This window comes from Paenibacillus sp. MT124 (assembly GCF_058792755.1).
On the sequence record NZ_CM179500.1, the window covers coordinates 3,167,305 to 3,282,647 of the forward strand.

The 115,343-nt window shown below is 46.9% G+C and carries 98 protein-coding genes, 1 pseudogene and 1 riboswitch (1 of these 100 running past the window's edge); of the genes and pseudogenes, 79 read left to right on the top strand and 20 right to left on the bottom strand.

Annotated features, from left to right (window positions below; all coding sequences use genetic code 11):
* The first annotated feature begins 201 nt into the window (after window positions 1-201).
* The 5 genes from ppsA to AC3RCI_RS14520 all read left to right on the top strand — a co-directional run bounded on the left by ppsA (window position 202) and on the right by AC3RCI_RS14520 (window position 8,425).
* Window positions 202-2,826 carry a phosphoenolpyruvate synthase gene (ppsA, locus tag AC3RCI_RS14500; protein WP_492529680.1) on the top strand — a complete coding sequence of 875 codons (2,625 nt, stop codon included), beginning with the start codon at window positions 202-204 and terminating at the stop codon, window positions 2,824-2,826.
* Window positions 2,827-3,065: 239 nt separating this feature from the next.
* Window positions 3,066-4,199 carry a serine hydrolase domain-containing protein gene (locus tag AC3RCI_RS14505; protein WP_492529682.1) on the top strand — a complete coding sequence of 378 codons (1,134 nt, stop codon included), beginning with the start codon at window positions 3,066-3,068 and terminating at the stop codon, window positions 4,197-4,199.
* A gap of 510 nt (window positions 4,200-4,709) precedes the next feature.
* The gene (locus tag AC3RCI_RS14510; RefSeq protein ID WP_492529684.1) at window positions 4,710-6,203 is read left to right on the top strand and encodes a spore germination protein; all 1,494 of its coding nucleotides are present in this window, start codon (window positions 4,710-4,712) and stop codon (window positions 6,201-6,203) included.
* 3 nt (window positions 6,204-6,206) lie between these two features.
* Window positions 6,207-7,301, top strand: coding sequence for a GerAB/ArcD/ProY family transporter (locus AC3RCI_RS14515; RefSeq protein ID WP_492529686.1), 1,095 nt, complete (start codon window positions 6,207-6,209; stop codon window positions 7,299-7,301).
* Window positions 7,298-8,425 (top strand): Ger(x)C family spore germination protein, encoded by a 1,128-nt coding sequence (locus AC3RCI_RS14520; RefSeq protein ID WP_492529688.1) that lies wholly within the window; start codon window positions 7,298-7,300, stop codon window positions 8,423-8,425. The genes AC3RCI_RS14515 and AC3RCI_RS14520 overlap by 4 nt, the downstream gene beginning before the upstream one ends.
* 560 nt (window positions 8,426-8,985) lie before the next feature.
* On the opposite strand, the gene AC3RCI_RS14525 is transcribed toward AC3RCI_RS14520, so the two are convergent.
* The 3 genes from AC3RCI_RS14525 to AC3RCI_RS14535 all read right to left on the bottom strand — a co-directional run bounded on the left by AC3RCI_RS14525 (window position 8,986) and on the right by AC3RCI_RS14535 (window position 12,485).
* Entirely contained in the window at window positions 8,986-10,482 is a 1,497-nt protein-coding gene (locus AC3RCI_RS14525) for an amidase (RefSeq protein WP_492529690.1), read from the bottom strand.
* A gap of 141 nt (window positions 10,483-10,623) precedes the next feature.
* Window positions 10,624-11,604 (bottom strand): EamA family transporter, encoded by a 981-nt coding sequence (locus AC3RCI_RS14530; protein WP_154893098.1) that lies wholly within the window; start codon window positions 11,602-11,604, stop codon window positions 10,624-10,626.
* Window positions 11,605-11,748: 144 nt separating this feature from the next.
* A riboswitch (FMN riboswitch) is annotated at window positions 11,749-11,899 on the bottom strand.
* Window positions 11,900-11,981: 82 nt separating this feature from the next.
* A complete protein-coding gene (locus AC3RCI_RS14535) occupies window positions 11,982-12,485 on the bottom strand; it encodes a DinB family protein (RefSeq protein ID WP_492529692.1) in 504 nt (167 codons plus the stop codon).
* Between the two features lie 162 nt (window positions 12,486-12,647).
* Here AC3RCI_RS14535 and AC3RCI_RS14540 point away from each other — a divergent pair, with 162 nt between their 5' ends.
* From AC3RCI_RS14540 to AC3RCI_RS14565, 6 genes are all read left to right on the top strand, one after another.
* Window positions 12,648-13,220, top strand: a complete 573-nt coding sequence (locus tag AC3RCI_RS14540) for a CGNR zinc finger domain-containing protein (protein WP_492529694.1) — start codon at window positions 12,648-12,650, stop codon at window positions 13,218-13,220.
* Window positions 13,221-13,394: 174 nt separating this feature from the next.
* On the top strand, window positions 13,395-14,768 hold the full coding sequence (locus AC3RCI_RS14545) for an amidohydrolase family protein (RefSeq protein WP_492529696.1): 1,374 nt from the start codon (window positions 13,395-13,397) through the stop codon (window positions 14,766-14,768).
* Window positions 14,769-15,421: 653 nt separating this feature from the next.
* Window positions 15,422-16,873: a branched-chain amino acid transporter BcaP gene (gene bcaP / locus AC3RCI_RS14550; RefSeq protein WP_492529698.1), complete on the top strand. Its 1,452-nt coding sequence runs from the start codon at window positions 15,422-15,424 to the stop codon at window positions 16,871-16,873.
* A gap of 265 nt (window positions 16,874-17,138) precedes the next feature.
* The gene (locus tag AC3RCI_RS14555; protein ID WP_492529700.1) at window positions 17,139-18,212 is read left to right on the top strand and encodes a hypothetical protein; all 1,074 of its coding nucleotides are present in this window, start codon (window positions 17,139-17,141) and stop codon (window positions 18,210-18,212) included.
* Window positions 18,213-18,300: 88 nt separating this feature from the next.
* The gene (locus tag AC3RCI_RS14560; protein WP_492529702.1) at window positions 18,301-19,245 is read left to right on the top strand and encodes a tyrosine-type recombinase/integrase; all 945 of its coding nucleotides are present in this window, start codon (window positions 18,301-18,303) and stop codon (window positions 19,243-19,245) included.
* A gap of 14 nt (window positions 19,246-19,259) precedes the next feature.
* A complete protein-coding gene (locus tag AC3RCI_RS14565) occupies window positions 19,260-20,474 on the top strand; it encodes a chromate transporter (protein WP_492529704.1) in 1,215 nt (404 codons plus the stop codon).
* Window positions 20,475-20,741: 267 nt separating this feature from the next.
* On the opposite strand, the gene AC3RCI_RS14570 is transcribed toward AC3RCI_RS14565, so the two are convergent.
* On the bottom strand, window positions 20,742-21,671 hold the full coding sequence (locus AC3RCI_RS14570; RefSeq protein WP_127535696.1) for an L-lactate dehydrogenase: 930 nt from the start codon (window positions 21,669-21,671) through the stop codon (window positions 20,742-20,744).
* A gap of 313 nt (window positions 21,672-21,984) precedes the next feature.
* On the opposite strand from AC3RCI_RS14570, the gene AC3RCI_RS14575 reads away from it, so the two are divergent.
* From AC3RCI_RS14575 to AC3RCI_RS14645, 15 genes are all read left to right on the top strand, one after another.
* Window positions 21,985-23,265, top strand: a complete 1,281-nt coding sequence (locus AC3RCI_RS14575; protein WP_154894347.1) for a VPS10 domain-containing protein — start codon at window positions 21,985-21,987, stop codon at window positions 23,263-23,265.
* A 136-nt stretch (window positions 23,266-23,401) separates the two neighbouring features.
* Window positions 23,402-23,611, top strand: coding sequence for a hypothetical protein (locus tag AC3RCI_RS14580; protein WP_127535694.1), 210 nt, complete (start codon window positions 23,402-23,404; stop codon window positions 23,609-23,611).
* A gap of 259 nt (window positions 23,612-23,870) precedes the next feature.
* Window positions 23,871-24,263 (top strand): DUF2500 domain-containing protein, encoded by a 393-nt coding sequence (locus AC3RCI_RS14585; protein WP_095287123.1) that lies wholly within the window; start codon window positions 23,871-23,873, stop codon window positions 24,261-24,263.
* A gap of 181 nt (window positions 24,264-24,444) precedes the next feature.
* Complete coding sequence (locus AC3RCI_RS14590) at window positions 24,445-25,194, top strand: SDR family NAD(P)-dependent oxidoreductase (RefSeq protein WP_110822147.1); 750 nt, start codon at window positions 24,445-24,447, stop codon at window positions 25,192-25,194.
* 204 nt (window positions 25,195-25,398) lie between these two features.
* Window positions 25,399-27,090 (top strand): hypothetical protein, encoded by a 1,692-nt coding sequence (locus tag AC3RCI_RS14595; protein WP_492529706.1) that lies wholly within the window; start codon window positions 25,399-25,401, stop codon window positions 27,088-27,090.
* A gap of 159 nt (window positions 27,091-27,249) precedes the next feature.
* Entirely contained in the window at window positions 27,250-27,672 is a 423-nt protein-coding gene (locus AC3RCI_RS14600) for a cell wall hydrolase (protein ID WP_336780125.1), read from the top strand.
* 18 nt (window positions 27,673-27,690) lie between these two features.
* Complete coding sequence (gene gerQ / locus AC3RCI_RS14605; protein WP_419719979.1) at window positions 27,691-28,215, top strand: spore coat protein GerQ; 525 nt, start codon at window positions 27,691-27,693, stop codon at window positions 28,213-28,215.
* 185 nt (window positions 28,216-28,400) lie between these two features.
* Entirely contained in the window at window positions 28,401-29,978 is a 1,578-nt protein-coding gene (locus tag AC3RCI_RS14610; RefSeq protein ID WP_492529708.1) for a sigma-70 family RNA polymerase sigma factor, read from the top strand.
* 434 nt (window positions 29,979-30,412) lie between these two features.
* Window positions 30,413-31,729 carry a hemolysin family protein gene (locus AC3RCI_RS14615; RefSeq protein WP_095287117.1) on the top strand — a complete coding sequence of 439 codons (1,317 nt, stop codon included), beginning with the start codon at window positions 30,413-30,415 and terminating at the stop codon, window positions 31,727-31,729.
* 347 nt (window positions 31,730-32,076) lie between these two features.
* Entirely contained in the window at window positions 32,077-33,276 is a 1,200-nt protein-coding gene (locus AC3RCI_RS14620; protein ID WP_492529710.1) for an MFS transporter, read from the top strand.
* Between the two features lie 315 nt (window positions 33,277-33,591).
* Window positions 33,592-34,404 (top strand): HAD-IIB family hydrolase, encoded by an 813-nt coding sequence (locus tag AC3RCI_RS14625; RefSeq protein WP_492529712.1) that lies wholly within the window; start codon window positions 33,592-33,594, stop codon window positions 34,402-34,404.
* Window positions 34,405-34,419: 15 nt separating this feature from the next.
* Window positions 34,420-35,058: a sugar O-acetyltransferase gene (locus AC3RCI_RS14630; RefSeq protein WP_492529714.1), complete on the top strand. Its 639-nt coding sequence runs from the start codon at window positions 34,420-34,422 to the stop codon at window positions 35,056-35,058.
* Between the two features lie 177 nt (window positions 35,059-35,235).
* On the top strand, window positions 35,236-35,364 hold the full coding sequence (locus AC3RCI_RS14635) for a hypothetical protein (RefSeq protein WP_255247820.1): 129 nt from the start codon (window positions 35,236-35,238) through the stop codon (window positions 35,362-35,364).
* Between the two features lie 110 nt (window positions 35,365-35,474).
* Window positions 35,475-36,953: an Lsa family ABC-F type ribosomal protection protein gene (locus AC3RCI_RS14640; protein ID WP_492529716.1), complete on the top strand. Its 1,479-nt coding sequence runs from the start codon at window positions 35,475-35,477 to the stop codon at window positions 36,951-36,953.
* Window positions 36,954-37,152: 199 nt separating this feature from the next.
* Entirely contained in the window at window positions 37,153-37,644 is a 492-nt protein-coding gene (locus AC3RCI_RS14645; RefSeq protein ID WP_492529718.1) for a hypothetical protein, read from the top strand.
* Between the two features lies 1 nt (window position 37,645).
* Here the strand turns inward: AC3RCI_RS14645 and AC3RCI_RS14650 are convergent, their stop codons facing one another.
* The 4 genes from AC3RCI_RS14650 to AC3RCI_RS14665 all read right to left on the bottom strand — a co-directional run bounded on the left by AC3RCI_RS14650 (window position 37,646) and on the right by AC3RCI_RS14665 (window position 41,935).
* Window positions 37,646-38,605, bottom strand: coding sequence for a hypothetical protein (locus tag AC3RCI_RS14650; RefSeq protein ID WP_492529720.1), 960 nt, complete (start codon window positions 38,603-38,605; stop codon window positions 37,646-37,648).
* Complete coding sequence (locus AC3RCI_RS14655) at window positions 38,583-39,173, bottom strand: RNA polymerase sigma factor (RefSeq protein ID WP_095287110.1); 591 nt, start codon at window positions 39,171-39,173, stop codon at window positions 38,583-38,585. Before AC3RCI_RS14655 ends, AC3RCI_RS14650 begins: the two co-directional genes overlap by 23 nt.
* A gap of 210 nt (window positions 39,174-39,383) precedes the next feature.
* Window positions 39,384-40,616 carry an aminopeptidase gene (locus AC3RCI_RS14660; protein WP_492529722.1) on the bottom strand — a complete coding sequence of 411 codons (1,233 nt, stop codon included), beginning with the start codon at window positions 40,614-40,616 and terminating at the stop codon, window positions 39,384-39,386.
* Window positions 40,617-40,699: 83 nt separating this feature from the next.
* Window positions 40,700-41,935: an aminopeptidase gene (locus tag AC3RCI_RS14665; RefSeq protein ID WP_492529724.1), complete on the bottom strand. Its 1,236-nt coding sequence runs from the start codon at window positions 41,933-41,935 to the stop codon at window positions 40,700-40,702.
* Window positions 41,936-42,150: 215 nt separating this feature from the next.
* Here AC3RCI_RS14665 and AC3RCI_RS14670 point away from each other — a divergent pair, with 215 nt between their 5' ends.
* From AC3RCI_RS14670 to AC3RCI_RS14780, 23 genes are all read left to right on the top strand, one after another.
* Window positions 42,151-42,423: a hypothetical protein gene (locus tag AC3RCI_RS14670; RefSeq protein WP_336780136.1), complete on the top strand. Its 273-nt coding sequence runs from the start codon at window positions 42,151-42,153 to the stop codon at window positions 42,421-42,423.
* Between the two features lie 177 nt (window positions 42,424-42,600).
* The gene (locus AC3RCI_RS14675; RefSeq protein ID WP_492529726.1) at window positions 42,601-43,410 is read left to right on the top strand and encodes an MBL fold metallo-hydrolase; all 810 of its coding nucleotides are present in this window, start codon (window positions 42,601-42,603) and stop codon (window positions 43,408-43,410) included.
* Window positions 43,411-43,574: 164 nt separating this feature from the next.
* Window positions 43,575-44,576, top strand: coding sequence for an aldose 1-epimerase (locus AC3RCI_RS14680; protein ID WP_336780138.1), 1,002 nt, complete (start codon window positions 43,575-43,577; stop codon window positions 44,574-44,576).
* Between the two features lie 149 nt (window positions 44,577-44,725).
* A complete protein-coding gene (gene fumC, locus AC3RCI_RS14685; protein WP_095358020.1) occupies window positions 44,726-46,114 on the top strand; it encodes a class II fumarate hydratase in 1,389 nt (462 codons plus the stop codon).
* A 279-nt stretch (window positions 46,115-46,393) separates the two neighbouring features.
* Complete coding sequence (locus AC3RCI_RS14690; protein WP_492529728.1) at window positions 46,394-49,132, top strand: CHASE3 domain-containing protein; 2,739 nt, start codon at window positions 46,394-46,396, stop codon at window positions 49,130-49,132.
* A gap of 256 nt (window positions 49,133-49,388) precedes the next feature.
* Entirely contained in the window at window positions 49,389-50,999 is a 1,611-nt protein-coding gene (locus AC3RCI_RS14695) for a PucR family transcriptional regulator (protein ID WP_336780140.1), read from the top strand.
* 301 nt (window positions 51,000-51,300) lie between these two features.
* A complete protein-coding gene (gene pucL / locus AC3RCI_RS14700) occupies window positions 51,301-52,806 on the top strand; it encodes a factor-independent urate hydroxylase (RefSeq protein WP_492529730.1) in 1,506 nt (501 codons plus the stop codon).
* Entirely contained in the window at window positions 52,806-53,183 is a 378-nt protein-coding gene (gene uraH / locus AC3RCI_RS14705) for a hydroxyisourate hydrolase (RefSeq protein ID WP_492529732.1), read from the top strand. The genes pucL and uraH overlap by 1 nt, the downstream gene beginning before the upstream one ends.
* Window positions 53,184-53,224: 41 nt before the next feature.
* The gene (gene allB, locus AC3RCI_RS14710; RefSeq protein ID WP_492529734.1) at window positions 53,225-54,640 is read left to right on the top strand and encodes an allantoinase AllB; all 1,416 of its coding nucleotides are present in this window, start codon (window positions 53,225-53,227) and stop codon (window positions 54,638-54,640) included.
* On the top strand, window positions 54,627-55,928 hold the full coding sequence (locus tag AC3RCI_RS14715) for a Zn-dependent hydrolase (RefSeq protein WP_492529736.1): 1,302 nt from the start codon (window positions 54,627-54,629) through the stop codon (window positions 55,926-55,928). The genes allB and AC3RCI_RS14715 overlap by 14 nt, the downstream gene beginning before the upstream one ends.
* A 6-nt stretch (window positions 55,929-55,934) precedes the next feature.
* Window positions 55,935-57,176, top strand: coding sequence for a pyridoxal-phosphate-dependent aminotransferase family protein (locus tag AC3RCI_RS14720; protein WP_492529738.1), 1,242 nt, complete (start codon window positions 55,935-55,937; stop codon window positions 57,174-57,176).
* Complete coding sequence (ggt, locus tag AC3RCI_RS14725; protein WP_492529740.1) at window positions 57,170-58,765, top strand: gamma-glutamyltransferase; 1,596 nt, start codon at window positions 57,170-57,172, stop codon at window positions 58,763-58,765. Before AC3RCI_RS14720 ends, ggt begins: the two co-directional genes overlap by 7 nt.
* An 85-nt stretch (window positions 58,766-58,850) precedes the next feature.
* Window positions 58,851-60,173, top strand: a complete 1,323-nt coding sequence (locus AC3RCI_RS14730; protein WP_127540161.1) for a 5'-deoxyadenosine deaminase — start codon at window positions 58,851-58,853, stop codon at window positions 60,171-60,173.
* 74 nt (window positions 60,174-60,247) lie between these two features.
* Window positions 60,248-61,330: an XdhC family protein gene (locus tag AC3RCI_RS14735; protein ID WP_492529742.1), complete on the top strand. Its 1,083-nt coding sequence runs from the start codon at window positions 60,248-60,250 to the stop codon at window positions 61,328-61,330.
* Window positions 61,296-61,934, top strand: coding sequence for a nucleotidyltransferase family protein (locus AC3RCI_RS14740; RefSeq protein ID WP_492473050.1), 639 nt, complete (start codon window positions 61,296-61,298; stop codon window positions 61,932-61,934). The genes AC3RCI_RS14735 and AC3RCI_RS14740 overlap by 35 nt, the downstream gene beginning before the upstream one ends.
* Before the next feature lie 381 nt (window positions 61,935-62,315).
* Window positions 62,316-63,227 (top strand): FAD binding domain-containing protein, encoded by a 912-nt coding sequence (locus tag AC3RCI_RS14745; protein WP_492529744.1) that lies wholly within the window; start codon window positions 62,316-62,318, stop codon window positions 63,225-63,227.
* Between the two features lie 34 nt (window positions 63,228-63,261).
* The gene (gene pucD, locus AC3RCI_RS14750; protein WP_492529746.1) at window positions 63,262-65,586 is read left to right on the top strand and encodes a xanthine dehydrogenase subunit D; all 2,325 of its coding nucleotides are present in this window, start codon (window positions 63,262-63,264) and stop codon (window positions 65,584-65,586) included.
* On the top strand, window positions 65,583-66,083 hold the full coding sequence (locus AC3RCI_RS14755) for a (2Fe-2S)-binding protein (RefSeq protein ID WP_492529748.1): 501 nt from the start codon (window positions 65,583-65,585) through the stop codon (window positions 66,081-66,083). The genes pucD and AC3RCI_RS14755 overlap by 4 nt, the downstream gene beginning before the upstream one ends.
* Before the next feature lie 671 nt (window positions 66,084-66,754).
* Complete coding sequence (glpX, locus tag AC3RCI_RS14760) at window positions 66,755-67,831, top strand: class II fructose-bisphosphatase (RefSeq protein WP_095287732.1); 1,077 nt, start codon at window positions 66,755-66,757, stop codon at window positions 67,829-67,831.
* A 257-nt stretch (window positions 67,832-68,088) separates the two neighbouring features.
* Window positions 68,089-69,135 (top strand): LacI family DNA-binding transcriptional regulator, encoded by a 1,047-nt coding sequence (locus AC3RCI_RS14765; RefSeq protein ID WP_483312565.1) that lies wholly within the window; start codon window positions 68,089-68,091, stop codon window positions 69,133-69,135.
* A gap of 39 nt (window positions 69,136-69,174) precedes the next feature.
* Entirely contained in the window at window positions 69,175-70,347 is a 1,173-nt protein-coding gene (locus AC3RCI_RS14770; protein WP_127540147.1) for a Gfo/Idh/MocA family protein, read from the top strand.
* Between the two features lie 119 nt (window positions 70,348-70,466).
* Complete coding sequence (locus AC3RCI_RS14775; protein ID WP_390580815.1) at window positions 70,467-71,192, top strand: ThuA domain-containing protein; 726 nt, start codon at window positions 70,467-70,469, stop codon at window positions 71,190-71,192.
* A 99-nt stretch (window positions 71,193-71,291) separates the two neighbouring features.
* Window positions 71,292-72,398 carry a Gfo/Idh/MocA family protein gene (locus AC3RCI_RS14780; RefSeq protein ID WP_492529750.1) on the top strand — a complete coding sequence of 369 codons (1,107 nt, stop codon included), beginning with the start codon at window positions 71,292-71,294 and terminating at the stop codon, window positions 72,396-72,398.
* 106 nt (window positions 72,399-72,504) lie between these two features.
* Here the strand turns inward: AC3RCI_RS14780 and AC3RCI_RS14785 are convergent, their stop codons facing one another.
* Together AC3RCI_RS14785 and AC3RCI_RS14790 are read right to left on the bottom strand one after the other, a co-directional pair.
* Complete coding sequence (locus tag AC3RCI_RS14785; protein WP_492529913.1) at window positions 72,505-73,323, bottom strand: SPL family radical SAM protein; 819 nt, start codon at window positions 73,321-73,323, stop codon at window positions 72,505-72,507.
* Window positions 73,323-73,907, bottom strand: a complete 585-nt coding sequence (locus AC3RCI_RS14790; RefSeq protein ID WP_492529752.1) for a bifunctional transcriptional activator/DNA repair enzyme AdaA — start codon at window positions 73,905-73,907, stop codon at window positions 73,323-73,325. The genes AC3RCI_RS14785 and AC3RCI_RS14790 overlap by 1 nt, the downstream gene beginning before the upstream one ends.
* 180 nt (window positions 73,908-74,087) lie before the next feature.
* Here AC3RCI_RS14790 and AC3RCI_RS14795 point away from each other — a divergent pair, with 180 nt between their 5' ends.
* The 3 genes from AC3RCI_RS14795 (at window position 74,088) to AC3RCI_RS14805 (ending at window position 76,844) form a co-directional block, all read left to right on the top strand.
* Window positions 74,088-75,068 (top strand): Gfo/Idh/MocA family protein, encoded by a 981-nt coding sequence (locus AC3RCI_RS14795; RefSeq protein WP_492529754.1) that lies wholly within the window; start codon window positions 74,088-74,090, stop codon window positions 75,066-75,068.
* Window positions 75,069-75,098: 30 nt separating this feature from the next.
* Window positions 75,099-75,821: an SAM-dependent methyltransferase gene (locus AC3RCI_RS14800; RefSeq protein WP_492529756.1), complete on the top strand. Its 723-nt coding sequence runs from the start codon at window positions 75,099-75,101 to the stop codon at window positions 75,819-75,821.
* Window positions 75,822-75,950: 129 nt separating this feature from the next.
* Window positions 75,951-76,844, top strand: coding sequence for an NAD-dependent epimerase/dehydratase family protein (locus AC3RCI_RS14805; RefSeq protein WP_492529758.1), 894 nt, complete (start codon window positions 75,951-75,953; stop codon window positions 76,842-76,844).
* Window positions 76,845-76,948: 104 nt separating this feature from the next.
* On the opposite strand, the gene AC3RCI_RS14810 is transcribed toward AC3RCI_RS14805, so the two are convergent.
* Complete coding sequence (locus tag AC3RCI_RS14810; protein ID WP_492525140.1) at window positions 76,949-77,980, bottom strand: LacI family DNA-binding transcriptional regulator; 1,032 nt, start codon at window positions 77,978-77,980, stop codon at window positions 76,949-76,951.
* Window positions 77,981-78,384: 404 nt separating this feature from the next.
* On the opposite strand from AC3RCI_RS14810, the gene AC3RCI_RS14815 reads away from it, so the two are divergent.
* From AC3RCI_RS14815 to AC3RCI_RS14830, 4 genes are all read left to right on the top strand, one after another.
* Entirely contained in the window at window positions 78,385-80,175 is a 1,791-nt protein-coding gene (locus AC3RCI_RS14815; RefSeq protein WP_492525142.1) for an L-fucose isomerase, read from the top strand.
* 70 nt (window positions 80,176-80,245) lie between these two features.
* Entirely contained in the window at window positions 80,246-81,745 is a 1,500-nt protein-coding gene (locus AC3RCI_RS14820) for a rhamnulokinase (protein WP_492525144.1), read from the top strand.
* 27 nt (window positions 81,746-81,772) lie between these two features.
* Window positions 81,773-82,435, top strand: coding sequence for a class II aldolase/adducin family protein (locus AC3RCI_RS14825; protein ID WP_336780162.1), 663 nt, complete (start codon window positions 81,773-81,775; stop codon window positions 82,433-82,435).
* Window positions 82,436-82,587: 152 nt separating this feature from the next.
* A complete protein-coding gene (locus AC3RCI_RS14830; RefSeq protein WP_336780163.1) occupies window positions 82,588-82,938 on the top strand; it encodes a hypothetical protein in 351 nt (116 codons plus the stop codon).
* 92 nt (window positions 82,939-83,030) lie between these two features.
* On the opposite strand, the gene AC3RCI_RS14835 is transcribed toward AC3RCI_RS14830, so the two are convergent.
* The gene (locus tag AC3RCI_RS14835) at window positions 83,031-83,657 is read right to left on the bottom strand and encodes an FMN-dependent NADH-azoreductase (RefSeq protein WP_492525146.1); all 627 of its coding nucleotides are present in this window, start codon (window positions 83,655-83,657) and stop codon (window positions 83,031-83,033) included.
* Window positions 83,658-83,918: 261 nt separating this feature from the next.
* On the opposite strand from AC3RCI_RS14835, the gene deoR reads away from it, so the two are divergent.
* From deoR to AC3RCI_RS14865, 6 genes are all read left to right on the top strand, one after another.
* Window positions 83,919-84,857 carry a DNA-binding transcriptional repressor DeoR gene (deoR, locus tag AC3RCI_RS14840; RefSeq protein WP_127540230.1) on the top strand — a complete coding sequence of 313 codons (939 nt, stop codon included), beginning with the start codon at window positions 83,919-83,921 and terminating at the stop codon, window positions 84,855-84,857.
* 213 nt (window positions 84,858-85,070) lie between these two features.
* Window positions 85,071-85,721, top strand: coding sequence for a deoxyribose-phosphate aldolase (gene deoC / locus AC3RCI_RS14845; RefSeq protein WP_127540228.1), 651 nt, complete (start codon window positions 85,071-85,073; stop codon window positions 85,719-85,721).
* 184 nt (window positions 85,722-85,905) lie between these two features.
* Window positions 85,906-87,096 (top strand): NupC/NupG family nucleoside CNT transporter, encoded by a 1,191-nt coding sequence (locus tag AC3RCI_RS14850; protein ID WP_154894304.1) that lies wholly within the window; start codon window positions 85,906-85,908, stop codon window positions 87,094-87,096.
* A 29-nt stretch (window positions 87,097-87,125) separates the two neighbouring features.
* Window positions 87,126-88,304 carry a phosphopentomutase gene (gene deoB, locus AC3RCI_RS14855; RefSeq protein ID WP_492525148.1) on the top strand — a complete coding sequence of 393 codons (1,179 nt, stop codon included), beginning with the start codon at window positions 87,126-87,128 and terminating at the stop codon, window positions 88,302-88,304.
* Between the two features lie 131 nt (window positions 88,305-88,435).
* Window positions 88,436-89,143 carry a purine-nucleoside phosphorylase gene (gene deoD / locus AC3RCI_RS14860; RefSeq protein WP_153978548.1) on the top strand — a complete coding sequence of 236 codons (708 nt, stop codon included), beginning with the start codon at window positions 88,436-88,438 and terminating at the stop codon, window positions 89,141-89,143.
* A gap of 309 nt (window positions 89,144-89,452) precedes the next feature.
* The gene (locus tag AC3RCI_RS14865) at window positions 89,453-90,754 is read left to right on the top strand and encodes a pyrimidine-nucleoside phosphorylase (protein ID WP_492525150.1); all 1,302 of its coding nucleotides are present in this window, start codon (window positions 89,453-89,455) and stop codon (window positions 90,752-90,754) included.
* A gap of 140 nt (window positions 90,755-90,894) precedes the next feature.
* On the opposite strand, the gene AC3RCI_RS14870 is transcribed toward AC3RCI_RS14865, so the two are convergent.
* Both AC3RCI_RS14870 and AC3RCI_RS14875 read right to left on the bottom strand, forming a co-directional pair.
* The gene (locus AC3RCI_RS14870; protein ID WP_492525152.1) at window positions 90,895-91,878 is read right to left on the bottom strand and encodes a TIGR03943 family putative permease subunit; all 984 of its coding nucleotides are present in this window, start codon (window positions 91,876-91,878) and stop codon (window positions 90,895-90,897) included.
* Window positions 91,879-91,920: 42 nt separating this feature from the next.
* Entirely contained in the window at window positions 91,921-92,952 is a 1,032-nt protein-coding gene (locus tag AC3RCI_RS14875; protein ID WP_492525154.1) for a permease, read from the bottom strand.
* Between the two features lie 247 nt (window positions 92,953-93,199).
* Between AC3RCI_RS14875 and AC3RCI_RS14880 the strand changes: the two are divergent.
* The 7 genes and pseudogenes from AC3RCI_RS14880 to AC3RCI_RS14910 all read left to right on the top strand — a co-directional run bounded on the left by AC3RCI_RS14880 (window position 93,200) and on the right by AC3RCI_RS14910 (window position 98,746).
* Window positions 93,200-94,399 (top strand): annotated as a pseudogene (locus tag AC3RCI_RS14880) (GTP-binding protein).
* Window positions 94,400-94,469: 70 nt separating this feature from the next.
* A complete protein-coding gene (gene rpmG / locus AC3RCI_RS14885; RefSeq protein WP_036613813.1) occupies window positions 94,470-94,619 on the top strand; it encodes a 50S ribosomal protein L33 in 150 nt (49 codons plus the stop codon).
* Between the two features lie 48 nt (window positions 94,620-94,667).
* On the top strand, window positions 94,668-95,375 hold the full coding sequence (locus AC3RCI_RS14890; RefSeq protein ID WP_492525156.1) for a metal ABC transporter ATP-binding protein: 708 nt from the start codon (window positions 94,668-94,670) through the stop codon (window positions 95,373-95,375).
* The gene (locus AC3RCI_RS14895; RefSeq protein ID WP_492525158.1) at window positions 95,321-96,214 is read left to right on the top strand and encodes a metal ABC transporter permease; all 894 of its coding nucleotides are present in this window, start codon (window positions 95,321-95,323) and stop codon (window positions 96,212-96,214) included. Before AC3RCI_RS14890 ends, AC3RCI_RS14895 begins: the two co-directional genes overlap by 55 nt.
* Window positions 96,201-97,349 carry a metal ABC transporter substrate-binding protein gene (locus AC3RCI_RS14900; RefSeq protein WP_492525160.1) on the top strand — a complete coding sequence of 383 codons (1,149 nt, stop codon included), beginning with the start codon at window positions 96,201-96,203 and terminating at the stop codon, window positions 97,347-97,349. Before AC3RCI_RS14895 ends, AC3RCI_RS14900 begins: the two co-directional genes overlap by 14 nt.
* Before the next feature lie 167 nt (window positions 97,350-97,516).
* A complete protein-coding gene (locus AC3RCI_RS14905) occupies window positions 97,517-97,993 on the top strand; it encodes a hypothetical protein (RefSeq protein WP_286457376.1) in 477 nt (158 codons plus the stop codon).
* 45 nt (window positions 97,994-98,038) lie between these two features.
* Window positions 98,039-98,746, top strand: coding sequence for a M50 family metallopeptidase (locus tag AC3RCI_RS14910; protein WP_492525161.1), 708 nt, complete (start codon window positions 98,039-98,041; stop codon window positions 98,744-98,746).
* A gap of 71 nt (window positions 98,747-98,817) precedes the next feature.
* On the opposite strand, the gene AC3RCI_RS14915 is transcribed toward AC3RCI_RS14910, so the two are convergent.
* The 5 genes from AC3RCI_RS14915 to AC3RCI_RS14935 all read right to left on the bottom strand — a co-directional run bounded on the left by AC3RCI_RS14915 (window position 98,818) and on the right by AC3RCI_RS14935 (window position 102,814).
* Complete coding sequence (locus tag AC3RCI_RS14915; protein ID WP_492525163.1) at window positions 98,818-99,189, bottom strand: DUF4363 family protein; 372 nt, start codon at window positions 99,187-99,189, stop codon at window positions 98,818-98,820.
* A gap of 33 nt (window positions 99,190-99,222) precedes the next feature.
* Entirely contained in the window at window positions 99,223-99,951 is a 729-nt protein-coding gene (locus AC3RCI_RS14920; RefSeq protein ID WP_492525165.1) for a DUF421 domain-containing protein, read from the bottom strand.
* 224 nt (window positions 99,952-100,175) lie between these two features.
* Window positions 100,176-101,039 (bottom strand): SDR family oxidoreductase, encoded by an 864-nt coding sequence (locus tag AC3RCI_RS14925; protein WP_492525167.1) that lies wholly within the window; start codon window positions 101,037-101,039, stop codon window positions 100,176-100,178.
* A complete protein-coding gene (uxuA, locus tag AC3RCI_RS14930) occupies window positions 101,036-102,103 on the bottom strand; it encodes a mannonate dehydratase (RefSeq protein ID WP_095287061.1) in 1,068 nt (355 codons plus the stop codon). The genes AC3RCI_RS14925 and uxuA overlap by 4 nt, the downstream gene beginning before the upstream one ends.
* A 42-nt stretch (window positions 102,104-102,145) precedes the next feature.
* Entirely contained in the window at window positions 102,146-102,814 is a 669-nt protein-coding gene (locus AC3RCI_RS14935) for a GntR family transcriptional regulator (RefSeq protein WP_492529915.1), read from the bottom strand.
* A 261-nt stretch (window positions 102,815-103,075) separates the two neighbouring features.
* Between AC3RCI_RS14935 and AC3RCI_RS14940 the strand changes: the two genes are divergently transcribed.
* Together AC3RCI_RS14940 and AC3RCI_RS14945 are read left to right on the top strand one after the other, a co-directional pair.
* Window positions 103,076-103,378 (top strand): ArsR/SmtB family transcription factor, encoded by a 303-nt coding sequence (locus AC3RCI_RS14940; RefSeq protein ID WP_095287060.1) that lies wholly within the window; start codon window positions 103,076-103,078, stop codon window positions 103,376-103,378.
* A 99-nt stretch (window positions 103,379-103,477) separates the two neighbouring features.
* The gene (locus AC3RCI_RS14945) at window positions 103,478-104,878 is read left to right on the top strand and encodes an aldehyde dehydrogenase (RefSeq protein WP_492525169.1); all 1,401 of its coding nucleotides are present in this window, start codon (window positions 103,478-103,480) and stop codon (window positions 104,876-104,878) included.
* 87 nt (window positions 104,879-104,965) lie between these two features.
* Here AC3RCI_RS14945 and AC3RCI_RS14950 read toward each other — a convergent pair whose 3' ends face one another.
* Entirely contained in the window at window positions 104,966-105,880 is a 915-nt protein-coding gene (locus tag AC3RCI_RS14950; RefSeq protein ID WP_492525171.1) for an AraC family transcriptional regulator, read from the bottom strand.
* A 216-nt stretch (window positions 105,881-106,096) separates the two neighbouring features.
* Between AC3RCI_RS14950 and AC3RCI_RS14955 the strand changes: the two genes are divergently transcribed.
* From AC3RCI_RS14955 to poxB, 8 genes are all read left to right on the top strand, one after another.
* Window positions 106,097-108,316: a glycoside hydrolase family 52 protein gene (locus AC3RCI_RS14955; protein ID WP_492525173.1), complete on the top strand. Its 2,220-nt coding sequence runs from the start codon at window positions 106,097-106,099 to the stop codon at window positions 108,314-108,316.
* The gene (locus tag AC3RCI_RS14960; protein WP_492525175.1) at window positions 108,313-110,454 is read left to right on the top strand and encodes an alpha-glucuronidase family glycosyl hydrolase; all 2,142 of its coding nucleotides are present in this window, start codon (window positions 108,313-108,315) and stop codon (window positions 110,452-110,454) included. The genes AC3RCI_RS14955 and AC3RCI_RS14960 overlap by 4 nt, the downstream gene beginning before the upstream one ends.
* A 75-nt stretch (window positions 110,455-110,529) precedes the next feature.
* The gene (locus AC3RCI_RS14965; protein ID WP_492525177.1) at window positions 110,530-111,597 is read left to right on the top strand and encodes an NAD(P)-dependent alcohol dehydrogenase; all 1,068 of its coding nucleotides are present in this window, start codon (window positions 110,530-110,532) and stop codon (window positions 111,595-111,597) included.
* Window positions 111,598-111,764: 167 nt separating this feature from the next.
* Window positions 111,765-112,031, top strand: a complete 267-nt coding sequence (locus AC3RCI_RS14970; RefSeq protein WP_236146554.1) for an HPr family phosphocarrier protein — start codon at window positions 111,765-111,767, stop codon at window positions 112,029-112,031.
* 142 nt (window positions 112,032-112,173) lie between these two features.
* Window positions 112,174-112,425 carry a type B 50S ribosomal protein L31 gene (locus AC3RCI_RS14975; RefSeq protein WP_095287054.1) on the top strand — a complete coding sequence of 84 codons (252 nt, stop codon included), beginning with the start codon at window positions 112,174-112,176 and terminating at the stop codon, window positions 112,423-112,425.
* A 182-nt stretch (window positions 112,426-112,607) separates the two neighbouring features.
* Complete coding sequence (locus AC3RCI_RS14980) at window positions 112,608-112,913, top strand: Dabb family protein (protein ID WP_336780188.1); 306 nt, start codon at window positions 112,608-112,610, stop codon at window positions 112,911-112,913.
* A gap of 116 nt (window positions 112,914-113,029) precedes the next feature.
* Complete coding sequence (locus AC3RCI_RS14985; protein ID WP_336780189.1) at window positions 113,030-113,797, top strand: SDR family NAD(P)-dependent oxidoreductase; 768 nt, start codon at window positions 113,030-113,032, stop codon at window positions 113,795-113,797.
* A 243-nt stretch (window positions 113,798-114,040) separates the two neighbouring features.
* On the top strand, window positions 114,041-115,343 hold the 5' portion of the coding sequence (poxB, locus tag AC3RCI_RS14990) for a ubiquinone-dependent pyruvate dehydrogenase (protein WP_492525179.1). 425 nt of this gene lie beyond the right edge of the window; the window shows 1,303 of its 1,728 coding nt (coding positions 1-1,303); the start codon lies at window positions 114,041-114,043; the stop codon falls past the right edge of the window.

Consider the following 115,343-nt stretch of genomic DNA (forward strand, 5'->3'; position numbering starts at 1 on the left):
GAAATACCCAAAAAAGGACCAGACATTTAGTCAGGTCCTTTTTAAATTATTGCATATCAATTAACACGATGGTATGATCAGTTCACGAGTAACTTTATGTATATGAGCATAGAAAGTCTATCTTATATTTTTATTTTAGCATGCCGCTAAAATCTTGTCAAAGGATTTTTTTCTCTATTTGATGATTAGGAGAGATGTTGAATGGGTTCTATGGTTCTCAGTTTCCAGGAGATCGAAAAGACACAGCTTTCACTTGTTGGCGGAAAGGGTATGAATCTGGGGGAATTATCCAAGAGGGAAGGAATTCAGGTTCCTGATGGCTTTTGTGTGACAACGTTGGGATACCAGAAAACCATCGAACAGAACATGACATACCACTCTTTGCTCAGTCGACTAACGATGCTTCATGTAGAAGAACGGGATCAAATTGGTGAAATCAGCAGAGAGATTCGGCAGACCATTATGAATTCAGAAATTCCTTACGAGGTTGTCGAGGCAGTAAGCCGCTACCTCAGCCAGTATGGAGATGAACATGCATATGCGGTGCGTTCCAGTGCAACTGCCGAGGATTTGCCACATGCTTCTTTTGCAGGTCAGCAGGATACTTATTTGAACATCATCGGCAAGGTAGCCATACTGGAGCATATTCGCAAATGTTGGGCGTCCCTTTTCACGGATCGTGCTGTAATCTACCGTATGCAGAACGGATTCGATCATAGCCAGGTATACTTGGCTGTTATTATTCAGAAGATGATTTTCCCAACGGCTTCAGGAATTCTATTTACTGCCGATCCCATGACGTCCAGCCGAAAACTCTTATCGATCGATGCCAGCTATGGTTTGGGAGAAGCACTGGTTTCTGGCTTGGTATCTGCTGATGGTTATAAGGTACGAGAAAAAGAAATTGTCGAGAAAAGAATTGCAACTAAAAAACTCGCAATCTATGCTCAAAAAGAAGGCGGGACTGAGACGCGGACAATTCATACTGATCAGCAAAAAGCTCAAACACTCACGGATCATCACATTTTGGAGTTAGCTCGGATAGGAAGACAGATTGAAGCTTACTTTGGTTGCCCGCAGGATATTGAGTGGTGCTTGTCCGATGGCACGTTCTACATTGTCCAGAGCCGACCAATTACAACGTTATTTCCGATCCCTGAAGTGAATGATCAAGAAAATCATGTGTATGTTTCTGTTGCCCATCAACAAATGATGACCGATCCCATCAAACCACTGGGACTGTCATTTTATCTCATGACGACACCTGCACCCATGCGTGTAGCGGGCGGGAGGTTGTTCGTGGATGTAACGCCTATGCTAGCCTCACCTGTTAGCCGAGAAAATATAGTGAATGTCCTTGGCAAATCCGATCCGCTTATCAAAGATGCTTTAATGACTGTAATTGAGCGAGGAGATTTTGTGAAAACATTACCGAACGACAATCAAGCTGAGAATTCCGGTAGAGGCAATAGAGGTTTGCCCCCAGCAGGCACTCAAACTCCAATTAATGAACAAGATCCGTCCATCGTTACGGATTTGATCAAGAACAATGAAGCATCTATAGAAGAATTGAAACAAAAGATCCAAACAAAATCAGGATCTGACTTGATTGATTTTATTCAGGAAGATATCCAGGAACTTAGAAAGATATTATTTGACCCGCGAAGTTCAGCTGTAATTACAACGGGTATGAATGCTTCATTCTGGCTCAATGACAAGATGAACGAATGGTTGGGTGAAAAAAACGCAGCAGATGCGATCTCCCAGTCTGTTCCAAACAATATCACGTCCGAAATGGGGCTCGCCTTATTGGATGTCGCAGATGTGATTCGTCCTTATCCTGAGGTCGTTCAATATTTACAACATGTACAAAAGGATCAATTCCTGGATGATCTTGTTCAACTCACGGGTGGCCAGGAAGCACAAGAAGCGATTCATGCCTATCTTGAGCGATATGGAATGCGCTGTGCCGGAGAAATTGATCTAACCCGAACTCGCTGGATTGAAAAACCATTGACACTTGTTCCCCTGATTCTGGGTAATATCAAAAACTTTGAGCCTAATGAAGGGAGCCGGAAGTTTGAGCAAGGGCGACAGGAGGCTTTGAGAAAAGAAGAGGAGTTATTAGGCCGATTGAAGCAACTGCCTGATGGAGAGCAAAAAGCAAAAGAAACAAAAGAAAAGATTGACATCATTCGAAATTTGAGCGGGTACAGAGAATACCCCAAATACGGCATGGTTCATCGTTACTTCATTTATAAGCAAGCTTTGCTCAAGGAAGCTGAGCGACTAGTTCAGGCGGGTGTTTTGCGGGAAAAAGAAGATATATATGATCTTACTTTTGAAGAACTTCGTGAAGTGGTGAGTAACCGTAAAGTGGATAACCAGATGATCCGCAGGCGAAAAGACGAATATAAACTATATGAAAAATTGACTCCTCCACGTGTGATCACGTCAGATGGCGAAATCATTACAGGTAAGTATAAAAGAGATAACCTCCCAGCCGAAGCATTAGTGGGTCTCGCTGTCTCTTCCGGTGTTATCGAAGGGCGTGCACGTGTGATTCTGGACATGGAGGAAGCTGAGCTGGAAGATGGAGATATTCTCGTTACTGCTTTTACAGACCCTAGCTGGACACCACTATTTGTGTCCATCAAAGGGCTAGTCACCGAAGTAGGTGGACTGATGACCCATGGAGCCGTTATTGCACGTGAGTACGGCTTGCCAGCAGTGGTTGGCGTGGAGAACGCAACGAAACGTATAAAAGACGGGCAGCGAATTCGTGTGCATGGAACAGAAGGATATATTGAAATCTTGTCGTTGTAGTTACAACCTCAAAAAGGCAGCATGAGATTGAGTTTAAGACAGAGTTAGTTGCAGTTGGAGACATGCATGTTACCTTCAAGCCGCTAGTTTAGCGGCTTTTTTTGTTTTTGTGGAACAAGTTATTTCGAATGGTAGTCAACGCTTACAAATGGTCGTATAGTAGTAATATGTGATTCGTGGCGTGACCATGGTTCACAGTGTGCAATAATAAAAGATTCTACATAGAAGGACGGATAAACATGGACTTTAAACCGCTTGCTTCATTTATTGATCGCATCACATCCTGGAGAATTCCATGGGCTGAGGTGATGGTCATCCATCAAAATGATACCGTTTTCCACTATCGTAACGGTTACGCTAATCTGGAGGAGAACACACCAATCACCGATGGGGCCATCTTCAATCTCTATTCCATGACCAAAATCATGACCTGCGTTGCAGCACTTCAACTTGTAGAAAGAGGGCATATGCTGCTCAGTGATCCAGTGTCCGACTATCTGCCGGAGTTTGCAGAGATGAATGTGAAGAAAATAATGCCGAATGGTGAGGTCAGATTGGAGAAAGCCACACGAGCAATTACCGTGCGAGATTTGTTTACTATGACCGCGGGCTTCTCGTATGACGTTGGTGCGCCATCTATCAAGGAAGCCGTGCAGAGCACCGATGGAAAACTGCCAACTCGCGAGTTTGCGAAAGCGCTCGCGAAGGAACCGCTTCTGTTTGAGCCAGGCACGCATTGGAACTATAGCATGTGTCACGATGTGCTGGGAGCATTAATTGAGGTGGTAAGCGGCAGACGTTTCGGGACATATCTGCAGGAAGAAATCACCGGACCACTCGGCATGAACGACACAGCTTTTGATCTGAACGACGATCAGCAGTCACGTCTGATTCCGCAATACGCATACAATGATGAACTCGAAAAAGCCATTCGAATGGACGGTAACGGGTTCCGTGTTGGTTCGGAATTGGAGAGCGGGGGTGCAGGACTGTTATCTACCGTACGCGATTATGCATTGTTCCTGAACGCACTCACTGGTCGTGGTACCAGTCCTGAAGGTGTTCGAATTTTGTCGCAGGCATCCGTGGAATTAATGCGGACAGATCATCTGAATGAGATGACTCGCCCTGATTACTCTTGGGATCATATGGCCGGATATGGTTTTGGACTCGGTGTCCGTACGCATATATCCAAGTCGGAGAGCGGTTCACTAAGCCCTCATGGCGAATTTGGATGGAGCGGGGCTGCCGGATGCATGGCGATTATTGATCCCGACTCCGGGCTCACCGTCATGTATGCGCAGCATCTGCTTAATAGCCAAGAGCCTTACATTCAGAGACGTTTGCGCAATGTTGTGTACTCCTGCCTATAATTTGAAGGTGAAGGCAGGGCATCAGTAATTAAACCAAGTTTACTGGAAATTGTAATTTTACAAGATAATCGTATATTAGATATTTCCGTATAACGAGAGAGACAGGGACGCGTGTAATGACGTGTCCCTGTTTCTTATTTTTTGTCTAATTGGTAACTGTAGTTAGTATCTACATTGGAATTGAATCTGAAGTTGGTCTCCTATGAGGCACCATCCATCAGTCCGTCAACCATGTGTCGGATGGCTTTAATCATCTGGTCCAGATCTCGCAGGAGATTGGACAGATCATTAAAGTGATTTCCGACATCTCAAGGCAAATTAATATGCTTGAATTAAATCATCGGGTGAAGCGGCCAGACCAGGCAATAATGTACACAATTACAAGTCGCTATGTTTAGTGGCTTTTTTGTTTCAAGTTTGGAGTGTGTCTTTCCAAAGCAAAATGCATATACACGAGAATAATCGTCATAATAAGGAAATGCTGCTTGAAGAAGGGAGTAAAGTGAAATAATGAACGAACCATCTGGCACAATCTCGAAAGATGATAACATCACACCAAAATTGAACGAATCCACCGCCAGAATTCAAGAAATCTTTACGAATACTCCCGACTTGATCATTCGGAAGCTGTACATTAAACAAACCGGTGAACAGGCTGCCATCATATACATGGACGAAATGACTGACAAAACGATACTTAATCATGATGTCCTTGCTCCACTTCAGCTAGAGTCCGGGAACCCCTCGGAAGACTTCATCACAACAGTCGGGTATGTAAAGCCTTATTCTAAATGGGAGGATCTCAAACGTTCCATTATGATCGGCTATAGTGTGCTTTTTATTGAAGGGCGAAGTGAAGCCTATGTACTGGATACCAAAGGTATTCCTCAACGTGCAATTGAGGACCCACAGCAAGAACCTTCACTGAAAGGGGCGCATCAAGGATTTATAGAGAACGGTTCTCAAAATATAGCCATGATTCGACGTTATATCGCGGATAAAGAATTGAAGCTTAAACGGTATATCGTTGGGAGACGAGGACAAACGGCCGTATCCCTGCTTTATTTGGAGGATGTGGTTGATCCTGAGGTCGTAAAAGTTCTTGAAGGACGCATTCAATCCATTGATGTAGACGCCATTATTAACACGGGCGAATTAGTTGAGTTTATTGAAGACCAACCGCTAGCTTTGCTTCCCCAGATCATCACGACAGAAAGACCGGATACTGCTGCTTCACAAATACTGCAAGGTCGGTGTGTCGTTGTCGTTGATGGTTCGCCGAGTGTAGTGGTAGCTCCAGTTACGTTTATGTCCTTTTTTCAAACGGTTGATGATTACAGTTCCCGATGGTCCATCTCCTCATTTCTTAGAACATTACGAATTTTTGCTTTTTTTATCGCCATCTTTCTGCCGGGCTTTTTCATATCCGTTATTTCATTTCATTATGAAATTATACCCATGAAGCTGTTGTTGACGCTTGGTGAATCAAGGGGCCAGGTTCCGTTTCCTCCTTTCGTGGAAGCGATCATCATGGAACTGACTCTTGAAATGCTAAGGGAAGCAGGGGTTCGACTTCCGGCTCCAATTGGTCAGACGGTGGGCATTGTCGGGGGTATTGTCATTGGTCAAGCGGTTGTACAGGCTGGATTGATCAGCAATGTCATGGTTATCGTAGTCGCCTTTACAGCCATATCCTCATTTATTATTCCGAATCAGGATATGGCTGCTGCGGTACGATTAATGCGTTTTATGGTGATGGTTTTCGCCACTTGGTTCGGGTTCATTGGACTGGTAGTCGGCATGATGACTATAATCGGCAGATTAATAACGATAAACTCGCTTAACACTTCTTATAGTACGCCTATTGCTCCATTCAGACCTGTAGATTGGAAGGATACCTTACTCCGGTTGCCGTTATGGATGATGAACACGCGCCCGATCAGTACGCGGTCACGCCAGACAAGACGACAAGGAAATAGCAGGGAATGGAAGGAGAAGAAGTAGTACATGAAGACATATCGCCCGATAACGACGCTGCAATTCATCCTTATCATCTCTACTTTCCAGATCAGTGTTGCCTTCCTGGCTCTTCCAAAAGAGCTTGCAAGACATGCTGGAACGGATGGTTGGATGACCGTCTTTTTAGGATGGGGGCTCGCGATGTTAGCCTCTATGGCAATGGTGAAATTAATGACCCATAATCCAGACAGTACAATACTTGAATTAGTTCAGCGTTATATGGGCCGATGGGCGGCAAAACTGGTTACTTTTCTATTTATGATTTATTTTTTGCTGCTCGCATATGATGGTTACGCGGTTGCTACGCTGGTCATTAAACTCTGGTTGCTGCCGACGACATTAATTTATATTCTGGCCTTGCTGCTTCTGATTCCCACCTATCAGATTGCGCAGCATGGATTTCAGGTGATCGGGCGGTACACCGAAATTGTTTCGATGCTCTCCATATGGATTCCCCTGGTTTATGTGTCAACGCTGGATCGTGCTCATTGGCTTTATTTGCTTCCACTATTTAAAGAGGGTTGGCTTCCCATATTTACTTCCATAAAAATCATGATCTATCCCTTGCTGGGCATTGGACTGGTTTTATTTCTGTACCCTCATTTAGTGAAAAAGGAAAAGGCTATGACGGCTATGTTAATCTCCAATTCCCTTACTTGCCTGGCATATTTGGGGATCACCATTATTTGCTTTGTTTATTTTAGTCCTGATGAGATCGGAGAATACAATGATCCAGTGATCAGTATTTTGAAGTCTATTGAATTTCAATTTATCGAACGGGTCGAAGTGTTGTTTATTGCATTTTATATGTTTATCTTCTCATGTATATGGATTCCCTCCATGCACATTGTTTCCAGATGCTCTGCCACATTACTGGGAAAAGGTAAGGACAATATTCACCTTGCTGCATGGTGTATTCTCATGGCAATCAGCTTTTTCATCTATCGTCCCAGTTTCATGGCAGCTACACAAATTAACAATTCACTCAATCTTATCGGATTTGTGATGGAATTCGTATTACCTGCAGCCATTCTTTTGTATGTCGTTATTTTCAACAAATGGAAGGGAGGGAAACGAACATGAAATGGATAAAAAAATTGGGTGTTTTTATTGCAGTTTGCATATGGTTGTGTGCAATTACAGGGTGCGGAAGTGGCAAAACCAACTTGGAAGATGCTACCGTTCCATTGGCATTGGGCTTGGATGTCGAAGACCAAAAGCTCCATTATTATGTCTCCGCGCCTGTATTCAGCAAAGACATTCAAAAGAAAAGCCGTGAAGCGGAAGGGTTAGCTGAGGGATTAAGATCGTCCAAGAATCAGCAGGATGCTCAATTTCCAGGTTCGGTAGGAGGACGGAATTTTCAGGTCATTGTGGTAGGGAAAGAATTACTTAAATACAAGGATTGGTTTAAAGTATTGGATGTTACCTTCCGTGATCCCCGGAATACAATTACCGACAGGATCATCGCAGTTGATGGTCCAGTTTCGGATATTTTTAACTTCCAATCGAAGGATCAGCCGCCAATACTCATCTTTTTAAAAGCGATTGTCGAATCAGGAAGCAAAATTTCGACTACGGTCTCAACAACTGCGCAAGAGCTTCATCGACAATTGTATGACCGGGCGATGACCCCTGCTATCTCGGAAATTAAGATTGAGAATAACAAGATCATGCTTAAAGGAACGACTCTCCTTTCACAGCAAGCCCAATACCGAACTTCACTTACCTATCAGGAGACTTCACTTCTTCAGATTTTGAAAAAGGAGGCGGGACCCGGTATCAATCTCACTTTTCCTGTGGATAAACTACAACAAACGGTTCCGTATAATATAGATAAAGTAAGTTTTACTCTAGGAGGCACCTCAGTAAAGATTAAATCTTCTCATGAGAACGGGAAATTTCGATATAAGGTAAAAGTAAAATCAATTATTGCCATCACGGAAAAGTTTCTTGAGTTTGAACTCCAGGATAATTTCAATGACATGGAAAAAAAATTGAGCGAGGGAATGGAAGTTGCGATTGAGAAGCTCATTGAAAAATGCCAACACTATGAAATAGACCCTGTTGGTTTTGGATTCTATGCCCGGGCATATCAGTACCCGTTGTACAAGGAAGTGCAGGACAATTGGGGAAAAGAGCTATCCCGTGCTCAGTTTGATGTCGAAGTTGATCTTCGGATCGCTGCCACCGGGGCAGTAGAGTAATCTATTAATAACTTGCTAGTGCGCGGTAATAACCACTATAAATAATGTCCTGATTAGTAGGTATACATGTTTCGGGTAAGGCTTGCTGCACAGGGAAATATGATATCGAGAATCCTCACTCAAGAGGCTTGGTACTTACACAGCATATTCATGCTCTCGCTAACGATGGATCAAGTCCATTCCTATGTTTATGGAATACCGCAATATTTGCTCGTTCTTCTGGTGGTTAGGTGATTGGGATGGAGATGAAAATCTACTTTCAGAGGAACAACTAAACGCAATTGATAATGTCGTTAAGCTCATTGAACGAGACGTACCTTTTGACGGATGTGAACATTAAAATTTAAGAAATTCTCATTAAGTTACGTAGTAAATACTATGTAAACCAACTGGGTGCGAAAATGGATACCTTAACTAGGTGTGCGTAATTCGGATCTGAAAATTGAACACACTTGCATAACGCAATGCTATTGTTACCAAAGTCGAACACACAACTAACTCCGTGACTCTTGATTTACTCAATTGGTCAGGGAGTTAGATTGTTGTCCTTTTTCTTTAACTTAGAAAGGGAAAAGCGGGTTTCCGCTCATTCCGATCCACAGTCCGGAAGCTTCCAATTGGCCAGCCAGATGGAGCAGCCAGTCTTCACGCCCTTTGGTTGCCATCACTTGCACGCCCATCGGCAAGCCATCCGCTGTGAGGTGCAGCGGAACACTCATTGCAGGCTGGCCTGTCAGGTTGGCGAGTTGGGTGAAAGGAGTGTAGGTGAGACTTGGTTCAAACATTTCATAAATCAATTGCTGCTGATGCACCTTATCCAATTCGCTAATCTGCATCAGATGCTGAATCTGCTCCTCATGAGGAGTTAGCTCTCCAACCTTTGGTGCAGGAAAGGCATTAACCGGTGTGATATAGAAGTCGTATCGCTCGAAGAGCGTAGACATCTGTGCGGCAGCCACGTCCCATTCGGCAAGACTGTGAACGAATTCTGCAGCCGATACCTTTTTGCCTGCCTCAGCCAGCACCCAGGATTCAATCTCCATATCGCCGGAAGTCAAAGATCGGCCCATAGCATGCTCCATGGAGGCGATCATCGCCGCCATTTCACCGCTGTTCATCATATAATAGTTCTCCATTAACCGAACACCGTTGACCGGACTCAATTTTTCCTCCACGTGATGACCTTGTTCCTCCAGCCACCGAACCAGCTTGTACACTGCTTCCTTCGCATCCTCACTAACCGGGGTGCCTACAGGTGAATCTGTGGTATAAGCGATCTTTAGTTTGCGTTGGTGCGGATAGTTCATATCGGCCAAGTAACTGCCCGGAAAGAGCGGGGCATGAAATGCGGCTTCAGGCTGAATGACCTGCAGGGTATCCAGTAAGGCGGCACTGTCTCGCACAGTCCGGGACAGCGCGAAGTCGATGGATGCACCTTGCCATTGACGGCCTATACCTGGACCAACAGGAGTCCGTCCCCGAGTAGGTTTTAGTCCGAATAAACCGCTGAAGGAGGCTGGAATCCGGATCGAACCCCCGCCATCACTGGCTCCGGCCATGGGTACGATACCCGAAGCAACAGCTGCAGCTGCACCGCCGCTTGAACCTCCGGGTGAATGATTCGTATTCCATGGATTACGACTCGGACCATGAAGACGTGGCTCAGTAATATTTTTGAGGCCAAATTCCGGTGTGTTCGTGTGTCCAATGATAACGAAGCCTGCATCCCGGAGTTTGGATACAAAGTTAGAGTTGCGCAAAGCTCGATGATCCTTGAGAAGGCGGGAACCGGAAGTCAGAATTTCCCCCTCCAGCGATTGCGAGATGTCTTTGAGGAGCAATGGAACGCCTGCAAAAGGCTGCTCACCAGGACGAACATAGCCGGCTTCCTCACGTGCGCGTGTTTCATATGTACGAATGACCGCATTAAGCTGCGGATTAACTTCTTCTAGGCGAGCGTAGGCCGCTTCCAGCAATTCAACGGGGGAAACCTCCCGTGAGCGAACCAGTTCAGCCAGACCTATGGCATCATAGGACGTATATGAAAATGAAGACATGACGATCGTTCCTCTCCGAAAATATGAAATAGTATAAATACCTGTCCATATGTCATCGTACCACTGGAATTATAAAAAGACAAAAGGCACTGCCGATCCAGAAGGATGTGCAGTGCCTTTAAGATATAAATAAGATCTTTCTTACTCTGTCCGAAGCTTAGGAGCTGCGTCAGCAGCTGTGGTAGATCGTTCCTGCTGTTTGGATATAGCGAACAAAGCAATCCAGATGAGAATGAATCCAAGCAGCTGTTCCCATGTGATGAGCGTTCGGAATGCAATCCAGTTCACAAGAACACCCGCCATTGGGAAGCTCAGCTCAGCCAGTGTGGCTACGGAAGCTTTGGTGGTCGAGAGACCTTTATAGTATAACAATAGACTCAGTAAGCCTGGCAGTAGCGCCTGCCCCAGAATGTTGAGCGCAACAGCTGCCTGTTCTCCTGCACCGGATGGTAAGGTCCACGCTGCGCCTTCGTTCCAGGTCATGAAGATCAGCAAGGGCAGAGCTACGACAAAGCGAAGGGAGGTGACCGTTTCATAACGGGTTTGCCCCAGCATCAGTCGGCCCATCACCGTAGAGCCTCCCCATAAGGCAGCAGCGCCAAGTGACAACAGGCTGCCCGCATGAATCCAATTGTTCCAGTTTCCAAGCGGAAGAGTAAATCCAAAAGTAAGCAGATAAGTTCCGATAAGAGCAACAACAAATAACCAGCCGAAGCGGCGCGGCAGTGTTTCCTTCAGTAAGATCTTAGCTAAAACAATCGCGAAGATGGGCTGCATTTTTTGCAGCAATAAAACGGTATTCGGATCATTGTGTGTCAGTGCGAGCGTGAATAATACCGTTGCCAGTGCAGAGCCACCCCATGAGATAAAGATAACGGCGATCCAGTGACGGGCTCGCAGATGTTTCAGGTCGGCGCGGAATTTCCATAAGACGGGTATAGCGACCAAGCTCACGATAATATGTTCCACCAGTACAATTTGAGTAGAGGTCATGGTTTGCAGCAAAATGATGCGGAACAATGGATCTACGCCCCATAGGGCAGCACCGAGAACAACGAGCCAAAATCCGGTATTGCTTCGTTCCTTGCGATAAACTGTTGATGCATGCTGTGTCTTTTCCATATTCAGGACTCCTTCGTCAGAACACGGAATCTTCAGTTGGCAAAATCGACAAAAGCCCCCGTTTTGGCATACACCAAATAAACGGGGGCTCATCCATGAACATATCGTCAGGAAAGAAACCTTCCCATAGGCGGTATGTCATGTGTTGATCTTCTCTCATCCGGACTGTACCGTCGGCCTTGGAGTCACACCAAGTCAGTCGCTGTTGTCCTAAGCAGTCAACAGCGAGTCGCGGGCTGGTTCCAACTGGAACATCACCGCCGGTCGGGAATTGCACCCTACCCCGAAGATCCTATTCAATTTATAGGTTATAGTACAAGTTGTAACATTAATAAGTTCATCTTATTCCTGTAAGCGCTAGCAGTTCAAGCATTTTTTTAGAAAATGATGTTCCAGCTTCCTTGCTGCCTGCGAAGAAGTACAATCTGACCCGCGTGATATGCGTCGTGAAGAACCCAGCGGGCAAGCGTTTGAGCCCAGTTCTGTTCGGAATCCAAATAGGCTTCTTCAAGTCTGGAATCCTGCAACGTAACCAGGTTATTGTGCAACTGCTCTGCAAGCTTAGTGGTTCGCTCTACAAGTTGGCTCCAGCCAACCTGGTCCAAGGGGTCACCGGGTTTGCCAAACGTAGCTTCATTCGATTCAGCAGCAGGTGTAGATGGAGCCCGATCTTGAAGACGCTCTAAAATCCGCTCGTTGTAATAATACATATGATTGACCAGCTGCCATATGCTTAGTCCTCCTGAAGGAGGGATCCAAGCTGCTTGCTCTGCGGTCAGCCCTTCAATCGCCTTCGACAAAGGGACGATCCAGTTACATTGATCCCAAGTATCTTCTTTTTGAATAACCAACACATCTAATGCAGTTGTAACAGACGTCATTTTTAAAATTCATTCCTCTCTTGTGGAACTCATCTCATGACTTGCGTCTTCATGCTTGTAACTAGCTAATATGGTTTGAAATGGTTACAATTAATATAACACAATTCAAAAGAAAGTAACCATCTTTTATGAATTTAGATAGTTACAATGCCGGAGGTATAGATGGATAGATTATGGACAGATTTTGTAAATAGCGACTATCATGATTGGCGCGGCGGGGATCGATCTGAAGACAGACTGGGAAAAGCAGGCTGGCAGCAGGATTTCTTGAATCGTTGGCAATTAGAAGCACAAGTTTCGGCATCGACTGAAGAGGAATCCGCTATGAGAATCTTTAGAGATAAGTTACAGTCTCTGGCTATCCGTTTGTCAGCGGGAACGCCCCTAACGGAGAAGGATCAAGCATGGTTAAATGACTCTATGCGGTGTGGTGGGGTAATCAGACAACTAATTGCAGAGGGTCAAAGACTGGATGTTAAGCTGGTTCCCATCCATGCGCATTGGTTTCAGGTGATGGCAGAAGTCGCTGCTGACTTTGCAATTACACTGGTGGAGGGCGATGGAAAGAGAATTCGATGCTGTGACAACCCGGACTGCCGCTGGATCTTCTATGACGATACTCGCAGTAGGACACAGAAATATTGCGATGATAAAATGTGCGGGAATCTAATGAAGGTGAGACGTTTTCGAGCGAAACGTAAGCTGGAATCCAACGGAGATAAGAATGAAGTTTAACGATGTAAGAATAGTCATCACTATAGATAGGAGTTTGGTGTCCATAATTGATAAATATTAACACCTGATATATAATGTATATATACTAGCGAAAATATAGTCATAAATCATATGTAAGGACAAGCAATGCGGATCAGATCATTTTACAAACCATTACGATTGGAGAGGTGTCTCATGGGGACAGGTTATCTATTGAAAAACGGTTGTGTATTATCGATGGATGCTCGTATTGGTCAGTTTAACAGGGCAGATGTACTTATTCAGGACTCTTTGATTGCAGCCGTTCAACCGAATATCATGGTGTCCGATGCAGATGTTGTGGTGATCGACGCATCAGACATGATTGTCATGCCGGGATTGGTGGATACACACCGGCATATGTGGGAATCTCTTGTGAAAACAGCTGGAACGAACTGGTCGCTGCCCGTGTATTTGCAAAATCTGTACTATGGTGCCATGGGAAGCAAGCTTCGACCACAGGACAGCTACATTGCCAATCTTCTAGGTTCTTTGGAAGCGCTTAACGCGGGTGTGACGACGGTACTTGATTGGAGCATGCCATATTCACCTGATCATACCGATGGACTTATTCGTGGGCTGCAGGATGCAGGGATCCGAGCTGTCTTTGCTCACGGTGTTCCAGGGGAAACCGCCTATTGGAATCGGGAAAGTACCCTTTCATACCCGGAGAATATCAGAGGGGTGAAGGAGCGTTATTTCTCCTCTAGTGACCAATTGGTCACGTATGGACTAGCTATTCGCGGCCCAGAGTTTAGCCACTGGGATACAACGGTGCAAGACATTCAGCTCGCAGAAGAACTGGATGCAATTTGTTCAATGCATGTCGGGTTTGGCAGCTGGGGATCTGCAGACCGTTCCATTAGCCGAATGTACGAGGCAGGGCTGCTTACCCCGCGTATTAATGTCGTTCACGGCAATACGATGGGCATGGACGAATTCAAAATGCTGGCAGACACGGGAGCCTCTTTGTCAGTTACGCCTGAAGTAGAGATGATGATGGGTCATGGCTATCCTGCTACAGGATATTTTCTAGAACATGGGGGTACGCCAACGCTTGGCGTGGATGTGGTGACTTCGACAGGTGGAGATATGTTTTCACAGATGAAATTTGCGTTGCAAGCTGAGCGTTCCAGAACGAACGAGTTATTGCTGGCGCAAGGTGAAATGCCGGGAGAGCTGAGTTTACAATCGAGTCAGGTACTGCGGTTTGCAACTTCGGCCGGTGCACAGGCTTTAGGGCTGGAGCGGAAAACAGGTTCAGTTACACCGGGAAAAGAAGCCGATTTGATTATGATTCGCACAACCGATCTGAATTTGTTCCCCGTTCACGATCCGATCGGTGCTGTTGTGCAATTCGCCAATCCATCCAATGTGGACACGGTTTTTGTTGCAGGAAAACTTGTGAAGCAAAATGGTAAGCTGCTGCATGTGAACCTGGACGACATTCGAAGCCAAGCGATGGAAAGTAAGGAATATTTATTAACCCAGTATCAGATGTCTGATGCGGATCGGATTGTGTTTTCTTAAAGGTTTCAAAACCAATCGTGGTTAAAGCAAGGGTTGTTGCCAAATAACAAGAACAGTTTCTACGGGTATAAAAAATGTGATTGAAACCAATGGACAGGATTTGAGCTGGGAGTAAAGCTCGTATAAATCTTTGGCCGAGAGACACCTGTATGACATAAGGAATATATTGCATTGAAAGGAGCCGCTAAATGTAGCGGCTTTTTTCTATATCTAAACAATAAGAAGTCGACTATCGACGAGAGTAGGGGGAGACGTAACCTTCAGACGAATTTTGGCGCGAAGTGACAGCGGAAAAAGACGAAAAAATTCTTTATTTATGTAAATGCTCATAACAACGGGTTAAAGTGATTTAAAGGCATATGAAAAGCACTAAAAAAACTGCGCATAATATAAATTATACGCAGTTTTGTTTTAAATCGATTTTCATTTAACGACCTATCCAACAGTTCATGATATTATTCGACTCAAAAGAACAAAATAGTAAAGTGATGAAAAAATAAATTTAGCATAGCAACGCGACAACGTGTAGAATACGCTAGATTTTTGTAGGTGATCGGTAATATAGAACAAACGACTTTTTTATAGAACAGATCGAGATGAAGCAGCTTGGAAGGTATACTTCATTCTACGTTTGTAATGAGAGGAACATGTTTATGTCAGAGAATCAGAAACGATCTTCGCTGCTTCGGAAAAAGCCAATTGCCTTCGAAGAAGAAAATAGTGCGTTAAAAAGGGCGCTAGGTCCTTTGGACTTAACAACGCTTGGAGTAGGAGCAATTATCGGTACAGGGATTTTTGTATTAACAGGAGTCGCGGCGGCAAATTATGCTGGTCCTGGATTGGTGCTCTCTTTTTTGCTTGCAGGCATCATCTGTGCATTCGCTGCACTATGCTATTCCGAATTCGCATCCAGCGTACCTGCTTCAGGGAGTGCATACACGTATAGTTACACTGCTTTTGGTGAAGTCATTGCTTGGATTCTAGGCTGGGATCTGATTCTGGAGTATGGATTCGCCAGCGCGGCCGTGGCCAGCGGGTGGTCCGGTTATTTTCAGTCGCTGCTGTCAGGCTTCGGATTACAGCTGCCGCATGCACTCAGCAGTGCATACAATCCTGAAAAGGGGACCTATTTCGATGTTACCGCAGCAGCCATTACGTTACTGATCACCTTTCTGCTCACCCGTGGAGTCAAGGAGGCGGCCCGTGCCAATGGCATTATGGTTGCGATCAAAATTATTGTTGTGCTGATTTTTATCGGAGTGGGCGTGTTTTATGTACAGCCTTCCAATTGGCAGCCGTTTTTGCCGTTTGGCATCTCAGGAGTAACCGCTGGTGCGGCGACGGTCTTTTTTGCCTATATTGGATTTGATGCGGTTTCCACGGCAGCGGAGGAAGTGAAACGACCTCAGCGCGACTTGCCGATAGGCATTATTGCTTCCTTGGCGATCTGCACCGTGCTGTATATCGTTGTATCCTTGATTTTGACAGGCATCGTGCCTTTCCACATGCTGAATGTTAGTGATCCAGTTGCTTTTGCGTTTGAATTCGTGAATCTGCATGGGCTGTCCTGGATTGTGGCTCTTGGTGCAATCACCGGGATAACAACCGTTCTGCTCGTTATGATGTATGGGCAGACCCGTCTATTGTATTCCATGTCACGTGACGGATTGCTCTCCCCGGTATTCTCAAAAATCAGTGGTAAAAGTCAAACACCGGCGACAGGTACATGGATGGCAGGTATCATCATTGCGCTATTCTCGGGGTTCATCTCACTCGGTCATCTAGCTGAGCTTACCAACATCGGTACTTTGTTTGCATTCGCAGTTGTAAGTCTGGGCATTATCGTTCTGCGAAAAAACAACCCTGATCTCAAACGCGGCTTCAAGGTGCCTTTTGTTCCATGGATTCCGATACTGAGTGCAATCGGTTGTGTATATCTGATGACCCGTCTAGCTGCTCTGACATGGATTACGTTTTTCGCTTGGTTGGTTATCGGTCTGATCATTTACTTCATGTATGGACGTCACTACAGTTACCTGAATCCTCTTCGGAGAGGATTCAAAGCTGTTGATCAACAGCCTTCGAAGTCAAAGGGAAACAAATAATAATATATATTGGCTATGTTTCACTAGATATTCCTGATGCAATCACTACCCCATACTGCCTAGCTTACACTAGAGCAATATGGGGTTTTCCATATAAAGTGAAGGGAGAAATAAAAAAAGAAAGTTGGCTTTAGACCTATATTCGGGTATCTATTAAAGTGCATGTCCATACTCGACTATACCCAGCTCAGGGTTGCGGTCAGTTCAAATATGACATATATTGAGGGATGTGACATGCCATCAGACATAGGAGAGGGGATGTATCATGAACACATCAATACATACGAATCAGCTTCATCTGAATCCGAATTTCGGGTTTGCACTAGCAGACTCTGTCGTACTTGCAGAGGCAAAAGTGAATATCTCACATCCTGAGGGAAAAAATGCCTCGCAGCTGGAAATGGACCCGGATCGCAAGCTGAAAGATGGACGCAAAGTATCCGTTATTGCACAGCAGCTTGATGCGCCGATTCACAGGGATGACGCTGCGATCATATATGGTCAGGAGCTGGGTTTCGTTCAATATCCTGTTTCTTTGAAATCTGAAAGCACGATTTTCTTAGATTCCATAGAAGGGATCGAGCAACCTATACCGTGGGGATGGACCGATTTTGCAGAGGGTGATTACGAGCTTCGGATTTCATTGCACCTGAAAACGCCCCGGATTGCCGAAGGTCCTCTGGAACCTGAACAAAAGGCTATGGTAAAATACGCTCAGGTCATTACGGTATTATTGAATTTGTTTCCAGCAGAAGCAATTCCGCATTCATCTGCCGTTTCATCTACATGGAGCAGAGATCATCATGTATTTGACGGGTATGGCAGTGGTGGATTTATATTGGCGGATCTGCCGCGCATGTCAGAACGAGTGGAAGAGCTGATTGGTTCTGGTGATCATAACTTGATTGAACAATTCGGTGAGGGTGACCTTTCGGACACTTTATTGGAAGAAGGACTGATGGTTATGGCGTGGGGCGTATCTCCGTGGTGTTACTCAATCTACTCCGCACCCGACAAGCAATCGGCTTCCATACTTGCAGTGGACAAGCTTGGTGAGGAGCCTGAGTTCAGCGGGGTTTACCGGATTGCACCAGCTGTACAGCAGTTAAGCATCGTACCTGCTCATGAACTGGCCAACTGGCCAGCATGTGCCACGAAGGATTGGCCCGTGATCGATGTATCAGGAGAAGGGGAGACTTTGCATATGGACCTGTATGTACAGATCTGCGAATCGGTTAACGGTTTGTATGAAAATCCGCTGCCATCCTTTGTGCTAACACGCAGCGAAGGTCGTCCGAAGGAGATTAGCCCACTTATTGATGTCGTCATTGTTGATTAAATGAAACGGAGTTTATTTCAAGAACATGAAGTGAGCGAAATGGCTCGCCTTACTTATACACTAGAATGAATCGTGGTGACGAATACCGATGATAAGCGAAGAAATTCAGGAGCAATATGCTGATGAGCTTGAAGCTTTTCACATATGGATGAAAGACGCCGGTTACACGGGACACACTGTAAAATCATATACAGGTGACGTCGCCGAATTTCTACTTTCTATTCAAGGAAAGTCGCTGGAGCAGGTGAAAAAGCTGCATGTCTTATCATTTCTGTCACGTGCCCGCGAACGTGGAGTTAGTGATGCGACAAGAAATCGCAAACATGCTGCGGTAAATTGCTTCTTCAAGTCGCTAATTGAATTGGAAGTGTTAACGAATAATCCTGCGTCAGGAATCAAAAAATCCAAAACCGAGAAAAATCGGGCCCCCGTCTTTCTGGATGAGAGCGGTCTGGAACGATTCCTGCAATCGGTAGAAGGAAAGTACCGTACACGTAATCTTGCGATCTTTCTGTTAATGGGTTATATGGGATTGCGGGTTGGTGAAGTCCATGCGCTCAACTGTAAAGACTATAATGCGGAGCGGCGCACGCTCGACGTCTTCGGTAAAGGCCGTAAATGGCGTACACTCCCTGTTCCGGAGATGGTTGCTGAGCTGTTAACATTAGCTGTAGAAGAGAGATTATCTCCATGGCGGGCGAAGGAAGAAGCTTTGTTTGTTTCGCAAAAAGGGAAGCGATTATCCATTCGCAGTATTCAGCTCATATCGACGGAAACCTTCGAACGTTTTCAACTGGAGTCTCCGACTCATCAGCGTTTCCACTATTCTAGCCATAAGCTGAGACACTCATTCGCAACCATGATGCTGCGGCGCGGTGCCGACCTGCGTACGGTTCAGGAATTGCTCGGTCACGCATCGATTCAAACCACAACCGTTTATACGCACGTTACCAGCCGGGAGAAGGAAGAGGCAATGGCTCTGCTGGACGTCAAACTTCCGGAGTTTATGGTGTCTCAACCACTCTATGATTAGGAGAGATGTGCGGAATGGGAGGGAAGAAAAATACCCCAACGATGGACGAGCCACAAGAAAAAACAGCCTCTCTTTGGGAAGTGCTCCTGGTGTCAACTAAACTGGGATTGACTTCCTTTGGAGGACCTACTGCACATTTGGGTTATTTTCACAATGAATACGTACGCAAGCGACAATGGATGGATGAGCGAAGTTATGCGGATCTTGTGGCACTGTGTCAGTTCCTTCCTGGGCCAGCCAGTAGTCAGGTTGGTATTGGAATTGGTGTAATTCGGGCAGGTATTATTGGAGGGCTGATTGCATGGATCGGTTTTACACTTCCTTCAGTAATTGCTCTGGTGTTGTTTGCTTTACTGTTGAAAGAATATGATGTAGGCAATGCCGGATGGCTTAACGGATTAAAGATTGTAGCTGTCACGATCGTCGCTCAAGCGATACTGGGATTGGGCCAAAAATTAACGCCTGATAAGAAGAGGGTTACGCTTGCTGTGCTGACAGCAACAGTTGCTTTATTATGGACAGCTGTATACAGTCAATTCGTTCTTATTTTGTCAGCAGGATTGATTGGTTTGTGGTTGTATAGGAAATCATCTGCTCCGCAGGTTCCTGATCTTGTTGTCCCGATAAGTCGAACGGTCGCCGTACTTTGTTTGACTACTTTTGTTGGTCTGTTCATAGCACTGCCGATATTGCATCAGGTTATGGGGATTCAGTGGTTAGCCTTATTCGATTATATGTACAGATCGGGATCGCTGGTTTTTGGCGGAGGGCATGTGGTTCTGCCACTTCTGGAGCAGGAATTGGTTCCCCGGGGAATGTTGTCAAAAGATGATTTTCTGGCTGGGTATGGCGCAACGCAGGCCGTACCAGGACCGCTGTTCACTTTTGCTGCTTATCTCGGAGCAATCACAATGGGTATATCAGGGGCGATTGTTGCTACGATAGCCATTTTTTTACCGGCTTTTTTACTCATCATAGGCACGCTTCCTTTTTGGAGTTTCCTCCGCAAAAATCAACACATGCAAGCGGCACTGACTGGAATTAACGCAGCGGTGGTTGGTATTCTGCTGGCAGCGCTATATCAACCTTTATGGACGACAGCCGTCAAGACAACTGCTGATTTTTCGTTGGTATGCATTCTATTTATCATGCTTGTTTTCTGGAAGTGTCCACCGTGGTTCATTGTCATTACCGGAATTATAGGTGGTATGTTAATTGAACTATTATAGAAAGAACCAACGATTCCTTGGATTCATTGGTTCTTTTTTTGTTATGAGGCGATTAGATAAAGTGGAAATTATAGAAATCTGCTTATTTTCTGATTTGTAGAGAGATACATGGAACAATAAAAAAATATACATAATAAATGTTATGTAAACTAAAATGAAGTGTCGGACTTCGTTCAGGCCACTACTCATTAATTCATACGAAAGAACCATCCGAATCAGCATGATATGCGATCCAGATGGTCCTTTGGTTATATTAAAATAATGACATTATTCCAATCCTGCAATCTGTTCCTTTAATTTGTTTGCTGAAGCCTGGAAAGCGACTTTCTCTGTCTCATTCAGTGGAAGCGGTAATATTTCACGTACTCCGTTGCGATCCACCACACATGGAACTCCGAGATAAACATCGGAAACGCCATTGTAGTCCTCCAGCAATGTAGATACGTTTAGGACCGATCCTTCATTGCCCAAAATGGCTGCTACAATACGATCCAAAGCAAGTGCGATTGCATAGGAAGTGGCTCCTTTGGCATTAATAATCTCATAAGCCGCATTTTTGGTGCGATCAAAGATATCCTGCTGCGTTTCCTCGTCGAGATCCAGATCTGTTCCCGCCACGTTGGCTAAACTCCATACAGGTACTTCGGAATCACCATGTTCCCCAATGATGTGTGCATGAATACTGCGGGGATCAATGCCTTTGTTTTTACCAATCAGGTAGCGGAAGCGGGCGCTGTCAAGCAAGGTACCGGAGCCAATCACCCGTGAAGCAGGCCAGCCGCTCTGTTTCCAGGACGTATAAGATAATATGTCTACAGGATTGGTGGCTATGAGCAAAATGCCATGAGAGTTCACTTCGGTAATACGTTCAATGATATCTTTGAATATGCTGGCATTTTTCTTCAGCAGATCAATGCGGGTTTCACCAGGCTTCTGGGAGGCCCCGGCTGTAATGATAATGATGTCCGCGTCTTTGCAGTCCGAGTAGTCACCAGCCCATACTTTGACGCCTCCGGTAAATGGAAGCCCGTGGTTCATATCCAGCATTTCACCTGTAGCCTTATCATGATTCACATCCACAAATACCAACTCGGATGAGCGCTGTCTTAACATCAGCGTATATCCCGTTGTTGTTCCCACCGCGCCCATGCCAATAATGACTACGCGACTCGGCTTGAGCAAAGCACTGTTTACCATGTTCATATCCTCTCCTTTATGGGTAGACTTCCATCCATATTAAGGTATAAATGTTTGAAAAGAAAGTGATGTCTATAAAATATTTCACTTTCGTTGTCTGTTTAAGGAAGATTGAGTCGAAAGTATGGCATGGGCATCCAACTATGGAACGAGTACTTGATACAGGTTCCCTTTTGACACCCTGTTACCCAAGATGAGCCTTTTCGACATGGTTTGTGGTAGAATGGGAGAAGTGGATTCGAATGAATCGTAAAATGTATACCGATCGGACAGGCATGCGCGCCTGCTATTGGATGAGAGAGGTGAACTCCACTTGCGTTTGCAATGGACCAAAATCGCGCAGACAGCATTGCTGTCTATAGGAATAGCTGCCCTACTGGCTGCCTGCACCGACACAGGTCAGACCCCGGTGGCAGAACCGCCCCAAGAGCAGGAAGAGATCGGAAATACCGGACAGACATTAACGGTTGTTCCACCTGATAACAGTACGCAAGCGACTACAGATACGGCGGAATACCAGATCCAGACACGTCTGACCGACTTCCAGCTGCTTAATGACAACGGAGGATTGGCGTGGGGGGTTACGAGAAACGCACTGCGTTTATACTACACTCAGGATCAGGGCGTAACCTGGACGAATATTTCTCCTTCGGAGAACGTGCAATTTCCGGCCAACCCGCAGTATGGGCAAAGCATTTATTTTGTGGATCGTACCCATGGATGGATCGTTCGTGAAGGGTTGGGTGGAACTGATACGATGGTCTTGCGCACCAATAATGGGGGAGTAAGCTGGAGCTTGTCTTCCTTGTCCCAGACGGACAAAGTCACTGCCATATCCTTTGTATCCCCGGAGAAAGGCTGGATTCTGACTACGGTGGATACCTCCATCGGGAAGCAGGATAAAAAGCTGTATGTTACTGAGGATGGGGGGATCACCTGGAAGGAGATGTCATCCAGTGATGAGGACGATCAGCCGGCTTCGGCCGAGATTCCGACACGTGGATATACAACGGGCTTGACTTTTTCTGATCCGAAACACGGCTTCTTGACAGCCCTTGAATTTGGAACTCCGAAGCTGTATGTCACAACAGATGGCGGAGAGAATTGGAAGACCGGACCGACATTTTTTGACCGGAACGACTTCAATGGGTGTGGCAATTTTAACATTGGTTCACCTCAGTTTTTTGGTCGGGAAGCGAAGGGGGCCTGGATGCCTTTAACCTGTTCCAGCGGAGATTATACCAAGTTCAACGGATACTTCACAGATGACGGAGGTAAGAGCTGGACATTATCGACCTTCGGCCTGAATAAGCAGAAGGGAATCAATCGCAACCTGACTCCTGCTTTCCTGAATGCATCAGAAGGTTGGGTAGTTCAGTCGGGCACAACATACCAGACCAAGGATTCGGGAAAAAGCTGGAAGGCACTTCCGGGCAGTAAAGTCCTGGACGGTATTCTGGAGGATTATCCGGAGATCGTGAAGCTGCAGATGGTTTCCTCGAAACTGGGCTGGATTCTGGTAGAGAATACGGATACCAAGAGATCCTTGCTCCTGCAGACTGTGGATGGTGGTATGCAGTGGAAAGTGCTGTAGGTAAGCTAAATATAGGCGTTATTTAGAAGAGAAACCGTCGTGTTTCTTCTCTTTTTAACTACTATGTGAAATAAATCACAATAACTTAGTTTAAATGATGTTATATTGAATTCAAGAAGAGATGGGAGTGATGAAGATGAGAACCAATGAACAAACTCAATTCACGCAGGCGGACGAACTAACGAGATACATGCTTCACTTATGCTACAATTGCGATGATGCCAACCGTTGCACAACCGAAGAAGAAGTGAAGGCCTGCATGGCACAATACGCACAGCCAGAAGAACCCGAACAAGCGGAGGGAGCAGAAGCAACTCGCGGTTTCATGAACCTGATGTATGCATAACAAACAATGCAAGATAGAGCATGGTAACAGATAGAATGCTGGTGTAGTGAATGTAAGCCCCTGATTAGGGGCTTTTTTTTGCAACTAATCTTGAACTTCAAGGTGCAACATGGAGGAGGTCATTCGCACGGGACATTTTCTGCCCGTTCCTTACAATTTGAACTCCTGATAACAAGTTCCATATTACTCGCGCATATACATGTACAGGAGACGGGTCAAGACTCTGGCTGTCCTAGGTGTAAGAACGGAGGGGAGAGACATGGGCATTGAATCATCCTGGATGTTTGACTTTTTCGGAACCGTCTTTCCAGTCGTATTTGTTCTGATTATAGGTATTGTTCTTCTGTCTGTGGGGAAAGAAGTATGGAGATGGGGGCGCAACAACGCCGAGCCTCTGCTTACCGTACCTTCGCGAATAACAGGCAGAAGGATGCAGATCAGTCAGTCGCAAGCTGAACCAGGCAGTTCAGCCCGTACGCTGTATTACATTACCTTTGAAGTAGAGAGCGGAGATCGGCTCGAGTTCAAGGTGAACGGAGAAGAGTACGGATTGTGCTCCGAAGGAGATGAAGGCCGTCTTTCTTTCAAGGGAACACGGTATATAGGCTTCGAGCGCTACAACCGCCTGTATTCAGAACGTGTACGCGGATAATCCGGCTGGCTTGCGCCATAGTGGCGTAAGCTTTTTTTAATGTTAATTTTCTTGGACAAGCGTTTCTTAAAGGTGGTATCGTGTTTTTATATAAGGAGAGGGTCTTTATAACGATAAGGTTTCTTGATTCGACATATTCGTATGTGATGACAGAAGCGTCTTAATAGAGGAGGAGTTCAAGATGTCATTTACAGATCAAGTCGTTGTTGTTACGGGAGCAGCTCAGGGGATCGGACGCAGCGTAGCCGAAGCTTACGCGGTTGCTGGTGCCAAAGTTGTACTTGCCGATTATCAGGAGGCGGAAGGAGCCGCAGCTGCTGCTTCGATTCGCAATGAAGGCGGTGAAGCCATCTTCGTTCAGTGCGATGTTCGCAAGGAGCAGGATATTACGAATTTGATTCGCACAACCATCGAAGAATTTAAACAAATCAACATCCTGGTGAACAATGCAGGCGTAGCCAGGTGGAAGTCTCCCTACGAGCTGACCTTGGAGGAATGGGACGATGTGCTTAATACGAATGTAAGAAGCTGCTTTCTCGCGAGTCGTGAAGCGGCCAAACATATGAAACAAAATGAACATGGAGGCGCTATCGTCAATATGGCATCGACACGTGCGTTTATGTCTGAACCTGAGACAGAGGCCTATGCAGCGTCCAAAGGAGCCATTGTAGCCCTGACACATGCGATGGCGGTCTCACTTGGCAAGGACGGTATTCGGGTCAATTGTATCAGTCCGGGATGGATTGAGACAGGCAATGTGGACGAATTGAAGCCGGAAGATCATGAACAGCATCCTGCAGGACGCGTAGGCGTCCCTTCGGATATCTCCCGCGCATGTTTATATTTGTCGGATCCAAGCAATACCTTTGTCACTGGGACCAATCTGATGATTGATGGGGGCATGACTCGAAAAATGATATATGAGGACTAGAACCGGGATTCCCTCGGTCTGTTGTACAAATTGAATCCTCTAGCATCCGTAAGCCCAAGTTAAGCACTTGGGCTTATTTGAAATTCAGAAATCGGTTGCTATAATGAATGTGATTTTACAACAGAACAAGAATGGAGGGAGTATATGTTCGGGAATTCATCCCGGAAGATCTTTGGTCTATTACTGCTGATTGGAGGGATCATAATGACAGGAATGGCTTCGCCTGTGAAGGCAGACACGGGCGACATACGGGCAGCCTGGGTATGGCAGGCCAAGTCTGTCCAAGATGATGGAGGAGACGAGCTGCTGGCTAACGCAGCTAAACATAAGATCAACAGACTCTATGTCAACGTGGATATGAATATATCCGATGAGGTATATCGCACGTTCATATCCAAAGCCAGTAAAGTGGGTATTGCTGTTGAAGCACTAGGAGGGGACCCGTCCTGGGCTGTTCGTGACCGTGAGGCACCAATGCTCCGTTTGGCTGCGTGGGTTTCTGACTATAATCAGGGAGCTGCTGCAGAAGAACGATTTGATGCCATCCATCTGGATGTCAAACCTTACGTTTTGCCTGCATGGAAAGACGATTCAGAGTCTTTGGTTCAGTCATGGGTAGAGAATATGAAATTGTTGCTTGAACAGGTCGAGGCGAATGGTGCCATCGACATTAATGTGGATCTGCCATTTTGGCTGGATTCTTATACGATCGCTGGTACAAAAACAACAGATGATACAGATAACCTGCCGTTATCACGCTGGTTCATGGAACAGTTTAATCATGTTACTTTACTAGCTTACCGCGATAACGCACAAGGGAATAACGGCATTATTCAACTCATTGAACAGGAAATGAATTGGGCTGATGCCAGCGGTGCTTCAGTCACCGTTGGGGTGAATACGAAGCCGATGCCTGGTGAAGAATTTACGACTTTTGCCGGAAAGGGAGCAGCGCAGCTGGAGAGTGTCTTGGCAGAGGTTGCGGAATCCTTACGTAATCATGCTTCATATGCCGGTTCTGCCGTACATGATATCGTGTATTGGGGACAGCTTGAACCCGATGGAGAGATTGCCCCGGAGAAACCAGGCCCTCAGCCTGAGATTCGCGGAACTTACATCTGGGAGGCCTCGCAGGTAACGGATGATGGCGGTCAGCATATTCTTGAATTCGCCGCAGCACAGCATATTAACTTTTTATATGTCCGGCTTGATCTGGACCAGCCCTATTCAAGTTATCGCAGTTTTGTTAAACGAGCGCAGGCACAAGGGATTGAAATTCACGCTATGGGCGGCCATCCCATCTGGGGTAGATCCGAGAACAGACCACGGATCGAGCGACTGATCAATTATGTGAAAAATTATAATGCCGAAGTTGAACCCGAAGAACGATTCAAAGGCATTCATCTGGATATCGAGCCCTACACACTGCCGGAATGGAATTCCGACCGCGATGCACTTTTGACAGAATGGGCTTCCAATATCTCCTTTTTCCAGGAAGAAACGAAAAAGGACAGCAGTTTGGAGACCAGTGCCGATCTCGCTGTATGGCTAGATAGCTTCCCTTTGCCAGGACAAGACATGTCTGTTACTGAATTTATGATCCGCACATTGGATCATGTCTCTCTCATGGCTTTCCGTAACACGGCCGAAGGGTCCAATGGCATTGCCGCAGTGGTCAGACAGGAGATGGAGATCGCCGACCGTTTGGGCAAGCCGCTGCTGATTTCGGTAGAAATGAAAGAGAATCATGAAGGCGCCCATATCTCATTTTATGAAAAGGGTGCTGCCGAGATGGACCAGCAGCTTGCGAAGCTGCCTGAACTGCTGAAGGATTATGAAGCCTACCAAGGTAACATGGTACATGCTTACGATTACTGGATTAATGCCAAGCCTTAATTAGGCTCGTTATATAGGAAATGTTTTATCTCGGGACTTCACATGGGGTGAGGTTCCGGGATTTTTTTGTGGAAAAAAGCTGGATTCGTGTCACCGAATAGGCTCCTGCACAATACGATGTACGGTGATGAAGAGCTGAAGCAAGGGAGGAAACAGAATATGGCTGTTATTAAAGCCAACTCAGAAGACGTCAGGCTGCTGGCAAGGTTGATGAGGGCAGAGGCTGAAGGTGACGGCGAACAGGGCATGCTGCTTGTAGGTAATGTGGGTGTGAACCGTGTACTGGTGGATTGCCTTGATTTCGGGGACATTCGTGACATTAACCGAATGGTATTCCAGAACCCCGGTGGATTCGAATCCACCCAAAAAGGCTACTTTTATCAGCGGGCAAGACAGTCCGAGATTCGTCTGGCACAACGGGTCATTAATGGAGAACGGATCTGGCCAGCCAGCAATGCCCTGTGGTTTTTCAGACCTGTGGGCGACTGTCCTCCGACGTGGTATAACCAGCAAAATACGGGTCGTTTCAAAGCGCACTGTTTCTTCAGTCCGACAGGTGAAGATTGTCCGGAAGTTTATTAAATTTTAGGAGGAATTACAATGATTAATCAACCATATCAACCAACAACACAGGCACTGGGTCAACAAGCCAACTCGCAAGTTCAAGGAACATCCTATAAAATCGGTAATGGCATGCCTACGACGTCGCCTACACCAGGCATGGTATCACCTAGCATGGTATCACCTAGCATGGTTTCACCAAGCTCCACAAGTGTACCACCGCTTGTATCCAGCGGCAGTCCAATGACACCAACAGGTGGAGTTGTAACGACAACTGCGCCGCAGTTTGAACAATCATACATCGAAAATATCCTGCGCCTGAACCTCGGCAAATTTGGTACATTCTACATGACATATGAAGGTAACAAAGAATGGAATGCTCGCATTTTCCAAGGAATTATTGAAGCTGCAGGTCGTGATCACATCATTATCAGCGATCCTAAGACAGGAAGACGTATTATGCTGTTAATGGTTAACTTCGATTATGCTACGTTTGATGAGCCATTGTTGTACCAATATCCGGGCGTTGTTGGAAACTATCCTCAAGCTCCAAGCAGATTCTAATTCGTTATTAGACGGGGGTTTCTGTAGAAAGAATGTTTAACCAGGCTGTCCCGCACGTGGATTCAAATCCACAAGTGGGACAGTTTTTTTCGTTATAATGGAGATTGTAGTAACCTTTACTCGCAATCATGGCACTTATACATATACAGGCTGAGCAAGACGCTCACAGAGAGGAGTTTACATCATTGAACGAGTGGATTGAGGGAGCCATCCGAGGCGAGCCTGAGGCATATGAGCAGTTAATGAAACAGTTCCGCGGAATGGCGCTTGCTGTAGCTTATAACAAACTGGAGGATGGTTACTGGGCTGAAGATATTGTACAGGAGGCGTTTACAGAAGCATTTGCTAATCTGTCGAAGCTGGAGACAGCCGAAGCCTTTCCAGGATGGTTTAAAGTGATTGTTGAACGACAGTGCTACCGTTGGTTAAGGCGCAAGCAGCACAGCACTTCCCCTGAACAGGAGTTACTGTACAACATCGATTCGAGCGAAGAAGTGCATAACCCTGAACAGCTTATTTTGCAAAAGGAACGGTATCGGATTCTTCGCGATTCCATATCCAGTCTGCCGTTATCCATGCAGCATGTAGTGGACATGTTCTACTTTCAGGGATATTCGCTTAAGGAAATTTCCGATTTCCTTAGCGTATCTGTTCCGGCATTGAAGAAAAGGCTGTTCGATGCCAGGGCGAAGCTGAGGCGTACATTACCTGTAGCGGACGTTATAACCGTATTTCATGAACTTTATGAAGGGGGCAAAGGCATGCTGCATATTACCAATGGAGATCATGCTGCAGATCGATTGCGGCAAAGCGGGGTCGAAGGAGAGGTTATGGTCTGGCGGGAACTTTACACCTTTGGTCCTGTTGTCCAAGATATGGGGAACGAGTTGGAGAGAAGCAAGCGCGCTGCCTATCTGGAACAGCAATTAGGGATTCCCCAGACGGAATATCTGCAAATTGCTGAGCTGGAGCGAAAACTGCATGCGTTTCATCAGTACAAGGAGATTGTACTCTGGTATGAATATGATCTCTATGATCAGGCGATGTTGTCTTATCTGCTGCACTATTTTAATGGTCAATCGCTCAGGGATACCAAGGTGAATCTGTTATGTATTGATGCGTATCCGGAAATAGAGAACTTTCGGGGGCTGGGACAGCTTACACCCGGACAGATCGGACGTTTGTCTGGTACGTGGCATGTAATGGGAACGGAGGAGCTTCAGGCGGGAAGTCAGTTCTGGCAAGCTTATACCTCTTCCGATATTCAGGATCACATGGATTATTTAAAACAAAACAGTACGGTTCTCCCATTTGCGCATGCTGCTTTTGAGGCTCACTTGACCCGCCTGCCTTCACAGTCGAATGGTCTGGGTGCAATTGAACAAGCGACTCTGGAAGCTGTGAGTCAAGGGATTGATCATCCATTTCCATTATTTAAACATGTGAGTGAACGGCTGCATCTGTTGGGGATGGGAGACTTGGAATATTGGGCACATCTGAGAAGAATGACCTTGGAGCCCTATGCCCTACTACAGATTAGCGGAGCAGATACGTTCCCTGATTTCACCCGGCACGATGAACATTTCCGTAATGCAGTCTTGTCTCTGACTGAGCTCGGCATCCAGGTACTCGCTGAAGAAGCAGACTATGCGGAATTACGAAGAGACGAAATGTGGATTGGAGGTTTGTGGAACGCACAAGGCGAAGAACCGCAGTGTCGATGGGATACGGAGTCCCGTTTCCCTGTCAAAATAAGCACATAAGGTTATGTCCCTTAACTCGAATTACCATCAAAGAGTATTCCTGAATTTGGATATCAACGGGAATACTCTTTTTACGTTTTACATTTTATTTGGAATTCAATTGTGACACCCACCGAGCACAAGATATAAACAATAAAACCGTTTGGCATCTGTTCAATATACTTAGTTAGCAAATGTAAATAAGACGGCGTATTCGCTACCTTTGTAAAGTAATTTGCTGGTTAGCATCATTTCGTTGTCATAGGACACGGATTGACTGTGTAGTTTAGAGTTATATAATAAAAGAAGCATATCCTTTTATTCGACACAATCCAGAAGGAGGTGGAAGCATTGGGAAGTTGAACCTGCAAATGAGCGGCAGAATGGCTAATATCCTACATTTTCGAAGGAGGTGGACCTATTTGCCGAAGAATGACGGCGAATAGGATGACAATTTGAGTGACCCCTTACCGAGTATATTAAATTTATTTTTAATTGCTTTGCTTGTATTGATGAACGGTTTTTTTGTCTCTGCAGAATTCGCGATGGTAAAAGTTCGCGGCAGCCGAATTGAGGCTTTGGTGGAAGCAGGCAACAAAAGAGCCATCTATGCTTCTAATATTGTACGTAACCTGGATGCCTATCTGTCTGCATGCCAATTGGGCATAACGCTGGCTTCACTGGGACTCGGCTGGCTCGGAGAGCCTGCCATTGCACACTTGCTTGAGCCCATGTTTACCGCGTTTGGACTCGGCCCGGTATATGTACACGGAATTTCGATTGTGATTGCATTTGTAATTATTACGATTTTGCATATTGTACTCGGGGAACTTGCTCCCAAGACGATGGCAATCCGCAAATCGGAGACGGTCACGTTATGGTCTGCGGTACTGCTTACGTTCTTTTACAAATTGATGTATCCCTTTATCTGGGCTTTGAATGGTATGGCGAACAGCCTGCTGAGATTGTTTCGAATGGCACCTGCTTCGGAGCATGACTCGGCACATAGTGAAGATGAAATACGCATTCTGATGAAAGAAAGCAATAAGAGCGGTTTAATTGACAATACTGAATTGGCGCTTGTTGATAATATATTTGATTTTACGGCAACAACTGCCCGTGAAATTATGATTCCGCGGACGGAAATGATCTGTCTGAACGCCAATCAGTCCATGCTAGAAAATCTGGAAATCGCCAGTGAAAGCATGCGAACCCGCTATCCGGTTTACAACGGTGACAAGGACCACATTATCGGCTTTATTCATATTAAAGATCTGATGCGGTCCCAGCTCACAGATACCATTTCTGTAATCCGACCAATTCTTGCTGTTCCAGATTCGACGCCAATCAGTGATCTACTGAAGCGTATGCAGCGCAGCAAGACACAGATTGCCATTCTGATTGATGAATACGGCGGAACTTCCGGAATGGTAACGCTGGAGGATATTATGGAAGAGATCGTGGGCGAGATTCAGGATGAGTTTGATCAGGAGCGTCCTGCCATTGAGAAAGTGGATGAGATGGAATACTCCATTGATGGCATGATGCTGATTGAAGAAGTCAGTGAGCGATTTGAACTGGATATGGATCGGAGCGACTATGACACGATTGGTGGCTGGCTGTACTCCAGAGTGGAGACCATTCCGCCTGAAGTCGGTCAATCGGTTGAATATGGAGGATATGTATTCGTCATTCAGGAGACGGAGCATAAGCGGATTTCACGGGTAAATGTAATTAAGCTTGAAATGTTGGTTGAGGAAGAAGGGGCTTAAGCCAAGCAGCTTCATTCCTGTCTTCAGTTATTCGAAGCAGTCTAGTGATGATATTTCATCCTGGACTGCTTTTTTCATGCTTATGAGATCTCAAACTTTGGGCTGAGGTGCATGGATATTTGGATAATATACTCGACTTGTTTAGTTTACCTATGGAACATTCCGTAAAGTTTCGACTAAGTGTTACAGTTTTCCTGATTTAGCTCAAAGTGATAATTATATCTGATTTTGCTCATAGGATGAGTATTGACAAAGGAACACCATATCCCGCATATTTAACTTAAACACTTTATAAAGTATATTTATTAATCAGGATGATCAACTACATCAAGAGAGGAGTTACAAAGATGGCAACCTGGTTTCTCACCGTAATCTATCTGGCTTTTATAAGTCTGGGACTTCCGGATTCACTACTTGGATCTGCATGGCCGGTCATATGGCCGGAAATAGGTTCCTCCGTAGGCTCAGCAGGTCTCATTTCCATGATTATTGCCGCAGGCACCATCGTCTCCAGTCTGGCAAGTGGGAAAATGATTCAGAAAATGGGCACAGGTAACATTACGTTGTTCAGCTGTTTGCTAACCGCAATTTCGTTGATTGGATTTTCCATGGCACCTTCAATGATATGGTTTATGATCTTGGCCGTTCCACTTGGCCTGGGCGCAGGAGCCGTAGATGCAGCGTTGAATCATTATGTCGCTGCAAATTACCAAGCGCATCATATGAACTGGCTGCATTGCTTCTGGGGCGTTGGTGCTACCATGGGCCCAATCATCATGGCTGGTTATATAGCGGATCAGAACTTTTGGAGAGGCGGTTATGCTGCCGTTGGTGTCATCCAGCTTGTACTGGTTATCGTACTTCTTATCACGCTGCCGTTATGGAAAAGAGTGGCTGCATTGCGTGAGACGGCACCAACAACTAGGACCGATAGCGAGACAAAATCGGAAATACGGATCCCGGGGAACGTCTTGAAATTAAGAGGCGTTAAGCCCTCATTGCTCGCTTTTCTGTTATATTGCGGGGTTGAAACCACAGTCGGATTATGGGGAGCCAGTTACTTGGTTGGAACGAAAAACATCTCAGCAGAGATGGCAGCGGGCTGGATTTCCATTTATTACGGAGGTATTACGTTGGGCAGGTTCATTACAGGTTTTATCTCGTTAAGCGTGCATAACCGGTTTTTAATTCGCTATGGGCAATGGACTACGATCCTCGGAGGACTCCTTTTACTGCTTCCGCTTTCTTCATCGTTTTCGGTAGCAGGCTTTATTTTAATCGGGCTTGGTCTAGCGCCAATCTATCCTGGACTTTTGCATGAAACGCCGGCTCGCTTCGGGAGAGAAAACTCCGTCAAGTTAATGGGATACCAGATGGCTGTCGCTTATAGCGGTACAACTCTGCTTCCTCCGCTATTTGGGTTTCTTGCAGCGAAGACCAGTACAGATTCATTTCCGGTTGTAGTGCTTGTTCTACTCATATTGATGTTATTTAGCGCGGAAACCGTGAATCGCATACTTCTAAGATCTCAGAATGTTGGGAGGTGAGAAAATGGCATATGTTATTTTAGCTGTTATCATCTGGGCGGCAGCCTATGCGTGTTTAGCATTGTCGAAACAGTCTATGGAAGTGAAACCGATGCGCTCCGTCGATGATTGGTTTGAGTAAAGGAGTACGATCCTAAATAAAGAGCGTTGACATGAAACCAGTTACATGGAATAGGCTTGTTATGTAGTTTAATAGCATACCGATTACCGTGAGAACATGATTATCGTATTTTTCTGTCCACTTTATAAACATACATTATAAAGATAGTATGAAAAGTATTATGAATTAGCCTTAAACAAAGAGGGGATTGCTAAATGATTAAACTTGTAGTAACTGACTTAGATGGAACATTCCTGAACAACAAGGGATTATTCGATATTGAATTATTCAACAAAGTGCATTTAGAAATGCAGAAACAAGGAATGACCTTTGTGGCATGCACAGGAAAACAGTGTGAACGGGTAGAAAAATTATTTGGAGAACATGGCAAGGGGATATGGGTACTTGGAGATAGTGCAGCAAGAATTAAGAAAGATGGGGCGATCGTAAAAGAATTCAGCATTGAACGAGAACTTGCTTTACAAAGCATTGAATCGATACAACGTTTTGCTCCAGACCTGACCCTCATTGTATGTGCAAGCGATGCAGCATATGTTCATTCTTCCATCCAAGAGGAGATGTACAACGTGGTTAAAAGCTCATACGAACAGGTTAAGAAGATTGACTCTTTCCAGGAGATCGACAGCCGCTTTATCAAAATAACAGTATACGATATCAATGAACGGAGTAGTGCCCTAAGGAAACATGTAGAGAAGACACTTGGCGGCCAAATCTATATTGTGGATTCAGAACCCAAGTGGCTTGATATCACGGCCCTGCATACGCATAAAGGAGAGACGGTTAAAAAATTGCAGGAGCTGCTCGGCGTCACTTATGAAGAAACGATGTCCTTTGGGGACGGAGAGAATGATGTAGAGCTTATGAGTATTGCCAAATACAGCTTTGCGGTCAGCAATGCTTGTGAAAACACCAAAAAAGCAGCGCGTTTTATTACGAAATCCAACGAGGAGAACGGTGTTCTCCTGACAATCCAAGACTGTATGGACCTTCAAAAAAACGTGAATTGAATGGGAGTTGATCACATGACGGAGGAAGAACGAATATTGAACGGGATTTTATTCAGTCCCAGCCACCCGGAACTAAAAGCCATTAAACTTCGTTCGCACAACTTAAGCCATCAATACAGCCAGATGTTCGAGGATCAGGCAGAGGAACGTGAAGCGATTCTGACACAGATTCTTGGTCGCAAAGGGGAATCCTGCTTCATTCAAGGGCCTGTATTCTTTCATTATGGTGTTCACACAGAGATCGGCAATCATTTCTTTGCCAACTACAATCTAACGGTTCAGGACGATGCCAAGGTTACCATTGGAGACCATACCAGTTTTGGACCTAATGTAACGATTGTTACTCCCATTCACCCGTTTATCGCTTCTGAACGCCGGCAAATGCTTGATCAGAACGGTGATCCGAAGTCTTTGTGTTACGCCAAACCCGTAACGATCGGAACCGATGTATGGCTATCTGCTAATGTAACCGTATGCGGAGGAGTTACCATCGGAGACCGTTGTGTAATCGGTGCCGGAAGTGTAGTGACCCAGGACATTCCAGCAGACTCCTTCGCAGCAGGTGTCCCCTGCAGAGTCATTCGCAAAATTACAGAGGCAGATAGTATGCGTTATAAACCGGAAGTCATGGCGGATTGCCGTGTTATCGAATAGCAACCATTCTAAAGGGAGCAAGTGCTTGTCCAGACTCGGATAAGAACTGGCTCCCTTTGCTGCGCAAGGATCCTTCTGGGAGCGCCGCACCATCATCCTTGACCCACGAATCCCATCCATGTTAAGTTTTCTGTATCTGAAAGTTGAAACCATACGATTTTAAAGGGGGATAGAGTTATGACTGAATTAGAGGTTGTAGATGTTTATGTGAACCTGTCACTGGATATGAACATTGGCATGGTTCACCAAATCATGAATCGGAATTCGGAGCTTTATCTATCCACGCAACGATTTACCTGGCTTTGAGTTTCTTTTTTGCTTGGATTCTTCCGAGAGTGGATACAATAAGGGAATCATGTCATGATCATAACCTCATTTATTTAGCATCGGAATATAAATGAAAAGGATGATCCCTTATGTCAATGATAAACGTATCAAACCTGACCTTTGCCTATGACGGCAGTTACGATAATATTTTCGAAAATGTGAGTTTTCAATTGGACTCCGACTGGAAATTAGGCTTTACCGGAAGAAACGGGAGAGGGAAAACTACATTCCTTAACCTTTTGCTTGGTAAATATGAATATAGTGGCACCATCTCAGCCCATGTTGATTTTGAGTACTTTCCTTTTCCTGTTGAGAATAAAGACTCGATGACACTTGATGTGATAAGTGATGTTTATCCAGACTATCAGCATTGGGAACTGGTACGGGAGCTTAACCTTCTGAAGGTTTCCGAAGATGTTCTGTATCGACCATTCGAGTCCCTATCCAATGGAGAGCAAACGAAAGTCATGCTGGCTGCCTTGTTCATGAAGGAAAATCAATTCTTGCTTATTGATGAGCCAACCAATCATCTCGACATGCATGCCAGAAAGCTCGTCAGCAGTTATCTAAGCAGAAAAAGTGGCTTTATTCTCGTATCACACGATAGATCCTTCCTGGATCACAGTGTAGACCATATCCTTTCGATCAATAAAACGAACATCGAGATTCAAAAAGGCAATTTTTCCGCCTGGTGGGAGAATAAGAAGAGACAGGATCAATATGAGCTTGCAAGCAACGAAAAGTTACAGAAAGACATTAAACGCTTATCCGACTCCGCCAAACGAACTGGCGGTTGGTCACATGAAGTCGAAAAGTCCAAAAACGGGACTAGGAACTCCGGTTCGAAAGTGGATAAAGGCTACATTGGACACAAGGCTGCCAAAATGATGAAACGGTCCAAAAACATCGAACAACGGCAGCAATCTGCCATTCAAGAAAAGTCCAAACTTCTCAAAAATATCGAAAGTGCTGAACGGCTGCAGATTCATCAATTGGACTTTCACAAAAATGAAATTGTCCAATTGGAAAATGTGTCGATTGCATATGGCTCCAATATTGTTTGTAAGGATATTTATTTAACGGTTGAAAAAGGAGACCGAATCGCTCTTTACGGTAAGAATGGTTCGGGTAAATCAAGCATTCTTAAATTGATTTGCGGCGAGGATATTGCCTACACAGGTCAACTTCGCAAGGATCCTCAGGTCAAAATGTCGTATGTATCACAGGATACCTCGGGTCTCGCAGGAAGCTTATCCGAGTATGCGATGACACAGGGCATTGATGAAAGTCTCTTCAAATCAATATTACGCAAACTGGATTTCTCCAGACTGCAGCTGGATAAGGATATTTCAACGTTTAGTGCTGGACAAAAAAAGAAAGTACTGATTGCCAAAAGCCTTAGTGAAGAAGCACATTTGCACGTTTGGGATGAACCACTTAATTTTGTTGATGTCATTTCCCGCATGCAAATTGAAGACTTGCTGCTTGAGCACTCGCCAACACTTCTTTTTGTGGAACATGACAGCGAATTTTGCTCGAATATTGCCACGAGTATCATTGAGTTATGAATAGCGTGGGTGTAACTCTTTAAAGCCTATACGAAATGGAAAATATTTAGGTTTCAGCTCACGCCACAGATTCAACAGTAAGAAAAGACGCTACCGACATGAAGGTCGGAGCGTCTTTTTATATTTTTGAAACCTATAACCTCCTCCGTCCGTTTATACCTTACACAAAATCAAATATGACGTTGGAGGAGGAATACATATGTTGAAAATGAGTCTGTCATCCTTTCTGAAAATTACCCTTGCTGCTGCATTATCGGTGCCTGCAATTCTATCTATTCCTGTTGGCAGCACTGCCGCAGCTAGTCCTGACATTGTATCTGGTGCACTCACCGCACCACCACCGCCGGAGGAGCAAACTGTTCACTCCCTGGCAGCTCTCAAGTATATATATCAGGCAGCAGGGAACGTTTCTCCGGGAGGAGGGCTGACAGCGAACGTCACTACATCAACAACCACCTACAAGGAAATGAAATCACTTCAGGTGGATTACCGGCTGGAACGCTGGACGGGCTCAAATTGGGTGACGTATCGGTCTGGGACCAAAAGCAAAACACAAACACAATCCCTGTCAGCACAGTCGAGCTGGACAGTCATCACAGGTTATTACTACCGGGTCGTTAGCACACATACGGCGAATGACGGAACGAATTCTGAAAATACAATCCATATTTCAAATAATGTATTATTTTGATTCATTGTCTCGTGCTGCCAGGGAATTTTTGTTCCTGCAGGTCATTGGCAATGGCAATCATTTCTTCCTTCGTGACCGTTCCGAACAAGCTCATGTTGACTGAACCCATCATCCACTGAAAAGTATTATATGGCGGGCCGATGGATACAAATGCATCACTGCCGTCGGCTAATTTGACTACACTGGTTTCACGAAGCATGGTCCCTTGGATGACCTGCCCTGGCTTAACGTGGTAATAATCAAATTGAATAATTTGTTCTTCACCATTCACAATATCGCCCGTGTAGCGTACTCTCATACGATCGGATTTATAATACTCATCTGAATCGACCGGAATTTCAGGATTCACGGTAAGTTCAAATTTTATCTCTTTAAAACGCTCGGGTATAGCTCTTGACAACAAAAAGTCACCATTGAATCCCGAGCGGGCTATTTCTTCCGTTACGACGATATCATCAAATAAAATATCTTTCTCCACGGGTTGTTTTGGCAGCTCCTCGGCCTCCTCGCCAGTAGCAATTGTAGGAGCTTCGTTAAGTCCGGGTTCAGGCGGTGGGAGTGTTTTGGCAGTAGAAGGATCTGCACCAAGCTGTGCGGTGCGATCTTCAATAATGATGGATTTCATACCATTGCCCCAATCCTTGATTGACTGAACAAAAGGGGAAACGGCCTGCGTTCCGGATGGCAGACTGAAAATGACGCCACCGATCGTTAGTGAGGCAGCTACCACAACGGACAATTTCAAGGTACGCATTCTTTTCTTTCTGACAGAAATCCGGGTAATTTCCTTTTGAACACGGAGCCAGGATTGATGCATCTGCTGGGAGTCAGACGCAGGGGGAGCAGAGAGAGCCTGATTGAAAGCCTCATCAAAGGCCATATCAAAGGCGGCATCAAAATACTCTTCTTCTTGCTCTGTATGATAATGCTCAATATGTCTATCTGACTTGCCTTTGCTCAATGGTCCCACCCCATTCCTTATGTAATTGCTTCTTGATACTACCTCGGGCCCTGAACAAACGTTGTTTCACAATTTCTTCCGAAGTGTCCAGCAGCTCAGCCATTTCCCGATAGGACAGACCTTCTTTCCAGCGCAGCTCTATTAATACCCGGTATTCCGGTTTAAGTTGCTCCAGATAGAACTCAATAGATTCCTGCATCATTTGCGTCTCCACGGTACTCTCTACGGAAGCTGCTGTCTGATTGATCGTCTCCATATCTATAAAAACACTATCCGTATCCAGTTGGTTACGGTTATTTTTATTTTTTCTAAGATAATTAATGGCGGTATTCCGGGTGACGACCTTAAGCCAGGCTTTCAGTTTGACTTCGTTCTCGAAAGAGGGTTTGTTTTTAATAATTTTAATGAATGCTTCCTGAATAATGTCTTCTGCTGCAGCACGCTCCTTGATGATATAAACGATGAGTCCATGAACCATATTATAGTATTCGTAATACACTTCTTCCTGAAGTGAAGGGCTCAAATTATGGAAATCTGAGGCCAAGAGTAATTGGAGCCGATTGGCCATGATGTTCTCCTTTCTGGTGAACAATCCACAAACATTGGTATCATTTCATTTTACAACATTATATGGAAACGATACAATGGGAGGTTGCTAAGACAACCTTAGAAGGTTCACGCCGAAAACCCAAAGAGACTGCCCGACAAACCATTCATTCAGGTTTGTCAGGTAGCCTTAAGATACCGATACAGTGTGATTATTCATTGGAAAAGAAGCTTAAAATGCCCAATCTCCATTCAGGAAGACCGCTTCCCGTTCTCCGCTTGCAGTAATGCCATAAATGTTGGTTTCCGGAGATCCTATCATGAAGTCTACATGCGTGATGCTGGAATTCATGCCACGAGAAGCAAGTTCTTCGGAGGACATGGTTTTCCCGCCTTCCATATTGAAGGCATAGGAACTGCCGATCGCGAGGTGACATGAGGCGTTCTCATCATACAGCGTCGTGTAATATAGAATGCCGCTCTCGGAGATCGGAGAATGGAAGGGTACAAGTGCAACCTCACCAAGATAGTGAGAGCCTTCATCCATGTTGATTAATCTTTCCAGCGTATCCTGACCTTCTTCCGCATGAAAATCAACGATTCGGCCATTTTCAAATGTGAGAGAGAAGCGATCGATAATACTTCCGCCATAACTCAGCGGTTTGGTGCTGGACACTGTACCGTTGACGCCGTGTTTGCTAGGAGCAGTGAATACTTCCTCTGTCGGAATATTAGCTACGAAGCGAGTCCCTTGTTCATTTACACTACCTGCTTGTGCCCAGATATGACCTTCAGGTAGTTCAACCGTCAGATCGGTTCCAGGAGAGACAAAATGGAGTGCTTTATACTTTTTGCTGTTTAGGGCAACTGCTTTATGTTCCAATCGATCGATATGCTGTTCCCAAGCTTCAACTGGATGATCCAAATCTGCTCTGACAGCGGCAAAGATGGCTTCCCAAAGCTGATTCATCTGCTCAGCAGCAGGCAGGTCGGGAAACACTTTTGCAGCCCAGTCCGGTGAAGGGCAGGCAACACCTGTCCAGCTCATTTTGTCAGCCTGCTGATACTGTCGGTATTTGGCCATGGCTTGTCCATATGTACGCTGATGGGTCGAAATTCGCTCAGGATCAATTCCTTTGAGCAGATCTGGGCTTGAAGAGAGTACGGTCAAAAAGGCAGCATTGTTCGCTGCAAGCTCTTCCAGTTCCGCAGCATGCCACTTGGGCGGCTCCTGGAATGACTCCAATGGAGCCATCTCGAATCTTAGGCGGTTGACGGTTTCATCTCCATATTTTACGATGACTTGTTTGGCGCCAGCTTCGTATGCTTTACGAACGAGCAGGCGTACAAATTCAGCGGTATCGATCATGGCGCTGATGACCAGAATTTGACCGGGTTGTACGTTGGCCCCCACCTTAACTGCCAGCTCGGCATAACGATCCAACTTTTGTTCAAAACTTAACATGGTAGTGACCTCCGTATCAATAATTTTGCCTGCTTACGCAGGAAAAGAGAGGAGTACTCTCCTCTCTTCATGTAGCGTAAAAATTAGAATGCCCAGTTACCTTGAAGGAAGATCGGTTCTTCTTTTCCTTCGGAAGTAACACCATGAATGTTCATGTCAGCTGATCCAACCATGAAATCCACATGGGTAAGGCTGGAGTTCAAACCATTATCGATCAGTTCTTGCTTCGTCATCGTTTTGCCGCCTTCCAAGCAGAATGCATAGGCATTACCGATGGCCAAGTGGTTGGATGCATTTTCATCGAACAGGGTGTTATAGAACAGGATGTTCGTATCGGAGATCGGTGATTTATGAGGAACAAGAGCGACCTCACCCAGATAGTGCGCACCTTCATCCATTTCGATGAGGTTTTGCAGGGCATCGTGTCCTTGCTCGGCAGTAAAATCAACAATACGGCCATTCTCGAATGTCAAAGAGAAACCATCGATCAGATTACCACCATAGCTGAGTGGCTTGGTGCTGCGAACGGTGCCATTGACACCCGTTTTCAGCGGAGCCGTAAATACTTCCTCTGTTGGCATGTTGGCGATGAAGACATGACCCTGTTCATTCACACTGCCACCGGATACCCAGATGTGTCCTTCTGGAAGCTCAATGGTCAGATCTGTTCCAGGGGCAGTATAGTGAAGTTTCTTATATTTTTTCGTATTGAGCAGATCGGCACGGGAATCGAGGTTTTGCAGATGTGTTTTCCATTCGGAAACAGCATCCTGCTCGCCAATACGAACGGTTTTGAAAATAACATCCCATAGCCTATCCACTTGCTGCTCCGCAGGCAGATCCGGGAATACTTTGGCAGCCCATTCCGGGGAAGGGACTGCAACGATGGACCAGCTGAATTTATCAGCCATCTGATAGGCACGATATTTCTCCAGTGCTTTTCCGCGCACTTTTTGACTGGTAACAATACGTTCTTGAGCCACACCATTCAAGAGGTCAGGGTTTTCCGCGATGACATGCAGGATGGCAGCCCCTTCTTCTACGAGTTCTGTCATTTCACCCGCAAACCATTTCGGTTCGATAGAGAATGCCTCATCCGGTGCGAGATCATAATGAAGACGTGTTACGGTTTCATCACTCCAGTTTACTTTGACCAGCTTGGCACCTGTTTCATAGGCAGCCTTCACGATCTTGCGTACAAAATGTGCTGCAGTGATTGGTGCATTTACAACGAGTGTTTGTCCAGGATGGACGTTTACTCCCACTTTAACAGCTAGTTCCGCGTACTGCTGTAAATGAAGTTCAAAATTATTATTCATGCTATATTCTCCTCCTGTAATATAAGGTTTCCGTAGCTCGTTCACTGGAACATGAAGCCCTCAATTCATGTATGTAAGGATACCCCCGAGGACCTTCATTTGAATAAGGTATACGTTGCTACGATATATATTGTACAATTAACCAATAATAATTACCAAACTAGGTTTACCATAATTGTTGTAGACCTGTTACTGATGAGAGATTAAAGGAGTGTATGTTGGTGAATATCGAAATTATTCGTGCTGAGATGCGTCGGGAAGACGAGAAATCCTATATAGGAACAACCGTTTTTCGTGCAGAAGGGGAAAAGTCCATTTATGAGGTAACGTTCATGAGCAAGAACGGCAAAGATTGGGATTATAGCCTCCATTTCACGGAGCAATCCGGTGATGAAGAAGAGCTTCTGCGGATGGACGAGCTGCTCGAAAAAGACGACGATGTATACGACAAGCTGCTCGACGCGGCTTTGGATGCTTTTCCTGCATAATCAGAACATAGGAAGTTGTTCTATTATGTGAATGAACAGACTATACTAGACGGTGTGTGCCCGAACGGGTATGCATCGTCTATTTTTAATTAGATGAAAGGGAATAGATATCCCAAAAAGGGGCAGTCTATGGATGGCAAACAGAGGGACAATCGCCTGAATGGGAGGTAACCGTGGATGACATCTGACAATCTGATCACAGCAGGAATGACGGGGCTTGAAGAAGTCACGCATGATATCCTCAGTCTGCGTACATTATTTGTTAATGTAGTATTCATCGGTGAACCGGGAAGCAGGAACTGGATTCTAGTGGATACCGGGATGGCGGGATTTACGGATCATATTGTGCGGATCGCAGCAGAACGGTTTCAGGGACCACCGTCCGCCATCATATTGACACATGGTCATTTCGACCATGTAGGTACTGTAATAGAGCTTGAACAGTTCTGGGGTGTTCCCGTCTTTGCCCATTCAATGGAATTACCTTATTTAACGGGCCTTAAAGATTATCCACCAGCCGACCCTTCCGTAGGTGGGGGACTGATGGCAAGATTGTCATTTGCCTATCCGAACGAAGCAATTAACCTGGATGATCGCATCTTCAGCCTGCCGGAGGATCATTCGGTACCTGGTCTGCCTGGATGGCGTTGGATCCATACTCCAGGACATACACCTGGTCATGTGTCGCTCTTTCGCGAGAAGGATCGTTTCCTGATTGCGGGAGACGCCATTATTTCGGTAAAACAGGAATCGCTATGGAATGTACTGCTGCAGGATGAACAGATGCATGGTCCACCTGCATACTTTACGACGGACTGGGACGAGGCTCATCGATCCGTTCATGTGCTCAGGAACTTGGAGCCACGCGTCGTGGTCACGGGGCATGGACATTCGCTGACAGGTGATTTCTTGCGTGATTCGCTTGAGCAGCTTGATCTGGATTTTGAACAGGATGCTGTGCCGGAGCACGGCAAATATGTCGATTAAACGATATGAAATGAACATTTGGAGGACAGCCGCGAACAGTGCAGCTGTCTTTTTTGTCGCCTGATGATGAAAATGTTCTATATCACAGATTGGTATTTTGTGCCCAGTCATGATATATTCGAGCCGTATAATATAACCCTAGTATGCAGGAGGTACATATAACAATGACACAGAATTCAGCGTATGAGGAGCAATTTGGCGGAATTCCGGCGGTATGGCTTCGATTCAATCAATTTGAGGCGGCCGTAATTCCAAGCGTGGGTGCGAACCTGGTTGCGTTTCGTGATACAGAACGCGGTCATCGCTATCTTCGTGAACCTGATTTGAATAATATGGATGCATTCAAGGCTGCTCCGGCCGTGTACGGCATTCCGGTTCTTTCTCCACCGAATCGCTATGAAGATGGCCGCTTTCCTTGGAATGGCGAAATCTATCAATTACCTGTAAATGAACCTGCTACGGGCAATCATTTGCACGGATTTTTACACGAGGCAAATTGGAAGGTAGAAGGATATGGTACGACTGAACTGGAGAGTTATATCCTGCTGAGCCAAGAGATAAAAGAAGGACACCTTTACCATCAATATTTGCCGTTCACGTTCACGGTAACGCTTCGTTACTCTCTTGACAGCACAGGGCTCCAGCAGCAGCTGAAGGTTCGTAATAACGGCAAAGAGCGCATGCCCAATTTGTTTGCGTTCCATACAGCCATTAATGTCGCCTTTGTACCCGACAGTGATGTGTCGGACTATACCGCCAAAATCACCATCGGTCAGCGCCGTGAGCTGAATGAACGTTCTTTGCCTACCGGGCAATTTCAACCGCTTTCACCGAATGAGGAGAAGTTGAAGACAGAAGGGGTTAGCCCATTCTTCGAATCCATGGATAATCACTATACAGCGGAACCCCAGAATGGTCGAAATTATATGGAGCTCACGAACCAACGTACAGGGGACAAATTTGTTTATGATGTTGGAGCTTCATACAAACACTGGATGATCTGGAACAACAACACGGAAGGTGGATTCTTCTGTCCTGAACCTCAGATGAACCTGGTTAATGCACCGAATGTACAAGGACTACCTGCGGAAGAAATCGGATTAGTCGGACTTGAACCTGGTGAGATCTTCGAACAAGCCAGTCGTTTGTATCCGATCTATTCATAATTTCATGAGTCAATAAACGATTGCGTGTTTTGACGTACGCTTACAATTTTGTCGAAAAGGTGAAAATCCGAACGATTATCATGTATAATATGACGAGATGATTAAATTTTCGAGAAATAGAATTCATCTTTTTGGAGGAGGAAAATCAAGTGGAATACCGCATTGAAAGAGATACGCTCGGAGAGATGAAGGTACCAGCGGACAGACTATGGGGGGCTCAGACACAGCGCAGTAAGGAAAACTTCCCGATTGGTCGTGAGCATATGCCGATGGAAGTTATTCGTGCACTTGCCATTTTGAAAAAGAGTGCTGCAGCGAGCAACCATAAGCTCGGCAAGCTGTCTGCCGCCAAATCGGATGCGATTGCCTATGCAGCGGACGAGATCATTGCCGGTCGGATTGACGATCATTTCCCGCTTGTTGTATGGCAGACAGGAAGCGGCACGCAGTCCAATATGAATGTGAACGAAGTCATCGCCAATCTGGGTAACCAGCTTCTTGAACAGAAGGGCAAGGAAGAGCGTTTGCATCCGAATGACGATGTGAACATGTCCCAGAGCTCCAACGATACGTTCCCGACAGCTCTGCATGTTGCAGGTGTACTAGCTGTTGAAGACCAGCTCTTGCCAGCCATTGCTGTACTCAAATCTACCTTTGCAGACAAATCCGAAGCTTTCAAGGATATTATCAAGATCGGACGTACCCATCTGCAGGATGCTACTCCTATCACACTCGGACAGGAGATCAGCGGCTGGGAAGCGATGCTGGACAAGAGTGAGCGCATGATTCGTGATAGTGTTCAATATATGAAAGAACTGGCCATTGGTGGTACCGCCGTGGGTACAGGCATCAATGCTCATCCTGACTTTGGCGATTATACCGCCAAGGAGATCGGCAAACATACAGGTAAGGATTTTGTATCGGCACCAAACAAATTCCACGCACTTACAAGTCATGATGAAGTCGTTTACGCCCACGGCGCTGTTAAAGCGCTTGCAGCTGATCTGATGAAAATTGCCAATGACGTGCGCTGGCTTGCAAGTGGTCCACGCAGTGGACTTGGAGAGATCCGCATTCCGGAGAATGAACCGGGCAGCTCCATCATGCCGGGCAAAGTGAATCCAACCCAGAGCGAAGCACTGACAATGGTTGTAACGCAAGTAATGGGGAACGATGCTGCGATCGGATTCGCGGCAAGTCAGGGTAACTTTGAGCTGAATGTATTCAAACCGGTCATTATTTATAACTTCCTGCAATCCGTACAACTGCTTGCGGACTCAATCATTGCTTTTAACGATAAATGCGCAGTGGGTATTGAACCTAATCTGGGTCAAATCGAACATAATCTGAACAACTCACTTATGTTGGTGACTGCTCTTAATCCGCATATTGGATACGAGAATGCAGCCAAGATTGCGAAGCTGGCTCATAAAGAAGGCTTGTCTCTGAAAGAGGCTGCTCTGCAGACCGGGTTGCTTACCGAAGAGCAGTTCGATCAGTATGTGGACCCAGCGAAAATGATTGCTCCGAAGGCTTAAGTTTTTTTATAGTGCAAAAACACTAGAGGAAGAAACGACCCGCATATGCAGGTCGTTTTTTCTTGTTAGGGATATATCCAAATCTTCTTGACTATGTCTGAATCCACCCACATGACCGAAATGCGTTTAACCCCAGAATGATAACCTTGTACTATGTCAATAGCGATATAAGCCTAGATTGGATATAATGCTTGTCAGACTTCATGTATCCATATAAACTACATATGCAGATCTAAATTGTTGTGCGTGAATTGATTGATTTCATTGGAGGTTTCCGCGTTGTCGAAGAAGAGAAGGTTTACGATACGCTCCAAAATTTTGTTGGGCTATCTAGTAGTTGTATTGTTATTTGGAGCTGCCTTGCTGGTTCTATCGGCTCAAATTAACGAATTGCAAAAAGAAAACGATTTTATAAGCCATCATGACCTCGAAGTACATAACCTGACCAATGCCATTGAGAAGGATGTACTCGATATGGAGACTGGACAGCGAGGATTCATGCTAACAGGAAAAGACAGCTACCTGGAGCCCTACATTCAAGCACTCTCGGAGTGGAATTCGAACTATGACCAGTTATACGGACTCATTAGTGATAACCCATCCCAGCAGCAGAGATTGCAAACGATCAAAACGCATATTCTACGCTGGATTGAGGTTGCAGCAGAACCTTCCATTGCATTGAAAAATCAGGGTGATCAGGAGCAAGTGATTACGTTTTTCCAATCCGATCCGGGTAAAAACGAAATCGATTTGCTTCGTTCACAACTTGCAGGCTTTCGCAATACAGAAATTGCTTTGACGGAAGCACGAGTAACCAGTCTTGCCGAACGCAGTTCCACCCTGCTTACGATCATGTATACCCTGTGGGCTGCCATTGCTGCATTTTCAATCGGAGCAGCGATCATGATTTCTGGTAATATTGTCAAAACGCTGCGTGACGTAAGACAAACTATTCGTAATATTTCTCAAGGCGGCAACTTGGCAGAACGGATTCATGTGCGAACCGAGGATGAAGTGGGTGACCTTGGACGGGAGACTAACAAGCTGCTCGATAAAGTGCAGGAGCAGAATCGCGTGAAGGATCAGCTTACGAATATCGCTACACTCCTGCAGAACCCGACTAATCTGGAGGGGTTGTCACGTCTTTTCCTGAACGAGCTTGCCATTCTGCTGGAGGTTCCCTACAGTGTACTGTACTACTGGAAGGATAATCGGCTCTTGCGCGTAGCTGCTTATGCAGCAGATGGAGACAAAGAGCACTCCATCGGCAAAGTGTCACTTGCACCGGGTGAAGGGCTCGTGGGACAAAGTGCGGTGGAGAAACGGATACTGCGTATGAATGACTTGCCACAGAACTATATTCGAATCTCTTCGGGACTAGGCCATGCTTCTGCAACATCTCTTACAGTCGTGCCTGTGATCTTCGAAGGACGAACGATCGCGGTCATCGAGTTGGCTTCATTAAAGCCATTGCAGGAGAACGAACTCGAACAGCTTCATGAATTAGTTGAAATATTCAGTGTATCTCTACACTCCACAGCGACACGCATGGAACTGCAGCAGTTATATGATGAATCCCAGGTACTGAACGAGGAGCTCCAAGCTCAATCGGAGAAGCTTCAGCTGCAAACCGAGGAAATGCTGTCACAAACAGAAGAACTGCAGATGCAAACCGAAGAGCTGCATATGCTGAACGAGCGTCTGGAATTGCAAAAACATGCAGCAGAAACGTCAGCGAGCGAGCTTGCGAGTGTAGCAGACCAGCTGCGAACAAGTTCAGGATACAAATCTGAATTTTTGGCTAATATGTCACATGAATTACGTACTCCCCTGAATAGTATGCTTATCCTGTCCGAGATTTTGGCTGAAAACAAACATGAGAACTTGAGCAGCGAAGAACAAAAATACGCATCGGTAATTCATACTTCAGGCAAAGATTTGCTTAATCTGATCAATGACATTTTGGATCTGTCCAAAGTGGAGGCAGGGGAGATGGACATTGATCTTGGCGAAGTTTATCTCGGCGTCCTGCCGGAGACGATGAATCAGTATTTCTTAAAAACCGCTGAGCAGAAAGGAATCGACTTCCGAATTCAGATGCAAAGCCATTTACCGGAAACGATCGTCACGGATGAGATGCGCTTGCATCAGATTCTAAGAAACCTGCTCTCTAACGCTTTTAAGTTTACAGTCGAAGGCGAAGTTGCTCTGACGATCTCCCGAATGAATCTGGCAAGCCCGGAAGCAGGTGGCTTAGAGACGGATGTTATTGCATTTTCAGTCAGTGATACGGGAATCGGCATTGCAGACGATAAGCTGCTGCAGATCTTTGATGCATTCAAACAAGCGGATGGCGCGACTGCAAGGAAATACGGTGGAACCGGACTCGGCTTGTCCATTTCCCAATCTCTTGCGACTTTGCTCGGGGGTTCCATATCGGCGACCAGCCGTGAAGGACAGGGCAGTGTATTTACTCTTTTCTTGCCAGTGAGACCAGAGGAGCCTGAGACAAGGAATAACTCACGACTATTCTTGAACGAAGCAGCTACAACGATTCCCATCGTGGGATCTCTATCTAATACATCAAAGGATGAGATTCTGCTGACACCTCTGGAAGAATCGTTATTAATGGGGCGCCAAGTTTTTGTCGTAGATGATGATATTCGTAACGTATATGCCCTTGCGAATGCACTTGAACAGTATGGCATGCATATCATTACTGCGCAGAACGGGTATGAATGTCTGGAGATGCTGGAACGCGGGGAAGCCAATCCCGATATTATTTTGATGGATATCATGATGCCGGAACTGGACGGTTACGATACGACTCGTCAGATTCGGGAGCGATTGAAGCTTACCCAGCTGCCGATCATTGCATTAACGGCTAAAGCCATGAAAGAAGATCGTGATAAATGTATTGCAGCAGGTGCCTCGGACTATATTAGCAAGCCACTGAATATCAAAGAGGTAATATCCCGAATGAAATTGTGGCTTAGTCCGGAAACGCTAGAGATTTAAGAACTTATTTACCGCAAATCAATCATTTCATACACGTTATAAAACCAATGATAAATTGCCAAGCTCACGCTGCAATGATGTCATTGGTTTTATTTTTGTCATGTAAGCTCTGAAATCAAATTTGATGTTATAATACTTAACAAATAGTTTGATTCCGATGAAGTGAATGGGTTGTGAACCCTGGGGAAGAGCTTTTCATTTCCATTATACGAGAAAAACATAACTCAATAAGTTATATATATGGGAGGTCGTGTCTATGCAGCTTACGGTTAAAGAGGCTTTGCAAGTATATCCGTTGTCTGAGGCCAGACTCGTTGCCGGCGGGGAGGGGACTTCACGGATGATGAAATCCGTTAACGTCATGGACGCCCCAGATATCGCGGATTGGATTAAATCCGGAGAGTTGTTATTCACAACCGCTTTTATCATGAAAGACAATGAAACAGATGCCCTTCGATTAATGCGCAGACTAAATGACCGCGGATGTGCAGGACTCGGCATTAAACTCGGACGTTTCTGGCAGTCCATTCCCCAAGGGATCATAGAAGAGGCGGACCGATTACGTTTGCCGCTGCTGGAATTGCCATTCCAGTTCACGTTTTCGGACCAAATGAATGCTCTGTTCAAGGCGGAACACGAGCGAAGTCACCGGCTGCTGCATGAGGTTGTACAGAAACAGAAGAAGCTGATGCATTTTGCATTACAACAGCAGCAGCAGCATCGAAATGTGTTTGCCGAGCTTGCGACCGTATTAAACTACCCGCTTGCAGTTATAGGCTCCAGGGGACATGTACTCTATGGGAGTGAGACGCTTGCCGGAGATGCACTGGTACAGGGGTGGCCATGGAAATCCGTTATGCATCGCGTGAAATGGAATCAGGGCAGTTGTCATCGGGTTCCCATCAAACAAAATGATGAAGAGTACGGGTTTCTGCTCGTGTTTACAGATTCAGCCCTCTCCCTGCGGGCAGAGGAAGAATTATTTCAGCAGGCTGCGGACGTTCTGGCATTTTATATGGATATGACCTATCGTGAACACATTAATCCGACCGTACAGGATGAGATGCGTACATTATTGACCCAATACCTCGATAACAAAATGACGGTGGAGGAGCTGACCAGACTCAGTGAGAACAAAGGCGTTCATCTGTTCCAGGGTACTTATCAATGCGTGCTCATTACGCTGGAACCTTCGGTTTTCGCCGAGGGGAAGCTGCTGAAGCAAATTCATCGTGAACTGCAATATAATCCATTGATGCAATTTACGGCGTCGCAGCATTTTCAGATGGAAGATGGCATTCTGTCAATATATACATGCCCGACAGGGCGCGACTATGGGGAGGAACTTTCGAGTTTTCTACTTAGTCGCTTCGCGGATGTATTATCTGCTCAGGAGGCAAAAGGAGCATCTGTGCCGAGATTCTGGATTAGCAAAATGAAACATGAGCCCAAATCATTACGTGAAGCTTATCAGGAATGCCTGGATACCCGGCAGCTGGCACGCCGCTTCGGAATGAAGGATCGCGCACTCCAGTTCGAGATGTTGGAGTTTGCCTATGTGTTCCAACATGTCCCGGATAACATCATGGAGAATTACTGTAATAAAGTGTTGGAACCTCTGCTGGCTAGAGATGGGGACCCTAATCACATATTAATGAACACACTCGAATCTTTCATTGAGAACGATGGACTGATCAACGAAGCTGCGAAGCAGCTGTTTGTTCACCGCAACACCATTACGTACCGCATGGAGAAAATCGGAAGTCTGCTGCAGATGGACTTTAAAAAAACGAATGACTTGCTAAAGTTAAAACTGGTATTTACGTTCCGTAAATTTGGCCGGGATAAAAGAACCGAAAGACCATAAGGATGCATTAGACAGAGAGTGAACAGATCGCAGATAGAAATACACCACTCGAACAGCTCCAGCTGCCGACTTTTGTGCTTCATAACTATCATCATAATTTAGATCAAAAACCGTACGCCCCTTATCTGGCGTACGGTTTTTTAGATTATGTGACATGAAGACCCTTAATCCCTGTGCACAGATAACAGTTCGTGAATATGATGTTATATTATATTACAAAATTGCGTACATATTATTGCTGCATCCTACCCTGGACCTTAAAATGAAGAACAACAATTCACAGAAGACCGGAGGTTCTGACATGAGCGATTTTATGAAACTCGTTAACAGCTGGTCTGTCACACAGTTCGTGCATACCTTTGGTGGCTTATTTGAGGAATCACCATGGGTGGCTGAACGTTCCTGGACTTTGCGACCTTTTAATTCATTAGAACACATGATGAATATCATGAAACATGTTGTTGAAACGTCTGACGATGAAGTCATCCTGCAGCTGCTGCGCAACCATCCCGATCTCGGCGCAAGAATCAGCATGAGCAGCAATTCCGTGAAGGAACAAGCTGGTGCTGGACTGGATTCTCTCTCCCCTGAAATGTATGACGAATTGAATCAATTAAACAAGGAATATACAAGCCGATTCGGCTTTCCATTCATATTGGCGGTAAAAGGTCATACCGCTCAGTCCATTCTCGAATCGATGCGTCAGCGTCGTTCGCGAAATAGGGATGAAGAATTTCAAACGGCTTTAAATGAAGTGTTCAAAATTGCAACTATTCGTCTGGAGAAGTGGCTGGTTAAAATTGGGCATGAACATGAAATTGAACCAAAGGCTGCTGTGGTGCCGAAACGAACGATGTATTACGGCAAAGGTGACGTGTGGTTGTACCGCTCCTATGCCAAACCTCTAACCGGGATCGGATCAATACCGGAATCCCCATTTACCGGCAGAAGCAATGTTATCTTCGGCATGAACATTAAGGTAGCTGTGCAAGGGGATGCATTCCTGCCTTCGTTTACGGAAGGGGATAATTCCAGCATCGTGGCCACGGATTCCATGAAGAATTTTATTCTCAAACACGCTGCGAGTTATACCGGTGCTACGGTTGAAGGATTTCTTGCGTATGTGAGTCAGCTCTTTCTTGAGACATACCCTCAAATGATGAAAGTTCAGATGACCGCGGATCAGATCCCTTTTGAAGATGTACCCATTGGAGCCGATGGAAGTTATCGATCAAGCACGATGGTATTCCGGTATTCGCAAAATGATCGGGGTACGGCAGCAATAGAGGCAGAACGAAATGGTAATCAAATTGAATGGAGTAACCATTTCAGTGGTCTAGCTGATCTGCGACTGATCAAGGTTAAGGGTAGTGAATTTGCGGGTTTTATCAAGGATGAATTTACTTCACTGCCTGAGACAAGAGATCGTCCCTTGTTCATTTTTCTGGATATCAACTGGAGGTATCACGACCCAAGAGATGGTATGGACGATACGCGCGGACGTTATGTGGCCGCTGAACAAGTAAGTGATATCGCTGCTGCCGTGTTCCACGAATGCCGTTCTGCATCCATACAACATTTGCTGTATCAGATCGGACTCCGTGTATTGAAGCGATTCGGGCAATTGAGTGAAGTATCGTTTGAATCCAACAATCGGACATGGGATACCGTGCTGGAAGAAGTGGCTGAAGGAGAAGGCAAGGTGTATACCGAGCCCAGACCACCATACGGGTTTCAAGGTTTTTCGATGACCAGGGAAGACCTTGAAGCAGATGACAATGATTCGAAGAGAGAAGGTAGATCGTAGTGGCAGAGGCTGGAGGACGCATAACAACACACGTACTGGATACATCCAAAGGAGTACCAGCCGAGGGAGTTCGGATCGCACTACATCTTGTTCATACGGCTGGAGAATCGGAGTCCAGGATAAAAGTTACCGAATCGGTGACCAACGGTGATGGCCGTCTGGATGCACCCTTACTGGACGGGGGCCGTCTGGAGCAAGGCATTTATGAGCTTCATTTTGACGTCGAAAAGTACTATGCAGCTCGTTCACCCGAACAATCGGTGCAAGCATTATGGACGGTTGTACCGATCCGTTTTGCCGTATCCGATACGGAAAGTCATTATCATATTCCTTTACTAATCGCTCCAGGAGGCTACAGTACATACCGCGGAAGCTGAACAATTTTGAACACAGGTTCTGACACAGGGAGGGCATCCAAATGGCAAATTTTGATTCGATCATCCGGGGAGCCCGGGTCGTGTTAAAAGATCGTGTTGAGCAGCTGGACATTGGTATCCAAGATGGGAAAATCACAGCTTTATCCGCTCAACTGAAGGTTGAGGAAGGAACTGAGGTAGTCGAAGCAGCTGGTTTCACCGTTATGCCTGGCGTAGTGGATATCCATGTTCATTTTAATGAACCGGGGCTGGCCAGTTGGGAAGGATTCCGTTCGGGATCGGCTGCGCTTGCTGCAGGAGGAATTACCACTTATGTTGATATGCCGCTTAATGGAGTCCCACCAACGACAAGTCCGGAAGCTTGGGATATGAAAAAGCAAGCCGCACAGGATCGCTCCTATGTCGATTATGCATTCTGGGGAGGGTTAGTTCCGGGTAATCAGCAGCAGCTAATGAACTTAGCTGAGTCCGGCGCAGCCGGATTCAAGGCATTTATGTCGGAGCCGGGCGGAGAAGGAGAGGACATCTTTGCGAGAGCCGATGAGCAAACGCTTTTGGACGGTATGCACGAGATAGCGAGACTCAATCGTGTACTTGCCCTTCATGCCGAAGATGAAGAAATGGTTGCACAGCTTGGGGCGAGAAGCATTGCCGAAGGAAAGACAGGGCCAATGGATTATGTGAAATCCCGTCCTGCAGAAGCAGAAGTCTTAGCCGTCACCAAGGCGCTTCAATATGGAGAACAAACCGGGTGTCCGCTGCATTTCGTGCACATCAGTACGAGAGAAGCGTTAGAACGAATTGCGGAAGCCAAGTGGCGCGGTCAGGACGTCACCTCTGAAACTTGCCCGCATTACCTGACGCTCACAGAACAGGATGTAGTTCGGTTGGGCGCTGTGGCGAAGTGTGCTCCACCTCTCCGCAGTAGCGCCGAACAAGAGACATTATGGGATGCGCTGGCATCCGGACTTATTGACGTCATCGCATCCGATCATTCACCGTGCCCGCCATCCATGAAACAGTCGGACAATTTTTTTGAAATATGGGGCGGTATTTCCGGTGCGCAGAGCACGCTGCTGATCATGCTGGATGAAGGTCATCTTCGCCGCCGTTTAAGCTTGCCTTTACTTGGTAGGGTTCTTGCTTTGCAGCCGGCCAGAAGGCTTGGACTTGAGAGTAAAGGAGAGATTGCGATCGGTAAAGAAGCGGACCTCGTGCTTATTGATTGGAATACGAGTACCACATTAAACGTGGACGATTTGCTATATACCCATAAACAGAGTCCATATATAGGACGTACATTCGCATGTGCCGTAGCTGAAGTGTACTGCCGAGGGATCAAAGTATATAGCGCAAAGGGAGGGCTATCCGCTAATCCTGCAGGTCAGTTTATTGCTGCTGGCTCGTATGGGAAAAATGGCACGCGCGGAACGGAGGAGTATCATGACAGAGTTTGAAACGTTCATGGGTTCCGAGACGGAAGAGCCGATTCTTCCCTTGCCGCAGCTGGAAGAAGTGAAGCTTCAAGGCATGCTGGATTGGCTGTCCACATTCGGAGCTGATGCCAAAGGCGGCGTAACTCGCCTGCTGTATGACAAAGCCTGGTGCGAGGCACAGCATGCCCTGGCTGCACGGATGGAGCAAATGGGACTGCTTCCCGAATTCGACCAGTCCGGCAATTTATATGGCACGTTGCGAGCTGCAGATTCTGCAGCAGGAGCTGAGCAGCTCCCCATTGTGACCGGCTCACACATTGATTCTGTCGTTTATGGTGGAAGGTATGACGGTGCCTACGGTGTAGCAGCAGGAGTACTCGCTCTGGAGTACTTACGACGACATTTCGGGGCGCCGAAGCGTACGCTTCAAGTAGTTTCGCTATGCGAAGAGGAAGGAAGCCGATTTCCATTTGCCTATTGGGGATCACGAAGCATTACGGGGATCACCTCTCTTGAAGACATTCAACATTTGACGGATAAGGATGGAATACCTTTTTCACAAGCGATTCGCGAAGCCGGATTCGGGTCAGACAGTGGCTACAGACCGGCTGCTCAAAAGTATGGTGCCTTTATCGAACTTCACATCGAACAAGGACAGGTGCTTGAACGACTTGGTCATTCGATTGGAATTGTATCCGATATCGTTGGTCAGAAGCGATTGAGCATTTCGATTAGTGGCGAAGCGAATCATGCGGGTACAACACCTATGTCATGGCGGAAGGATGCACTGGCAGGTGCAGCTGAGATGATTACGGCGGTTAGAACGATTGCTATGGCAGCAGGTGAACCCCTTGTGGCAACTGTTGGCCGGGTCACTGCTGAACCTGGTGTAGGTAACGTGGTCGCGGCACATGCCGAATTCTCACTTGATATCCGACATATCCGGCAGGAGAGTATTGATCAGTGCTGGCATGACATGCTTCAAGCATTTCTTCAGATTGCATCCAAACTGCAGCTTGAATTGAACTGGGAAGAACACTTGTCGGTTGCCCCGATTCCAATGAACGAACAGATCACAGCGGATATTCAGAATATTTGCAAACAGGAGCAGCTGTCCTATATGCATATGCCCAGCGGAGCTGGCCATGATTCACAGATTTTTCAGCCAGCCTGCCCGACAGCGATGATTTTTGTACCAAGTCAGAGCGGGATCAGTCACAGTCCCCTTGAATTCACAGCTGAGGAGGACCTGATGCGAGGATTTCGGGTTCTTGTTCAGCTACTTTATAAATACGGTTACGGGAGTTGATTGACCATGTCCAGCTATAGAGAACTATCTCCGTCCTTGCGAACCATCATGACCCCGGGACCAGTAGAAGTCGACCCCCGAGTTCTAAGGGCTTTGTCCTTCCCGATCCTAGGACAATTTGATCCGGAGTTTACGTCCCTGATGAATGAAACGATGGTCATGCTGCGTGAATTATACATGACGAACAATGAGTGGTGTTATCCGGTAGATGGCACCTCACGTTCCGGCATTGAAGCCGTGTTGGTTAGTTTGATCCAGCCGGGGGATAAGGTATTGGTCCCTATATACGGACGCTTTGGACATTTGCTTGTAGAAATATCGGAGCGCTGCGGTGCGGAAGTTGTATGTATTGAAACGACTTGGGGATCGGTCTTTGATCCGGAAGAAGTGATCAAGTCCATTCACACTCATAAGCCGGATATTGTGGCCATGGTTCATGGAGAGACATCCACCGGCCAGATGCAGCCCCTCGCTGAGATCGGCAAATTATGCCGTGAATTGGATCTTCTTCTCGTCGTTGATGCGGTTGCCACCATAGGTGGTACGCCCGTTATGACCGATACCTGGTATCTGGATGCGGTAATGGGCGGAACGCAGAAGTGTTTATCCGTTCCTTCCGGCATGGCCCCATTGACATATAACAGCCGCGTAGAGAAAAAATTGATGAGTCGCAAAACGGTCGAACGCGGACTCCGTGACGCGACAAGCGCGAGGGCAGAGGGACGAACCATTGCAAGCAACTATTTTGACCTGAGTCAGCTGCAGGATTATTGGAGTTCTGCCCGGTTGAATCATCATACAGAAGCTACATCGATGCTCTACGGTTTACATGAAGGTTTGCGAATTTTGCTTCAGGAAGGACTGGAAGCCCGTTTCGAGCGGCATCGGATTAACGAAAGCGCGCTCGTCGCCGGAATTCAGGGTATGGGGCTTCAAATTTATGGAGACATGTCCAGCAAACTTCCGGTAGTTACGTGTATCCATATTCCGGAAGGGATCGATGGCGAATCGGTACGAAGCATGCTTTTACATGATTTCGGCATCGAAATTGCGAGTTCATTTGGTCCTCTTAAGGGGAAAATCTGGCGAATTGGAACGATGGGCTTCAGCTGTCAGCGCAAAAACGTACTGCATGTGCTTGGTGCACTGGAGGCGGTTCTGCTCCGTCATCGCCACGGGTTACCTGCGGGTGAGGCAGTGCAGGCAGCACTCGATGTGTATGCTGGAAAGGAGGAAGCCTTATGCTAAATCAGATGCCCGTGTCCAGAGAGGTAATGGTCACCTCACCACATTATCTGGCGAGCGCGGTTGGAAGCTCGATTCTCCAGAAGGGTGGTAACGCTTATGATGCAGCTGTTGCGGTGAGTGCAGCACTTGGCGTAGTTTATCCGCACATGACTGGACTTGGAGGAGATGCCTTTTTCCTCATTCACGATGGAGCAAGCGGAGAGATAACCGCTTATAACGGAAGTGGCCGCTCGGCTGCAGGTATCCATGCCGATACGTTCAAAGCAATGGGCATGAATGCCATTCCCCAGCGCGGTGTGCTCAGTGCGATAACGGTTCCGGGAATGGTGGATGCATGGTGGGAAGTGTGGTCCCGCTACGGGCGATTACCATGGGAGCAGCTGCTTGAACCAGCCGTGCAGTATGCGGAGAAGGGATGTCCTGTATCGCGCAATCTGCGCCTGTGGCTGGAACGGGATGAAGATTTCATTATGGGGCATTCGCCGCTGCGAGCGGTATTTGCCCCTTACGGCACACTGCTTCAGGAAGGTGAGCTGCTCGTCCAGACCGAACTCGCTGCTTCCATTCGCCTGATTCAGGCGGGAGGACGGGATTCTTTTTATACAGGAGAGCTTGCAGATCGTCTGACTTCAGCGATTCGAGAAGATGGCGGCATGCTGGCACCTCAGGACTTTGCAGCACACAAGGGAGAATGGGTAAAGCCTGTCAGCACGGAATACCGGGGTTATCAGGTTCACCAAATGCCGCCCAACTCGCAGGGCTTCTCCATATTGATGATGTTAAATATGCTCGAACACATAGATCTCTCTTCCGTAGGTCGGACTTCGCCTGAGTTCTACCATCTGATGGCCGAAGTGGTGAAAAAGGCATTTCGTGATCGTGACCGGTACCTCACTGATCCTGACTTTCGCGAAATCCCCATGAATCAATTGTTATCGAAGACTTACGGGGATGAGTTATGGAATGAGATCCAATCTGCACCTCCAGTAGCACAGCCCTTCTTGTCCAAAACGATCGGGCAGGATACTGCCTACGCTGCTGTGGTCGATCAGGAAGGCAACGCCGTCTCGTTTATTCAAAGTCTGTACTTTGATTTTGGCGCAGCCTACGTTCCAGGAGATACTGGCGTAATTATGCAAAATAGAGGGTCCTTTTTCTCTCTTGATTCGACAGATGCGAATGTGCTTGAACCCAATAAACGCTCTTTTCATACGCTCATGCCTGGTCTTGTTACCCGCAATGGGAAGCCTTATATGCTTCTGGGTACACAAGGCGGAGAAGGGCAGCCTCAGACGCAGTTATCCGTACTTACGGGTGTTCTCGACTATGGTCTGACCATTCAGGAAGCAATCGGTCTGCCACGCTGGGTCTACGGACGGACGTGGGGTGAAGAAGGCGACACGATGCGGGTGGAGAATCGCTATCATGATGACGTATGCGAGACGCTGGCTCGCTGGGGACATAACGTGGAGATCAGAGCACCGTGGGATGACATTATGGGCCAGTCGCAAGGGATTGTCATCCGTGAGGATGGCATGATTAGCGGAGCTGCCGATCCCAGAGGAGATGGCATGGCCATCGGATGGTAACCACGCTTGGTTGCTGCTTGGATTGGTTTACATTTCTCATGAAAACAGCGTAAAAAATGACATAGATACGATAGGGGAGATTATCATGGGAACGATCCTGCTGAAGGGTGCACAGCTTGTCACGATGAATGCGGAAGAAGATATATTTACAGGCGATCTGCTGATTGAGGATAACAAAATCAAAGAGATTGCCGAGCATATCGACGTCCAGGCTGATCAGGTTATTGATGCCCGTGGCAAAGTTCTGCTGCCAGGCTTTATTCAGACACATATTCATTTATGTCAGACGCTCTTCCGCGGGCGTGCGGACGACCTGGAGCTCATGGATTGGCTTCGTCAGCGAATCTGGCCACTGGAGGCAGCACATGATGAGGAATCCGTCTATTATTCGGCGATGCTTGGGCTGGGCGAACTGATTTCGAGTGGAACCACGACCATTTTGGATATGGAGACTGTGCATCACACGGATTCGGCTTTTCAGGCGATGGCACAGAGCGGCATTCGGGTGATATCTGGCAAGGTCATGATGGACCATGGCGACGAAGTGCCTGAACCGCTGCGTGAAAATACGGCAACCTCGCTGCAGCAAAGTGTTGATTTGCTTGAGAAATGGAATGGTTTCGGGGGCGGGCGCATTCAATATGCGTTTTGTCCGCGATTCGTTGTTTCCTGTACAGAGGAGCTGCTCGTTGAAGTACGTGATCTATCGAACAAGTATCATGTGAAGGTGCATACGCATGCATCGGAGAATCGTGGCGAGATTGAACTTGTTGAACATGAACGCGGAATGCGTAACATTGTCTATCTGGATCATATCGGTCTGGCAACCCCACGTCTCGTCCTTGCACATTGTGTCTGGCTTAGTGAAGAGGAGAAGGAAATCATTCGTAAGCGAGGGGTAAAAGTGACCCACTGCCCCGGCTCGAATATGAAATTGTCATCGGGTATAGCGGAAATTCCCGACCTGCTTAACCGCCAGATCGCGGTGGGAATCGGTGCGGACGGCGCACCATGCAATAACAACCTGGATATGTTTCAGGAAATGCGTCTGACAGCATTAATTCAAAAGGTTCCTCATGGGCCTACGATCATGGATGCACGTACGGTTCTGCGAATGGCAACGATGGGTGGTGCCGAAGTGCTTGGCCTCTCGAAGGAAATTGGAAGTCTGGAAGTGGGCAAAAAGGCAGACATGGTGTTGTTGGATCTGGATGATTTCCATACGTATCCTTCGTATGAGACAGATGTTTATTCCCGCGTGGTGTACTCCGCAACTCGGAGCTGTGTGGACACGGTTATTATTGATGGAAGCATTGTGCTCAAAAACCGCAAGATCCAGACCATTGACCGTGGCATCGTGCTTCGCGAATCGGATAAGAGCATTGCACGTTTGATGAAGAGAATCTGAGTTAGTTTATTTTCAGAGGGAAATGTTGTATAACTGCTGCTCGCAGAAGACTTTTCGGAAAGGTGGAGACGAATATGGAAATGCATGATCTGTGTGCAATTGCAGCAGGTGAGGCCCGCTGTGTACTTGCAACGGCGGTCAAGGTGGAAGGTCATGCTTACCGTAAGCAGGGAGTCTCTATGCTCTTGACCGAAGATGGCAGAATGTATGGCAGCATAAGCCCAGGATGTCTCGAAAGTGACCTGCAAGCACGTGTTAAACATGTGCTGGACACGGGACACCTGGCATTTGCCGAATATGACATGCGCCCTGAAGATGATCTCTCTTGGGGAGAAACGATTGGCTGCGGAGGATTGGTCGTCGTCCTGCTGGAACCTGTTTGCGGCGAACTGAGAAGTGCATTAACTGAGATGCAAGCTTGTTTCAAATCCGGTTCAGCGGTGGAGTTTACCCGTTACTTTCAACATAATTATTCCCTTGTTCAGTATGAATGGCATCGAGTTGATTCAATCGATAGGAAACTTGTTCCTTCCATAGACGTAACTCGTATGTCTTTCGATTCATACAGGACAGAAATCGATAAGGACGTAAAATCAACTGAGGCAGAGTACTGGAACCTGCCTTTGCAGATAACGACCCTATACACTGCTAAACCGCGTCTTATTATAATCGGGGCGGGAAATGATGCCATACCTGTTGCCAGGCTTGCGAGGGTATCTGGATTTCATGTCATCATTGCGGATTGGAGAGAGGGTCTGTGTACGTCCGACCGGTTTCCGGATGCAGATCTCGTTCCTGGTTTTCCGGCTGAAATCATGTCTGTGCTGAATATACGACGTGGGGATTTCCTCATATTGATGAGTCATCAGTTCCCGCGTGAACGTGAATTCTTGGAGCTGCTGTCGGGAAGCGAGTATGCTTATCTCGGTATTATGGGTTCCAAAACACGGACAGCACGACTATTGAATGATTTACCACCGCCACCGAATCTCCATTCTCCCGTAGGTCTCAGTATCGGGGCAGATGGACCAGAAGAAATCGCCATTAGCATTGCTGCTGAACTGATTGCATGCAAGCGCGCTGCTGAGACCGAAGACTGCTCTGCTCAAAGGGGGATTACGCATGCGATTGACGGGCATTCTGCTCGCCGCAGGTAAGAGTACCCGTCTTGGCCGAGATAAATTAGCAGTGACTATGCCGGATGGGAGAGCTTTGGCGGCCTGGTCGCTTCAAGCGGCACTCGATTCTGAACTGGAACAGGTCATCTGTGTGGTGAAACCGGAGAATTCCTTGGAATGGCTCCCCGAGAATGTACTCCACGCATCAGTGAATTTAGCTAACTATAGGAGCGAGACTAAGCTCCGAATTGCTCTCAGTACAGAATATTCTTCTGGTATGGCCGCATCTCTTCAATGTGGCCTCAAGGAAGCCAAGGAATACGGGGCAGAAGGTGTAATGATTCTTTTGGCGGACCAGCCTTTAATAAGGGCGCAGGATATTAACCAGGTTTCGGCAGCACTTGCAGTGAACAAACAGTCTGATTATGCAGCTGCTGCGGACGGCCAAGGGCGGAAGCCTCCTGTTGCCTTTCGCTTTCATATGTTTGAACACCTCCTTGCTCTTGTCGGAGATGAGGGTGCGCGGAAGATTATGCGCAATGACACCTTCTCTGGAACTGAGGTGAACTTGCCTGACTTTTGTTTCTGGGACGCTGATACGGAGGCTGAACTGAAACGCATCATGGATTATGTAAATAAATAAGCTCAAATGAAGTAACTTCGACCAAATAACATGCCCCCTCAATTGAATACAACGTAGTCGTAGGTTATCTACTTATCTCTGCTCTCTTAACATAAACAGGTCATCCAGTTCGTTGGTTGGCCTGTTTGTGTCGTTTATATCATTCCAAGCGAGGAGCAGTGTTAGGTATGGTTACTCCTATCATGCATGAAGCACAAAACGCGGAACGTATTTATACATTTATCCAAATTGATGTGAAGCTAATTGACGCTAATCCTATAGTCTCATATGATTTGAAGAATTATCTGGATCCTGTAGGATGAATTATCTTCAGAGTCAGCGCCTATACGGATTGGATCCAGCGTCCTATATTGTGCTTATAAGGAGAGAGGGGATGGAACGATGGTAATACCAGCATATGGGTCAGGAGCGATGCCATCGGTATGGCAGCCGGAAGATCTGGAAGAACTCCGGATGTTGAGGAACAGGTTGAACGGAAGCTTCTGCTACGCCGCAGGTGCAACATTGCTGCGGACCCAGTGGGAAGGCGGTCTTGTACCTTCACCGGAGCATATGATCAGTCTGGCCCGTATTCCAGGAACAAGTGACGTATATATAGATGAAGATCGAATTGTGATCGGAGCCCTGACCCGATTGAATAGATGTATTACGGAGGAATTACTTCATCATCTATCGTTATTACAAGAGGCTGTGAAATCGATAGCTGCGCCATCCATTCGCAATGTAGCGACAATTGGCGGCAACATTGTATCTGGAGTCGGAGATACGTTACCCGCATTGCTCGCATACAACGCAGAACTGCAGTGGATGACGGACGCAGGGTTGGAAATCCGTACACTAGACTCCTGGTTAAAAGGGGGGCGTGACGGCAGTCGAAATCCAAGTGACGTATTAATCTCGATCCAGATCCCGCTGGATAAGTTGCCTGTCTCTGATCCGAAGAACCAAGGGCCTGAAGCGAGAGAAATTGCATTTTACCGCAAGCTGGGCAGGCGAGAGACGTTTAGCGCATCTCTGGTAACCATTGCTTTTCGAGGAGCGATTGATACAGATGGTCGTTGGAAAAAGGTTGCGATCGCTGCTGGCGGAGGGTCAGGTGTGGCCATGCGGTTACCTGCGTCGGAACAGCTGCTGCTTCGCGAAGAAGCTTCGCTTATGCAAGCAGAGCCGCTAGGAAGGACTGCCTCTGAGGAATTTGTGACCTATGGCGATGTCTTTGCAACTGAAGAGTACCGCAAGCAGACTGCTGGTAATTTGCTGGGGGCTGGATTGTGGGAAGCACTATACCGTTGATTCAAATCTTGATCAAAAAAAGGGGAGAGAGACCATGCTGCTGAATCGGAAACATAGCGGAAAACGGTGGCACTTGAGACCGGACGGAATTCCGAAGGTAACAGGACAACTCCAGTATCTGACGGATATGACTCTGCCCGGAATGCTTCATGGAAGAGTTCTGCGCAGCACCTATCCGTATGCTCGCATTCTATCTATAGATACTACAGAAGCAGAGGCCATGGAGGGAGTGTATGCTGTCCTTACCTCCAAAGACGTACCCGGCCTGAATCGTTTTGGAATTGCAACGCCTGACCAGCCTGTATTTTGCGAAGATGTTGTACGTTATGTCGGGGATGCCCTTGCGGCAGTAGCTGCGGATTCCCCGGAACGGGCAGCACTGGCACTCAGTGCAATCCAAGTGGAGTATGAGGAGCTTACCCCGCTGGACAGCACGGATGCAGCTCTCGCTCCTGACGCACCGGAGCTGCATCCACATGGACCGGGCAATGTACTGCATCGCACCGAAATTAAACGCGGGAATGTGGAGCAGGCTTTTGCGGCATGTGAACATATTGTCACGGAAACGTATTATACACCTCGTCAAATGCACGCTTATATGGAGACAGAGGGCGGCCTGTTTGTCCCGGATGACGAGGGAAGGCTTAATGTCTACGCAGCCACGCAGCACGGGTACAAGGACCGGATGCAGCTGGCACGGATTATCGGTTGTCCCGAGGAAGATATCCGTGTTGTATCGTCTCCCATTGGCGGTTCTTTTGGAGGAAAAGACGAACTAAACGTGCAGCCTTATGGCGCACTTCTAGCATTGACCAGCGGACGTCCCGTGAAAATGCACAATTCCCGCAAAGAATCCGTTCGTGCAGGTCTGAAGCGGCACCCGATGAAAATTGAAATGCAGACGGGAATCAGCCGCGAAGGCATCATTCAAGCTCACCGGGTTCGCATTACGGCAGATACAGGAGCGTACGCCACACTTGGAGCGCCTGTGCTGAACTTCTGCACGGAGCATTGTTTAGGCCCTTACTCCATCCCCAATGTGGATGTAGAAGGCTTGTCCGTGTATACCAACAATGGGTTATCAGGTGAATTTCGCGGATTTGGTGGGAATCAGGCTATCTTTGCTGTGGAAGGCCAAATGGATCGACTCGCTGAGATCATGAATATGGACCCATGGGAGTTTCGCAGACGGAACATGAGGGAAAAGGCTGACCCTGGTCCGTTAAATCAGAGAATTCTGACTACAGACGGACTGTCGCAAGTATGGGAAGCCATGGATCGTTCTGAATTATGGCAAAGACATCAGCATCCCCAGGCAGATCCTTCTCTGCCTCCATGGATCAAGCGCGGTGTAGGAGCTGCAATTGCCATGCATGGTGCCGGATTGGGTTACGGGATCCCGGACCCGGCAGGAGGCCGCCTATCCCTTAATTCCGAAGGGAAAATAGAAGTGGCTTTCAGTTACGAAGAATTTGGTCAGGGATTGATCGCTACATTGGAGATCATGCTCTGCGATCTGTTTCAATGCAGTACTTCGGATTTAAATATCATCATTGGCGATACGGATCGGGTTCCTCACAGTGGCTCGAGCACCGCTTCACGTTCCACAACGATGGCCTGGATGGCTTTGCAGAGATTGCAGACCCCTTTCCGTTCCAGAGTCCTATCGGCAGCTTCGGCCTTGTCGGGTATTCCGACTGATGAACTGGTGACAGGACCTGGCGGTGTATGGCGTAAAGGCCAACTGCCAAGTACTGATGTAGAGACGAAATCATTGGGCTTTGTTACTGCCTACTCAGATTTGGCGGGCCAGGGCACAGCGGAAGAATGGGTATTTGATACTTATTTCGATTATCCAACCACGCCAGACCATGTCGTGGGCGGACACTATCTATATACGTATGCAGCGGTTGCCGCAGAGGTAGAGGTGAACACGTTAACCGGAGAAGCCAAATTGCTCGATACACGTCATGTGGTAGCCGCGGGACCCGTCATTAATCCGATGGGCTTCATTGGACAGATCGAAGGTGGAAGTGTGATGGCACTCGGGTTTACGTTAACGGAGGATGCTGTCATGCAGGATAGTCGATATCTTACTACCAATCTGGACACGTATTTGATTCCAACGATTCGGGATATCCATACCAATCTCGAGGTTGAGGCTATTGAAGATCTTCCCGAAGGGGATCCTTTTGGACCTAGAGGGATTGGCGAGATTGGTTCTGTGGCACTCGCTCCGGCAATCACTGCAGCAATTCATCAGGCTACCGGGGTGTGGGTAAACCGATTGCCCGTTCCGCGCGAACAACTGGTTCAATCTCTACATGTACCTTTACAGGAAGGGGTGAGTCCCTCATGAGCAAGCCGCTTGGTAACATCTGGTCAGCAGTAGTGAATGGGGAAGAGAAGCGACTTAACATTGCTCAAACGACTCGGCTGGTGGATGTGCTTCGGACTCATTTGAACCTGACCGGAACCAAGTTGTCCTGTGAAGTTGGACGCTGCGGTGCATGCATGGTGCTTATGGATGGAGAACCGGTCAACTCCTGCCTGATTATGGCTTATCAATGTGAAGGAAGTGAAATTACGACCATTGAAGGGCTTCACGGTGAGCGGGAAGGGAGTCTGCATCCAATACAGCAGGCCTTTGTAGAAGAGGGCGGGTTTCAATGCGGTTATTGTACACCAGGGATGGTCATTGCCACCAAGGCACTGCTTGATCATCATCCCCAGCCTACACAGGAACAGATCGAAACGGGATTATGCGGCAATCTGTGCCGCTGCACCGGATATGGAGGAATTATAAGAGCAGTATGTAAGGCAAGTGAGAGTTGTGAGGAAACGAAGGCTACTTAGCCATGAGGTACAGGTGAGTGATCAGCTCATAATATTTTAATATCAAACGAATAAAAAACCGGACCTGAAGGGATTTCTCAATTCCATCACGTCCGGTCTTTATTTTATGAACAAACATAATAAATATTATGTAAACTTATTATTTTCGATAACCTCCATAAGCCTCATCTATATTGAAGAAGAAGAATATATGAACCAGCATCTACCAACATATTTAAAATTTAAATCAAAATTATGAAATAAATATAACCTACTCTCATGGATTTTCCGCTTCTTTATTTACTGGATAGGGTAGAATTATAATCGTTTTCGAATCTTGATAAAAAAGTAAGACCACTATAAACAAACATCTCGAATTTATCGATTGTATGTTGTTTGGAGAAGTTTGGAATGCGTAAACAAATGTTCCTTTTAATCTTCATCATTCTCGTGTTCTTAATAGCTAAAAGGCATGCTGCACGAAATCAAAGTTGGAGTTACCCTGCAGGTTATCTTTCAAAGAACCAGCTCAATATCGTTGGAAAATGATAAGAATTAGCTCCTTAATAGCGAAGGGGTTAATTCCAAAAAATGATCTTCAGCTGATTATAGATCATTTTCATATGGATTTGCGATGGATTTGGGAGTGCTTTCCATGTATGCTGTTGAAAACTGGAAAGGAAGTGGGAAAAATGGAACGCGAACTGGCGTTGGAAATTGTCAGAGTAACAGAATTGGCTGCGTTAGCTTCAGCCCCCTGGATGGGACGAGGTGATAAGAACAGTGCAGATGAAGCGGCTACTTTGGCCATGCGCGCCATGTTCGATTCCGTGTCCATTCGCGGCACGGTGGTAATCGGTGAAGGAGAAATGGACGAAGCACCCATGTTGTACATCGGCGAGGAAGTGGGTAACGCTGAAGGACCTGAAGTAGACGTTGCTGTAGATCCTCTTGAAGGTACAGAAATTGTGGCCAAGGGACTGAACAACGCTTTATCGGTTATTGCAGTGGCGGGGAAAGGAAACCTGCTCCATGCACCGGACATGTATATGGAGAAACTGGCTGTAGGTCCGGCACTGGTCGGCAAGGTCAGTATCGAAGACCCGGTTGAGGTTACGCTAGAGAAAGCAGCTGCCGCACTGAACAAAAACATTTCGGATCTGACTGTCATGATCCTGGACCGTACACGGCATGAGAGCACGATTAAAACGTTGCGCAAGGTTGGCGTACGGATCAAGTTCCTCAGTGACGGCGATGTAGCGGGTGCCATGGCGCCTGCATTCCCTGAGGCAGGCATTGACTTATACGTTGGTTCTGGCGGAGCTCCTGAAGGCGTGCTGGCTGCAGCAGCACTCTCTTGCCTGGGAGGCGAAATACAAGGCCGCTTAATGCCTGCCAATGCAGACGAGTTCCAGCGATGCCTGCAGATGGGCATTGATAATCCTTACAAAGTCTTAACGATGCAGGACATGATCGGTACCGAAGATGTCATTTTCGCTGCAACCGGTGTAACGCCAGGAGAGATATTGGGCGGTGTGCGTTATCTTGCAGATGACCGTGCCGAGACAGATTCCATTGTCATGCGTGCCAAAACCAAAACGATCCGTTACATTCGCTCCGTGCATTTCCTTCCCAACAAGGAAGTGCTTCACAAGGTACGGAAACTGCAAGCTACGCCGGAACCCTCAGACCGTATCCAAAGCCCGGCTAAAATAGTAGAACAGGCAGAATTTAGCCAATCATCGGTGAATCAGAGTGTGTTGACTTAGACAAAACGGCGCTTTAAAGGTCTAAAAGTCACTGCCAAACCATAGGTTATCTATTAGAATCATCCATAGTTCTTAGGACAAGATTTGTGCTCGTAGATTAATCAAACAGGAAGGGAATCTGCTAATAGAGATCCTCTTCCTGTTTTATGTTAAAAGCATTGACAACGGTTACAACACATGAGAAAATGTACGCGCGTACATAAAAATAATCTTCTACAAATAGTATCGTATTTAAAGGACGTAAGGGGGTGAAATTCGTGGCATCCCGCAAAGAGGTCGCTGACTTGGCAGGAGTCTCCGAAGCTACGGTCTCTCGGGTTCTGAACGGGGTTGGTCCGATCAAAGAGGAGACAAGGCGCAAAGTGTTGGAAGCTTCACAGAAGCTGGGGTATGTGCCGAGTGCCCTTGCACGCAGCTTCGCCAGAAGCAAAAGCGGCAACCTCGGGGTTGTTTTGCCTTATGTTCCGAAAGCGCATTTGTTTTCTGCTTATTTTTTCTCGGAAATGCTAAGTGGTATTGGTAATAAGGCCAGAGACAGCGGTATGGATCTACTGGTTATGTTCAGATCACCAGGTGAAGTCATGAATTATGCGGATCTGTTCCGACGTCAAAAAGTGGACGCCTGCATTATTCTTGGGGCCAGAGACGACCTTGGGGAACTGGCTGCGATGCAGCAGCTGCAAGAGGAAGGTCATCCTTTTTGCGTTATGAATCAACATTTTGCAGGAGAGGCCTTTCTGGAAGTGGATGCTGATCATGTAGAAGGCAGTCGGCTCGCCATTCGTCACCTTACCGATCAGGGTTACCGAAATATTGCTTTTCTCAATGGTCCGGACAGTTATTCCAACAGTCAGGAGCGGCTGCAAGGTGTTCGCGTTGGTTTGCAGGAAGCCGGAATGGAGCTGGATCCCAGCCTGCTGCTTGAGGGGAATTACAGCAGAAGAAGCGGTGTGGAGGCTGCAGCCACGATTGCGGCAAGGCTTGACGAGATCGACGCCGTATTTGCTGCCAACGACCGTATGGCTATTGGTGTTATGCACGGTTTGCGTGAGCGCGGGATTAGGGTGGAGGATTTCCCGGCTTTTGTCGGATATGACGACTCCGATGCTGCCGAGATGGCCGTGCCTCCGCTAACCAGCGTCAGGGTACCTTTTTATGAAATGGGTGAACTGGCCGCATCAAAACTCATACATGGTTCTCTGGATGGAAGCGCTTCAACTAAGGATTCAGATTTTTCATCGGAGTGGCACAGAGAGTTATTGCCTGCAGAGTTAATCGTCAGGGCTTCATCGATTCGTAAGTAGCTTAGAGCATGATTTTAGATTCCAAAGGAGGAAAAGAACATGTCACAACGTCTACGTGTCGGAATGGTAGGATACAAGTTTATGGGGAAGGCCCATAGCAATGCTTATCGCAGTTTGCCCATGTTTTTCCCGTCAGCACCGCTACAGCCTGAAATGGCAGTCATCTGCGGCCGGAATGAAAAAGGTGTCCAGGAAGCAGCGAACCAGTTCGGCTGGTCCGAAAGTGTAACCGACTGGCGTGAATTGGTACAGCGCGATGATATTGATCTGATTGATATTAACGCTCCGAGTGATGCACATAAGGAGATTGCACTGGAAGCAGCCCGTCAGGGTAAACACTTGTTCTGTGAGAAACCGCTGGCCTTGTCGCTTGCCGATTCGAGAGAGATGCTTCAAGCAGCAGAAGATGCTGGTGTTGCCCACATGGTTGGATTCAACTATCGCTTCTCCCCGGCAGTGCAGCTTGCCAAGGAATTGGTTCAGAGCGGTCGCCTGGGTAAGATCTATCACTTCCGCGCATTTTTCCTGCAGGACTGGATCATGGATCCATCATTCCCGCTTGTCTGGCGCCTGCAAAAGGAAGTGGCTGGCTCGGGATCGCACGGCGATCTGGGTGCACACTTAATTGATCTCGCACGCTTCCTTGTTGGGGAGTTCCAAGAAGTCATCGGAATGAGTGAAACGTTCATTAAGGAACGTCCGCTTGCTTCCGAAATGACTGGACTCAGTGCCAAAGGCAGCTCGAATGCGGACGCACCGAAGGGCGAAGTGACAGTGGATGATGCGACATTGTTCCTGGCCAGGTTTGCTGGCGGCGCACTTGGCAGCTTCGAGGCTACACGCTTTGCGGCAGGTCACCGCAGCACTAATTCATTCGAGATCAACGGCAGCCTGGGCAGTGTCCGGTTTGATTTTGAACGAATGAATGAACTGGAAGTGTATTTTACGAAAGATGAAGAGGACGTTCAGGGATTCCGGCGTGTTCTGGCTACAGATCCGGCGCATAAGTATGCCGAGGCCTGGTGGCCAGCAGGACATACCATCGGATTTGAGCATACCTTTACACACGAGATGCTGGAGCTGGTTACAGCCATTTCGGAAGGCCGTCAGCCTTCACCAAGTTTCCATGATGGTGTTGCCTGTCAGGCTGTGCTCGAAGCCGTGGAACGCTCTGTAACAGAACGGCGCTGGGTTTCCCTTGATGAGATGTAAGCAAAGTTTAGCTGTTTATACATGCTAGAGAATTTGAAATGAGAGAAGTCAAATGATCAGCGTGATAGCGATACACAGGCAGGATCTATAAAAACTATCCGAAAGCGAGTGATAAAGCGATGAGTAAGGCACTTATTGTATGGGGCGGCTGGGATGGACATGAACCGGAGCAGGTAGCAGCGATTTTTGAGCGCATTTTGAAGGAAGAACAGTTTGAGGTCGAGGTCTCGAACACATTGGAAGCCTATGCAGATGCCGACAAACTGCTGGGACTCGATCTGATCGTCCCTCTGTGGACGATGGGACAGATTGAACAGGAACTGGTCAACAATGTATCGGCTGCCGTTCAGAGCGGCGTTGGGCTCGCAGGTATTCATGGCGGGATGTGTGATGCGTTCCGGAACAATGTCGATTGGCAGTTCATGACTGGCGGTCAATGGGTTGCACACCCGGGCAATGATGGCGTCGAGTATACGGTAAACATCAAACGCGGTTCAAGTCCGCTGCTGGACCACATTGAAGATTTTCAGGTGAAAAGCGAGCAATACTACCTGCACGTTGACCCTGCGGTTGAAGTACTGGCAACAACTCGTTTCCCGGTCGTGGAAGGTCCCCATTCAGCGAATGGGCCAGTGGATATGCCGGTAGTATGGACGAAGCGTTGGGGTGCTGGCCGTGTGTACTACAACTCGCTTGGTCATCATGCGGATATTGTAGAGATGCAGCAAGTCACCGAAATGATGCGCAGTGGCTTCAAATGGGCTGCAGCAGGCAAAGCAGTTGCCAATAATACTACAGGCAAAAAAGCTGAAGTGTACACAGGCATGGCCGATAATCAGACTTAATTTCCTTTACTTTTTGTGATAAACCAAGTGACATACGTACATGAACACATCTTGACCAGCATTCTACAATTCCGATCCGTTTGAAGGGAGTCCACCCGCATGAAAACAATGAAAGTAGGCATTATTGGCTGTGGTAAAATCAGCAGTATTTATATGGAAAACTGTCACCGATTCGAAATCTTAGATCTGGTTGCCGTGGCGGATATTGACCGCAAGAGGGCTGAAGAGCAGGCAGCAGCCTATAACGTTCCGAATGTATACACGGTTGATGAGATGTTGGCCAATCCGGAGATTGAACTGATCATCAATTTAACGATTCCTGCTGTCCACGCAGATGTATGTTTACGCTCTCTTGAAGCGGGAAAACACGTCTACGTCGAAAAACCACTCGCCGTTACACGCGAGGAAGGGCAGGCTGTTCTGGAAACAGCCAAGCGCAAAGGATTGCTGGTAGGCTGCGCACCTGAAACTTTCTTCGGATCAGGCATTCAGACCTCACTCAAACTGGTTGAAGATGGCGTTATTGGCAAACCTGTAGCTTCTACGGCTTTCATGATGAGCCGAGGGCATGAACACTGGCATCCTGATCCGGAATTCTACTACGCTTCAGGCGGCGGACCGATGTTCGATATGGGGCCTTACTATCTGACAGCATTAGTGCAGCTGCTGGGTCCGATCAGCTCCATTGCTGGCATGACAGGAAAAGCGATGGAAGAGCGGACAATCACAAGTGAGAAAAAGAGAGGGCAGACCATCCCCGTTGATATTCCAACGCATGTGGCAGGACTATTGCAGTTCGAGCAGGGTGCCATTGGCACGCTGATTACGAGCTTTGATGTTTTCGGGGGAAGCGCACTGCCACCGATTGAGATCTATGGCACGCACGGCACGCTGCAGGTACCCGATCCTAACACATTTGGCGGCCCTGTACGTTACCGTTTGCTGGGTGAGCACGAGTGGACGGAGGTTCCTCTTCTTCCGGGCTATCAGGAAAATACACGCGGAATTGGTGTAGCTGATATGGCGTATGCTGCTAACAGCGGCCGCGCTCACCGAGCGAGCGGAGAGCTTGCCTACCATGTGCTTGAAGCAATGTGGGCATTCCATGACTCTTCCGATGAGCAGACTTTCTATAAAATGAGAAGCACCTGTCAGCGTCCTGCTGCTCTGCCAGAAGGTTTGGCTCTGTATAGTCTTGATCAATAGTTTTAGATATGCAGCATGAATACAAATCAAATAGCCCTGTCTTCCGCTCAAGGAAGCAGGGCTTTTCGTTCACTTTGATCTTTCAAATTGATCGTATAAACCACATTTAAGGCTCAAATCCTGCCTGACTGATCCAGATCTCATGTTCAGCAAAATGCTCTTTCATCCGTTCCTCGACGATCTGATAGGCCTCAGGTTGATACCAGTCTTCTACGCCTAACTCCTGATAGAGCGACTCCATGCCCAATCTGCGCGTGCGTTTCCCTTGACTGCCATCGCCCATGAAGTAATCATCGATACATACACGCTGAACCAGAGGCCGAAGGAGGGAAGGAAAGTTATCGCTGCTCGGAAGTACAGGGGCAATCGCAACCTGAGTAGCTATACCTGCATCCCTTAGTTTTTCCAATGCATGTAATCTACCAGGAATGGGTGGTGCAGCCGGACTAAAGTGTTTGCGAATATCATCCCGATCCGTCTCAATCGTCATGCTGACACGCACACGGTCACCTAATTGCTGCAGCAGGTCCATATCCCGTGTGACGAGAGGACTGCGGGTTTGAACCAGAATGAAATTCGGAGGATGCTGTATCATCACTTCAAGCAGTGAACGTGTAATTTGCTCCTTATATTCGACAGGCTGATATGGATCGGTACTGGATGACATAAAGATGGTGACTTTACCTTTGGAGCGAGCACGTTTCAACTCTTTGGCAAGTACGCTGGCAGCTTCCTGCTTCACATCAACCCAGCTTCCCCAATCCTGCTTGCGGAACAAAGAAACGGGCATTTGCCTGACGTAACAGTAAGAGCATCCAAAAGAACAGCCTGTATAGGGATTTAGCGTGTGCGTATATCCGTTAAGGAAACCGGTCCCTTTGTTCAACAGGGTCTTTGGTGTTTTATATAAATATTGGGTCTTCATCATTGCTGTTGCTCCTGTTCCCGGTAATGAGCAGGTGTCTCCCCTGTAAGCTTGCGAAACACGGCACTGAAATAGGCCGGATTCGTTATGCCTACTTGGCGACCGATATCTGAAATCGAGAGCGTAGTGCTCACAAGCAATTTTTTCGCTTCGGTCATCCGTGTGTTCTGAATATATTGCACCGGAGTTATGCCCGTAATCCGCTTGAACACACGATGGAGATGATACGGGCTACCATGGCTAATCTGGGCAAGAATATCCAGAGTAAGAGATTCTGAATAATGATGGGCAATGTAATTTGTTACAACGGAAACCCATTCCTGATCAGGAACACGCTGTCCTGTAGGTTTGCAGCGTTTGCATGGTCTGAATCCTTGTGCCAGTGCATCTTCAGGATGATGGAAACCCAGCACATTTTCGTATTTCGGATCTTTGGATTTGCATGAAGGTCGGCAAAAAATACCTGTCGTCCTGACACCATAATAAAATTTCCCGTCATAGGAAGCATCATTGCTGATAATGGCTATCCATTGCGTTTCATCTAATGAAAAAGAAGGGAACTCTTGTTTATCCCGAAGCTTCATAGGGATCACCTCACGACACATTATACCCTTGTACGAAAGATGTTCAACCAATTCTCGCATGAAATAGCAAGATCTCAATGGCAAGCAGACAACTATCCTTTCCGTTCAAAGGAATGAAATATGCTACAATGAGCAGGATGATGTACATGCGAAATTCATTCACGAAAGAGGTAGGTAATAATGGTTCGTTTCGGAGTTGTAGGTACTAACTGGATTACAGAACGGCTTCTTGAAGCTGCAGCACATGTGAAAGGATTCGAATTAACAGCTGTCTACTCACGGACAGAGGACAAGGCGAATGCATTTGCAGATCAATATAACGCCAAGCATCGATTCACTGACCTGGAGGAGATGGCAGCGAGTGACACGATTGATGCGGTCTATATTGCTACACCCAATACATACCATGCTGATCAGACGGCGCTGTTTCTGAGAAACGGCAAGCATGTATTATGCGAGAAGCCACTTGCAGCCAATGCTGCAGAGGTTTCTCATGTGATTAACACAGCTCGCGATAACAACGTTTTGCTAATGGAAGCGATGAAGTCAACGCTGGCTCCCACCTTCAAAATGGTACAGGCCCACCTGCACAAAATTGGACCTGTGCGCAAATATATCGCGGGGTACTGTCAGTATTCATCCCGTTACGACAAGTACAAAGAGGGAATTGTGCTCAATGCATTCAAGCCAGAATTTGCGAACGGCGCATTAATGGATCTTGGAGTGTACTGTCTGTACCCGCTAATCACCTTGTTTGGTGCACCAAATCAGGTTCAAGCTCAGGCCATCATGCTGGATTCAGGTGTCGACGGACAGGGCAGTGTACTTCTAGGCTATGAAGGGATGGAAGCCGTGGTGACTTACTCCAAGATCTCCAACTCTCATGTGCCAAGTGAAATTATGGGAGAGCGCGGCAGCATGATCATTGATAAAATCGGATCCCCCGAACACGCGGAAATACGTTACAATGACGGTACGGTTGAACTGTTGACAGCCGAGCAGACCTATCCAGCCATGTATTACGAGGTGGAGGAATTCGTTAACCTCGTTCAGCAGGGGAAACAGGAATCCGAGATGAACAGCTATGAACGTTCCTATGCCACCATGCAGGTAATGGATCAGATCCGCAAGCAGATTGGTCTGGTTTTCCCGAACGATTAATGGAATAACAGGAAAGTGAGCTGAGACGAGATGAGTAGAGAAGAGCAGCAAGAGAACAAGAGTTTAGGTCTTGAACTGGAGAAGATTATTTTTATTGGACGAACGTATGAGGAATATATGTCAATGTTCAACCTTACAGCAGAAGATCTCCATGGCAGATCCATTCTGGACTGTCCGGGAGGGGCTTGTTCATTCAGCAGCCATGCCCGCAGGCAAGGTGTAGATTCCATGGCAGCAGATATTGCATACGAACACGAAATCGACCAATTGGAACTGAAAGGGCAGCAGGACGTTGAACACACCATCGAGCAATTGGAACAGGTGCGTGACAGATACAGATGGGACTATTTTGGTTCAATAGATGGCCTGAAGCAAGCAAGAATGAGTGCACTTCGGGATTGTACGGCAGATATGAGGAGCTTTCCCTTGCAGTATGTATATGCAGAGCTTCCCGTGCTGCCTTTCACGGACGAACAATTTGATATGACGTTATCTGCACATTTCCTGTTTACGTATGCAGATCGATTGGACTTCAGCTTCCATGAGCGAACCATTCTTGAATTGCTGCGCGTAACAAGACAAGAGCTGCGAATTTTCCCTACAGTCGACTTGTCCGGGAATCGCTATGAACATATGGACAAGATCATGTCCTTTCTGAAGAACCTTGGATTCAGTGTTACAGAAGTCAGCACGACGTATGAATTTCAGCAAGGAGCCCATACGATGCTCAAAATTACAAAACCTGTATCCTGAGTGATGTGATAGCAGCTGTTCCATCCTTGAAACACAGGTTAACTGTTGCGTTACGGGGTATATTTGTTGTAATACTGCAAACCTCGCTATAATATACGAAACACCAGAAGAGGGTAGGAGGTCTATCGGATGAAAAAGGTACTCATTCTTGGCGGGACGCGCTTTTTCGGCAAACGTCTGGTCGATCATTTGCTGTGGGAAGGAAAATCGCAAATTACCGTTGCGACGCGCGGCAAAACGAACGTGGACTTCGGGCCGGAAGTGAACCGGATCAAGATGGATCGGGAGGATCCGCAATCTCTAGCTGAAGTGGCACAGATTGACCAGTGGGATGTGGTGTATGATAACATCTGTTACTCACCGAATGCGGCGAAGTCGGCGTGTGAGGCTTTTGCGGGACGTACCCAAAGATATGTACTTACATCAACGCTATCCGTTTATGGCGATCCCAAACCGGGATTCACGGAAGAGGATTTTGATCCGTACACGTATCCCGTGCAATACGGTAGCCACGAGGACTTCTCCTATGGAGAGGGCAAGCGGCTAGCGGAGGCTGTGTTTTTTCAGGAAGCGAGTTTCCCTGTCGTGGCAATGAGAATTCCAATTGTTCTCGGTATCGACGACTACACGAGAAGACTGCATTTTCATATTGAACATGTGCAAAAAGGAAGGCCAATTGGCATGCCGAATCCGGACGCCGAGATTGGATTTATCAATTCCACGGAAGCAGCCAGATTTCTCGCCTGGTTGGGGCATTCGTCGATTACCGGACCTGTAAACGCCGCTTCGAAAGGCTCGATTACGCTGTCTGCCATGATGAATCTGATTGAGACAGTCACAGGCATGCAGTCCCAAGTGTTACGCGAAACCGTTCAGGAGGATATGTCGCCCTTCGGTATCTCGGAATCATGGACGATGGATACAACCAAGGCAGAGCATGCGGGATATACCTTTGAAGCACTGATGGACTGGTTTCCGGGTCTCGTACGTGAAGTGGCACTGGCGCTGCAATCCGAAGGTTAAATTTGGTATATAAGCATAAAGGTAAAACAGGACGCATGGGAGTGAGTAACTCCTTGGCGTCCTGTATTTTTTATACTACTTAAAGTCCAGATATACGAAGCCTATCATGATCCCAATGGTTTCGATTGCCCTAATGGTACGGAAGCTGAAGCACGGATACGCAGTTCGGATGGGAGAATGACCGTTTGCGGATCAGTCGGTGCGGTTCCTTCAATTCTGTCGATTAGCATATGCATGCCTTTGGCTCCAAAATCATAGGCAGGCTGCGCTGCTACAGTGAGGAAAGGATCAAAAGCAGAAGCCAGATCCAGATCATCAAAACAGACGACGGAGATATCTTCCGGTACACGCAGCCCTCTTTTACGCAGCAGACGAATGACCCCAATCGCGAGCATATTATTTGCTGCAAAAATAGCCGTTGGCTTATCCGGCTGCATAAGTAACTGCTCCATTCCAGCCTCATCACTGAAATCACGATAGCCTGTCCGAAGGACAAGCTTCGCATCAACCTTAATCCCTGCTTCACGTAACCCCTCAGCATAGCCCTCTTCACGTAATCTTGCCGTAGAAACCTCGAAAGAGCCGTTAACGAGTGCAATGCGGCGGTGACCCAGTTCCGTCAGATATCGGATCAATAGAAGTGCACCTTGCCGGCTGTCCCCCGCAATGACATCCGATGTGATCCCTGGTACGGTCCTATCCAAGATCACAAACGGGATGTTTCTCTCATGTAACTGCTGCAGATGATCGAGGGAACGGTCGCCCGCAGGGGCAAACAGGACTCCGTCTACACGCGTTGACAGAATCGTCTCCACATAGTTCTTCTCCTTGTTGTAATCTTCATCACTATTCCCAAACAACAGACGATATCCACGAGCGTTAGCTGCATCCTCGGCTCCGCGTGCGAGTGTCGTATAAAATGGATTGGTAATATCGGTAATCAGCAGAGATAACATCTGTGTTCGCTGAAGTACAAGGCTGCGTGCATTCGAATTGGGGATATACCCGAGTTCATCAATAACCTGCTGTACGCGTTCCCTGGTGGCCGTGCTGATGCGACCTGTTTGATTAATCACTTTGGAGACCGTCATGGCAGAAACGTTGGCTTTCTTGGCAATATCATAAATCGTGATCAATAGAATCTAACCTCTCATAACATAGTCTTACCATTCTATAGGATAATGCCGATTGACAGCAATATGGGCGCGTGCTATGTTAGGGTTACCGATAACCCAAAGTGAAAAACGAACCATTTTTCAGCAAATCCTTTCACAGTACTCATTCTTTTTTTGCTTTATACATCCGTTTCTGCTGAGAGACAGGACTGCATTATGGTGATCCATACATAAAGTGGACTCTTGTTCAATTAAAAAAATGTAAACGCATTCATCCAATAAGTTGCTCTCTTGTCCAGGACAGGCGCACCAATGGGTATCGGGATTATATCGTCATGGTCTGACCGCTTTAACTGCATCCTGAAAGACAAACGTGAAATCAATTCGTACCTATCCAGAAACCACTTGAAGGAGGACGTTTTAGTATGACACATCAGGATTACCGTTATAAACAGGCTTTTCCCAAGATTGGTATTCGTCCCACCATTGACGGCAGACGCAAGGGAGTACGTGAATCCCTGGAGGAACAAACGATGCGCATGGCAACATCGGTAGCTGAGCTGCTTACGGCAGAACTTCGTTATCCGGACGGCTCCCCGGTCGAATGCGTCGTTGCCGAATCCTGTATTGGCGGTGTAGCCGAAGCAGCTGCGGCGGCAAAGCTGTTCAATCGTTCGAATGTTGGTGTCACCATTACGGTTACCCCATGCTGGTGTTATGGTACGGAAACGATGGATATGTCTCCATCCATACCTACGGCCATCTGGGGTTTTAACGGTACGGAACGGCCTGGCGCAGTCTATCTGGCAGCCGTACTCTCTGCCCATGCTCAGAAGGGGATTCCGGCGTTCGGAATCTATGGGGAGGATGTTCAGGATGGCGGGGATACGACCATTCCAGATGACGTCCGTGAGAAATTGCTTCGCTTCAGCCGGGCGGGTCTTGCAGCCGCTACGATGAAGGGGCGGGCCTATCTGTCCATTGGCTCGGTATCCATGGGGATTGCCGGATCCATTGTGAACGATTCCTTTTTCCAGGAATATCTCGGCATGAGGAACGAATATGTGGACATGAGCGAGCTGACCCGGCGGATTGAGGAAGAAATCTATGATCCGGAAGAGTATAAGTTGGCACTGGCTTGGGTGAAAGAGAATTGCATTGAAGGACCGGATAACAACCCGACCCATCTGCAAACAGACCGCAAGCGGAAAGAGTATGAATGGGAAACTGTCGTGAAAATGACTCAGATCGTACGTGATCTGATGGCCGGCAATCCGAGATTGGCAGAACTCGGTTTTACAGAAGAATCGATGGGTCATCACGCGATTGTATCCGGCTTCCAGGGGCAGCGGCAGTGGACGGATCATTCGCCTAATGGCGATTTCCTGGAGTCGATCCTGAATTCATCCTTTGACTGGAATGGCAAGCGCTCCCCTTATCTGGTCGCCACAGAAAATGACAGCCTGAATGGTGTGTCCATGCTGTTCGGTTCACTGCTCACTCATACAGCCCAGATTTTTGCAGATGTACGGACGTATTGGAGTCCGGACTCGGTAGCACGGGTAACAGGACATCAATTGGAAGGAAAAGCGAAAGACGGAATTCTCCACTTGATCAATTCGGGCTCCGCGGCACTCGATGGTACTGGACAGCAATCCAGAGACGGTAATCCTGCTCTGAAGCCTTTCTGGGAGATTACAGATGAAGAAGTTCAGAACTGTCTACAAGCGACATCGTGGAGACCTGCCTCAGTCGAATATTTCAGAGGGGGCGGTTACTCCGCTGACTTCCTGACCAAAGGCGGTATGCCCGTCACGATGACACGTCTCAATCTGGTTAAGGGTCTAGGTCCTGTACTGCAGCTCGCGCAGGGTTACACCGTGGATCTGCCTGATGAAGTGCATAATACGCTGGACCAGCGGACGGATCCGACCTGGCCATCAACATGGTTTGCTCCGATTTTAACAGGAACAGGCGCATTTACCTCCGTTTATGAAGTCATGAACCAATGGGGCGCCAACCACGGCTCGATCTCATACGGTCACATCGGAGCAGATCTCCTAACCCTGGCTTCAATCTTGCGGATTCCGGTGAGTATGCACAATGTTCCGGAGTCCGAGATATTCCGTCCACGGGCATGGGGGTTATTCGGGACAAGTGAACCGGAGAGTGCAGATTATCGTGCTTGCAGCGTGTTTGGACCTTTATACCGTTAGACGATCCTGTCAGACGCCATATTCTGCCTAATCAGAATATGGCGTTCTTCCAAAGGAGGAGGCAAGAGAGATGGGAAATAAGGCAAACCATGTGCTTGCTGCTGACTATGGTGCCGGAAGCGGCCGGGTGGTCAGGGGAAGTTTTGACGGTGAGATGCTTGCGTTACAGGAAATACATCGATTCAGTAACGATCCCGTTCAGCTTGCGGACGGATTGTACTGGGATTTCTTAAGACTGTTCCATGAACTGAAACATGGCATTGTAAAGGGCACTCAGGGATTAACTCACCCGGTGCGTTCCATTGCCGTGGACACATGGGGTGTTGATTATGGCTTGGTGGATGGAGCAGGAAGATTGTGCGGGAACCCACGTCATTACCGGGAATCACGTAATGCCGATTGGATGAAAGAGACGCTGCGTATCGTTAATGAAGAAGATCTGTATACCATGTCCGGCGTCCTGCCTCAGCAGATTAATACGGTGTTTCAATTGGTTGGAAGCTTACGGGAAAATGCTGAATTACGTCCGGATATACGGATGTTATTCATGCCGGATCTGTTTCACTTTTATCTCTCGGGACAGCAGGCCTGTGAATATACCATTGCCAGCACAAGCGGACTTTTGCATGCCGGAGAGGACCGCTGGAATGAATCCTTGTTTAGCCGCCTCGGTTTACCTGAAACACTTTTCCCACCCATTGTTCGGCCAGGCACTGTGCTGGGACGATTAACAGATGATCTGTGCGCAGAGTTAAGAATCGAACCCATGCAAGTCATATCGGTGGGCTCTCATGATACAGCTTCAGCACTTGCAGCCATTCCTGCGTCAGATCCGAATTTTGCCTTTATCAGCTGTGGAACATGGTCATTAATGGGCATGGAACGCGACTCCCCAGTACTCGATGAACGCAGCCGAGGACTTGGATTCACCAATGAAGGGACGGTCAGTGGCAAGACAAGAATTTTGAAGAATCGGTCAGGTCTATGGCTTCTGCAGGAGTGCAAAAGGCAGTGGGAACGGGAAAATCATATTTTCAGTCATCAGGAGCTGGTTGACCTCGCAGCATCGGCTCCAGCGCTACAAAGCTTTATCCTGCCGGGGGATGCGATATATCTAACGCCTGGTGATATGCCTGAACGAATACGCCAGCAGTGCAGTGCCACCAAGCAAGTTGCTCCAGAATCAATTGGAGCGATTGTACGCTGCATTTTGGAAAGCCTGGCTCTGGAATTCAGGCAGACTCTGGATGAACTTGAACTTGTCACGGGGAGCCGGCCGAGCGTTATTCACATGGTAGGCGGAGGTGTTCAGAATCGTTTACTGTGTCAGTTTACAGCGAATTCCACCGGTATTCCTGTGGTAGCAGGGCCAGTGGAGGCAACTGCCGCCGGGAATTGCATGGTGCAATTCCTGGCACATGGCGAGGTAAGAAGTTTGTCTGAGGTCCGGGAGATTGCCGCCGCTTCCTTCACTCTGGAAACCTATGAGCCAGAGAATAGCCCGCTATGGCAGGAAGCCTATGAAATCTATCAAAAACTGAATGGGCGGTTAACGAAGGGATTGAAATAAAAAGAAGTTAAGGGAGTGGAGAAACACATGACTGAACAGCTTGTAAGAGAAGAACTGACCAAATATGCCCGTAGATCGGTAGCGCAGGGTCTCGTGGTTGGGCCTGGAGGCAATCTGAGTGCCCGTTCGGAAGGGACGATGCTGCTCTCTCCGAGTGGTTATGCACTTGAGGATATTGAACCGGAGGAATGGATTGCGGTTGATATCGGGACAGGTGAGACCCGGGCGGGATCAACTCGTCCTTCCTCAGAAGTATTAATGCATTTGTACAGCTATCGCATGAATCCCGATATTCAAGCGATTGTTCATACACATCCTGCATTTACGATCGCTCTGAGCCTCGTGTACGATGAACTGCCTCACCTTTTTCCGGACCAGTCTGCACTTGTAGGGGACGTCGGTTTCATTCCTTACGTTCTACCCACGACCAAACTGCTAGCCGATGCAGTTGCTGCTAAGGTGGACTCCCATTCGGCCCTCATTCTTGTCAATCATGGACTGGTCACGACAGGAAAAAATTTGCGAGAAGCCTATTATCGAACTCAAGTGGTGGAGGAAAGTGCGAAAGTGTACATGATTGCCAAGGCAGCTGGAGAACCAAGGGTTCTTACGGCTGAACAATATAAGGAGATCCAATCTCTGGAGAGTGAAGCGTATCGTATCCAGTTGTTGCAACAGCTCAAGTCGTAATACCAAGAGTTCCATATAGAGTGTATTCGAACTATATCGTCATAATTCGACATCAACAGCAAAAAGCTGAACCTTATTCCGACACCTATTGCAAAACCTGAAAAACCGAGTATAATACTTGGTAAATAGACGAAAAGGGGATGCAATAAACGATGAAAACACATGCAGAATTGAACTCACTTCTTGTTGACGATTATCTGGATCTCCTGAACATAGCGACACAGTTAGGTGACGATGAGTGGAAGGACTCCATTTTGCAAGCACTTAAAGAAGAAGTGGACGCTAATCGTCACTTGGATTCTCAAGAAGTACGCCAGGATCTCTGGACCCAGTTTGAAGGGATTAATGAACAGATGCATGATCTCCTAATGCAGCTCAAACATGCGGATTCCGCTGAAGAGAAAGAGCAAATCGTTGAAATGCTCTGGGGGTTAAAAGTAGACCGTAATGCCATTACCCGCAAACTTGAAACCATAAGCCGTGCCAGTGCCGGTCAACAATAATCAGATATCATTCTCTATTATATAAAAGCCCGCTATGTGACCCTTATTCTTATTGGGGAGCATAGCGGGCTTTACTTTTTTTTAATTCATGATTAAAACTGCTTCGCTGCAGTTCGAGCCTGTTCAATTGCATCCTCTTTTAACTGATCCGCCCGTTCTCTGAATTGGTTGTGACCTTCAATAAAGATCCCATCCAGCTTGGGTACGCCCAGGAATGACATGATGATGCTTAGATATCGATGCCCGGATTCCGTTTGAGCTGCAGGACCTTCGGAATATATGCCGCCACGGGCCTGAATATGCAGTGCCTTTTTATTCGTCAAAAGTCCGATCGGACCTTGCTCTGTATAGCGGAACGTTTTGCCAGCCACACATATGGAGTCAATGTATGCCTTCAAGATTGGAGGAAATGAGAAGTTCCACATCGGAGTCACAAAAACATATTTGTCAGCTGATGCAAACTGATCGGACAGCTCATTCAGACGGCTTACCTTGGATTGCTCTTCCGCAGTGAGTTCACTACCGGATTGGAGTTTACCCCAACCACTGAACACATCGGCATCAATATGCGGGATGTTGGAGCGATACAGATCGAGATGGACAACCTCATCCGATGGATTGCTTTCCCGGTATGCATCTATAAAAGCTTGACCAGTGGCCATACTGAAGGAGGTCTCATGATCATGTGGATGGGCAGTAATATACAGTAGGGTTGTCATAGAATACTTCCTCTCAGTCATGTATTTTGGTGAATTCATAATTCCTCAAACGATAAAGTGACCGCTGTAGTATGCACCCTAGTGTTCTTTTTATGCTTGGCTTTCACAAATCTTCGCATATGTCACTAGCTACAGAAGGAATAGTGACCTGGTACTTCATGATGTATAATAAACTGGACTAGCAGTGAATTAAAATATGAATCAGTATGGATAAAGAATTGCAAACGATACCATGGATGAGTGAGATGATTGCAAATGGGAATGGATCTGGAGAAACAACGATTAAGCATTGAAGCAGCCAAATTGTATTATCAATCGGATTACAGCCAGCAGGATATCGCCGTCAGGCTGGGGGTGTCTCGTCCAACCGTATCCAGGTTGCTCCAGTATGCCAAGGACCGAGGTTATGTCCGTATTGAAATTATGGACCCGCTGGAGGACATTGATATCATTGCCGGAGAACTTAAAGCCAAATATAATCTGGATACCGCACTCGTCTGTTTTGCACCATTGAAGAGTGATGTAGAGATACAGAGGCATATCAGCAAAAGAGCTGCGGACTACCTGCAGGACACCGTACAGGATGCAGATATTATTGGCGTGACATGGGGAACAACGATGTACGCGGTTGCCAAACAGCTTCGGGCCAAACAGGTTAAAGGTGTTGAAGTCGTTCAGTTAAAGGGAGGCGTAAGTCATTCCCACGTCAACACGTATGCAGCGGAGATCGTGCATTTGTTCGCGGAAGCGTTCCATACCGTTCCGCGGTACTTGCCCCTGCCTGTTATTTTTGACAATATTGAAGTCAAGAAAATGGTGGAAGCTGACCGGCACATCGGACGCATCGTAGAGCTCGGCAGGCAGGCCAACATCGCCATCTTCACTGTGGGTACAGTGAAGGAGGACGCACTTCTGTTCAAACTTGGTTATTTCAACGAAGAGGAACAGCAATTGCTGATGAATTCGGGTGCAGGTGATATCTGTTCACGTTTCTTTGATGCTGAGGGTCAATTGATTAGTGAAGAGATCAACAGCAGAACCGTAGGGATTGATTTGGCCGAATTACGGAACAAAGAGAAATCGATCCTTGTTGCCGGTGGTCAACGCAAAATTGAAGCTATCCACGCTGCGCTCAAAGGGCACTATGCTAACATTCTGGTAACAGACCAGTACACGGCGCAGGCTCTGCTTCGATTCTAAATCTGAGGATGACAACATCTGCCACGGAAGAATGGTGGATGTTTTGCTTTTTTAGGGCAGAAGCTATAAGCATTGTTTCGCTCACAATAGCGGGTGAACGAGGGTGAACAAAGGTTCATATTGATTTTTACATATGTTCATGTTAGTGTAAGGCTATAAATAAACAGTTCAGATAAGGGAGAGATTCAATTGACTACAGCTCAATTAGCCAAAATGATCGATCATACCTTGCTTCGTGCGGATGCAACGCAAAGCGAAATCAACCAATTGACGGAAGAAGCGAAACAGTACCAATTTGCTTCCGTATGCGTGAATCCGGGATGGGTTTCTTATGCTGCAGAGCAGCTTCAAGGCAGTGGCGTGGATATCTGTACAGTAATCGGATTCCCTCTGGGAGCTTCCACTTCCGAGACCAAAGCGTTCGAAACGACAGATGCAATCGCTAAAGGTGCTACAGAAGTAGACATGGTTATCAACATCAGTGCTCTAAAAGATGGAAAAGATGATTATGTGGAGCAGGATATTCGTGCAGTTGTTGAAGCAGCTGCGGGTAAAGCATTGGTAAAAGTCATCATCGAAACGTGTCTGCTTACAGACGAAGAAAAAGTACGTGCATGCCAAGCAGCAGTTAGAGCAGGCGCCGATTTTGTCAAAACATCCACAGGTTTCTCTACAGGTGGGGCAACGCCAGAAGACATCGCCCTGATGCGTCGCACAGTTGGACCAGATATGGGTGTAAAAGCATCGGGCGGGGTACGCAGCCTGGAAGACATGCAAAAAATGATTGAAGCAGGAGCAACTCGTATTGGTGCAAGCTCCGGCGTGAAAATCATGCAAGGCGGACAATCTACGTCCTCTTACTAATAACCAGGTCGTTGATCTGTTCTCCATGTACCGGTATGTACACCGATCATGGGGAACAGGTTCTCAACCTCTATAAAGTGAATTGTTTGTAAGCGCTTCATAAACTTTCTGAAAGCTTAATTTTACTGTATGCCCTTTGAGCTGAATTCAACATCTGGCTTACTACCTTCAAAGGAGAGATCAAATGAAATTTCTGATTGCCATACTTGGTTTACTTGTTGTTTTTGGGCTGGCTTACATTGCAAGTAACGGCAAGAAGCAAATTCGCTATCGGCCGCTGGTCGTCATGATTGTTTTACAAATTATACTCGCTTATGCTTTGCTGAACACCAATGTGGGAACATGGCTGATTGGCGGATTTTCCACGATATTTAAAAACCTTTTGGACTATGCAAACGAAGGAATTACCTTTGTCTTCGGCGGTTTAGTAAACGTGGGAGCAGAAGGCGGGAGTGGCCCGTTTTTCCTGACGGTGTTGATGCCGATTGTCGTCATCTCTGCCCTGATTGGTATATTGCAGTATATCCGAATCTTACCTTTTGTTATAAAATATATTGGTCTGGTATTAAGCAAAATCAACGGAATGGGCAAACTGGAATCATATAACGCGGTTGCTTCCGCCATTCTGGGACAATCTGAAGTGTTCATCTCCGTAAAAAAACAAATCGGTTTGCTGCCGAAGCATCGGCTGTACACACTATGTGCATCAGCCATGTCCACGGTATCGATGTCCATTGTCGGTGCCTATATGTCCATGATTGATCCGAAATATGTGGTTACAGCGCTTGTGCTGAACCTGTTTGGCGGTTTTATCATCGCTTCCATCGTGAATCCGTATAAGGTAACCGAGGAAGAAGATATATTGGAAGTGCAGGAAGAGGAAAAACAATCGTTCTTCGAGATGCTGGGTGAGTACATTCTGGACGGTTTCAAAGTGGCGATCGTTGTTGCAGCAATGCTCATCGGTTTCGTTGCCCTGATTGCGCTCATTAACGGCATATTTAGTGCTGTTCTCGGCATCTCGTTCCAGGAACTACTTGGTTATGTGTTTGCACCCTTTGCGTTTATTATGGGCGTTCCCTGGAAAGAAGCGATTCAGGCGGGAAGTATTATGGCAACCAAAATGGTGTCGAACGAATTCGTCGCGATGCTGGATCTGACCAAACAAACCGCACTGTCTGCCCGTACGACAGGCATCGTGTCGGTCTTCCTCGTATCGTTCGCCAACTTCTCCTCCATCGGTATCATTGCCGGTGCGGTCAAGGGACTTCATGAGAAACAGGGCAATGTGGTGGCCCGCTTCGGTCTGAAGCTGCTTTACGGTGCATCGCTTGTCAGCGTGCTGTCTGCGATCATCGCCGGACTGTTCTTGTAAGCCGGATAATTGGAAGGAGTGCGTAAGTTATGTCAACATTTAAAAGAGTACATCTGATCGTTATGGATTCTGTAGGTATCGGTGAAGCGCCGGATGCGGCAGAATTCGATGACTTTGATGTGGATACGTTTGGTCACATTGCACGTGAACGCGGAGGTCTGAACATGCCGAATATGGCAAGTCTCGGACTGTCCAACATTAAAGAAATTGAGGGCATTCCTGTCGCGGATGCACCCAAAGCGTATTATACCAAAATGCAGGAAGCGTCCCGAGGCAAAGACACGATGACAGGCCATTGGGAGATCATGGGGCTCTATATTGATACACCGTTCCGTGTATTCGAGAATGGCTTCCCGGATGAGCTGATTCAGCGCATCGAAGAGAAGACAGGCCGTAAAGTCATCGGGAACAAACCCGCAAGCGGTACGGAAATCATTGATGAGCTTGGTGAAGAGCATGTGAAAACAGGAGCGCTCATCATCTATACATCCGCGGATTCCGTTCTGCAGATCGCAGCACATGAAGATGTCGTGCCGTTGAAAGAGCTCTATGAAATTTGTGAATTCTGCCGGGAGATCACGCTTGATGATCCATACATGCTGGGCCGTATTATTGCTCGTCCGTTCATTGGGGAAGTGGGTAACTTCAAACGAACAGCGAACCGTCACGACTATGCGCTCAAACCATTCGGCCGTACGGTGATGAATGAGCTTAAGGACGAGGGATTCGATGTTATTGCCCTTGGTAAAATCGCAGACATCTATGATGGTGAAGGGGTGACCAAGTCTGTCCGTACAGTGTCCAACATGGATGGCATGGACAAATTGTCCGAGACGATGGATGAAGAATTCACCGGGCTTAGCTTCCTGAACCTGGTGGACTTCGACGCTTTGTTCGGTCATCGCCGTGATCCACAAGGGTATGCTCAAGCACTTGAGGATTACGATGCGCGTCTGCCAGAGATTTTTGGGAAAATGACCAACGATGACCTGCTGATCATTACAGCTGATCATGGTAACGACCCAACGTATCGTGGTACGGACCATACACGTGAGTATGTGCCACTGCTTGTGTATTCCCCACGCTTCACTGAAGGTAAGCAGCTTGAACTGCGCAGTACATTTGCCGATCTTGGTGCTACGGTAGCCGATAACTTCGGTGTTCAATTGCCGGAGTATGGTACAAGCTTCCTGAAAGATTTGAAATAGGTTACCGTTGTTTACCGAAATCAGGTACAGTAGCTGATTTTAAAAAAAATTGGACAGGTTCACCGGAGCAGCTTAGGCTGCCCGGGACCTGGCATCACTATATTAATGGATAAACTGGAGGAGATTTAACCATGAGTACACATATTGGAGCCAAACCCGGAGATATCGCTGAAACGATCCTTTTGCCAGGAGATCCATTGCGCGCTAAATATATTGCGGATACGTATTTGGAAGATGTCGTTTGTTATAACGAAGTTCGCGGAATGCTGGGCTTTACTGGTACATATCAAGGAAAACGCATTTCGGTGCAGGGTTCAGGCATGGGAATTCCATCGTTCGCCATCTATGCCAATGAGTTGATTAGCGAATATGGCGTCAAAAACCTCATTCGCGTTGGAACATGTGGAGGTATGCAGGAGCACGTGCGTGTTCGTGACGTCGTTTTGGCTCAAGCGTCCTGTACGGACTCCAGCATGAATAAACTTGTGTTTGGCGGGTATGATTTCTCCCCAATCGCAACGTTCTCCTTGCTAAAAGAAGCGTATGACCGCGCGACAGCAAAAGGCATGAAAATCCACGTGGGTAACGTATTCAGTTCCGATTCGTTCTACCGTGACGACCGCTCGGTTACCGAAAAATTGATGCAGCACGGCGTATTGGGTGTTGAAATGGAAACAACAGCACTCTATACAATTGCAGCGAAGTTTGGCGTGAATGCATTAACGATTCTGACAGTAAGCGATCACTTGCTAACCGGCGAAGAAACCTCTGCCGAAGAGCGTCAAAAAACATTCAATGACATGATGGTCGTTGCACTGGAAACAGCAATCACGCTGTAAATTACGCTAATATCCATTGATTTGAATTAAAACTTTTGGTGAAGCACGTAGTGGAGGCACCGGAATCAATTCTGAAGAAGCGAAGCGTTCGCTTTTGTCTCCGAGTTTTTTACCACCACAATAACATACAAATTTACACGATAACGGAGAGGGCAGAATAAACCTGAAGAAGCGAAGCGTACGCCTTTATCACCGGATTTCCCCCTTTGAAGGAGGGAATCAAGAAATCCGGGGATAACAGCGGTCGGAAGGTTGTTCTGCCATCGGAGTGACCGTGTAAACACTCACCACAACAAAGGAGAGATCATCATGAGAATGGTAGATATTATTGCCAAAAAACGTGACGGAAAAGAACTGACAACAGCTGAAATTGATTTTGTTGTTCAAGGTTATACCAAAGGAGAAATTCCGGATTATCAAGTCAGCGCTTGGGCGATGGCCGTTTTCTTCAAGGATATGACGGACAAGGAACGTGCGGATCTAACGATGTCGATGGTTAATTCAGGGGAAACAATCGATCTATCCGCCATTGAAGGCATCAAAGTAGACAAGCACTCCACCGGAGGCGTCGGTGATACAACGACATTGGTACTGGCACCGCTCGTTGCTGCTCTGGATGTTCCTGTAGCAAAAATGTCCGGACGCGGCCTGGGTCACACCGGCGGAACGACAGACAAACTGGAGTCCGTTGCCGGTTTCCACGTTGAGCTGGAGAAGGATGAATTTATTAGACTCGTAAATGAACATAAGGTAGCGGTTATCGGTCAGAGTGGTAACCTTACCCCAGCTGACAAGAAGCTCTATGCACTTCGTGACGTAACTGCAACAGTTAACTCCATTCCGCTCATCGCCAGCTCCATCATGAGCAAGAAAATTGCTGCAGGTGCTGATGCCATCGTACTGGATGTAAAAACGGGTGCGGGTGCATTCATGAAAACGACGGAAGATGCAAAAGAACTGGCACATGCCATGGTCAGCATCGGTAACAATGTAGGGCGTAAAACGATGGCTGTCATCTCCGACATGTCTCAACCACTGGGCCTCGCGATCGGTAACGCGCTTGAAGTGAAAGAAGCGATTCTGACGCTGCAGGGTAAAGGGCCGAAAGATCTGGAAGAACTGTGTCTTGCACTTGGCCGTCAAATGGTATTCCTTGCTGGCAAAGCAGACTCCTTGGAGCAAGCGGAAGAGAAATTGAAAGAAGTGATCCAGAACGGGAAGGCACTCGAGAAATTCAAGCATTTCCTGGCCAACCAAGGTGGCGATGCGTCTGTCGTCGACCATCCGGATCGTTTGCCACAGGCGAAATATCTGATCGAAGTTGAAGCTGATCAGGACGGTTATGTCGCTGGAATCGTTGCAGATGAGATCGGAACTGCTGCGATGCTGCTTGGTGCAGGTCGTGCTACCAAAGAATCAGAGATTGATCTTGCTGTAGGCTTGATGCTGAACAAAAAAGTTGGCGACAAGGTCAAAGCTGGTGAATCGCTGGTAACGATCCATGCCAATCGTGAGGATGTGGCAGACGTGATCGCGAAGATCAAAGAGAACATTACCATCGCTGATCACGCCGATGCCCCTGTGCTCGTTCATGATATTGTTACAGAATAAACAATCAGAGCCCCCAAGTACAATATATCTTGGACTTGAATTGCAAAACCCGAAGCTGTGGATTCATGGCTTCGGGTTTTTTCTCGTTCAATGAATCTGAGACTCGGTCCGGGCCTTAACTTAGGTTTAAACCAGACCTTTCATTTCCCTTGGAGTTTATCATAAGCCATTACGGAATCTGCACTGGTATAAATGTAAGGCGTGGATGGCTCGGAAACAGCAGTAATTTTTGCTGCGCGGATCTCAATAGTATCTTTGCCATTCACCTGAGCAGAACCGATACTGCCATCAATCTGTACCCAGCTGTCGGTAGGGAAACTGTCGGCTTCGGGAATGTGGATCATTACACCAAATGGCGCTGCATCTGCTGGACAGCACATGACGAGGAACCGCCCAAGTGCAAAGTGTGATTCATGATCCATACTTTCATCCCGATAGACAAAGCCCGTAAGGGAGATCGGCTTCCCAGCAAATTGTCGTTGAAACATGTCAATGGTGCCAAGCGTTTCTGAAAAAATCTCAGGATAAACCTTGATGACTGGTTCTGCAATCAATTTTTCCGCTAGCTCAGCAAATTCACGGCTGTATTCATCAGGAGGTATGAATTGGACTTTACTCGCTGACCCAGATGCAGCAGATGATTGGTTCTGGGCAAAATCTTGAATATGCAGACTGGCAGCTTCCTCAGGTGCAGGTTCTTTACGCCGGATTTCGGGAGGAGCGTAAGACAGCGACATTCCTTTCTGACTGGCCATGGAACTGCCAAGTGCCTGATCCGGCAGCAAAAAGCCGAGCAGCAGTGGAAACAGGATTAAGCCGTACGTCACCAAGCTTCGAAGCACTCCAGACGGAGGTGGATGTTCACAATCGCAATGGACCTGGCCGTGACCGAACAGTCCATGCCAAACCATAATGACCGCGATGAACAGGAGTGGTATGGGACAGCATAACAGCAAACGCTGCATCGTAGGTGCCAGATAATAATGTAAAGAATCATTCTCCTTCAAATGGAAGATATATATGGCAAGACCACCAATCCATACCGCACGGATTAATGAATGCCACTGGATGGAGTGCCTCTTTGGAGTGTGACTGTGGGTGTGAAAGGATGCAGGATGAATCATCTAATCACCTCTTTTCAATTTATAATGAAGTGAGCATATACGCTATACCAGAAGGTTAACAAGCCAAGATCCAGCAAAGACAAGAACAATAATAGCTAAGCTTAACCCAATGACAAACCTTGTGCGGAAAGTGGACAGCAGCATCAGTGTACTTTTGAAATCGAGCATGGGACCAAGAACAAGAAATGAAATGAGTGGACCGAGAGCGAAGGTATGCGAGAACGCAGAAGCTACAAATGCATCGGAAGTGGAGCAAAGAGATAATACATAAGCAAATCCCATCATAAACACATAGGAGGCAACCGGGCCGTTTCCAAGCGCGATCAGGTCACTTCGACTAATAAACGTCTGAATGCAGGCTGTAATCAATGCACCAATGACCAAATACTTGCTCATATCCACAAATTCATTTCCAGCATGGATAAAGAAGCTGCGCCAGTTTTTCTCATGGTTATGGTCGTGGTCGTCATGCTTATGTGGGTGTGCCATTTTGAATGCGGAGTGAGACTTGACCTCTGTCACGGCAGCCTTGGCTCTGCGCAGAGGATTCTGCCGTACAAACAAATATACCAACAAGCCAATCGAAGCTGCGACGGCAAAAGCCAGTCCCATGCGGGCAATCGTGATTTCGGGATGAGATGGAAAAGCGAGCAGTGTCGCAGTAAACACGATCGGATTGACTACTGGGCCGCTAAGAATAAAAGTAACTGCAATGTATGCAGGCATGCCTTTATGCATTAAACGACGAACAACCGGTATCATGCCACATTCGCAGATGGGAAATATGATGCCGAGTAAACCAGCCACTAAAACTCCACCAATAGGGTTCTTTGGTGTAAGCTTGCGAACCATTTCTTCCGACACGAACCACTGCATGAGTGAAGAGAGCAGTACACCGATAAGTAGAAAAGGAGCAGCTTCGAGGAAAATACCGATGAATACGGTTTTTATATTTTGCAAAGCTTCGCTGCTCCACGCCTGTTTCAGATCAGAGGACATCGTGATGAGCACGGGAACAAGAAAGGCGCAGGGAACCAGGATGGACAGGAGCTTCATATTGGCTGCAAGCTTCATACAACAGACCTCCACAACCGGACTTTTAGTAATCTATATGCTTGTACCTTAAGCAACATACGCAGTTTGATCTTTTTAATCATAAATTTTACGATTTATTCGCCTGTGTTGAATCGAGAAGTTGACAAGCGAAAGTTAAGTCAAGTATAGTGATGATTGTTAATCGTAAATATTACTATTAACAATCAACCAAAAAACATATTGGTTCTTCCTTTTTATCAAAGAACCTTGGAGTGGAGGAATAGACATGTCTGAAAAACAAGAGAATCCCCGGGTACCCGTAACCGTACTAAGCGGATATCTGGGCGCAGGCAAAACAACCTTATTGAATCATGTGCTACATAATCGGGAAGGTATGAGAGTCGCCGTAATCGTAAACGACCTGAGTGAAGTAAACATTGATGCCGGGTTAATTCGAGATGGAGGCGGATTATCACGTATTGACGAGAAGCTTGTGGAGATGTCTAATGGCTGTATCTGCTGCACGCTTCGGGAAGATCTCCTGAAAGAAGTGGAACGTCTCGCTCTGGATGGTTCTTTTGACTATATCCTGATTGAATCGACGGGTATTGGAGAGCCTGTTCCCGTTGCACAGACGTTTACTTATATCGATGAAGAGCTTGGCATTGATTTAACAAAATTCACTAGGCTCGACACCATGGTAACCGTTGTGGATGCGGCGCAGTTCTGGCGGGACTTTTATTCAAAAGAAACATTAATGGATCGAGGTCAGGAAGCAGGAGAGGGCGATGTCCGGGGAATCGTGCATCTATTGACCGATCAGGTTGAGTTCTGTGATGTGCTGATTCTTAACAAGTGTGATCTCGTCTCTGAGGAGGAATTGCTCAAGCTGGAAAAGGCTCTGCATGCGATGCAACCCGAAGCCAAGCTGATTCGAACGTCTCACGGGCAGATTGATCCGAAGGAGATACTGAACACGGGACGGTTTGATTTTGAAAAAGCGAGTCAGTCTGCAGGCTGGATCCGCGAATTGATGAAGGAAGAGCACATCCCGGAAACGGAAGAGTATGGCATTCACTCGTTTGTATACCATCGGAAACGTCCGTTTCATCCGGAACGATTGCTGCGCTGGATTGCGAAGTGGCCGGAGAGTATTGTCAGGTCCTAGGGCTTGATGTGGCTGGCTACACGGAACCATATGGCTATTTCCTTCAGTCATGCAGGGACCTCCAAGCAACTTGGACCAGCTGGCTTGTGGGTGGGTGCGATGAGCGAAGAGGAACGGCAGATGCATTTTGGAGATACGTTACCAGCCATTCCGGATTGGGATGATACATGGGGAGACCGGGTAACGAAATTGGTATTTATCGGAATTGATATGGACAGGGCAGAGATTGAGCGAACATTGGACAATACTTTGCTTACCGAAGAAGAGATGCAGCTTAACTGGCGTGAACTGAAAGATCCCTTTCCATCATGGGGTTGACAATAGAAAAAGGATAGGATAGTATCATTAAACAGTAATGATTACGATTAAATAAAAGGAGGTCACAACCATGAGAGTCATTGTAACTTTAGCATGTACAGAGTGCGGGGATCGCAACTATACCACGACGAAGAACAAACGTAACCACCCGGAGCGTCTTGAAATGAAAAAATATTCACCACGATTGAAGAAAATGACGATTCACCGGGAAACGAGATAATTTTTTTGTCGTTTTTAAATCGTAATACTTACGAAAAGAGGACCTACCATGATTCTATCTTCCATGCGCGACGTGGTTTTTGGATATGGCAAAGAACCCGTCATTGATCAATTATCGCTGGATATTCATGTGGGCGAGTTTGTAGGCATTACCGGACCCAATGGTTCGGCGAAGACAACCATCCTGAAATTGCTGCTGGGGCTGTTACGGCCCTGGAGCGGCACGGTACATATGAATATTCAGAACAACAATGTCAACAAACTGGAGATCGGATATGTGCCCCAGCAGGTGGCATCATTCAACAGTGGGTTCCCCAGTACAGTCATTGAACTGGTGCGATCCGGATGTTATCGCAAGCTTGGTCTATTTCGAAAATTCACACCCGAACAGGAAGCCGTAGTCGAACGCAGTCTTAGGGAAGTCGGCATGTGGGAATATCGCAATACACGGGTAGGTGCGCTGTCAGGTGGACAGAAGCAGCGCATCTGCATCGCCAGAGCTCTGGCAGGTCAGCCTCAAGTTCTAGTTCTGGATGAACCGACAACTGGCATGGACCGCCGCAGCCGGGAAGGTTTCTATGATCTGATGCGCCACTATGCAGATGTCCATGGATTGACCATTATCATGGTCACCCATGGCCTTGAAGAGATGGGCAACCGATTGGACCGGACGATCACCCTGGAGCGTCAAGAAAGTGAGGAATGGCAGTGTTTGAGTACGAATTCATGCAGCGAGCCTTTTGGGCAGGCGGACTGATTGGCATTATTGCTCCAATTCTTGGTGTCTATCTGATGCTTCGGAGGCAGGTGCTGATGGCCGATACGCTGTCCCATGTTTCTCTGGCGGGTGTGGCCCTTGGTTCGGTCATGAATCTCAACCCGGTAATCTGCGGGTTTGCGATTGCTGTCATTGGTGCGCTATTGGTCGAACAGCTGCGGAGAAGCTATCGTACTTATAGTGAAGTGCCAGTGGCGATTATCATGACTTCAGGCCTGGCACTGGCTGTGGTGCTTATGAGTCTGAAAACAAATTTGTCCAAGACCTTCAGTTCCTATCTGTTCGGTTCCATCGTTGCAGTCAGCAATGTTCAGTTATGGATGATGGCAGCTGTATGCGTCATTGGGTTAGTTTTTTTCATCGTACTACGAAGACCGTTATATAATTTGACATTTGACGAAGAGACAGCCTCTATTGGAGGCGTTCAGGTCATAGGTTTATCGTTTGCCTTCGCCGTATTGACAGGTCTAACGGTTGCTTCGGCCATGCCGATTGTTGGCGTACTGCTTGTATCCGCATTAATTGTGCTGCCAGCTGCGCTGGCACTTCGAATCTCTCGCAGCTTCGCTGCTGCATTGGTCATTGCCGTCATTACCGGGTTAATCGGCATTTTTGGCGGGTTGACGACATCTTACCATTTGAATACACCGCCAGGCGGGACGATCGCACTCATTTTGCTGGCCTTTCTATTGACCGGAATATCAGCACAAAAGCTGATTCAACTATACAATCGTAAACGGCACCGCAAGGAAGTAAAACAGCAGCGCGCAAGGATATTAATACAATCAAGGGAGAATACACCACATGAAATTCAGTAAAAAATCAGCAATGGGACTGTTGTTCAGTCTCACACTTATTGTAGCAGGTTGCGGACAAACCAAACCCGCATCCGATTCGGATGCAGCTTCAACAAGTACTCCTGCGGCAACTGAGAAAAAATTGAACGTGCAGGTTAGCTTTTATCCGATGTATGAGTTCACCAAAAATGTAGCAGGAGATTTGGCTGATGTACATACACTCGTTCCTGCTGGTATGGAGCCTCATGACTGGGAGCCAACACCTCAGGATATTGCAAGCATCGAGACAGCAGATGTACTCGTCTATAATGGTGCTGGCATGGAATCATGGATCGATCAAGTAAAGGATAGTCTGAGTAATGACAAGCTGGTACAAGTTGAAGCAAGCCAAGGCATTGATCTGCTTGAAGGCGTAGAAGATGGTCATCATCATGGGGACTCTAGTGCAGATGAACACGACCATGATCATACAGATGAAGCAACGACAGAAGAGCATGACCATAATCACGAGCACGGGGAAGAAGCTGCTGCAGAAGAGCATGACCATGAACATGCAGATGAAGCGACGACAGAAGAACATGACCATGAACATGATGCCAGCACAGAAGAAGGGCATTCACATGATCATGGCGGACTTGATCCACACGTTTGGTTATCACCTGTTCTGGCTGTTCAGGAAGTGCGGAACATTGAAGCCGGGCTGGCACAAGCTGCACCGGAACATGCCGAACAATTCAAGCAAAATGCGGATGCTTACATCGCCAAGCTGGAGACACTTGACCAAGAATTTAAAGCGGCTGTAGCCGACAGCAAACGGAAAGATTTCATTACACAGCATGCAGCCTTCGGCTATCTTGCACAGCAATATGGTCTGCAGCAAGTACCTATCGCCGGGTTGTCTCCCGAGCAAGAGCCATCTGCAGCACAGATGGCCTCTGTAATCGATTTTGCCAAGGAACATCAGGTCAAAACGATTTTCTTCGAAACACTAGTATCTTCCAAAGTATCCGAAACCATCGCCAGTGAAGTGGGCGCCAAAACAGCCGTATTGAATCCCATTGAAGGATTAACCGAGGAGGAAATGGCTGCAGGTCTGGACTACATTGGTGTAATGGAGCAGAATTTGGAGGCCCTCAAACTGGCTCTGAATGAATAAATTAAAACCCATTTGATACCATTCATCGAAAAAGGTACAATGGTACAACATGCTGAGGAATGGCCGTGCCATTCCTTTGCCTTTTGCCACGCAGAGAGCACAGCGATGTGCTCTTTTCGTGATGTAAGATGCTATCGGAGGACCAATGGGGGTAGGAGGAGAAGCTTATGGGTCTAAGTGAAGAACATGAAGTATTGCTAAGTCAGCAGCCGCCTCATCTGTGGAGAAGACGCAAGCAGGAGCTGCTGCACTGGACGGAACGTGATAAATATACCGTGTCTGCGAAGAGAACGGTGTTGTGGAACGGTGTAGAAATAGATGCGGAACTGCTTGAAGCCTTATCCTCACTTCAGCAGGCCGGTGTTGGGACCGAGTTTTCATGTGCCGGAGTGAGTCCGCTAGATGAACCGATAGACCATTCGTTATATGCCTATGTTACACTAGTGCAAAGTGAAACCGCCGATCAATTCGTACAATATGCACTGAAGCATATGCGGAATCGCCTGCTCGTTACGCTTGAGGTCGAGAAGGGACGTTATGATTTGTCTTCTTTCTTCATTGGGCATAATCGCAGCTTCTGCTGGTGGATGGAATATTGTGCAGCCCACTTCTCCATGAGAAACGAGAAGAGGGTTGATACGTAGTATAACGATGGGCATGTTAGTCGGTGATGGGGAGGGAACACGGCATTGAATAAATGGCTCAAAACCATATTGTTTTTGGTGGCTTCCGTTTTTCTAACACGTTTTATTCCGTTTTCTTCGTTGTTCCGGAATCTGGACACGATGATTCATGAATTCGGTCATGCTTTAATGACCCTGCTGTTATCTGGGAAAGTATTACGAATCGAATTATACGCCGATCACAGCGGTGTCACATACTCATCCATGTTAACACCAGGCAGATCCATTCTGGTGTCATTGGCAGGGTATGTCACGGCCTCCCTTTTTGCATGGTTGTTATTCTATCTATACCGAAAAGGGCTGCAGTTGTGGGGGCTGGGTATCATAACTGCTGTAGCGCTGGTTTCACTTTTGTTATATGTACGAGGAGAATTCGGCATGTTATGGCTTACAGGTTTCATTGCTCTGAATGTCGTAATTATGATCTTTGGCGCTAAAATCGTGAAGTACTACTATTTGTTGCTCGCTTTCTTGACCCTGGAAGAGTCTGTGGTTAGTGCCATGTACGTCGGTTTCATGTCCTGGACACAGCCTTCACGGGCAGGGGATGCAGCAAATCTGGCTCAACAGACATTCCTGCCAGCCCTGTTCTGGGGTACACTCTTTGCCTTGTTTGCGCTGTGGTGTGCAAAGGGGGCGCTGAGTCTGTTTTTCCGCAAAGAAGGTACATCACGCAGTCAACGTTCACGTGGTGTACGTTCGCGAAACGCCTAAATGCGTTCAAAAGGCACTTCCTTTTGCGATAAAGGAGGTGCCTTTCTGCATCATTTGTTATTTTTATACCACTAATCTCCGAGATTCTCCCATAGGACGTAGAAATAATAAATCTCCTCCATAATCGCCTGATCATCTTCAGCGGCAACGCCTCCCCTAATTCGTGCAAGGGTACCCAGAATGTCGTAAATGGTCTCACGTTCCACACTAAACTGAATACGATTGACGATACGTTCCCAGGCTTGCATTGCATATTCAATTTGAGACTTGGCCTCCGTCCACTGTTTTTTCTCCACATGCTTTTCCAAGGTTTGTACGGATTCAAGCAAGCGATCCTGTGTACCAAATGGTTTTTTGAGAAATGACCCTGTGGCCATGATGGCTACAAACAGAACAAGCAATAATATGGGTAGTACATACAGCAACCAGAAACGTGTTTTCATTCAACCGCCTCCATGCAGATAGTAAAAGAAAATTTAGAAGGGTCCTTTATAATCACCCATATCCGTTTTTTCTGAAAAATGGTCTTCGAAAAGATCGACATACAATTTATCGTTAGGCAAAATTGCCGCAAAAGCAATGTCCTGGATCGTAATGTTTTTCTTTTTTAACTGTTCAGTTAGCCAATTCAGGTCCTTGTTTCTCTCTTTCAGGTTTTGCTTGATCAAGACACCATCAATAATGAGCTCGGTCATAAGTTTGCTTTTTGGAGGATGCATATGCATGTCCTTGGCTGTAACTGGCTGATTCTCGGGTTTCAAAACAACGGAGAGACTGCCATCCGGTTCAAGGATTGCATAATCCAGTGTCGTGATGTCAAATACGTCTTTTTGACGCAGCATCATGGTCAATTCATCGAATTTCACTCGCATTTTATGCAGGTTCTGTTCAAGGATTTTACCGTTCTGTATGACTACGGTAGGATCAGAATCCATCAGCTTGGAGATCGTTCGATTTTTAAGTGTTATGTACTGAAAGATAATCGTAATGATTGTAAAAATGGTAAGCGCGACAAAATGAATCCATGCCTTGGAAGACAAATCAGTAGCGAAGGTTCCCGCAATGGAACCAATGGTAATACCATTGATATAATCGAAATACGTGAGGTTACCCATTTGTTGTTTGCCGAGCACTCTTGTATAGATGATCAGGGTCAAAAAAGCAATTATGGAGCGTACAGCTACAACCCATGTTTCTTCCATCATGTATGTATCACCTTCCTACACTTGGCGTACTTCAACATCACTTTCAAGCTGCCAGTGGTTATTGTTGACTAGTACAAGCTTTTCCTCGGCTGGATGATCTTATTCGGAATATGAAAAACCCGAAACCAGGTTACGCACCTGGTTTCGGGTCCTTTTTGCATGTTAATAATTATTTTTAGCGCTTTATTATTAAGGTTGCCTAAATAGAAAGATCAATCAGGCCATTAGACGCCAGCATAAGCCATAAAACCTCCGTCGACAGGTATAACCGTGCCGGTGACGAATGCAGACTGCTTCTCATCCGCAAGCCACATGAGCGTGCCCAGCAGGTCTTCAGGCTTCCCAAACCGGCGCATTGGCGTATGTGCTATGATTTTGCTGGAACGTTCAGTAGGAGAGCCATCTGGATGAAGCAGCAAATTCCGGTTTTGTTCCGTAAGGAAAAATCCTGGTGCAATGGCATTAACCCGGATTCCCGATTCGGCAAGATGGACTGCCAGCCATTGCGTAAAATTGTTAATTGCAGCCTTGGCTGCACTGTACGCAGGCACTTTGGTCATCGGCGAAGGTGCACTCATGGACGAGATATTAATGACTGTTGCAGGCACATCTCGATCAATCATTTGTCTTGCAAAGATCTGGGTAGGAATAAGGGAGCCCACAAAATTCAGATCCATGACCTGGCGGAACCCATCCACACTGACGTCAAAGAATGTGGTGACATCAGGCTGCTCGAGATCTTCCATTCTGAAAATTTCATTCGTCGTATTGGCACTGGCGTGATTACCGCCTGCGCCATTGATTAGGATATCGCATGGACCCAGCTTTTCCTGTACCGTTGCCGCGGCGGCCTTCACACTGTCCACTTGGGTTACGTCACAAGCAACGGCAATGGCCGTTCCGCCAGCTGCTTCAATTGCTGCAACAACCTCTTCTCCTTTGGAAACCGTACGATTGAGAATGGCCACACGGGCCCCGTGACGAGCAAGTTCTTCGGCCATGGATCGGCAGAGGACGCCAGCACCACCTGTAATTACCGCTATTTTGCCTTCCAGACGGGAAGATGTTTCAAATACATAGTCGCTCATGCTTTTGTCCTCCTTTGTAGCGAATCCCAGACACCCCAGAGATACATGATACCGAGAGCACGATCGTACAGACCATAACCAGGTCTGCATTGTTCGCCCCAGAGGTGACGCCCGTGATCGGGTCTTGCATAACCTTCAAATCCAATGTCGTGGTAAGCTTCAACTACACCTGCAATATCCACGTTCCCATCCTGGCTGCGATGTGAAGTCTCAATGAAGTCACCGTTATCATACACTTTGACATTACGAATATGGGCAAACGGAATCCGGTCACGGAATTCATGAATCATACCAATAATATCGTTATCCGGGTTAGCTCCAAGAGATCCGCTGCACAGGGTTACAGAGTTGTAAGGGCTATCATAAAGATTCAGATATCTGCGCAGGTTATCCTGGCTGATAATGATTTTTGGTAAACCGAAAATAGGCCATGGTGGATCATCCGGGTGGATCGCCATTCGAATGCCAAGACGCTCAGCCGTAGGAATGATCTCCTGTAGAAAATATCGGGCATGCTCCCACATATCTTCCTCGGTCACATCCTTATAAGCTTCGAACAGACCCGTCAGGTACTGCAATCGTTCCGGTTCCCAGCCTGGCATCGTTAAGGCGGAATTTTCGGTTATGCGCCGCACAAGTTCCAGTGGTTCAATATCTGCGAGCTTGCTGCTTTCATAGAAGAGAGCAGTGGATCCGTCTTCCATTTCCTTATGAAGATCCGTACGCAGCCAGTCGAAGATGGGCATAAAGTTGTAACAGATTACTTTTACGCCGACCTGAGCGAGTTTTTCCATCGTTTTTTTGTAATTGTCGATGTATTTGTCCCGAGTAGGCAGGCCCAGCTTGATATCTTCATGAATATTGACACTTTCTACTACATCCAAATGCAATCCTGCACGATCGGCTGCCGCTTTGACAGCCAGAATTTTGTCCATGGGCCATTCTTCGCCTGCCGGAACATCATGCAGTGCCCACACAATGCCCTCCACTCCCGGAATCTGCCGAATATGATCCAGCGTCACCGTATCATTGCCTTCGCCAAACCAGCGAAAAACCATTTTCATCACGTTCACCTCATCAAGTGTAATTAGAAAAAGCCAGACATGTCATTGTTGAAAATAGGAAGGATATGTACTCTGAAGGATGGCCAGGTCTGTGACGGTCAGGTGAAGATGTTCCTGCATAATTCGTTCTGCCGTCTGGGCATCATGCTGCTGGATGGCCTCCACCATGGACCGGTGCTGCTCGATCAGATGATCCCACTGATGATCCGAAGACAAACGAAGCATTCGGCTTCGATTGAGGTGTACATTCATTTGCTGGATCACGGTCCATGTTTTGCTTTTGCTGCATCCTGCAAAAAGGGTGCTATGGAATTCCTCATCCAGTTGAAACATTCGTTCATCGTCCGGTTGCAGCAAACAGGCTTGCTGCTGAGCAAGGTTTTGCTCCAATAAAATCATCTCCTGATCCGGAAAGTGCTCGCATGCAAGCCGGATCACGGCCCGTTCCAGCTGCTCACGCATGAAGCGTGCTTCTTCAACGAGGTCTACCTGTATAAGAGAAACATACGTACCGCGCTGCGGATATACTTCAAGCAAACCTTCCTGTGCCAGTCTTACAAAACTCTCTCGAACAGGAGTACGGCTTACCTGAAACTCCAGCGATATTTCCTTCTCGGAGATAGCCATGCCGGGAGGCAATTTTAAACTTAGAATCAATTGCTTCAAAGTAACATAGACGACATCCCGGGTTGAGGAGGCTTGCTTATTCATGGACGACAGACCGTTTAGGGAAGACGACAAACCGGCTTTGGACGAAAACTTTGGGATATATTCCACAACTTCAACTCCTTCAATGACATACTACCATACTTGTATGGTAGTGTGGAAGCGCTTTTATCACATTTCAAATGGAATAATGAATGAATAATTGAGTTTTATCTGGAGTAGAGGTAAAATAGGGATCGATAGGTTTAAACTCTTAAACCAATGCATGTGAATGTATACAATGATTGAGTAGATTGAGGTGAACATATGGGTCAACAAGCGATAAGTATCTTTCAGTCCTGCATTCCATTATTCCAAGTCCTAAGCGATAACCACCGTCAAAATATTTTGTTAATCCTAACCGAGCGGGGTCAGATGACCGTAAACGAGATTACAGAACAATCCAGTCTGTCGAGACCAGCCATCTCTCACCATCTCAAGTTACTGCTTGAGAAAGGGCTTATTTCCGTGGAACAGAAGGGTACCCAGCGGTATTATTCCGCTTCCCTGAAGCCATCCGTTGAACTGTTGAAAGAACTGGTTGCTGCGTTGGAGAAAGAGTGTCTGTAGACAACGAATGAATCAAAACGACTAAGCATGTGTAGTCTTCCATTCAATACGTTCGTTTGTTTAAACGTTTCATCAATATAAGTAGAGGAGACATAAGATATGAGTACCCTACAGGAGTTAGATCGTCATGCGGTTAAGCTGATTTTGGAGCAGCAGCACCAGTTTTTCCGTTCCGGGGCCACGCGTTCAGCGGAGACTAGAATTGAGCGTTTAACCCAGCTGAAGCAGGCTATTCAGAACTATGAGTCCAAACTCACCGAAGCGCTGCATCAGGACTTGGGTAAAAGTGAGTTTGAATCCTACACGACCGAAATTGGTTTTATGATGGACAGCATCAAACACACGATACGGAAAATAAAAAATTGGGTCAAACCCGTTAAAGTAAAAACGCAGATGGCTCTGATCGGCTCCAAAAGTTACATTATCCCTGAGCCATATGGATCCGTGCTCATTATCGGACCTTTCAACTATCCGTTTCAGCTCCTGATAGAACCTCTGGTTGGTGCGATTGCCGCTGGGAACACCGCGGTGCTCAAAGCCTCTGAAAACACACCTGCCGTTTCGGCCGTTGTTCGTGAAATAATCGCCTCGGTATTCGAGCCGGGTTATGTACAAGTCGTAGAAGGTGCCAAGGACACAACGACGGCACTAATTAATGCTCCGTTTGACTACATCTTTTTTACGGGCAGTGTATCGGTAGGTAAAATCGTCATGGAGGCCGCTGCCAAAAACCTCGTTCCTGTTACCCTGGAGCTTGGTGGGAAAAGTCCTGTCATTGTCGACGAGAAAGCTGACATTAAAATTGCTGCTGAACGCATTATATGGGGTAAACTGCTCAATACGGGACAGACCTGTATCGCTCCGGATTATTTGCTTGTGCATGAACGAGTGAAGGAGCAGCTGATCTCGGAGATGAAAACAACTGTAGAGTCCTTCTTCGGTACAGATATTCAGCATAATCCCGATTATGGGCGCATCGTCAATCAGGCTCATTACAGAAGATTAACGAAGCTTATTGAACGGGACCAGGACAAAGTGATCTATGGCGGTCACTCTGATGAAGCGGATCGCTATATTGCACCGACACTGATTGACGCTGAATCCTGGGATACAGCCACCATGGAAGATGAGATCTTCGGACCGATATTGCCTATAATCAGTTACCGCAGCATTGATGAAGCCATTGATGGGATCTTGAAGCGTCCGAAGCCGCTGGCACTTTATTTGTTCACATCAGACATACAGCTTCAGGATAAAGTGCTCAGCGAGGTTTCTTTTGGAGGCGGGTGTATTAATGATACGATCACTCACGTAGCCAATCCACGGCTGCCATTTGGCGGTGTAGGACATTCCGGTATGGGCTCTTATCATGGGCGGTACAGCCTCGAAACCTTCTCACATATGAAAAGCGTGCTCAAAAAGAGCACGAAATTGAATTTGTCCATTTTGTACCCGCCGTACGATGGCAAGCTGAAGACAATCAAGCGTTTGTTGAAATAGTTTGTTGAAATAGTTTGTTGCAATAAGTACTGCTGCATCAGCAGAGGGATTTCATATTCATCTATTTCGCTTTACATTGTGACAGACTCACTGTGGAGCAAGCTGTTCCTGTCTGAATTGAGACGGTGACATGCCTGACCAACGCTTGAATTGACGGCTAAAGTGAGCGATATCCTTGTAACCAAGCATTGCAGCGATACTTTGAACGGACAGTTTCGGATTACCAAGCAGGACCTTTGCTTCGTGCAAAACCATCTCGGAGAGCGCCACGCGCGGAGACTGACCAAATACCTGCTTGAACACACGGTTACAATGAGAAGAGCTAATCCCCAGTTCAGTAGCAATGTCATCAATTCCGTAGTGGCTGTCGGTTTCATTGCCTTGCTTAAATTGCTGGTTTACCAGCCCTTGCAGTCGATTCCGGATCTGATGAGCGAGCTCAATCCGTTCATATCCTTCGGAGAACAGATGCGCTGCCTCCTGAGAGACGGCTTCCCACAAGTGCCCGAATAATTCGAATACAGCGGATTGCAGCTGCATGCGCTGAACCATTGTATTCGGTGTCGATTCTTCATTTGCAGAATTCATTAATTTGCTCAAAACCGGCTCAATCTTTAATGTAACCGGATTGTCTGCATGGAAGAGGGTCTGCTTGATTCGGGCAAGCAAGGAGAGGAACAACTGATCATCGATATCAAAGTGCATGCAGAAATAGGTAAATCCCTGACCGTCCTGGCTCTGGCTGGAATGAACGCTTCCTGGAGGAATGAGGAGCAGTTCGCCAGCCTTTTGTGTGTACATTTGTCCGTTCACCGACATGAGCTGCACACCTTCTGTTACATAGTTCAGCTCATACTGCGGGTGTTCATGTGCCGGATAATTCCAGTCCGCACCAACACTTCGCAGATGAATGGCAAAAAGATTGACGGTGGTTTGTACATCCGGGTAGAAGACCTCATGTACACTTTCACCCAGAGCGGGAGGCAAATAAGTAGAAGACATCGGAGACCTCCTTTATAATAGAAACAAATTAATTGGGCAGTCAGCTTACAAGGCTGGCATGCTCGAAAATAAATGTAATCGCTTTATTCCATTATAAACGACCAGCTTGATTTGGGTAAATATCCGATTGATTTGTCCATGGTCTAGGGCGGAATGAGCATGTTAGGATGAGGCTATGAAAACGCATGCAAACCATATTGAGAGGGGTCATCGTTCATGAGCACATCCAAATCAATCTTTTATAACGCCCACCACTCACCGATCGGGGCTTTTGCAAGTTTTACACTTGGATACAAAGGTGCCAAGGGGGGACTCGGCCTGGAGCTGGGAAAACCTGCAGACCAAAATATATATATAGGATTACAATCTCGCGATGGCGAACATTATGAGGCACTGCCTTTTTTTGCAGCGACCGAGGATGAGAGTGTTCGCTACGATGTAGAGAAACTGGACAATGCAGAAAACGGAATAGAAGAGGGAGCTGAAACACAGTCCCAGGCACATACTTCAACCCGATCGAAGCGTCCGCTCATTGCAGCATTTCGTGATGAAGAAATTACACGTGAATTCAAGTCCGGTACAGACACCTGGACAGCGGGAGATCTGACTTTCCGGATCTATTCGCCAGTTCGTCCTGTACCTGAACCGAAGCATGGTGATATTGAACAATTAAAAGATGCCTTGGTTCCAGCGGTTCTCGTGGAGATGACGATTGATAACACGCAAGGGCAGCAGTCACGAAGAGCATATTTCGGATACCAGGGTAATGATCCGTATTCGGCAATGCGCATGATCGGCGGACCCGAGGGCGGAAAGCTCACGGGTGTCGGACAAGGAAGGCTTACAGCGATTATGTCTGCAGATGATGGACTGTACCCTGCACTTGGATTCACGTTAGATAAAATCCTGCAGGAAAAACATGTGGAGAATCTGGCTTTTGGATTAGGTCGCACAGCCGCATTGCTAATGGAAGTCCCTGCTGGAGAGAAACGTACATATCATTTCGCAGTTTGTTTTTACCGCGGTGGCATCGTCACTTCCGGTTTGGATACGACGTACTGGTATACCCGGTATTTCGCGGATATCCAGGAAGCTGGCCAGTATGCCCTGGATCGTTTCGATGCATTGACATCATCTTGTGAGGAAGCAGAACAGCGTCTGGGTACCAGCTCACTGTCGGATGATCAGGCATTTATGCTCGCCCATTCCATCCATAGTTATTATGCAAGCACGCAGCTGCTGGACGCAGATGGAGAACCGTTCTGGATTGTCAATGAAGGCGAGTACCGGATGATGAACACCCTTGATCTGACAGCAGATCAGTTATATTTTGAACTTGCCCTGAACCCTTGGACCGTACGCAACGAGCTTGAATGGTTTGTGAAACGTTACAGCTATACCGATCAGGTTCGCTTCCCCGGGGAAGATCAATTGTACCCAGGTGGCTTGACCTTCACCCATGATATTGGTGTGGCGAATGTGTTCTCCCGTCCAGGACATTCTGCCTATGAGTTAGTGGGAATAGATGATTGCTTTTCCCAGATGAGTCATGAAGAGCTTGTGAACTGGCTGTGCTGTGCAACCGTCTACATTGAACAAACCCAGGATCAGGAATTTGTGAAGCAGATGCTACCTGTAATTCAGGATTGCTTCGAAAGCATGCTTAACCGGGATCACCCGGATGAAGATCAGCGGAACGGTCTGATGGGACTGGATAGCAGCCGCACGAAGGGCGGAGCAGAAATTACGACGTATGACAGCCTTGATGTGTCACTCGGTCAATCCCGTAACAATATTTATCTGGCAGGGAAATGCTGGGCTGTATATGTGGCTCTTGAAAAGCTGTTTGCCGCGGAGAAACTCTCGGATTTCTCCCTTCAGGCCGGACGTCAGGCTGATCGCTGTGCCGCGAGTGTTGCAGCCCAGTTGACGGAAGGAGGCTACATCCCGGCTGTTATTGCAGAGAATAACGATTCCCGTATCATCCCGGCTATAGAGGGGCTGGTATTCCCTTACTTTACAGGCTGTGAAGGTGCACTGGATGAACATGGCCGGTTTGGTTCTTACCTGCAGGCACTCCGAACCCATTTGAAGACCGTTCTAGTACCAGGTACTTGTCTATTCGAAGATGGGGGATGGAAGCTGTCCTCGACTAGTAATAACTCGTGGTTAAGCAAAATCTATCTGTCCCAGTTTATCACTAGAGAAATACTGGGCATGGAATGGGATGAATCAGGGCAGGCATCCGATGCCGCGCATGTGAACTGGCTGCTGCACCCCGAAGAGTCTTACTGGTGCTGGAGTGACCAGATCCTGTCGGGCGTTGCCGTAGGCAGCAAATATTACCCGCGCGGAGTAACATCCATCCTTTGGCTGCTGGAAGGCAAAGGTACACGTTTGGAACAGATCTATGCTAGCAAGGAGGCAGTACGATGAATCGTTCAATCGTTCAACAAAACTTAGCTGGCCCGCAGTATGATGCGTGGCTTGGATATCTCTCTGGTGAATACAGTCGTAAGGGTACTGCAAGTCAGACGGTTCCTGCTTGGGTGAAACGTATAATTACTATAGAGAAGCATGAAGTCATTGCTACAGCTCTGGAGGAGCTTACACTAGGATTGGAGAGATTGTTCGGTGAGAAACCAATAACAGTCTTATCCGGTACCGACCTTACGGATAAACAGGCTTCCCATGATCCTGGTATCTGGATTGGTACGTGGGCAGGCAATTCACTTCTTGCAGAGGCGTTCAGCGAGAGTGAACGTGCCGCTGTTCAAGGTGAAGGCTTCGTCATCCGTGAAGACGAGGAACTAGCCAGACTCTTCATTGGTGCTGAGACACCTCAAGGTGTACTGTATGGTACATTCCATTTGCTCAGAGAGCTGGTACTGGCACAGGGGAGTTCAAGTGAAGTGGATACATCTCCGAATAAGTGGAGTCATGTGATTGAGCAGCCACGGAATGCGCTGCGGATGATTAATCAATGGGATAACGTGGATGGAAGCATTGAACGCGGATATGCCGGTAAATCCATCTTTTATGAAAATGGAGAATTCACGCAAGATAACGTACGCATTCGGGATTACGCACGATTGGTCGCTTCGACTGGCATTAATGCCCTTTCCATCAACAATGTCAACGTGCACCAGCGCGAAACATTGTTTCTGACAGAACGATTTCTGAGTGATGTAGCTCGTGTGGCCTCTGCATTCAGAGCGTATGGTATTCGACTATACTTAAGCGCCAACTATGCAAGTCCAATGGAGATCGGCGGATTGCTTACCGCAGATCCACTGGATGAACAAGTACGAGAATGGTGGAACATTCAGACTGCCAAAGTGTATGCGGCCATCCCTGACTTTGGCGGATACCTGATCAAAGCGGATTCCGAAAATCGCCCAGGTCCATTCACTTACAATCGGGATCACGCAGACGGGGCGAACATGCTAGCTGAAGCACTTCGTCCATTTGGTGGATTGGTTATTTGGCGCTGTTTCGTCTACAACTGCAAGCAGGACTGGCGTGATCGATCCACAGACCGTGCACGTGCTGCTTATGACCACTTTAAGCCTTTGGATGGCCGGTTTGCAGATAACGTCATTTTGCAGATCAAAAATGGTCCGATGGATTTTCAGGTCAGGGAAGCTGTATCTCCGCTGTTCGGAGCGATGGATAAGACCAATCAGGTACTCGAATTTCAGATCACACAGGAATATACAGGTCAGCAGCGGCATTTATGTTATCTGATTCCACAGTGGAAAGAAGTATTGGATTTCGACACCTATGCGAAGGGACAAGGATCGGAAGTTAAACGTATTGCGGATGGTTCCCTGTACAACAGACCTCATAGTGGTTTTGCCGCTGTTTCGAATATTGGTGCAGATGCATGCTGGACAGGACATCCACTTGCTCAGGCCAATTTGTACGGTTATGGTAGACTCGCCTGGAATCCCGAACTGTCTTCCGAAGAGATTGCTGACGAATGGGTTAGACTCACGTTTGGGCACGACGAAGAGGTTGTTCGTCTCATCACTGGCATGCTTCTGGACTCTCTGGGCATCTATGAAAATTATACGGCACCGCTCGGAGTAGGCTGGATGGTTAATCCGGATCATCATTATGGCCCCAATGTGGACGGTTATGAATATTCCAAGTGGGGAACGTATCACTTCGCAGATTGTAAGGGCATTGGAGTAGATCGGACCGTACAGAGCGGTACAGGTTATACATCGCAGTATCATACTGAAAATGCGGAACGATATGAAAATGTCACGACCTGTCCGGATGAGCTGCTGTTATTCTTCCACCATGTTCCTTATACGCATGTGCTGCATTCTGGCAAGACCGTCATTCAGCACATTTATGATACACACTTCAAGGGTGCGGAACAGGCGCAAGCTTTAGCGGAAACCTGGAGAAAGCTTGAAGGTAAAGTGGACCCGGAAATTTTCGAAACCGTAGCTCTGCGTCAGGATAATCAGGCCGAACATGCCAAGGAATGGCGGGACATGATTAATACGTACTTCTATCGCAAGAGTGGTATTGAGGATGAGCAGGGACGAACCATTTATTAATAGAGAATTCAGCTACACATACCATTTTTATTGAATGAAAGAGCAGCATTGGCAACCAAGAGGAGGCGAAATCCAATGGGACAGCATCAAATACCCCAGACTATGAAAGCAGCTGTAATGACTGAACCTGGACGAATCATCATCGAACAACAGGCTGTACCGAAGCCTGCAGAGGACGAAGTTCTGATTCAGGTCATGGCAGTGGGCGTGTGCGGGTCGGATGTGCATTATTTTGAACACGGAAGAATCGGCAGATTTGTAGTGGAAAAGCCCATTATTCTGGGGCATGAATGTGCAGGTATTGTAGCTGCTGTAGGCTCGAACGTATCACGCTTGAAGGCGGGTGACCGGGTTGCCATCGAACCAGGCGTTACTTGTGGACGCTGCGTGGCGTGCAAGGAAGGACGCTATAATCTGTGTCCAGATGTACAATTCCTTGCTACCCCGCCTGTGGATGGTGCATTTGTACAATACATGACCATTCGTGAGGATATGGTTTTTCCAATCCCGGATCATCTGTCCTTTGAGGAAGCTGCCATGAATGAGCCCTTTTCGGTAGGTATTCACGCTGCGCGTCGTAGTAAACTTGCTCCAGGAACCACGCTGGCGATCATGGGCATGGGACCTGTTGGGCTGATGGCTGTCGCTGCTGCAAAATCATTTGGAGTCGACAAAATTATCGTTACGGACCTGGAGGAAGTTCGGCTTGAAGCTGCTCGGCGTATGGGAGCCACGCATACGATCAATGTGAGAAACGAGGATGCACAGACGGTCATTCGAGAGTTAACGAATGGAATCGGTGTGGATACGGCTTGGGAAACTGCGGGGAATCCCAAAGCGCTCCAATCTGCATTGTATTCACTGCGGCGGGGAGGCAAACTTGCCATTGTAGGCCTGCCGGCACAGGATGAGATTGCACTGAATGTTCCTTTTATTGCTGATAACGAGGTTGATATATACGGGATATTCCGCTATGCCAACACCTATCCAGCGGGAATTGAATTCCTGAGCTCCGGTCAGCACGATGTATTGTCCTTGATCACGGATCGTTATTCACTGGATGAAACTCAACAAGCGATGGAACGAGCTCTTCACAATAAGAGCGGCAGTCTGAAAGTGATGGTCTATCCCAACGGCAAGTAATTCTCTACTCAGGAAGTCCCGATTCAGGGACTTCTTTTTTTTCATTTTCACCAAATAAATGATTATACAAGCTCCCATAACATGGTATAATTCATGGAGATTTTAATATATAAATGGATACAAACCACTCTGGTTGGTAAGCTACTTAGCGAAAGGAACTGAAGGTTGTGAGAACACATGAATTTACGATTCACTCTGATTTTCACCGGGATGATCTGATGTCTATATCTTCTCAAGCGTCACGTTTTGCCTCGGATATTTCATTGTCGTTTGTTGAGTCTGAGCATGAGCATCGTGTAGATGTCAAAAGCCTGCTTGGCATGGCGCTTCTTCCGATTCGTCATGGCAGTATAGTCAGATTGCAGACGCGAGGAAGAGATGAATTGGAGGCTCTGGAGTACATGCTGGATGTACTGGAGAAGGGAATAACTTAGAACGTGATCAGGTGCAGATTGTGGCGAATAGGTAAATATTTATCGTTTCTTCAAATCCTGCTGGTACTTTGTCCAAAAAAAGAGTATAATAAAATTTAGTTCTATTCAAGGAAGTACCCATTTAAAGGAGTGTAAATAGATTATGCCAAAAGCTGATATCCATCCAAAGACACAAACGGTTATTTTTTACGATGCAAGTGCTGATTACAAATTCCTGAGCTCTTCGACTAAATTCTCGAACGAGACAATGGAATGGGAAGATGGCAACTCTTACCCTGTAATCCGTGTGGACACTAGCTCCGCATCCCACCCTTTCTTCACTGGTAAACAAAGAAACGTGGACATCGGTGGTCGTGTTGACAAGTTCAACCGTAAATACAACCTCAAAAACTAGTTTGTCCATAGATGACAAGATCAACCTCGGGAGTTCGTTTCCGGGGTTTTTCTATGTCTTAAACATCATTTGCAGGTCTACAAGGCTCCAAACTCTGACAAATTTGATTAAGGATTGCGCTTACATATCATTCAGAGGTAAACTAGGACATGAGTGAAATCATATTGGAGGAGGAAATAGAGATGAGTAGCATTACACATATGGTTACGTTTACACTTTACGCTGGCAAGGATACATCAGAGGCAGAAGCTTTTCTGAAGGAAAGTGCGGAAGCACTTGCAGTCATTCCGGGCGTGGAGAACTTTCAGGTACTGCGTCAGGTAAGCGCCAAAAATGAGTTTGACTACAGTTTCTCAATGGTTTTCGCCGATCAAGCAGCTTATGATGCTTATAATGAGCACCCGGTTCACCGCAAATACGTGGAGGAGCGTTGGGAGAAGGAAGTAAGTCGTTTTCAGGAAATTGATCTGATTAATCACGGAATATGATATAAGCCTTTAATGATTAGGTCAGGGAATGACACGTTTCGAAACCGTTTTAGGTCATCATGCTGCATTTGCAGTGTTTTCATTTATGGATATAGAACCAGAGAGGTGCTGTCGCCATGCAATTGGATCTTACAGGCAAGACCGCGCTGGTCACTGGCTCCACTGGACAACTCGGGAGAGTCATCGCCCGTACACTGGCTAGTTGTGGTGCCGATCTTGCGCTGCATTACATAAACAATGAAACGAAAGCTCTCGAACTTAAGCAAGAGATTGAGGCTGGTGGTAGACAGGCAGTTATCGTTCAAGGAGATATTACGAAACAGGAAACGGCTATGCAAATGCGGGATCAGATTCAGGCTGGTCTTGGCGTCGCTGGGGTTGATATTGTGGTGGCTAATGCAGTTATTCAATATGAATGGACCACGGTGCTCGAACAATCTCCCGAAGACTACATCAGCCAGTTCGAATCTTGTGTGCTGCAGAGTGTGTATCTCGCCAAGGCATTCATTCCGTACATGAAGGAAGCTAGAGGTGGTCGATTTATCGGCATTAACACGGAATGTGCCATGCAGAACTTTGAGACACAATCGGCATATACCGCTGGGAAACGTGGGATGGATGGACTGTATCGGGTCCTTGCCAAGGAAGTGGGAGAGTATCAAATTACCGTCAACCAAGTCGCTCCAGGCTGGACGATAAGCGATCGTGATCGTAACAGCGAGCCTGGACATGATGAGGGTTACACGCGTACAGTTCCTTTGAAACGCAGGGGTGAAGATCAGGAGATTGCCAATGCGGTAGCCTTTTTGGCTTCGGATCTGTCCTCTTTTATTACAGGTGCCTATATCCCGGTCAATGGCGGCAACGTGATGCCAGCTATTTGATTTGAAGATGTGTTAGAAGATGTGTTAATTGAATCAATTATATACTTATATCTTGTTTGAAATGATTCATTGAAACACCCCTAATCTTGCTCCGTGTAGACGGAATGGCTTAGGGGTGTTTTGTTTTATATATCCCAAAATACATATGATTTTGATTCGGTTTTCGAAAGATTGGGGTATTAGAATAGGTATATTAACCGGGTGGAAACATAACTCAAATTAAGCGATTAAAGGAGATCAGCTATGAAAAAAACAATCGCAGATGTACTGGTAGAAGCATTATTAAATGCAGGAATTAAACGAATATATGGCATCGTGGGTGATTCTCTGAATGCCGTACTGGATTCCATCCGGCGGTCGGGTAAAATCGAATGGATTCATGTTCGTCATGAAGAGGTAGCTGCATTTGCGGCTGGAGCTGATTCGCAGGTCAGTGGAAGTATCGCAGTCTGTGCTGGCAGCAGTGGGCCAGGAAACATGCATCTGATTAACGGCTTGTACGATTGTCACCGAAACCGTGTGCCTGTACTTGCTCTTGCTGCTCATATTCCTAGTGATGAGATCGGAAGCGATTATTTTCAATCGACTCACCCGGAATATCTCTTCCAGGAATGCAGTCATTATTGCGAGGTCATTACGACTGCCAAGCAAATGCCTCGATCGGTTACGATGGCGCTGCAAACTGCGGTCTCGCGTTCAGGCGTATCCGTCATTGTACTTCCAGGCGACGTGGCAGGTCTTGAGGCAGCGAATCTGCCTGTCCCCGAGCATGTATACCATGTGACACAGCCTGTTGTTCACCCTTCTGAGCAGGAATTGCGGAAATTGGCCGATTACCTGAATCAGGACAAAAAAATCACATTGCTCTGTGGTGCGGGATGTGCTGGTGCGCGGGAATCTCTCATGCAATTGTGTGATCGTCTGAAATCCCCAATGGTTATCGCTTTGCGTGGTAAGGAGTATCTGGAGTACGACAATCCCTATTCAGTCGGCTTGACCGGCTTGATCGGGTACTCATCCGGTTATCATGCCATGATGGACTGTGATGTTTTGTTAATGCTTGGAACAGATTTTCCCTATCGTCAATTCTATCCGGAGGATGCGATCGTGCTTCAGGTCGATATACAGTCATCCCATCTTGGTCGGCGTACGAAGCTGGACTATGGGTTGTGTGGAGATGTCAAATCGACCATTGAGGCTTTGATGCCTTTACTGACGCACGAGCATCATGACAAACATCTGCGTAAAAGTGTCGACCATTATCTGAAGGTACGTAAGGAGCTGGATGAACTTGCTGTCGGTAAACCCGGAAAGAAACCGATTCATCCACAGTATCTAACCAAAGTAATCAGCGATGCTGCTGGGGAGAATGCCATTTTCACCTGTGATGTAGGTACACCTACGGTATGGGCCGCACGCTACCTGGAGATGAGCAGTAACCGAAGATTACTGGGTTCATTCAATCACGGTACCATGGCAAATGCACTTCCACAGGCGATAGGTGCACAGGTAGCGAATCCGGGAAGACAAGTGATCTCGCTGTCTG

What these genes read in the sequence shown, in the direction of transcription:
- ppsA (WP_492529680.1), top strand. Translation starts at nt 202, where the DNA reads ATGGGTTCTATGGTTCTCAGTTTCCAGGAGATCGAAAAGACACAGCTT.
- AC3RCI_RS14505 (WP_492529682.1), top strand. Translation starts at nt 3,066, where the DNA reads ATGGACTTTAAACCGCTTGCTTCATTTATTGATCGCATCACATCCTGG.
- AC3RCI_RS14510 (WP_492529684.1), top strand. Translation starts at nt 4,710, where the DNA reads ATGAACGAACCATCTGGCACAATCTCGAAAGATGATAACATCACACCA.
- AC3RCI_RS14515 (WP_492529686.1), top strand. Translation starts at nt 6,207, where the DNA reads ATGAAGACATATCGCCCGATAACGACGCTGCAATTCATCCTTATCATC.
- AC3RCI_RS14520 (WP_492529688.1), top strand. Translation starts at nt 7,298, where the DNA reads ATGAAATGGATAAAAAAATTGGGTGTTTTTATTGCAGTTTGCATATGG.
- AC3RCI_RS14525 (WP_492529690.1), bottom strand. Translation starts at nt 10,482, where the DNA reads ATGTCTTCATTTTCATATACGTCCTATGATGCCATAGGTCTGGCTGAA.
- AC3RCI_RS14530 (WP_154893098.1), bottom strand. Translation starts at nt 11,604, where the DNA reads ATGGAAAAGACACAGCATGCATCAACAGTTTATCGCAAGGAACGAAGC.
- AC3RCI_RS14535 (WP_492529692.1), bottom strand. Translation starts at nt 12,485, where the DNA reads ATGACGTCTGTTACAACTGCATTAGATGTGTTGGTTATTCAAAAAGAA.
- AC3RCI_RS14540 (WP_492529694.1), top strand. Translation starts at nt 12,648, where the DNA reads ATGGATAGATTATGGACAGATTTTGTAAATAGCGACTATCATGATTGG.
- AC3RCI_RS14545 (WP_492529696.1), top strand. Translation starts at nt 13,395, where the DNA reads ATGGGGACAGGTTATCTATTGAAAAACGGTTGTGTATTATCGATGGAT.
- bcaP (WP_492529698.1), top strand. Translation starts at nt 15,422, where the DNA reads ATGTCAGAGAATCAGAAACGATCTTCGCTGCTTCGGAAAAAGCCAATT.
- AC3RCI_RS14555 (WP_492529700.1), top strand. Translation starts at nt 17,139, where the DNA reads ATGAACACATCAATACATACGAATCAGCTTCATCTGAATCCGAATTTC.
- AC3RCI_RS14560 (WP_492529702.1), top strand. Translation starts at nt 18,301, where the DNA reads ATGATAAGCGAAGAAATTCAGGAGCAATATGCTGATGAGCTTGAAGCT.
- AC3RCI_RS14565 (WP_492529704.1), top strand. Translation starts at nt 19,260, where the DNA reads ATGGGAGGGAAGAAAAATACCCCAACGATGGACGAGCCACAAGAAAAA.
- AC3RCI_RS14570 (WP_127535696.1), bottom strand. Translation starts at nt 21,671, where the DNA reads ATGGTAAACAGTGCTTTGCTCAAGCCGAGTCGCGTAGTCATTATTGGC.
- AC3RCI_RS14580 (WP_127535694.1), top strand. Translation starts at nt 23,402, where the DNA reads ATGAGAACCAATGAACAAACTCAATTCACGCAGGCGGACGAACTAACG.
- AC3RCI_RS14585 (WP_095287123.1), top strand. Translation starts at nt 23,871, where the DNA reads ATGGGCATTGAATCATCCTGGATGTTTGACTTTTTCGGAACCGTCTTT.
- AC3RCI_RS14590 (WP_110822147.1), top strand. Translation starts at nt 24,445, where the DNA reads ATGTCATTTACAGATCAAGTCGTTGTTGTTACGGGAGCAGCTCAGGGG.
- AC3RCI_RS14595 (WP_492529706.1), top strand. Translation starts at nt 25,399, where the DNA reads ATGACAGGAATGGCTTCGCCTGTGAAGGCAGACACGGGCGACATACGG.
- AC3RCI_RS14600 (WP_336780125.1), top strand. Translation starts at nt 27,250, where the DNA reads ATGGCTGTTATTAAAGCCAACTCAGAAGACGTCAGGCTGCTGGCAAGG.
- gerQ (WP_419719979.1), top strand. Translation starts at nt 27,691, where the DNA reads ATGATTAATCAACCATATCAACCAACAACACAGGCACTGGGTCAACAA.
- AC3RCI_RS14620 (WP_492529710.1), top strand. Translation starts at nt 32,077, where the DNA reads ATGGCAACCTGGTTTCTCACCGTAATCTATCTGGCTTTTATAAGTCTG.
- AC3RCI_RS14625 (WP_492529712.1), top strand. Translation starts at nt 33,592, where the DNA reads ATGATTAAACTTGTAGTAACTGACTTAGATGGAACATTCCTGAACAAC.
- AC3RCI_RS14630 (WP_492529714.1), top strand. Translation starts at nt 34,420, where the DNA reads ATGACGGAGGAAGAACGAATATTGAACGGGATTTTATTCAGTCCCAGC.
- AC3RCI_RS14635 (WP_255247820.1), top strand. Translation starts at nt 35,236, where the DNA reads ATGACTGAATTAGAGGTTGTAGATGTTTATGTGAACCTGTCACTGGAT.
- AC3RCI_RS14640 (WP_492529716.1), top strand. Translation starts at nt 35,475, where the DNA reads ATGTCAATGATAAACGTATCAAACCTGACCTTTGCCTATGACGGCAGT.
- AC3RCI_RS14645 (WP_492529718.1), top strand. Translation starts at nt 37,153, where the DNA reads ATGTTGAAAATGAGTCTGTCATCCTTTCTGAAAATTACCCTTGCTGCT.
- AC3RCI_RS14655 (WP_095287110.1), bottom strand. Translation starts at nt 39,173, where the DNA reads ATGGCCAATCGGCTCCAATTACTCTTGGCCTCAGATTTCCATAATTTG.
- AC3RCI_RS14660 (WP_492529722.1), bottom strand. Translation starts at nt 40,616, where the DNA reads ATGTTAAGTTTTGAACAAAAGTTGGATCGTTATGCCGAGCTGGCAGTT.
- AC3RCI_RS14665 (WP_492529724.1), bottom strand. Translation starts at nt 41,935, where the DNA reads ATGAATAATAATTTTGAACTTCATTTACAGCAGTACGCGGAACTAGCT.
- AC3RCI_RS14670 (WP_336780136.1), top strand. Translation starts at nt 42,151, where the DNA reads ATGTTGGTGAATATCGAAATTATTCGTGCTGAGATGCGTCGGGAAGAC.
- AC3RCI_RS14675 (WP_492529726.1), top strand. Translation starts at nt 42,601, where the DNA reads ATGACATCTGACAATCTGATCACAGCAGGAATGACGGGGCTTGAAGAA.
- AC3RCI_RS14680 (WP_336780138.1), top strand. Translation starts at nt 43,575, where the DNA reads ATGACACAGAATTCAGCGTATGAGGAGCAATTTGGCGGAATTCCGGCG.
- AC3RCI_RS14695 (WP_336780140.1), top strand. Translation starts at nt 49,389, where the DNA reads ATGCAGCTTACGGTTAAAGAGGCTTTGCAAGTATATCCGTTGTCTGAG.
- pucL (WP_492529730.1), top strand. Translation starts at nt 51,301, where the DNA reads ATGAGCGATTTTATGAAACTCGTTAACAGCTGGTCTGTCACACAGTTC.
- allB (WP_492529734.1), top strand. Translation starts at nt 53,225, where the DNA reads ATGGCAAATTTTGATTCGATCATCCGGGGAGCCCGGGTCGTGTTAAAA.
- AC3RCI_RS14715 (WP_492529736.1), top strand. Translation starts at nt 54,627, where the DNA reads ATGACAGAGTTTGAAACGTTCATGGGTTCCGAGACGGAAGAGCCGATT.
- AC3RCI_RS14720 (WP_492529738.1), top strand. Translation starts at nt 55,935, where the DNA reads ATGTCCAGCTATAGAGAACTATCTCCGTCCTTGCGAACCATCATGACC.
- ggt (WP_492529740.1), top strand. Translation starts at nt 57,170, where the DNA reads ATGCTAAATCAGATGCCCGTGTCCAGAGAGGTAATGGTCACCTCACCA.
- AC3RCI_RS14730 (WP_127540161.1), top strand. Translation starts at nt 58,851, where the DNA reads ATGGGAACGATCCTGCTGAAGGGTGCACAGCTTGTCACGATGAATGCG.
- AC3RCI_RS14735 (WP_492529742.1), top strand. Translation starts at nt 60,248, where the DNA reads ATGGAAATGCATGATCTGTGTGCAATTGCAGCAGGTGAGGCCCGCTGT.
- AC3RCI_RS14740 (WP_492473050.1), top strand. Translation starts at nt 61,296, where the DNA reads ATGCGATTGACGGGCATTCTGCTCGCCGCAGGTAAGAGTACCCGTCTT.
- AC3RCI_RS14745 (WP_492529744.1), top strand. Translation starts at nt 62,316, where the DNA reads ATGGTAATACCAGCATATGGGTCAGGAGCGATGCCATCGGTATGGCAG.
- pucD (WP_492529746.1), top strand. Translation starts at nt 63,262, where the DNA reads ATGCTGCTGAATCGGAAACATAGCGGAAAACGGTGGCACTTGAGACCG.
- AC3RCI_RS14755 (WP_492529748.1), top strand. Translation starts at nt 65,583, where the DNA reads ATGAGCAAGCCGCTTGGTAACATCTGGTCAGCAGTAGTGAATGGGGAA.
- glpX (WP_095287732.1), top strand. Translation starts at nt 66,755, where the DNA reads ATGGAACGCGAACTGGCGTTGGAAATTGTCAGAGTAACAGAATTGGCT.
- AC3RCI_RS14770 (WP_127540147.1), top strand. Translation starts at nt 69,175, where the DNA reads ATGTCACAACGTCTACGTGTCGGAATGGTAGGATACAAGTTTATGGGG.
- AC3RCI_RS14775 (WP_390580815.1), top strand. Translation starts at nt 70,467, where the DNA reads ATGAGTAAGGCACTTATTGTATGGGGCGGCTGGGATGGACATGAACCG.
- AC3RCI_RS14780 (WP_492529750.1), top strand. Translation starts at nt 71,292, where the DNA reads ATGAAAACAATGAAAGTAGGCATTATTGGCTGTGGTAAAATCAGCAGT.
- AC3RCI_RS14785 (WP_492529913.1), bottom strand. Translation starts at nt 73,323, where the DNA reads ATGAAGACCCAATATTTATATAAAACACCAAAGACCCTGTTGAACAAA.
- AC3RCI_RS14790 (WP_492529752.1), bottom strand. Translation starts at nt 73,907, where the DNA reads ATGAAGCTTCGGGATAAACAAGAGTTCCCTTCTTTTTCATTAGATGAA.
- AC3RCI_RS14795 (WP_492529754.1), top strand. Translation starts at nt 74,088, where the DNA reads ATGGTTCGTTTCGGAGTTGTAGGTACTAACTGGATTACAGAACGGCTT.
- AC3RCI_RS14800 (WP_492529756.1), top strand. Translation starts at nt 75,099, where the DNA reads ATGAGTAGAGAAGAGCAGCAAGAGAACAAGAGTTTAGGTCTTGAACTG.
- AC3RCI_RS14805 (WP_492529758.1), top strand. Translation starts at nt 75,951, where the DNA reads ATGAAAAAGGTACTCATTCTTGGCGGGACGCGCTTTTTCGGCAAACGT.
- AC3RCI_RS14815 (WP_492525142.1), top strand. Translation starts at nt 78,385, where the DNA reads ATGACACATCAGGATTACCGTTATAAACAGGCTTTTCCCAAGATTGGT.
- AC3RCI_RS14820 (WP_492525144.1), top strand. Translation starts at nt 80,246, where the DNA reads ATGGGAAATAAGGCAAACCATGTGCTTGCTGCTGACTATGGTGCCGGA.
- AC3RCI_RS14825 (WP_336780162.1), top strand. Translation starts at nt 81,773, where the DNA reads ATGACTGAACAGCTTGTAAGAGAAGAACTGACCAAATATGCCCGTAGA.
- AC3RCI_RS14830 (WP_336780163.1), top strand. Translation starts at nt 82,588, where the DNA reads ATGAAAACACATGCAGAATTGAACTCACTTCTTGTTGACGATTATCTG.
- AC3RCI_RS14835 (WP_492525146.1), bottom strand. Translation starts at nt 83,657, where the DNA reads ATGACAACCCTACTGTATATTACTGCCCATCCACATGATCATGAGACC.
- deoR (WP_127540230.1), top strand. Translation starts at nt 83,919, where the DNA reads ATGGATCTGGAGAAACAACGATTAAGCATTGAAGCAGCCAAATTGTAT.
- deoC (WP_127540228.1), top strand. Translation starts at nt 85,071, where the DNA reads ATGATCGATCATACCTTGCTTCGTGCGGATGCAACGCAAAGCGAAATC.
- AC3RCI_RS14850 (WP_154894304.1), top strand. Translation starts at nt 85,906, where the DNA reads ATGAAATTTCTGATTGCCATACTTGGTTTACTTGTTGTTTTTGGGCTG.
- deoB (WP_492525148.1), top strand. Translation starts at nt 87,126, where the DNA reads ATGTCAACATTTAAAAGAGTACATCTGATCGTTATGGATTCTGTAGGT.
- deoD (WP_153978548.1), top strand. Translation starts at nt 88,436, where the DNA reads ATGAGTACACATATTGGAGCCAAACCCGGAGATATCGCTGAAACGATC.
- AC3RCI_RS14865 (WP_492525150.1), top strand. Translation starts at nt 89,453, where the DNA reads ATGAGAATGGTAGATATTATTGCCAAAAAACGTGACGGAAAAGAACTG.
- AC3RCI_RS14870 (WP_492525152.1), bottom strand. Translation starts at nt 91,878, where the DNA reads ATGATTCATCCTGCATCCTTTCACACCCACAGTCACACTCCAAAGAGG.
- AC3RCI_RS14875 (WP_492525154.1), bottom strand. Translation starts at nt 92,952, where the DNA reads ATGAAGCTTGCAGCCAATATGAAGCTCCTGTCCATCCTGGTTCCCTGC.
- rpmG (WP_036613813.1), top strand. Translation starts at nt 94,470, where the DNA reads ATGAGAGTCATTGTAACTTTAGCATGTACAGAGTGCGGGGATCGCAAC.
- AC3RCI_RS14890 (WP_492525156.1), top strand. Translation starts at nt 94,668, where the DNA reads ATGATTCTATCTTCCATGCGCGACGTGGTTTTTGGATATGGCAAAGAA.
- AC3RCI_RS14895 (WP_492525158.1), top strand. Translation starts at nt 95,321, where the DNA reads ATGGCAGTGTTTGAGTACGAATTCATGCAGCGAGCCTTTTGGGCAGGC.
- AC3RCI_RS14900 (WP_492525160.1), top strand. Translation starts at nt 96,201, where the DNA reads ATGAAATTCAGTAAAAAATCAGCAATGGGACTGTTGTTCAGTCTCACA.
- AC3RCI_RS14905 (WP_286457376.1), top strand. Translation starts at nt 97,517, where the DNA reads ATGGGTCTAAGTGAAGAACATGAAGTATTGCTAAGTCAGCAGCCGCCT.
- AC3RCI_RS14915 (WP_492525163.1), bottom strand. Translation starts at nt 99,189, where the DNA reads ATGAAAACACGTTTCTGGTTGCTGTATGTACTACCCATATTATTGCTT.
- AC3RCI_RS14920 (WP_492525165.1), bottom strand. Translation starts at nt 99,951, where the DNA reads ATGATGGAAGAAACATGGGTTGTAGCTGTACGCTCCATAATTGCTTTT.
- AC3RCI_RS14925 (WP_492525167.1), bottom strand. Translation starts at nt 101,039, where the DNA reads ATGAGCGACTATGTATTTGAAACATCTTCCCGTCTGGAAGGCAAAATA.
- uxuA (WP_095287061.1), bottom strand. Translation starts at nt 102,103, where the DNA reads ATGAAAATGGTTTTTCGCTGGTTTGGCGAAGGCAATGATACGGTGACG.
- AC3RCI_RS14935 (WP_492529915.1), bottom strand. Translation starts at nt 102,814, where the DNA reads ATGAATAAGCAAGCCTCCTCAACCCGGGATGTCGTCTATGTTACTTTG.
- AC3RCI_RS14940 (WP_095287060.1), top strand. Translation starts at nt 103,076, where the DNA reads ATGGGTCAACAAGCGATAAGTATCTTTCAGTCCTGCATTCCATTATTC.
- AC3RCI_RS14945 (WP_492525169.1), top strand. Translation starts at nt 103,478, where the DNA reads ATGAGTACCCTACAGGAGTTAGATCGTCATGCGGTTAAGCTGATTTTG.
- AC3RCI_RS14950 (WP_492525171.1), bottom strand. Translation starts at nt 105,880, where the DNA reads ATGTCTTCTACTTATTTGCCTCCCGCTCTGGGTGAAAGTGTACATGAG.
- AC3RCI_RS14955 (WP_492525173.1), top strand. Translation starts at nt 106,097, where the DNA reads ATGAGCACATCCAAATCAATCTTTTATAACGCCCACCACTCACCGATC.
- AC3RCI_RS14960 (WP_492525175.1), top strand. Translation starts at nt 108,313, where the DNA reads ATGAATCGTTCAATCGTTCAACAAAACTTAGCTGGCCCGCAGTATGAT.
- AC3RCI_RS14965 (WP_492525177.1), top strand. Translation starts at nt 110,530, where the DNA reads ATGGGACAGCATCAAATACCCCAGACTATGAAAGCAGCTGTAATGACT.
- AC3RCI_RS14975 (WP_095287054.1), top strand. Translation starts at nt 112,174, where the DNA reads ATGCCAAAAGCTGATATCCATCCAAAGACACAAACGGTTATTTTTTAC.
- AC3RCI_RS14980 (WP_336780188.1), top strand. Translation starts at nt 112,608, where the DNA reads ATGAGTAGCATTACACATATGGTTACGTTTACACTTTACGCTGGCAAG.
- AC3RCI_RS14985 (WP_336780189.1), top strand. Translation starts at nt 113,030, where the DNA reads ATGCAATTGGATCTTACAGGCAAGACCGCGCTGGTCACTGGCTCCACT.